General features: G+C 30.2%; 100 protein-coding genes, 1 pseudogene and 1 riboswitch (1 of these 102 only partly in view). Of the genes and pseudogenes, 90 read left to right on the top strand and 11 right to left on the bottom strand.

Annotated elements, in window-relative coordinates; all coding sequences use genetic code 11:
* The 18 genes from Q6H37_RS28310 to Q6H37_RS28225 all read left to right on the top strand — a co-directional run.
* Window positions 1–114: the 3' end of an energy-coupling factor transporter transmembrane component T gene (locus Q6H37_RS28310; protein ID WP_318738356.1), read on the top strand. The gene continues 693 nt to the left of window position 1, outside the view; 114 of the gene's 807 nt are visible here — the last part of the coding sequence; its start codon lies off the left edge, out of view; it ends in the stop codon at window positions 112–114.
* Window positions 114–848 (top strand): tRNA pseudouridine(38-40) synthase TruA, encoded by a 735-nt coding sequence (gene truA, locus Q6H37_RS28305; protein WP_318743190.1) that lies wholly within the window; start codon window positions 114–116, stop codon window positions 846–848. Before Q6H37_RS28310 ends, truA begins: the two co-directional genes overlap by 1 nt.
* A gap of 154 nt (window positions 849–1,002) precedes the next feature.
* Window positions 1,003–1,437 (top strand): 50S ribosomal protein L13, encoded by a 435-nt coding sequence (gene rplM, locus Q6H37_RS28300; RefSeq protein WP_007062406.1) that lies wholly within the window; start codon window positions 1,003–1,005, stop codon window positions 1,435–1,437.
* 25 nt (window positions 1,438–1,462) lie between these two features.
* Window positions 1,463–1,855, top strand: coding sequence for a 30S ribosomal protein S9 (gene rpsI, locus Q6H37_RS28295; protein WP_318738353.1), 393 nt, complete (start codon window positions 1,463–1,465; stop codon window positions 1,853–1,855).
* A 115-nt stretch (window positions 1,856–1,970) separates the two neighbouring features.
* A complete protein-coding gene (cwlD, locus tag Q6H37_RS28290) occupies window positions 1,971–2,687 on the top strand; it encodes an N-acetylmuramoyl-L-alanine amidase CwlD (protein ID WP_318738351.1) in 717 nt (238 codons plus the stop codon).
* A 324-nt stretch (window positions 2,688–3,011) separates the two neighbouring features.
* Window positions 3,012–4,001: a GntR family transcriptional regulator gene (locus tag Q6H37_RS28285; RefSeq protein ID WP_007062409.1), complete on the top strand. Its 990-nt coding sequence runs from the start codon at window positions 3,012–3,014 to the stop codon at window positions 3,999–4,001.
* An 18-nt stretch (window positions 4,002–4,019) separates the two neighbouring features.
* Entirely contained in the window at window positions 4,020–4,430 is a 411-nt protein-coding gene (gene glmS, locus Q6H37_RS28280) for a methylaspartate mutase subunit S (protein WP_318738348.1), read from the top strand.
* A 43-nt stretch (window positions 4,431–4,473) separates the two neighbouring features.
* Window positions 4,474–5,865, top strand: a complete 1,392-nt coding sequence (gene glmL, locus Q6H37_RS28275) for a methylaspartate mutase accessory protein GlmL (protein WP_318738346.1) — start codon at window positions 4,474–4,476, stop codon at window positions 5,863–5,865.
* A 12-nt stretch (window positions 5,866–5,877) separates the two neighbouring features.
* A complete protein-coding gene (locus tag Q6H37_RS28270; RefSeq protein WP_318738345.1) occupies window positions 5,878–7,329 on the top strand; it encodes a methylaspartate mutase subunit E in 1,452 nt (483 codons plus the stop codon).
* Window positions 7,330–7,492: 163 nt separating this feature from the next.
* A complete protein-coding gene (locus Q6H37_RS28265; protein WP_318738343.1) occupies window positions 7,493–8,734 on the top strand; it encodes a methylaspartate ammonia-lyase in 1,242 nt (413 codons plus the stop codon).
* Window positions 8,735–8,826: 92 nt separating this feature from the next.
* Entirely contained in the window at window positions 8,827–9,669 is an 843-nt protein-coding gene (locus Q6H37_RS28260) for a fumarate hydratase (protein ID WP_318738341.1), read from the top strand.
* Between the two features lie 25 nt (window positions 9,670–9,694).
* Window positions 9,695–10,255 carry a Fe-S-containing hydro-lyase gene (locus Q6H37_RS28255; protein ID WP_318738339.1) on the top strand — a complete coding sequence of 187 codons (561 nt, stop codon included), beginning with the start codon at window positions 9,695–9,697 and terminating at the stop codon, window positions 10,253–10,255.
* Window positions 10,256–10,281: 26 nt separating this feature from the next.
* The gene (gene citD, locus Q6H37_RS28250; protein ID WP_318738338.1) at window positions 10,282–10,545 is read left to right on the top strand and encodes a citrate lyase acyl carrier protein; all 264 of its coding nucleotides are present in this window, start codon (window positions 10,282–10,284) and stop codon (window positions 10,543–10,545) included.
* Between the two features lie 22 nt (window positions 10,546–10,567).
* Window positions 10,568–11,440, top strand: coding sequence for an HpcH/HpaI aldolase/citrate lyase family protein (locus tag Q6H37_RS28245; RefSeq protein WP_007064317.1), 873 nt, complete (start codon window positions 10,568–10,570; stop codon window positions 11,438–11,440).
* Window positions 11,441–11,483: 43 nt separating this feature from the next.
* Window positions 11,484–13,025: a citrate lyase subunit alpha gene (gene citF, locus Q6H37_RS28240; protein ID WP_318738335.1), complete on the top strand. Its 1,542-nt coding sequence runs from the start codon at window positions 11,484–11,486 to the stop codon at window positions 13,023–13,025.
* A 10-nt stretch (window positions 13,026–13,035) separates the two neighbouring features.
* Window positions 13,036–14,082: a [citrate (pro-3S)-lyase] ligase gene (gene citC / locus Q6H37_RS28235; RefSeq protein ID WP_318738333.1), complete on the top strand. Its 1,047-nt coding sequence runs from the start codon at window positions 13,036–13,038 to the stop codon at window positions 14,080–14,082.
* A 3-nt stretch (window positions 14,083–14,085) separates the two neighbouring features.
* Window positions 14,086–14,682 (top strand): citrate lyase holo-[acyl-carrier protein] synthase, encoded by a 597-nt coding sequence (gene citX / locus Q6H37_RS28230; protein ID WP_318738331.1) that lies wholly within the window; start codon window positions 14,086–14,088, stop codon window positions 14,680–14,682.
* 72 nt (window positions 14,683–14,754) lie between these two features.
* Window positions 14,755–15,471 carry a tetratricopeptide repeat protein gene (locus tag Q6H37_RS28225; protein ID WP_318738330.1) on the top strand — a complete coding sequence of 239 codons (717 nt, stop codon included), beginning with the start codon at window positions 14,755–14,757 and terminating at the stop codon, window positions 15,469–15,471.
* A 62-nt stretch (window positions 15,472–15,533) separates the two neighbouring features.
* Here Q6H37_RS28225 and Q6H37_RS28220 read toward each other — a convergent pair whose 3' ends face one another.
* Complete coding sequence (locus Q6H37_RS28220) at window positions 15,534–17,543, bottom strand: sigma 54-interacting transcriptional regulator (protein WP_318738328.1); 2,010 nt, start codon at window positions 17,541–17,543, stop codon at window positions 15,534–15,536.
* Between the two features lie 410 nt (window positions 17,544–17,953).
* Between Q6H37_RS28220 and ptsP the strand changes: the two genes are divergently transcribed.
* From ptsP to Q6H37_RS28195, 5 genes are all read left to right on the top strand, one after another.
* Window positions 17,954–19,570, top strand: coding sequence for a phosphoenolpyruvate--protein phosphotransferase (ptsP, locus tag Q6H37_RS28215; RefSeq protein WP_318738326.1), 1,617 nt, complete (start codon window positions 17,954–17,956; stop codon window positions 19,568–19,570).
* Window positions 19,571–19,758: 188 nt separating this feature from the next.
* Window positions 19,759–20,529 carry a DUF4652 domain-containing protein gene (locus Q6H37_RS28210; protein ID WP_318738324.1) on the top strand — a complete coding sequence of 257 codons (771 nt, stop codon included), beginning with the start codon at window positions 19,759–19,761 and terminating at the stop codon, window positions 20,527–20,529.
* A 30-nt stretch (window positions 20,530–20,559) separates the two neighbouring features.
* Entirely contained in the window at window positions 20,560–21,795 is a 1,236-nt protein-coding gene (locus Q6H37_RS28205) for a tetratricopeptide repeat protein (RefSeq protein ID WP_318738322.1), read from the top strand.
* Window positions 21,796–21,908: 113 nt separating this feature from the next.
* Window positions 21,909–22,226 carry a thioredoxin gene (gene trxA / locus Q6H37_RS28200; protein WP_007063148.1) on the top strand — a complete coding sequence of 106 codons (318 nt, stop codon included), beginning with the start codon at window positions 21,909–21,911 and terminating at the stop codon, window positions 22,224–22,226.
* A gap of 73 nt (window positions 22,227–22,299) precedes the next feature.
* Window positions 22,300–23,160 (top strand): NAD(P)/FAD-dependent oxidoreductase, encoded by an 861-nt coding sequence (locus Q6H37_RS28195; protein ID WP_318738321.1) that lies wholly within the window; start codon window positions 22,300–22,302, stop codon window positions 23,158–23,160.
* A gap of 73 nt (window positions 23,161–23,233) precedes the next feature.
* Here the strand turns inward: Q6H37_RS28195 and Q6H37_RS28190 are convergent, their stop codons facing one another.
* On the bottom strand, window positions 23,234–23,761 hold the full coding sequence (locus Q6H37_RS28190) for a cell wall hydrolase (RefSeq protein WP_412523894.1): 528 nt from the start codon (window positions 23,759–23,761) through the stop codon (window positions 23,234–23,236).
* 2 nt (window positions 23,762–23,763) lie between these two features.
* A riboswitch (cyclic di-AMP (ydaO/yuaA leader) is annotated at window positions 23,764–23,893 on the bottom strand.
* 137 nt (window positions 23,894–24,030) lie between these two features.
* Here Q6H37_RS28190 and cdaA point away from each other — a divergent pair.
* The 16 genes from cdaA (at window position 24,031) to Q6H37_RS28110 (ending at window position 43,688) form a co-directional block, all read left to right on the top strand.
* On the top strand, window positions 24,031–24,879 hold the full coding sequence (gene cdaA / locus Q6H37_RS28185) for a diadenylate cyclase CdaA (RefSeq protein WP_318738319.1): 849 nt from the start codon (window positions 24,031–24,033) through the stop codon (window positions 24,877–24,879).
* Window positions 24,849–26,078, top strand: a complete 1,230-nt coding sequence (locus Q6H37_RS28180) for a YbbR-like domain-containing protein (RefSeq protein ID WP_318738317.1) — start codon at window positions 24,849–24,851, stop codon at window positions 26,076–26,078. Before cdaA ends, Q6H37_RS28180 begins: the two co-directional genes overlap by 31 nt.
* Window positions 26,068–27,669 (top strand): NAD(P)/FAD-dependent oxidoreductase, encoded by a 1,602-nt coding sequence (locus Q6H37_RS28175; RefSeq protein ID WP_318738315.1) that lies wholly within the window; start codon window positions 26,068–26,070, stop codon window positions 27,667–27,669. The genes Q6H37_RS28180 and Q6H37_RS28175 overlap by 11 nt, the downstream gene beginning before the upstream one ends.
* A 272-nt stretch (window positions 27,670–27,941) precedes the next feature.
* Window positions 27,942–28,859 (top strand): phosphate butyryltransferase, encoded by a 918-nt coding sequence (gene ptb / locus Q6H37_RS28170; protein WP_318738314.1) that lies wholly within the window; start codon window positions 27,942–27,944, stop codon window positions 28,857–28,859.
* Between the two features lie 55 nt (window positions 28,860–28,914).
* On the top strand, window positions 28,915–29,982 hold the full coding sequence (gene buk, locus Q6H37_RS28165; RefSeq protein WP_318738312.1) for a butyrate kinase: 1,068 nt from the start codon (window positions 28,915–28,917) through the stop codon (window positions 29,980–29,982).
* Between the two features lie 694 nt (window positions 29,983–30,676).
* Window positions 30,677–30,886 (top strand): 4Fe-4S dicluster domain-containing protein, encoded by a 210-nt coding sequence (locus Q6H37_RS28160; protein WP_318738311.1) that lies wholly within the window; start codon window positions 30,677–30,679, stop codon window positions 30,884–30,886.
* Between the two features lie 16 nt (window positions 30,887–30,902).
* On the top strand, window positions 30,903–31,973 hold the full coding sequence (locus Q6H37_RS28155; RefSeq protein ID WP_318738309.1) for a 3-methyl-2-oxobutanoate dehydrogenase subunit VorB: 1,071 nt from the start codon (window positions 30,903–30,905) through the stop codon (window positions 31,971–31,973).
* Complete coding sequence (locus tag Q6H37_RS28150) at window positions 31,973–32,722, top strand: thiamine pyrophosphate-dependent enzyme (protein ID WP_318733456.1); 750 nt, start codon at window positions 31,973–31,975, stop codon at window positions 32,720–32,722. The genes Q6H37_RS28155 and Q6H37_RS28150 overlap by 1 nt, the downstream gene beginning before the upstream one ends.
* Window position 32,723: 1 nt before the next feature.
* Window positions 32,724–33,254, top strand: coding sequence for a 2-oxoacid:acceptor oxidoreductase family protein (locus Q6H37_RS28145; RefSeq protein ID WP_318733454.1), 531 nt, complete (start codon window positions 32,724–32,726; stop codon window positions 33,252–33,254).
* A gap of 153 nt (window positions 33,255–33,407) precedes the next feature.
* Window positions 33,408–34,760 carry a phosphoglucosamine mutase gene (gene glmM / locus Q6H37_RS28140; RefSeq protein ID WP_318738307.1) on the top strand — a complete coding sequence of 451 codons (1,353 nt, stop codon included), beginning with the start codon at window positions 33,408–33,410 and terminating at the stop codon, window positions 34,758–34,760.
* A 145-nt stretch (window positions 34,761–34,905) separates the two neighbouring features.
* A complete protein-coding gene (locus Q6H37_RS28135) occupies window positions 34,906–35,469 on the top strand; it encodes a sigma-70 family RNA polymerase sigma factor (RefSeq protein WP_318738305.1) in 564 nt (187 codons plus the stop codon).
* On the top strand, window positions 35,469–36,905 hold the full coding sequence (locus Q6H37_RS28130) for a DUF4179 domain-containing protein (protein WP_318738303.1): 1,437 nt from the start codon (window positions 35,469–35,471) through the stop codon (window positions 36,903–36,905). The genes Q6H37_RS28135 and Q6H37_RS28130 overlap by 1 nt, the downstream gene beginning before the upstream one ends.
* Before the next feature lie 785 nt (window positions 36,906–37,690).
* Entirely contained in the window at window positions 37,691–39,517 is a 1,827-nt protein-coding gene (gene glmS / locus Q6H37_RS28125) for a glutamine--fructose-6-phosphate transaminase (isomerizing) (protein WP_318738302.1), read from the top strand.
* Between the two features lie 326 nt (window positions 39,518–39,843).
* Complete coding sequence (locus tag Q6H37_RS28120; protein ID WP_318738300.1) at window positions 39,844–40,644, top strand: helix-turn-helix domain-containing protein; 801 nt, start codon at window positions 39,844–39,846, stop codon at window positions 40,642–40,644.
* 256 nt (window positions 40,645–40,900) lie between these two features.
* The gene (locus Q6H37_RS28115; protein ID WP_318738299.1) at window positions 40,901–42,091 is read left to right on the top strand and encodes an aminotransferase class I/II-fold pyridoxal phosphate-dependent enzyme; all 1,191 of its coding nucleotides are present in this window, start codon (window positions 40,901–40,903) and stop codon (window positions 42,089–42,091) included.
* A 22-nt stretch (window positions 42,092–42,113) separates the two neighbouring features.
* Window positions 42,114–43,688, top strand: coding sequence for a BCCT family transporter (locus Q6H37_RS28110; RefSeq protein WP_318738297.1), 1,575 nt, complete (start codon window positions 42,114–42,116; stop codon window positions 43,686–43,688).
* 19 nt (window positions 43,689–43,707) lie between these two features.
* On the opposite strand, the gene Q6H37_RS28105 is transcribed toward Q6H37_RS28110, so the two are convergent.
* The 4 genes from Q6H37_RS28105 to Q6H37_RS28090 all read right to left on the bottom strand — a co-directional run bounded on the left by Q6H37_RS28105 (window position 43,708) and on the right by Q6H37_RS28090 (window position 46,708).
* Window positions 43,708–44,289, bottom strand: a complete 582-nt coding sequence (locus Q6H37_RS28105) for a 5' nucleotidase, NT5C type (protein ID WP_318738295.1) — start codon at window positions 44,287–44,289, stop codon at window positions 43,708–43,710.
* A gap of 21 nt (window positions 44,290–44,310) precedes the next feature.
* Complete coding sequence (locus Q6H37_RS28100) at window positions 44,311–44,550, bottom strand: hypothetical protein (RefSeq protein WP_318738292.1); 240 nt, start codon at window positions 44,548–44,550, stop codon at window positions 44,311–44,313.
* A 76-nt stretch (window positions 44,551–44,626) separates the two neighbouring features.
* Window positions 44,627–45,148, bottom strand: a complete 522-nt coding sequence (locus Q6H37_RS28095) for a phosphatase PAP2 family protein (protein WP_318738290.1) — start codon at window positions 45,146–45,148, stop codon at window positions 44,627–44,629.
* 207 nt (window positions 45,149–45,355) lie between these two features.
* On the bottom strand, window positions 45,356–46,708 hold the full coding sequence (locus Q6H37_RS28090; protein WP_318738289.1) for an APC family permease: 1,353 nt from the start codon (window positions 46,706–46,708) through the stop codon (window positions 45,356–45,358).
* Window positions 46,709–47,168: 460 nt separating this feature from the next.
* Between Q6H37_RS28090 and Q6H37_RS28085 the strand changes: the two genes are divergently transcribed.
* The 3 genes from Q6H37_RS28085 (at window position 47,169) to Q6H37_RS28075 (ending at window position 50,971) form a co-directional block, all read left to right on the top strand.
* Window positions 47,169–48,425, top strand: coding sequence for a sensor histidine kinase (locus Q6H37_RS28085; protein ID WP_318738287.1), 1,257 nt, complete (start codon window positions 47,169–47,171; stop codon window positions 48,423–48,425).
* Window positions 48,426–48,427: 2 nt separating this feature from the next.
* Window positions 48,428–49,261 carry a DNA-binding domain-containing protein gene (locus tag Q6H37_RS28080; RefSeq protein WP_318738286.1) on the top strand — a complete coding sequence of 278 codons (834 nt, stop codon included), beginning with the start codon at window positions 48,428–48,430 and terminating at the stop codon, window positions 49,259–49,261.
* 282 nt (window positions 49,262–49,543) lie between these two features.
* Window positions 49,544–50,971, top strand: coding sequence for an APC family permease (locus Q6H37_RS28075; protein ID WP_318738284.1), 1,428 nt, complete (start codon window positions 49,544–49,546; stop codon window positions 50,969–50,971).
* Window positions 50,972–51,171: 200 nt separating this feature from the next.
* On the opposite strand, the gene Q6H37_RS28070 is transcribed toward Q6H37_RS28075, so the two are convergent.
* From Q6H37_RS28070 to Q6H37_RS28055, 4 genes are read right to left on the bottom strand one after another with little or no spacing between them, the layout of a single operon-like run.
* Complete coding sequence (locus tag Q6H37_RS28070) at window positions 51,172–52,257, bottom strand: endospore germination permease (RefSeq protein WP_318738282.1); 1,086 nt, start codon at window positions 52,255–52,257, stop codon at window positions 51,172–51,174.
* Window positions 52,258–52,281: 24 nt separating this feature from the next.
* Entirely contained in the window at window positions 52,282–52,500 is a 219-nt protein-coding gene (locus tag Q6H37_RS28065) for a hypothetical protein (protein WP_318738280.1), read from the bottom strand.
* A gap of 26 nt (window positions 52,501–52,526) precedes the next feature.
* Complete coding sequence (locus tag Q6H37_RS28060; protein WP_318738278.1) at window positions 52,527–53,687, bottom strand: Ger(x)C family spore germination protein; 1,161 nt, start codon at window positions 53,685–53,687, stop codon at window positions 52,527–52,529.
* Window positions 53,688–53,732: 45 nt separating this feature from the next.
* On the bottom strand, window positions 53,733–55,289 hold the full coding sequence (locus tag Q6H37_RS28055; RefSeq protein ID WP_318738276.1) for a spore germination protein: 1,557 nt from the start codon (window positions 55,287–55,289) through the stop codon (window positions 53,733–53,735).
* 320 nt (window positions 55,290–55,609) lie between these two features.
* On the opposite strand from Q6H37_RS28055, the gene Q6H37_RS28050 reads away from it, so the two are divergent.
* The 48 genes from Q6H37_RS28050 (at window position 55,610) to Q6H37_RS27815 (ending at window position 113,464) form a co-directional block, all read left to right on the top strand.
* The gene (locus Q6H37_RS28050; RefSeq protein ID WP_318738274.1) at window positions 55,610–56,533 is read left to right on the top strand and encodes a ribonuclease Z; all 924 of its coding nucleotides are present in this window, start codon (window positions 55,610–55,612) and stop codon (window positions 56,531–56,533) included.
* A gap of 599 nt (window positions 56,534–57,132) precedes the next feature.
* Complete coding sequence (locus Q6H37_RS28045) at window positions 57,133–57,981, top strand: YihY/virulence factor BrkB family protein (protein ID WP_318738272.1); 849 nt, start codon at window positions 57,133–57,135, stop codon at window positions 57,979–57,981.
* Between the two features lie 160 nt (window positions 57,982–58,141).
* The gene (locus tag Q6H37_RS28040) at window positions 58,142–58,729 is read left to right on the top strand and encodes a hypothetical protein (protein ID WP_318738269.1); all 588 of its coding nucleotides are present in this window, start codon (window positions 58,142–58,144) and stop codon (window positions 58,727–58,729) included.
* A gap of 209 nt (window positions 58,730–58,938) precedes the next feature.
* The gene (locus Q6H37_RS28035; protein WP_318738268.1) at window positions 58,939–59,286 is read left to right on the top strand and encodes a DUF6514 family protein; all 348 of its coding nucleotides are present in this window, start codon (window positions 58,939–58,941) and stop codon (window positions 59,284–59,286) included.
* Window positions 59,287–59,432: 146 nt separating this feature from the next.
* Window positions 59,433–59,849 (top strand): holo-ACP synthase, encoded by a 417-nt coding sequence (gene acpS, locus Q6H37_RS28030; RefSeq protein ID WP_318738266.1) that lies wholly within the window; start codon window positions 59,433–59,435, stop codon window positions 59,847–59,849.
* Window positions 59,809–61,308 carry an NAD(P)H-hydrate dehydratase gene (locus Q6H37_RS28025; protein ID WP_318738264.1) on the top strand — a complete coding sequence of 500 codons (1,500 nt, stop codon included), beginning with the start codon at window positions 59,809–59,811 and terminating at the stop codon, window positions 61,306–61,308. The genes acpS and Q6H37_RS28025 overlap by 41 nt, the downstream gene beginning before the upstream one ends.
* Before the next feature lie 98 nt (window positions 61,309–61,406).
* Complete coding sequence (locus Q6H37_RS28020) at window positions 61,407–62,015, top strand: germination lipoprotein GerS-related protein (protein ID WP_318738262.1); 609 nt, start codon at window positions 61,407–61,409, stop codon at window positions 62,013–62,015.
* Between the two features lie 167 nt (window positions 62,016–62,182).
* Window positions 62,183–63,343: an alanine racemase gene (alr, locus tag Q6H37_RS28015; RefSeq protein ID WP_318738260.1), complete on the top strand. Its 1,161-nt coding sequence runs from the start codon at window positions 62,183–62,185 to the stop codon at window positions 63,341–63,343.
* 490 nt (window positions 63,344–63,833) lie between these two features.
* Window positions 63,834–64,151, top strand: coding sequence for a CopG family transcriptional regulator (locus tag Q6H37_RS28010; protein ID WP_318738258.1), 318 nt, complete (start codon window positions 63,834–63,836; stop codon window positions 64,149–64,151).
* The gene (locus Q6H37_RS28005) at window positions 64,111–64,458 is read left to right on the top strand and encodes a type II toxin-antitoxin system PemK/MazF family toxin (RefSeq protein WP_007059241.1); all 348 of its coding nucleotides are present in this window, start codon (window positions 64,111–64,113) and stop codon (window positions 64,456–64,458) included. The genes Q6H37_RS28010 and Q6H37_RS28005 overlap by 41 nt, the downstream gene beginning before the upstream one ends.
* A 112-nt stretch (window positions 64,459–64,570) precedes the next feature.
* Complete coding sequence (locus Q6H37_RS28000; RefSeq protein ID WP_318738255.1) at window positions 64,571–65,395, top strand: transketolase; 825 nt, start codon at window positions 64,571–64,573, stop codon at window positions 65,393–65,395.
* Window positions 65,395–66,336 carry a transketolase family protein gene (locus Q6H37_RS27995; RefSeq protein ID WP_007059243.1) on the top strand — a complete coding sequence of 314 codons (942 nt, stop codon included), beginning with the start codon at window positions 65,395–65,397 and terminating at the stop codon, window positions 66,334–66,336. Before Q6H37_RS28000 ends, Q6H37_RS27995 begins: the two co-directional genes overlap by 1 nt.
* A 210-nt stretch (window positions 66,337–66,546) precedes the next feature.
* Entirely contained in the window at window positions 66,547–67,233 is a 687-nt protein-coding gene (gene ftsE / locus Q6H37_RS27990; protein ID WP_318738252.1) for a cell division ATP-binding protein FtsE, read from the top strand.
* Window positions 67,223–68,113, top strand: coding sequence for a permease-like cell division protein FtsX (gene ftsX, locus Q6H37_RS27985; protein ID WP_318738250.1), 891 nt, complete (start codon window positions 67,223–67,225; stop codon window positions 68,111–68,113). Before ftsE ends, ftsX begins: the two co-directional genes overlap by 11 nt.
* 135 nt (window positions 68,114–68,248) lie before the next feature.
* Window positions 68,249–69,415: a S41 family peptidase gene (locus tag Q6H37_RS27980; RefSeq protein ID WP_318738248.1), complete on the top strand. Its 1,167-nt coding sequence runs from the start codon at window positions 68,249–68,251 to the stop codon at window positions 69,413–69,415.
* Between the two features lie 114 nt (window positions 69,416–69,529).
* On the top strand, window positions 69,530–70,822 hold the full coding sequence (locus Q6H37_RS27975) for a PDZ domain-containing protein (RefSeq protein WP_318738247.1): 1,293 nt from the start codon (window positions 69,530–69,532) through the stop codon (window positions 70,820–70,822).
* Between the two features lie 3 nt (window positions 70,823–70,825).
* On the top strand, window positions 70,826–72,811 hold the full coding sequence (uvrB, locus tag Q6H37_RS27970) for an excinuclease ABC subunit UvrB (RefSeq protein ID WP_318738245.1): 1,986 nt from the start codon (window positions 70,826–70,828) through the stop codon (window positions 72,809–72,811).
* 68 nt (window positions 72,812–72,879) lie between these two features.
* Window positions 72,880–75,702, top strand: coding sequence for an excinuclease ABC subunit UvrA (uvrA, locus tag Q6H37_RS27965; protein WP_318738243.1), 2,823 nt, complete (start codon window positions 72,880–72,882; stop codon window positions 75,700–75,702).
* A gap of 105 nt (window positions 75,703–75,807) precedes the next feature.
* Window positions 75,808–76,245, top strand: coding sequence for an FHA domain-containing protein (locus Q6H37_RS27960; RefSeq protein ID WP_318738242.1), 438 nt, complete (start codon window positions 75,808–75,810; stop codon window positions 76,243–76,245).
* A 38-nt stretch (window positions 76,246–76,283) separates the two neighbouring features.
* Window positions 76,284–77,486 (top strand): FtsW/RodA/SpoVE family cell cycle protein, encoded by a 1,203-nt coding sequence (locus Q6H37_RS27955; RefSeq protein WP_318738240.1) that lies wholly within the window; start codon window positions 76,284–76,286, stop codon window positions 77,484–77,486.
* A 3-nt stretch (window positions 77,487–77,489) separates the two neighbouring features.
* Entirely contained in the window at window positions 77,490–78,917 is a 1,428-nt protein-coding gene (locus Q6H37_RS27950; RefSeq protein WP_318738239.1) for a peptidoglycan D,D-transpeptidase FtsI family protein, read from the top strand.
* 22 nt (window positions 78,918–78,939) lie between these two features.
* Complete coding sequence (locus Q6H37_RS27945; RefSeq protein ID WP_318743186.1) at window positions 78,940–79,836, top strand: OB-fold nucleic acid binding domain-containing protein; 897 nt, start codon at window positions 78,940–78,942, stop codon at window positions 79,834–79,836.
* Between the two features lie 318 nt (window positions 79,837–80,154).
* Complete coding sequence (locus Q6H37_RS27940; protein ID WP_318738238.1) at window positions 80,155–80,763, top strand: metal-dependent hydrolase; 609 nt, start codon at window positions 80,155–80,157, stop codon at window positions 80,761–80,763.
* A 46-nt stretch (window positions 80,764–80,809) separates the two neighbouring features.
* Window positions 80,810–82,678 (top strand): excinuclease ABC subunit UvrC, encoded by a 1,869-nt coding sequence (uvrC, locus tag Q6H37_RS27935; protein WP_318738236.1) that lies wholly within the window; start codon window positions 80,810–80,812, stop codon window positions 82,676–82,678.
* A gap of 107 nt (window positions 82,679–82,785) precedes the next feature.
* A complete protein-coding gene (gene murB, locus Q6H37_RS27930; RefSeq protein ID WP_318738234.1) occupies window positions 82,786–83,703 on the top strand; it encodes a UDP-N-acetylmuramate dehydrogenase in 918 nt (305 codons plus the stop codon).
* A 173-nt stretch (window positions 83,704–83,876) separates the two neighbouring features.
* On the top strand, window positions 83,877–84,761 hold the full coding sequence (gene rapZ, locus Q6H37_RS27925) for an RNase adapter RapZ (RefSeq protein ID WP_318738233.1): 885 nt from the start codon (window positions 83,877–83,879) through the stop codon (window positions 84,759–84,761).
* A complete protein-coding gene (locus Q6H37_RS27920) occupies window positions 84,758–86,092 on the top strand; it encodes a gluconeogenesis factor YvcK family protein (protein ID WP_007059259.1) in 1,335 nt (444 codons plus the stop codon). Before rapZ ends, Q6H37_RS27920 begins: the two co-directional genes overlap by 4 nt.
* Before the next feature lie 10 nt (window positions 86,093–86,102).
* Window positions 86,103–87,056 carry a DNA-binding protein WhiA gene (gene whiA, locus Q6H37_RS27915; protein WP_318738230.1) on the top strand — a complete coding sequence of 318 codons (954 nt, stop codon included), beginning with the start codon at window positions 86,103–86,105 and terminating at the stop codon, window positions 87,054–87,056.
* Window positions 87,057–87,065: 9 nt separating this feature from the next.
* On the top strand, window positions 87,066–88,367 hold the full coding sequence (locus Q6H37_RS27910; protein WP_318738228.1) for a DRTGG domain-containing protein: 1,302 nt from the start codon (window positions 87,066–87,068) through the stop codon (window positions 88,365–88,367).
* Window positions 88,368–88,407: 40 nt separating this feature from the next.
* Complete coding sequence (locus tag Q6H37_RS27905; RefSeq protein WP_318738227.1) at window positions 88,408–88,698, top strand: Dabb family protein; 291 nt, start codon at window positions 88,408–88,410, stop codon at window positions 88,696–88,698.
* A 371-nt stretch (window positions 88,699–89,069) separates the two neighbouring features.
* Window positions 89,070–89,831 (top strand): DeoR/GlpR family DNA-binding transcription regulator, encoded by a 762-nt coding sequence (locus Q6H37_RS27900; RefSeq protein ID WP_318738225.1) that lies wholly within the window; start codon window positions 89,070–89,072, stop codon window positions 89,829–89,831.
* Window positions 89,832–89,925: 94 nt separating this feature from the next.
* Window positions 89,926–90,942, top strand: coding sequence for a 4-hydroxythreonine-4-phosphate dehydrogenase PdxA (gene pdxA, locus Q6H37_RS27895; RefSeq protein WP_318738224.1), 1,017 nt, complete (start codon window positions 89,926–89,928; stop codon window positions 90,940–90,942).
* A gap of 367 nt (window positions 90,943–91,309) precedes the next feature.
* On the top strand, window positions 91,310–92,626 hold the full coding sequence (locus Q6H37_RS27890; protein WP_318738222.1) for a four-carbon acid sugar kinase family protein: 1,317 nt from the start codon (window positions 91,310–91,312) through the stop codon (window positions 92,624–92,626).
* A 34-nt stretch (window positions 92,627–92,660) separates the two neighbouring features.
* Window positions 92,661–94,058 carry a gluconate:H+ symporter gene (locus Q6H37_RS27885; protein WP_318738221.1) on the top strand — a complete coding sequence of 466 codons (1,398 nt, stop codon included), beginning with the start codon at window positions 92,661–92,663 and terminating at the stop codon, window positions 94,056–94,058.
* 203 nt (window positions 94,059–94,261) lie between these two features.
* Window positions 94,262–97,813, top strand: coding sequence for a DNA polymerase III subunit alpha (locus Q6H37_RS27880; RefSeq protein WP_412523893.1), 3,552 nt, complete (start codon window positions 94,262–94,264; stop codon window positions 97,811–97,813).
* Window positions 97,814–98,062: 249 nt separating this feature from the next.
* The gene (gene pfkA / locus Q6H37_RS27875) at window positions 98,063–99,022 is read left to right on the top strand and encodes a 6-phosphofructokinase (RefSeq protein ID WP_318738217.1); all 960 of its coding nucleotides are present in this window, start codon (window positions 98,063–98,065) and stop codon (window positions 99,020–99,022) included.
* Window positions 99,023–99,064: 42 nt separating this feature from the next.
* Entirely contained in the window at window positions 99,065–100,819 is a 1,755-nt protein-coding gene (gene pyk / locus Q6H37_RS27870) for a pyruvate kinase (protein WP_318738215.1), read from the top strand.
* Between the two features lie 324 nt (window positions 100,820–101,143).
* Window positions 101,144–101,440 (top strand): WXG100 family type VII secretion target, encoded by a 297-nt coding sequence (locus tag Q6H37_RS27865; RefSeq protein ID WP_318738213.1) that lies wholly within the window; start codon window positions 101,144–101,146, stop codon window positions 101,438–101,440.
* Window positions 101,441–101,576: 136 nt separating this feature from the next.
* A complete protein-coding gene (locus tag Q6H37_RS27860) occupies window positions 101,577–102,080 on the top strand; it encodes a hypothetical protein (protein ID WP_318738212.1) in 504 nt (167 codons plus the stop codon).
* Window positions 102,061–102,291 (top strand): hypothetical protein, encoded by a 231-nt coding sequence (locus Q6H37_RS27855; protein WP_318743184.1) that lies wholly within the window; start codon window positions 102,061–102,063, stop codon window positions 102,289–102,291. Before Q6H37_RS27860 ends, Q6H37_RS27855 begins: the two co-directional genes overlap by 20 nt.
* Before the next feature lie 13 nt (window positions 102,292–102,304).
* Window positions 102,305–103,552 (top strand): type VII secretion protein EssB/YukC, encoded by a 1,248-nt coding sequence (locus Q6H37_RS27850; RefSeq protein WP_318738210.1) that lies wholly within the window; start codon window positions 102,305–102,307, stop codon window positions 103,550–103,552.
* An 8-nt stretch (window positions 103,553–103,560) separates the two neighbouring features.
* Window positions 103,561–107,988, top strand: a complete 4,428-nt coding sequence (gene essC / locus Q6H37_RS27845; RefSeq protein ID WP_318738208.1) for a type VII secretion protein EssC — start codon at window positions 103,561–103,563, stop codon at window positions 107,986–107,988.
* A gap of 39 nt (window positions 107,989–108,027) precedes the next feature.
* The gene (locus tag Q6H37_RS27840; RefSeq protein ID WP_318738206.1) at window positions 108,028–110,403 is read left to right on the top strand and encodes a hypothetical protein; all 2,376 of its coding nucleotides are present in this window, start codon (window positions 108,028–108,030) and stop codon (window positions 110,401–110,403) included.
* 99 nt (window positions 110,404–110,502) lie between these two features.
* Complete coding sequence (locus Q6H37_RS27835; RefSeq protein WP_318738204.1) at window positions 110,503–110,856, top strand: hypothetical protein; 354 nt, start codon at window positions 110,503–110,505, stop codon at window positions 110,854–110,856.
* 80 nt (window positions 110,857–110,936) lie between these two features.
* The gene (locus tag Q6H37_RS27830; protein WP_318738202.1) at window positions 110,937–111,257 is read left to right on the top strand and encodes a hypothetical protein; all 321 of its coding nucleotides are present in this window, start codon (window positions 110,937–110,939) and stop codon (window positions 111,255–111,257) included.
* A 26-nt stretch (window positions 111,258–111,283) separates the two neighbouring features.
* Entirely contained in the window at window positions 111,284–112,675 is a 1,392-nt protein-coding gene (locus Q6H37_RS27825; protein ID WP_318738200.1) for a hypothetical protein, read from the top strand.
* 10 nt (window positions 112,676–112,685) lie between these two features.
* Complete coding sequence (locus Q6H37_RS27820) at window positions 112,686–113,141, top strand: hypothetical protein (RefSeq protein WP_318738199.1); 456 nt, start codon at window positions 112,686–112,688, stop codon at window positions 113,139–113,141.
* 44 nt (window positions 113,142–113,185) lie between these two features.
* On the top strand, window positions 113,186–113,464 hold the full coding sequence (locus Q6H37_RS27815) for a DUF4176 domain-containing protein (protein WP_318738197.1): 279 nt from the start codon (window positions 113,186–113,188) through the stop codon (window positions 113,462–113,464).
* A gap of 361 nt (window positions 113,465–113,825) precedes the next feature.
* Here the strand turns inward: Q6H37_RS27815 and Q6H37_RS27810 are convergent.
* Window positions 113,826–115,065: pseudogene (locus Q6H37_RS27810) on the bottom strand (IS110 family transposase).
* Window positions 115,066–115,343: the final 278 nt, after the last annotated feature.

The raw sequence follows: 115,343 nt of genomic DNA, 5'->3' as shown, positions 1-115,343 counted from the left end.
GGAGAAGGAAGAACTAGAATGAAACAATTGAAAATGACCAGTAGAGACTTTACTGCAAGTATAAGTATGATGGTGTTAGTAGTTGTTTCAGTATGGAGTAACACATGGCATTAATTAAGAATATTAAACTATTAATTGAGTACGATGGTACTAATTATTGTGGATGGCAGAGACAAGATAATGCTGAGTCAATTCAGCAAAAGGTTGAGGAAGCTATTGAAAGGGCTACTAGAGTTTTTTCGAAGGTTACAGGATCTAGTAGAACGGATGCAGGAGTTCATGCCAAAGGATTTGTTTGTAATTTTTTCACAGAGAGTTCAATACCACCTGAAAATTTTAAAGAGGCACTAAATGTTTTTTTACCAGAGGATATAGTGATTATTGAGTCTAAGGAAGTAGACAAAGAATTTCATTCTAGATTTAATAGTATAGGAAAAAAATATGTTTATACAGTATTGACTGGATCTCATAGACCAGCAATAGGAAGAAATTATGTATATTACTTCAATAAAAACTTAAATATTGGACAAATGAAGGAAGCAGCAAAGTACTTTTTAGGAACTCATGACTTTTCTGCTTTTAAGAAAAGCGGGAGTTCTGTAAAAACATCTATTAGAACAATAAAAGAACTCAATATAGATATAGATGGAAATTATATAAAATTTTCTATTGTAGGAGATGGATTTTTATATAATATGGTTAGAATTATAGTAGGAACTCTTTTAGATGTAGGAACTAATAGGTTTAATCCTGAAGATATTGACAAAATAATTGGTTCTAAAAATAGATCAAATGCAGGAAAATCTGCTCCAGCATGTGGACTAACTTTAGAAAAAGTATTTTATTAGATAAACTAAGTAATTTCAGTGTTTAACTTATTGACACGCCAGGCAGATTGTATTATAATAATGTATGTTTGTATTACAAGTATAAAAGATCCACTAGCCCCGGATCTTTATATAGAAGTACGTATTTTATAAAAGAATTTAGGGAGGTAAAACCATGAAATCATACATAGCAAAACCACAAGAAGTTGAAAGAAAATGGTATGTTGTTGATGCTGCTGGAAAGCCACTAGGAAGAGTAGCAAGCCAGGTTGCTTCAATATTAAGAGGAAAAAATAAACCAACATTTACACCACACGTTGATACAGGAGATTTTGTTATAATAATAAACGCAGAAAAAGTAGTTTTAACTGGTAAGAAATTAGATCAGAAAATGTTAAGACATCATTCACTTTACCCAGGTGGATTAAAAGAGACTCCATATAGAGAGGCTATAGCAAAGAAACCTGAATTTGTATTCCAAGAAGCAGTTAGAAGAATGCTTCCAAAGGGAGTATTAGGAAGACAAATGCTTAAAAAGTTAAAAGTATACAGAGGTGCTGAGCACGATAATCAAGCTCAAAAACCAGAAGTATTAGAATTAAGATATTAATTGGAAACTGGAAGGAGGAGAAAAAATGGCTAAAGTTCAGTATTTTGGAACAGGAAGAAGAAAAAAATCAATCGCAAGAGTAAGACTTGTACCTGGAGAAGGTAAAGTAGTAATAAATAAAAGAGAAATAGAAAATTATTTTGGATTAGAAACTTTAATGGTTATAGTTAATCAGCCATTAACTTTAACTGGAACTAAAGAAAAGTTTGACGTATTAGTAAATGTACACGGTGGTGGATTTACTGGTCAGGCTGGAGCTATAAGACACGGAATTTCAAGAGCACTTTTAAAGGCTGATGAAAATTTAAGACCAGAACTTAAGAAAGCTGGTTTCTTAACAAGAGACCCAAGAATGAAAGAAAGAAAGAAATATGGTCTTAAAAAGGCTAGAAAAGCTTCACAATTCTCAAAGAGATAGAAAGCATGGAGAGAGGAAATTTCCTCTCTTTTTTTTATTGTAAAAAATTGTGCTAATTAAAAATCAATATTAAGGCATAGAATATATATGAAATTTTATTTTGGGAGGGATAATATTGAAATTTAAAAATAAGAAGTTAATATTAGTTAGTTTTATCATACTGTTATCACTGACTTCTATATTCTATGCTGATGCAAAATATTCTATGCCTATGTTTCATTTAAATACAAGTACCAATGATAAGGAAAATATAATTATACTCATAGATCCTGGTCATGGCGGAATTGATGGTGGAGCCACATCTAAAAGTGGAATTTTGGAGAAAGACATAAATTTGAAAATAGGGTTAAAACTTAAGTCTGAACTTGAAAAACAAAAGTATAAGGCAATAATGACCAGGGAAGAAGATAAAGGATTATATGAGAATAGTGGAAGAATACGAAAGAAAAAAATTGAAGATTTAAATAATAGATGCAAAATTAAAAAGGACAGCAAGTGCAATATGTTTATAAGTATACATCTTAATATGTTTCCTGAATCACAATATTATGGAGCGCAAGTTTGGTATTCTAAAAATGTGGAAAGTGAGAAGTTAGCAAAAATAACTCAGGAAAACTTAAAAAGAGATTTAGATACTACTAATAATAGAAAGGAAAAACCAGCACTAGATTCTTATAAGGTATTAAGATCTAATGATAGTATGCCTTCCATAATTGTAGAGTGTGGTTTTTTGTCTAATCCACGTGAAGCTGAAAAGTTAAATACAGATGAATATCAATCTAAAATAGTAACTTCATTAGTAAAATCAGTTAATGATTATTATAATCGATAGAAAATCAAAGTTAAGCCTAAATTAGACCTGTATGGTGTGAAGGAAAATATACAGGTCTTTTCATTTGTTAAGTAAGTTTTTGGTAATTAAAAATATAAAGTTATTAATTTTTTTAATATGAATATATGTAAATATGCCTTAAGGTAAGTGATGCCAATGAGGTAATAAGTAAATATATGTTTGCAATTAAAACAAGGTTTAAAGTGGACTAAAACATAATAAATAATGGAATTTTCTAAAATTTGAATAATTATAAAAAGTAATTGAAGTGCATTTGCAGGTGTGATATTATTAAATCAAGAAATGGACTAGTCCATTAATCCAATGAATTTTGGGGTGATTACTATAGAAATCAAGATAAACAAAGAAAGTGGAGTGCCACTATACTTACAGGTTAAAAAACAAATTATGGATTTAATAAAGACTGATATATTAACTGTAGGCAATAAGATGCCCACAGAGAGAGAATTGTCTGAAAAGCTAAAAGTAAGTAGAAATACTATAAGCACAGCATATAATGAGCTAGAACAAGAAGGCGTTTTAAAATCTTATCAAGGAAGAGGAACTTTTGTAGCTGAAGAAGCTAATCCTTGGAAAGTACAAAATATAAAAGAAAAGATAATAAAATTTGTCGATTTAGGATTTGAAGAAGCTCTAGAAACTGGTATGGATGCAGATGAATTTTTAGAAATTGTTATGCAGCGAGTAAGAGAGAAAAAAGAACTTATGAGCAAAATAACAGCATTATATGTTGAATGCAATATTGAACAATCAAGAATGTTTAGTAAGCAGTTAATGGATAGTACTAATATGAATGTTATTCCCTTTACTTTAGATGATATAAAAATGCCAACAAAAGAAACTAAAAGCATGATAGAAAAGTGTCAGGTAATAATAGCAACATTTAATCATGTTAATGAAGTAGTGAGAATGACAAAACAATTTAAAAAGGAAGTAATAGGAGTAGCTATAAATGTTAACTTACAAACTATAGTTAAAATTGCAAGATACCCTGAAGAAACTAGGTTTGGATTTGTTTGCATGTCACAAGAGTTCATGTTTAAAGCAAGAGGTGCTTTGGAGAAAGCAGGACTTTCCAATATAGACATTCAATATACAAATACCACAGATAAAGATGAATTATTAAAGATTGTAAATAATTCAGAGGTGTTAATAGTATCTCCAGGTAGATATAAAGATGTTAAGGAAAGTTGTACAGAGGATAAGGAAATAGTTAAGTTTTTATATAGCTTAGATGATAATTCTGTAAAAGCTTTAAAATCACAAATAATAGAATTAAAATATCAAAAGTAAAGTTTGGGAGGTTTCATAATGAAGACTTTAGTTATAGGTGTAATTGGTTCAGATTGTCATGCAGTTGGTAATAAAATACTTGAACATTCATTTACACAAGCAGGATTTAATGTAGTTAATATAGGAGTACTTTGTCCACAGGAAGATTTTATTAATGCTGCCATAGAAACTAATGCAGATGCAATTATAGTTTCATCGCTTTATGGACATGGTGAAATCGATTGTAGAGGTTTACGTGAAAAGCTTAATGAATCAGGATTAGATAGTATAGTACTATATGCTGGAGGAAATCTAGTAGTAGGAAAGCAAAAGTGGGATGATGTAGAAAAGAAGTTTAAACAAATGGGATTTGATAGGGTTTATGCACCAGGTACATCACCAGAAGTTGACATTGCAGATTTAAGGAAAGATTTAAAAATTGAAGATTAATTAAAAATAAAAGCTCTATGTGAGTATAACAGGAGTGATTGGGTTGAATAGTTACTTACTGATAGATTTTGGTAGCACATATACAAAGCTTACTGCTGTAGATGTAGAAAAGGAAGAAATTCTTGCTACAGCTAAGGATATTACTACTATAGAAAATGATATAATGATAGGATTTAATAATGCCTATGAAAAACTTCAAGAAAATTTTAAAGGAAAAGAAGTTAATTTCTTAAAAAAATTGGCATGCTCATCTGCTGCAGGTGGATTGAAAATGGTAGCTATTGGACTGGTACCAGAACTTACAGCTGAAGCTGCTAAAAGGGCAGCACTTGGTGCTGGAGCTAGAGTTTTAAATGTATATAGTTATGATCTTACATCAAAAGAAATAAATGAAATAAAAAATTCAAATTTGGATATTATACTTTTAGCAGGAGGAACGGATGGAGGAAACAAGCAATGTATAATTCATAATGCAAAAATGCTTGCTAAAAGCGGAATAGATAAACCAATAGTGGTAGCTGGAAATAAAGTTGCAGTAGATACAGTTGAAGAAATACTAAGCGAGGCTAATATGTTCTATAAAGTAACAGATAACGTAATGCCTAAACTTAATGTTTTAAATGTTGAACCAGCCAGAGAAGAAATAAGAAAAATATTTATGGAAAAAATAGTTGAAGCAAAAGGAATGAAAAAAGCGGAAAACTATATAAGCGGAATATTAATGCCAACTCCAGCAGCAGTACTTAAAGCTGCAAGAATTTTAAGCGAAGGAACAGATAAAGAAGAAGGAGTTGGAGATTTAGTAGTTGTAGATATAGGAGGAGCTACTACAGATGTACATTCATTGGCAGATGGAGAACCTTCTAAAGCAGGTGTAACATTAAGAGGCCTTCAGGAACCTTTTGCTAAAAGAACTGTAGAAGGTGACTTAGGTATGAGATATTCTGCAGAAGCATTGTTAGAAGCAGCAAGTACAAAGAGAATATACAAATATTTAAATGATAAAACTGTAGATGTAGAGGGAAATTGTAAATTTAGAGCGGAAAATATAAAAATGGTGCCAAAAACTGAAGATGAAATAAAGTTTGATGAGGCTATGGCTAAAGCAGCAACTGAAATATCTTTAGAAAGGCATGTAGGAGTTCTTGAAACACTGTATACCCCTTGTGGAGTAATATATTCTCAAGAAGGTAAAGATCTTTTAGAGGTAAAATATCTTATAGGAACAGGTGGGGTTTTAGTTCATAGTAAAAATCCTGCAGGAATATTAAAGGCAGGGACTTTTGACGAAACTGATCCTACACATTTGAAACCTAAAAATCCACAGTATTTACTTGATAAAACTTATATAATGTCTGCGATGGGTCTTCTAGCAGAGGAATATCCTGATATGGCAGTTAGAATAATGAAAAAATACTTGGTTAAAGTTGATTAGGAGGTAATTGAGGTGGAACTTAAAAATAAAAAGTGGACAGATGAAGAATTTTTCGAAATGAGAAAAGAAGTATTAAGCCAATGGCCAACAGGAAGTGAAGTAGATTTAAAGGAAGCAGTAGAATATTTAAAAAAGGTACCAGAAAATAAGAGCTTTCCAGCAAAATTAAGAAAAGCTAAAGAAGCGGGAATAACATTAGCACAGCCAAGAGCAGGAGTTGCACTAATAAGTGAACATATAGAACTTCTACAACACCTTCAAAATGAAGGAGATGCAGATTTATTACCATCAACAATAGATAGTTATACAAGACAAAATAGATATGATGAATGTGAAATAGGAATAAAAGAAAGTTTAGCAGCAGGAAGATCCCTATTAAACGGATTTCCAGGAGTAAACCATGGAGTAAAAGGATGCAGAGAAGTATTTGAAGCAGTAAATCTTCCACTTCAAGCAAGACATGGTACACCAGATTCAAGATTGCTTGCAGAAATAATACATGCAGCAGGATGGACTTCAAATGAAGGCGGCGGAATATCTTATAATGTTCCATATGCTAAAAATGTATCAATAGAAAAAAGCTTATTGGACTGGCAGTACTGTGATAGACTTGTTGGATATTATGAAGAACAAGGAATATCAATTAACAGAGAACCATTTGGACCTTTAACAGGAACTTTAGTTCCACCAAGTACATCCAATACAGTAGCAATAATAGAAGCATTGCTTGCAGCAGAACAAGGAGTTAAGAATATAACAGTAGGATATGGACAGTGTGGAAATTTAGTTCAAGATGTTGCCGCAATAAGAGCCTTAGAAGAACAAGTTAATGAATATTTAAAAAAATATGGATATGATGATGTTTATGTAACAACAGTATTTCATCAGTGGATGGGAGGATTCCCACAGGATGAGGCTAAAGCATTTGGAGTAATAGGATCAGGAGCAGCAACAGCAGCACTAGCAGGAGCAACAAAGGTTATAGTAAAAACACCACATGAAGCATTGGGAATACCAACAAAGGAAGCAAATGCAGCAGGAATAAAAGCAACAAAAATGGCACTTAATATGTTCCAGGGACAGAGACTTCCAATGTCAAAGGAATTAGAAACAGAAATAAGCATAATAAAAGCAGAAACTAAATGTATGATGGATAAATTGTTTGAGCTTGGAAATGGAGATTTAGCAGTAGGAACAGTAAAAGGATTTGCAGCAGGAATAGTTGATATACCATTTGCACCAAGCAAGTATAATGTAGGAAAAATGATGCCAGCAAGAGATAATAATGGAGCAGTAAGATACTTGAATTTTGGAAACTTGCCATTAACTGAAGAATTAAAGGCATTCAATACAAGAAAGTTAGAAGAAAGAGGAAAGTTTGAAGGAAGAGAAGTAACATTCCAGATGACTATAGATGATATATTTGCTGTAGGAAAAGGTGTTTTAATAGGAAGACCTGAATAGTGAGAAACATCATTTAGATGTTTGCCAATTTAAATGTTAGTTTAACATATCTAGAGACACAATCGTTCTTTACTCCAACTTGAAAAAGATGGAGTATTAGAGCGGGAGTCAATGGGTAAATTACATAAGTATGCAAAAACTATTTAGAAAGACGGTGTAAAAAATGAAAATAGTTGACGTTATTTGTTCAGAATCAAAAACAGGATTTTATTTCGATGATCAGAGAGCTATAAAAAAGGGAGCAGGACATGATGGATTCACTTATGTAGGAGAACCAGTAACAGAAGGATTTAAAAATGTAAGACAGGCTGGAGAAGCTATATCTGTAATGATTATATTAGAAGATGGTCAGGTAGCATATGGAGATTGTGCAGCAGTGCAGTATTCAGGAGCAGGTGGAAGAGATCCTTTATTTTTAGCTAAAGATTTTATTCCAGTTATAGAAAAGGAAATAGCACCTAAGCTTATAGGAAGAGAATTAAAAGAATTCAAAGCATTAGCAGAAGAATTTGATAAAATGCAAGTTAATGGAAAAAGATTACATACAGCTATAAGATATGGAGTAACTCAAGCAATACTTGATGCAGTAGCAAAAGCTCAAAAATTAACTATGGCAGAAGTAATAAGAAATGAATACAATCCAGGTTATGAAATAAAGAGAGTGCCAATATTTACTCAATCAGGAGATGACAGATACGATAACTCAGATAAAATGATAATAAAGGGTGCAGATGTAATGCCACATGCACTTATAAATAACGTAGAAGAAAAACTAGGATTAAAAGGTGAAAAACTATTAAAGTATGTTGAATGGTTAAGAGATAGAGTAATAAAATTAAGAACAAAAGAAGACTACAGTCCAATATTCCATATAGATGTGTATGGAACAATAGGTGCTGCATTTAATTACGATACAAAAGCAATGGCTGATTATATAAAGACATTAGAAGAAGCAGCAAAACCCTTCCATTTAAGAATAGAAGGACCAATGGATGTAGAAGAAAGACAAAAACAAATGGAAGCATTAAGAGACTTAACAGCAGAATTAGATGGAAGAGGAATAAATGTAGAATTAGTTGCAGATGAATGGTGCAACACAGTAGACGATGTAAAATTCTTTACAGATAATAAAGCAGGACATATGGTACAAATAAAGACACCTGATTTAGGTGGAGTAAATAATATAGCAGATGCAATAATGTATTGCAAAGAACATGATATGGGAGCATATTGTGGAGGAACATGCAACGAAACAAATAGATCTGCTGAAGTAACTACAAATATAGGTATGGCCTGTGGCGCAAAACAAGTACTTGCTAAACCAGGAATGGGCGTAGATGAAGGATACATGATAGTTAACAATGAAATGAATAGAGTTATTGCGTTAATAAATAGAAGAAAATAATTGTACTTTAATTTGCAAAAGGCGGTTTGATTAAACTGCCTTTTCATCTACAAAAAAGCACCAAAATATTTACAAAGAGGAGAAAGATAAATATGAGAGATATAAATGTATCAGAAATAACAAGTTCTATAAAAAAATTATGCATAGATGCTAATTACTTTCTTTCAGAGGATGTTAAAAGTAGAATTAAAAAGGCTAAAGAAGAAGAGACATGGGATATGGCAAAGGGTATTTTAGAAAAAATACTTGAAAATGTAGATATAGCTAAAAATGAAAAAATGCCTATGTGTCAGGATACTGGTATGGCTTGTGTATTTGTAGAATTAGGTCAGGAGGTTCATATAGTAGGAGGAAGCTTAGAAGATGCTATAAATGAAGGTGTAAGACAAGGATATACAGAAGGTTATTTAAGAAAATCTGTAGTAAAAGATCCATTGGATAGAGTAAATACAAAAGATAATACTCCAGCAATTATATATTACAATTTAGTTCCAGGTGATAAATTAAAGATTACTGTGGCTCCTAAGGGATTTGGTTCAGAAAATATGAGTCAAATTAAAATGTTAAAACCTGCAGACGGATTAGATGGAGTTAAAGAATTTATACTTAAAGCAGTAAAAGAGGCAGGACCTAATCCATGTCCTCCAATTGTAGTAGGTGTAGGTATAGGTGGAACCTTTGATAAAGCAGCAAATTTAGCTAAAAAAGCACTAATCAGACCTTTAGCAGAGAGAAATTCAAATCCATTTTATGAAAACTTGGAAAAAGAGCTTTTAGATAAAGTAAATGCTTTAGGAATTGGACCACAAGGATTTGGTGGAAAGACTACTGCACTTGCAGTAAATATAGAAACATATCCAACTCATATAGCAGGACTTCCAGTTGCTGTTAATATAAATTGCCATGTTACAAGACATGCAGAGATAGAATTATAATTATTGATAATTTGGAGGTATAGGTATGGAAAAAAGAATTACAACTCCTTTCACAGAGGAAAAGGTTAAAGATTTAAAGGCTGGAGACAGTGTATTAGTATCAGGAGTTATATATACTGCAAGAGATGCAGCTCATAAAAGATTTGTAGAACTTTTAGATAAAGGTGAAGAATTGCCTATGAATGTAAAAGATTCAATCATATATTATGTAGGACCAAGTCCAGCAAAGCCAGGAAAAGTAATAGGTTCAGCAGGACCTACTACAAGTTATAGAATGGACCCTTATGCACCAAGATTATTGGATATAGGCTTAAAGGGAATGATAGGAAAAGGCTTAAGATCAAAAGAAGTAATAGAGTCTATGAAAAAGAATAAAGCTGTTTATTTTGCAGCTATAGGTGGAGCTGCTGCACTTATGGGAAAAGCTATAAAAAAGGCAGAAGTTATAGCTTACGAAGATTTAGGATCTGAAGCAGTAAGAAGATTAGAAGTAGAAGATTTACCTTTAGTTGTAGTAATAGATTCTGAAGGAAATAATTTGTACGAAATGGGACAAAAAGAATATTTAGAATCTGTAAATGATTAAATTAAAAATATGAGGAGAGAAAGCTAATGGAAATAAAGAAGGTAGCCAAAGCAGGTACACTAGAATCAAATGACATAATGATTATGGTTGCACCAAATGAAGATGGCAAAGTAGAATTAGAAATTGAAAGTATAGTAATGAAGCAGTTTGGAAAACAAATAGAAAAAACTATACTAGAAAAAGTAAAAGAATTAGGAATAGAAAGTATAACTATAAAGGCTCAGGATAAAGGAGCATTAGATTATACAATAAAAGCGAGAGTTCAAACAGCTATAGAAAGAGCAATGTAAATTTAAAATTGAGGTGAGATATATGAAAAGACTAAGAAGAACAATGCTTTTTATGCCTGGCAACAACCCTGGAATGCTTCAAAGTGCACCAATACTTGGAGCTGATTCAGTAATACTTGATTTAGAAGATGCAGTAAGTCTTACAGAAAAAGATAGTGCAAGAAGACTTGTTAGTGAAGCTATAAAATTTATAGATTATTCAGCAGTAGAACTAGTAGTAAGAGTAAATCCACTAGATACTGAATATGGACCAAAGGATATAGATACTATAGCTAGAGTTAAGCCAGATGCATTAATGATTCCGAAAGCTACAGAAGAGCAGCTTGAAACTATAGATAAAATGCTTTCTAAAATTGAAAGTGAAGAAAAATTTGAAGACAATCATATAAAACTTATTCCAATTGTAGAAACAGCTTATGGCTTGGAAAATGTGTACAGCATAATAAAAGCATCAAAAAGAGTAGTAGGTGTACTTTTAGGAGCAGAGGATTTAACTTCAGACTTTGGAATTAAGAGAACAAAAGAAGGAGAAGAAATATTTTATGCAAGAAACAGAGTGTCTACAGCTTGTAGAGCTTCTAGAGTAGATGCTATAGATACTCCTTTTACAGATACTAATGATTATGAAGGATTAAGAAAAGATACATTTAAAGCCAAGAGTATAGGTTTCACTGGAAAATCATCCATAAATCCAAGACAAATAGACACTATACATTCAGTATTTGAACCAACAGAAGCTGAAATAAAGCATGCAGTGAGAGTGTTAGAAGCTAGAGATGAAGCTAAAGCTAAAGGATTAGGAGTATTTTCTTTAGATGGAAAAATGGTAGATGCACCTGTAATAAACAGAGCAGTAACTACTGTAGAATTGGCTAAATTATTAGGTCTTATTTAATTAATATGTGTTAGATTAAATCTGGAAAAAGTGAGGTATTACTATGAAAAATGTACTAGGAAGAGAAATTCCTGATAATATAGAAGGCTATAGGGAAGTAAAGCCTTTTCAAGGAGCTTTTTCAAATTGTGGTGTTAAAGAAAAAGTAGGTGTAAAGGTAAGTTCCGTAAAACCAGGAGAAGATAAAGTATTAAACAGCATAGAAGAAGCTTTAGATAAAGTAGAAATAAAAGATGGAATGACTATATCCTTTCACCATCATTTAAGAAATGGAGATTTCATACTTAATAATGTAATGTATGCTATTTCAAAAAGAGGAATAAAAGACATTACTGTAGCAGCAAGTTCTATATTCCCAATACATGAGCCCTTAGTAGAATACATGAAAAGGGGTGTTGTAACAGGAATAGTTGCAAACTATATGTCAGGACCTGTAGCAGAAGCTATATCAAAGGGATACTTAAAGAAACCAGCAGTAATGATGACTCATGGTGGAAGACCAAGAGCTATAGAAAGTGGAGATTTACATATACATGTAGCATTCATAGGAGCACCAACTGCAGATACTTATGGAAACATAAATGGAGTTTATGGAAATGCTGCTTGTGGTTCATTAGGATATGCCATATCTGATGCTGAATATGCAGATAAGGTAATAGCAATTACTGATAACCTTGTTCCTTACCCAGCATGTCCTATTGAGATCAATCAAACTTATGTAGATTATGTAGTTAAAGTTGATTCCATAGGAAATCCAGCAGGTATTGTATCAGGTACTACAAAAATTACAAAGGATCCTGTAGGACTTAAAATAGCTAAAATGGCATCGAAGGTTATGGAAGCTTCAGGACTTGTAAAGGATGGAATGTCATTTCAAACAGGAGCAGGAGGAACCTCTCTTGCAGTGGCAGAAAACTTAAAAGAAATAATGAGAGATAAGAAAGTAACAGGAAGTTTTGCAGCAGGTGGAATAACAGGTTATATTGTAGATATGTTTGAAGAAGGATTATTCACACATATATTTGATGTACAGTGCTTTGATTTAAAAGCTGTAGAATCCTATAGAAATAATCCTAAACATCAAGGTATGAGTGGATCAATGTATGGGAACCCTCATAATAAAGGAGCTGTAGTAAATAACTTAGATGTAATGATACTTGGAGCTACAGAAATAGATACAAATTTCAATGTAAATGTAACAACAGGTTCTGATGGAATAATAATGGGAGGTTCAGGTGGACACAGTGATACTGCAGCAGGAGCAAAGCTTGCTATAGTAGTTACAAACCTTATAAAAGGAAGACTTCCAATTATAAAGGATAAGGTTACTACAGTTACAACTCCAGGAGAAAGTATAGATGTAGTAGTTACAGAAAGAGGTATAGCTGTAAATCCAATAAGAAAGGATTTAATAGAAAAATTAAAAGCTAAAAATTTACCTGTTATGACAATAGAAGAATTAAAAGATTTAGCTGAAAATATGACAGGAAAACCAGAGCCTATAGAATTTACAGATAAGGTTGTAGCAGTAGTAGAATATAGAGATGGTACTATAATAGATGTAGTTAGAAAACCATTAAGTTAAGGAGATAAAAATGTATGATTTAAAGCTTCAGAAAATAAACTTGAAAAATGAAGAAGAAAAAAATGAAGTATATAAATTTTTAGAAAGCTTTGGATTAATACTGGATAAAGATGTGGATTATACAGTGGTTTTTAGAGATGGAAATAATGCAATTAAAGCCACTTGTTCTAAAGCTAAGAATATATTTAAGTGCTTTGCCATATCAGAGGATATAAGGGGAGAAAACATAACTTCTTCCCTTATATCTAATTTAGTAGATAAGCTTTTTGAAGAAGGAATTTACCATAGTTTTTTATTTACTAAACCAGACAAAGTGAAAATATTTACCTCTTTAAATTTTAATCTTATATATAAAGAAGAAAATGCTGCTTTATTAGAATATGGAATTTATAATATAAATAAAGCTTTAGATAAAATGATAGCTAAATATGAAATAGATGTAACTACTGAAAAAGGTGCATTAGTAATGAATTGCAATCCATTTACTAATGGGCATAGATATTTAGTAGAAGAAGCTTCAAAAAAATGCAGTGAAGTTATAGTGTTTGTGGTGGAAGAAGACAAATCCTTATTCCCTTTCAAGGATAGATATTCAATGGTAAAAGAAGGTTTATCAGATTTTAAAAATGTAAAAGTTATTCCAGGTAGTGAATACATTATATCGTCAGCTACTTTTCCATCCTATTTTATTAGAAAAGAGGATGAAAGATTAAAATCCTATGAAAATATTGATTGTAACATATTTGGGGAATATTTTTGTGAAAAATTAAATATAATAAAGAGATTTGTAGGTGAAGAACCCTACTGTAATGTTACTAATACATATAATAATACATTAAAAGAAGTTATGCCAAAGTATGGTGTAGAGCTGATGGAAATAGAGAGAAAATGTTATGAAGGTAATTATATAAGTGCTTCTAAAGTTAGACAATTTATAAAAAATAATCAAATGGATCAAGTAAAAAATATAGTACCTGAGGTAACATGGAAGTTTTTAAATTCTAATAAAGGAAAGGAGATAAGAGAGAAAATACAAAAAAGTAACTCTCCACATTAGTTTATGAATAGATGTTGGTTAACAAATTACACTTATGAAGATTATGTTAAAGATAAACAAAAAAATTGTAATATAAAAGGTATAAAAGAATATACGCCAGAAGATATATTAATGTGCAGAGAAGAAAGAGTTTGTGAACAAGAAAAGTTAATTAAATTGTATAAGAAAACATTAGTTTTTATGAGAGTTAATTATCCTGGTGTAGTTAAAAATAATACTATAACACTTGGTATAATGAAATTTATGAACAAGTTTTTAATAGAACAGCTTAACCAATATATAGAGTATAAGAATTTTGCTGTAACAGCAGAAGGTCCATCATTAACACTTATTGTGAATAAAAATGCTAAAGACATAAAAAAAATAACAGTTAACATAGAAAATAAACATTTTCTAGGCAGATATGTAGATATTGATGTTTATGATGAAAACAATAATAGTTTAAGTAGAGGAATGCTTGGCTTCAAACCAAGAACATGTTATATATGCAGCGATATTGCTCAGTATTGCGTAAGGTCAAGAAAACATAGTGAAGAAGAAATAAAAGAGTTTATTAAAAATAAGTATGAAGATTATTGTAAATGGTGTAAAGTACTTTAGTATGAAAAATGAATGAAATATTTTTAGCAAATGGTTATAATAAGGTATATAACAGAAATGTGGAGGTACTTTATGTTTTTTAGAAATAGTGATGATGGCATATATAGAAAAATACCCATGAAGGTTAAAGTAATAATTGCATGTATATCAGTATGTGTAGTAATTGGTATAGCTTATAAAGAAGCAATAAATAATAGAAAAAATAATAATATAATAGAAAACGTAAATAAAGAAAGTTCTAATAATAATGCAGTTATAAAAGAAAAAAAAGATGACAATGTTTCAAAGCAGACAGAAGCCCAAAAGGCCGAGGAACAAAAATATAATGAAAGCTATAAGGCTTTTGGAGAAAAGAACTATGATAATACAATAGCATTAGCTGATGAAATTATAAAGGCAGATCCAAATTTCTATAAGGCTTATAATATTAAGGGAATAGCATTATGTTATAAAGGTAGCTTTGACGAAGGAATGAAAAATATAGACAAAGCACTTCAGTTAAAACCTGATTTTGGGTATGCTAGATTTAACAAAGCTTTAGGGTATGAGCTGCATAGCGATTATGATGCAGCATTAACCTGGTATGATAAAGATTTAGAGGTTGAAAATTATATATGGAGTTATTATGGCAAAGCTAGTATATATGGAAGACGAGGAGATGTGGAGAATACAGTAAAGTATTTAAAAACAGCTGTAAATATGTCACCAGATATAAAAGGTATTGCTGCTAAGGAAGAAGACTTTAATCCAGTAAAGGACTCCAAGGAGTTCCAAGATGTAATCAATTAAAATAATCCCCAAAGTTTTTTTAAACAATGGGGATTATTTTGCTTTGAAAATGTGGATAACTTTTAAAGAGAAGCTAAATCTATTCCATATTTTTTGCATTTTAAAGATACAGTTCTATGAGTAATTCCTAAGACTTTTCCAGCTTTATTATAGCTTTTATAGGTTTTCATAGCTAAAGTTATCAATTCTTTTTCATATTGTTCTAGAGGCTGAAGTTTACCGTTTTTAAGATTTATCAAAGAACCAGTTTCCAATTCACCATTTTTGATGTAAAAAGGTAAGTCTTTTTCTGTTATTAAGTCGTTTTCGCACATATTTATGGCTCTTTCTATAATATTTTCTAATTCTCTTATGTTTCCAGGCCAATGGTATTCTTGCAAATACATAAGCGATTTTTTATCTATGCCTGTAACATTTTTATTGAGTTTAATATTCATTTTCTGAATAAAGTGTTCTACTAAAAGATTTATATCTTCTTTTCTATTTCTTAAGGAAGGAAGAATAATGCTTATAACATTTAGTCTATAGTATAAATCTTCCCTAAACTTATCTTCCTTTATCATTTTTTCAAGATTTCTATTAGTAGCGGCAATTATTCTTATATCTACTGTTTGCGTAGTAAGGCCGCCAACACTTTCAAATTCTCTTTCCTGAAGTACTCTTAATAATTTAACCTGCATAGATACAGGCATGTCCCCAATTTCATCTAAAAATAAAGTCCCACCATTTGCTATATTAAATTTTCCAGGTTTACTTTTAATTGCACCTGTAAAGGCGCCCTTCTCATATCCAAATAACTCACTTTCCAGTAAGTTTTCTGGAATAGCAGCACAATTAACTCTAACAAAAGGTTTATTTTTTCTATTACTATTATTATGAATAGCTTTAGCAATAAGCTCTTTACCTGTCCCGCTTTCACCACGAATTAATACAGTAGATGGTGAATTAGAAGCTTTTTGTGCCATAAATAAACAATCCTTAAGAGAACTGCTGCAGCCTATTATAGAACTAAAAGAACTGCTAAAATTATGTCTGTTTAATTCATCTTTATAATAATTAAGTTCTTCCTCTGATTTTTCAAGTTTTTTTACTAAGTCTTTGATTTCATCTACAGTTTTTGATATTGAAATAACACCTTTAAATATACCATCTATAAAAATAGGTTCTATTGTGGAAATTATATTTATGCTATCTTTGTGGTAAATTTTATTTTCAATTGGTGTTTTTGTATTAAATACTTTGATTCGAAGTCCATTTGGAGATATAGTGGCTAAATCTTTACCTACAATGTTCTTACTCTTTATACCAAAGTGTTTTTCATAAGATGGATTTACATAACTTATAATTCTTCTATCATCTACAAAGCAAATTAAGTCATGAGATGCTTCTAATATTTTTTTGAATTTTTCATTTAACTCTTTAATACCTATTAATTCAGATATATCCTGAAATACTCCTAAAGCTCCAATAACTTTGTCATTAGAAAATATAGGAGATCTATTAGTTAAAACAAGATGATTATTTATATATTGAGTTTCTCCAACCTTACGTTCTTTTGAGGTTACTATATTTGGCAAATCAGAAGTTGGAATAATGTCTTTTACAAATCGCCCTATTACATCCTCTAAATTTTTATCAACTATTTTAAGTGCATAGTCATTCATGGCTGTAATATATCCATTTACATCAATAACTAATATTCCAACAGGAATATTTTTTACTATTTGAGCATAAGCAATAGTATTTTCTTCAATTATGTCATCTATTTTAGATAAAACTGAATTATTATTGTTTGCTATGTACATAGTTATAAAATTGCATAGTTCTAATACTGCATGTTGGCCATTCATAGAGGTTTCCTTGCAGGAAATCTCAACCATTTCACCTTCTCTTATTTTTAAAGATAACAAGGCTAACATACTTATAGCTATAGGTTCTTTTGCAGATGAGTTGCTCATATATAGGTTTATTCCATATTTGCTTTTCAATTCTGTAGCTTTATGAACTATCATAGCTGCAATTCGTGTATGTATTCCATTATGTATTGTTATGGTTATACTGTTTTTATACATAATTCATCTCCTTTTGATAAAAAATATCATATATATGTACAAAATTTGATAAAATTTATCAAGTATAATATTAACCCAAAATCCATTGTAAGTCCAGAGGTTAGGGCGAGTTTTTAAATTACTTTATAACAATATAATGGTTTTAATTGATAAATTTTATCAATATTTTTTTAAATGTAATATTATAAAATACGAAAGAAATTAAAAAAACTATATTTTAAAATTGTGATTTTCATTAATAAATAAGAGTTTCTGAGAAATGTTTTTAGATTAATTTTAAATTTTTCACGAATTGGTATGATAATTGCTTTAAAAATATTTTGGCTTTAAACAATTACATTAAAATAGAAATTGAGTTTTAAAATATAGATTTGGTAAATTGTAATTATTTTGAGGAGGATAAATAAAAGATGAAAAAAGGAATTGCAGCTTCAAAAGGATATGCTATAGGCAAAGTTTTAATAAAAGAGGCTAATGAAGTTAAAATTGAAGAGAGAAAAATAGAAGATGTAAAATCAGAAAAAGAAAGATTTAAAAAGGCATTAGATGCTTCAAGAGAACAGTTGACTAGAATAAAGGAAAAAGCAGAAAAGGAAATGGGTGCTGATAAGGCTGCTGTATTTGAGAGCCATATGATGTTATTAGAAGATCCTGAGTTTGCAGGTGCAGTTGATATGGCAATAGAAAATGATAAAGTTAATGCTGAAAAGGCTCTTGATAATGTTGCAACTATGTATGCAGGTATATTTGCAGCTATGGAAGATGAGTACATGAGAGAAAGAGGTGCTGATGTAAAGGATGTTAGTAAGAGAATTCTTGCTAATCTTGCTGGAAAAATATCAGCAGATTCAGAAGAAATGGCAGCTAATACAATAGTAGTTGCTCATGACTTAACACCTTCAGATACTGCACAACTTGATAAAAGCAAAGTTATAGCTTTTTTAACTAATATAGGTGGAAGAACTTCACATAGTGCTATAATGGCAAGAACTTTAGAAATTCCAGCTGTTGTAGGTTTAAATGATATAACAACTTCAGTAAAAAATGGTGATACAGTAGTTGTAGATGGTAATGAAGGTATAGTTATAATAAACCCAGATGAAAATACTGTTAAAGAATATGAAGCTAAAAAAGAAGCTTATGAAAAAGAAAAAGAAGAACTTAAAAAACTTATAAGTGTAAAAACTGTTACTAAAGCTGGAAAGAGAGTAGAAGTAGCAGGAAATATAGGAAAGCCACAGGATGTTCACCAGGTTTTAGAAAATGGTGGAGATGCTATAGGACTTTTCAGAACAGAGTTTTTATACATGGATAGAGATGATATGCCAACTGAAGAAGAACAATTTGAATCATACAAATACGCAGTGGAAAAGATGGAAGGAAAATCAGTGGTAATCAGAACGCTAGATATAGGTGGAGATAAAAAGTTACCATATTTACCACTTCCAGAAGAAATGAATCCTTTCTTAGGATATAGAGCTATAAGACTTTGTCTTGATAGAAAAGATATATTTAAAGTTCAATTAAGGGCTTTACTTAGAGCTTCAGCTTTTGGTAATTTGAAAATAATGTTCCCAATGATATCTTCTTTAGAAGAATTCTTACAAGCAAAAGAAATTCTAAGTGAATGTATGGAAGAATTGAAGAAAGAAGGAAAAGCATTTAATGCAGAATTAGAAACAGGAATAATGGTAGAAATACCTGCAGCAGCAGTGTGTGCAGATGAGCTTGCAAAACACGTTGACTTTTTTAGTATAGGAACTAACGATTTAATACAGTATACTTTGGCTGCAGATAGAATGAATGAAAAAATATCATACCTTTATAATCCAATGCACCCAGCAGTGTTAAAGCTTATAAAGATGACTATAGAAGCTGCTCATAAGGAAGGAAAATGGTGTGGTATGTGTGGAGAAATGGCTGGAGATGAAAAAGCTATTCCTACACTAGTAGAGTATGGTTTAGATGAATTTTCAATGAGTGCATCTTCTATATTAAAAGCAAAACAATTAATAATGGAAAACTAATTTAGATAGCTTACTTAACTTAATATATAAAGTAAAACCTGATTAGAACTTTTATTCTAATCAGGTTTTATTTTATATTTAAAATATTATCTTTAAACTGCATTTTAGTATATAATATAGATAGATTAAGCATTATTTTTAAAAAGATTCATCGAAAATATTTGTGCAATAATAAGGAGGAAATTAATATGAAAAACTTAAAGAAAAAAAGATTAATTACAATTGCTTGTTCAATATCAGTGCTTTTAACATTAGCGTTTACAGGATGCTCAGGAAATAAGGAAAAAAGTGCATCAACAAATAATGAAACAACATCTGCTCAAAAAAGTGATTCGGAAAAGAAGACTTCTTCAGAACAAGTTAACCAAAAAAAGCAGGAAGCAAAGCCTCAAACTAAAAGCACAAATACTAAAAGTTCTAGCACTATTAAATTTGCAAAAGAACAATTAGATAAAAGTACAAAGCCAAAGTTTAGTACTCCTTGGGAAGATTCAACTAATGGCACATATAGAGCATGTATAGAAGGCAAGGGAGAAGAGGCATCAGAAGAAGGCATAGGCAAAATATTTGTAAAGAATACCAATGGAAATAATTTTACTTACGAAGTTATAGGAAATAATAAGATTTCACCTAGAGATATAGAATGGGTTGATGATGAAAACTTATTGGTAGTAATAGGTTCATCACAAGGAACTGTTTCTAAGGGGGGCAATTTGTATATGTTAAATGTAAGTACAGGAAGTGTCTCAACAATTATAGAAACATCAGATAAAAAACAGCAAATAATGTCAGCAAAAAAATCCAATAATAACATAAGCTTGAAGGTTACTGTATACGAAGATGATAACTATAATAAATCTCATATAGAAAATTGGACTATTTATTCTTTTGATTCAAGCTTAAATAAATCAATGGAAGTAAAAAATTCTGAAGGAAAGGTTTTATATACAATTAACTAAGGAAAATAGCATTAAGGGGAACTTAAGCATATGGATAAATCTAAGAAAATATATATTAAAGCATCAAACAAATATAATAGTGGTTATATAGATAAAGCCATGGATTTATGTGAAGAAAGCATATCATTAGATATAAAAAATGCAGCATCTATAAATCTTAAGGGATTGTTACATTATTTAAAGGGAGATATAGATAGTGCTCGAAAGCTTTGGAAAATGAATCATCAAATAAATAATGATGGAGTTTCTGAAAAATATTTAGCTAGTACCAAAAGTGATGAGAGTAGATTATATACTTATGAAAAAGCAATATCACTTATAAAAGGATTGCATATAAATGAAGCATTAGACCTTTTGGAACAATGTTCAGAAAGTGATTACAATTACATTAATGTAAATAATTACAAAGCTTTCTGCTATATAAAAAAGGGTCAATATGATAAAGCTATAAATAGTATAGAAAATGTAATGAAAATAGATAAAAACAATAGTATGGCTAAAGAAAACAAAAAAGTATTAATAAAATGTGGAGTTATAAAAAACAAAATTGATACGAAAAAGGCCATTTATTGTTTAATAGGTGTATTGCTAATAATTGCATTAACATTTGGAGCTACAGCTGTGTTTAAAAAAGTAAAAAGTAATATAACTAAATCTCATAATACAAAAACATCAAAAGTAAATACAGCAAAAACATCTAGTAATAATGGAAATAAAACAACTAAAGAGGCTCCAAAAAAAGTTCAGCAGGAAACTTTTCCAGCAGATAAAATTAAAAGTGATGTTCAAAGTAAAAATTTTGATAATCTATATGACGACTATACAAAATGGAAAGATAAAAATATATCTAATGATGATAAGGAAATTATTTCAAGTGGTGTTAATATACTAAAAAGTGAAGGCGTAGAATACTTTTATGGAAAAGGGTATGGCTATATGAATAGTCAAGATCTTCCTAATGCTAAAAATAATCTTACAAAAGCCTATGAAATGGGAGCAGGTTATTATTTATATCCTCACATAATTTATATGTTAGGAACTAGCTTTTATTTATCAAGTGACTCACAAAATGCTATAAAATATTATACTGAATATGATGAGAAATATGCAAAGGATGACTATGAAGAAACAGTACTTTACGCTTTAGCTACTATGTATAAGGACTTAGATAAAGATAAATCATTAAGTTATGCTCAAAAATTAGTAGATAAATATCCTAAGTCAATATATAATAATTCTGTAATAAAAAGTATAATTAATAAATAAGAAGTTTATACAAATTAATAATCATTATTAACAACTATTGACTAAATAAGAAATATAACATAAAATTAAAATATAAAGCATACCTTAATAAGGTATAAATGGAGGGATAAGTTATGGTACAAGAAATAAAGGATATGGATTTTTCAAAGGCTGTTCAGGAATCTTCAAAACCTGTAGTTATAGACTTTTGGGCTTCTTGGTGTGGACCTTGTAAAATGTTAGCTCCTGTAATAGATGAAATTTCCGAAGAACTTAATGATAAAGTAGAATTTTTGAAATTGAATGTAGATGAAAATCCTGTAACATCAAATCAGTATAGGGTAGCAAGTATACCAACTGTTATGATATTCAAGGATGGAAAAGTAGTAGATACACTAGTAGGATTTAGACCAAAGGAAGCAATAAAAAGTGTTATAGAAAAACATATTTAATATTGTGAATGAAACAGCAATGACAAATTAGCAAAAGTTAATTTGTCATTTTTTTCAAAAGGAGGTTGATTGTATGACTAATAGATATGATATAGCAATAATAGGTACAGGACCAGCAGGATTATCAGCTGCTATAAATGCAAAAATCCGAAATAAAAATATTATATTATTTGGGATTAAAGAATTAAGTAATAAACTGCTAAAAGCACCAAAAGTAAATAACTATTTGGGATTTTATGATGTTACAGGTGAACAGTTAAAAGGTCAATTCCAAAAGCACATGGAAGCTATGAATATAGACATAGTAAATGAAAAGATAAATGCTGTATATGCAATGGGATCACACTTTACTTTGATGGTAAATGAAAAGATGTATGAAGCAAAATCTGTTATTTTAGCTACAGGTATGGAATACACAAAGCCATTAAAAGGTGAAGAAGAATTCTTAGGTAGAGGTGTAGGATATTGTGCTACTTGTGATGCACCGTTGTATCGAGGTAAAACTGTTACCATTATAGGATACAATAAGGAAGCAGAAGAAGAAGCTAATTATGTAGCAGAATTGACAAGTAAGCTTTACTATGTGCCTATGTATGAAGGAAAATACAATTTAAGTGATAGTATCGAAATAGTAAAAGATAAACCAATAGAGATTAAGGGAGAAGACAGAGTTAAAAATGTAATGATGAAGAACAAAGACATTATTACAGATGGAGTTTTTGTACTAAAGGATAGTGTGTCACCAAATCAACTTGTTCCTGGTATAGAAATGCAAAATGGTCATATTAAAGTAGATATAGACATGAAGACTAATATTGCAGGGTGCTTTGCTGCAGGAGATTGTGTAGGTAAGCCTTATCAATATATAAAATCGGCAGGCCAAGGTCAAATAGCAGCTTTAAATGCTGTTGCATATTTGGATTCTTTAAAATAGACTATCCCCACAAATTTTAATTTGTGGGGATATATATGTGCTTAGCTAAATTACTAGCTAAATAAAAATATGTCTAATTTACTACAAAGAATACATGGTTTCCTATGGTTTTAACGTTCTTTTTGTTTATACCTTTCATCCATTTACAGGTAGCTATTTTAGGATTATAAAAGAATACTGCTTGACCTGTAGGATCATTTCCTTTTAGAGCTTGAAGTACTGCCTTATAACTATCTTCATCAGGAACAACATCAATGGACCCATTTTTAACACAAGAAAAAGCGCTTTTTTGCGTTATTACTTCTTCTACCGTTTTAGGGAATTCAGGATATTTTAAACGGTTTAATATAACAGAAGCTACAGCAACTTTTCCTTCAAAAGGTTCACAATTACTTTCAGCATAAACCACTTGAGCCATTAAGTGTATATCCTTTTGAGTTACATATAACTTTCTACCAGAGTAATTAAAAACTTCAACAATTTGATCCTGTTCTTTAAATAAAGTAGAGTCTATATTATCAGAACCAGCAGCTTTTACATTGAACAGTGGTGAAACACTTGGTACTAATAAAAATAGTATACAAAAAATAAATTTTCTCAATAAAATCCTCTCCTTGTTACCTACGGGGTTAGCTGTCGGGTTCGGTAAAGGCATAACCTACGTAAAATACGATTCACCCCAAAGAATTCCGGTTTCCCCGTGTTTAATAAAAAACTTAGGCTAATGGTAGTATAGCCATGAATTTAAAAAAAATACATGGTATAAAAAAATTTTATTAATATTTTATAAAATCCATTAAGGTTTTGATATAAACAATATTAAATAGTGTATAATTGTAAATATAGATTTTTGTTAGGGCGGTGATGTGGTTGGAGCTATTGGATATCGTAGTCAATTCTATTAGAAATATTAGTATAGCATCAGTAATGGATATATTAGTAGTTTCTTATATTTTTTATAAAATTTATACATTAATAAAAGAAACCAGAGCTGAGCAGCTTTTAAAAGGAATAATACTTATAGTTCTTCTTATACCTATCAGTAAATTTTTTAATTTAACTATGCTGAATTGGATCTTAACTAAAACAATCACCATAGGCTTACTTTCCTTTATAATAATATTTCAACCAGAAATTCGTCGAGCACTTGAACGTTTAGGCAGAACAGCTTTTAATGACAAGCATATATTGGAAAGCGATCAGGAGATGGAAAAGGTTATAACGGAAATTGCTAATTCTATAGAAAATTTATCTAATAGTAAAACAGGAGCCTTGATAATAATAGAGCAGGTTACAGGTCTTGAAGACATAGTAAAGACAGGAACTAAAATAGATGCAATAGTTTCAGCAGCACTTTTGGAAAATATTTTTGTAGTTAATACTCCGCTGCATGATGGTGCAACGATAATAAGGAATGATAGAATAGTATCTTCAGGATGCTTTTTACCCTTAACTAATAATCAGGATATAAATAAAAAGCTTGGTACAAGACATAGAGCAGCATTAGGTATATCTGAGAACTCAGATGCGTTAATTATAGTTGTATCCGAAGAAACAGGTACTGTTTCCCTTGCTGTAAATGGTAATTTAACAAGGGGTTACAATAAAGAAAGACTTAAAGATATTCTGATTAGAATAATGAAAAAAAGACAGAGTACAAAATTAACCTTTAGGGAGCAGGTGAATAAATGGATCAAAAGGTCAAAGATCACCAAGTAATTATTAAAATATGTTGTGTAATAGCTTCTTTAGTTTTGTGGTTGTACATTTTTAATGTGGAAAATCCTATGAGAGAGACACATATTGTTGTACCTGTACAGGTTTTAAATAAAGATTTGGTTGCAAAATCTGATCTGGTTCCTATAGAAGGAGATAATTTGACAGTAACATTAACTATAAGGGGTAGTGCTTCAGATACTTATTCTATAAAGCCAAGCGATTTTAAACTTGTGTCGGATTTAAACTCTTATGCAGTTAAAAAAGGTGAGAATAAAATACCTGTTGAGGTTAAAAGTAGTCCATCTAATATTAGAATAACAAATAATGACAACCTATGGGTTAAAATTACTTTGGATGATTTAAAACGAAAAACTGTTCCGGTTAAAATGATTTTTGATGGGAATACTAAAAGTGGATTTTATGCTTTTAAGCCTACTATAAAAGAAAAAGAAATCAGTGGACCTAAGGAATCCGTAGAAAGGGTAAAATATTTAGCAGCAAGATATAATATTAAAGATGCTTCAAAAGATATAAATGCAAATATACAACTTCAACCATTAGATTCTTCGGGTGTAATTGTAAAAAATGTAACAGTTAATCCAAGTTCTTTAAAGGTAACTATTCCTGTTAAAAAAATTAAAACTGTGTCTGTAAATGTTAAATCTGGAATACAACAAAATAATCAAGGGAATGTAAAAAGTTTAGTACCAATTGAAGACAAAATGGATATAGCAGGAGAAGAAGATTTAATATCTAATATAAATTCTTTGGATACAGAATATGTAGATTTAAATAAAGTATATGGAAAAGATACAATAGAAGTTAAATTAGTAGTTCCTAAGGGAGTTATTCTTGTAAATAGTTCGGATACTGTAAAGCTAAAGGTGAACTTCAATAATAAAAGTATTCAGAAACAATTGAGTTTAAATATACAAACTATAAATGATAACAGTAAATATAGTGTTAATTTGGATGCAAATAAGGTTGATATAGTAGTGTCTGGTGAAGAAAATGTTATCAATAATTTAAAAGCAGAAGATATAAAGTGCTCTGTGGATTTAAGTTCAATAGTAGAAGGGGAAAATTCAATTCCTTTAAATATAAGCTTACCAGATGGAGTAACAAAGGTGTCTCAAAGTATATCGTCAGTTAAGGTTACGGCAAAGAAAAAAGTTTTGGAGGGCAAAAATGTCAATTAAAATAAATAACTTGAATATAAGTATAGATGAAAATATAGAAGATTTAAAAAATAAAGTATGTAAAAAATTAAAAATATCGCATACAAATATCGAAGAATTTAAAATTTTAAGGGAATCTATAGATGCTAGGAGAAAGGATAATATAAGATTTAATTATGTTGTAGAAATAAAATGCGATAAAGAAGAAAAAATTGTAGATAGAGCTAATGATAAAGATGTTAAAATTGAAAAAGAAATTTATAATGAGGAATTTCCTTTTGGTAATAAGAAAATGAACCATAGACCAGTTATAGTTGGTATGGGACCTGCAGGCATGTTTGCAGGTCTTTTACTAGCGGAAAAAGGATATAGACCAATAATTATAGAAAGAGGAGAAAAGGTTGAAGATAGAACCAATACTATAAATAAGTTTTGGACTACAGGAGAGTTGAATTTAGAATCTAATGTCCAATTTGGAGAAGGTGGAGCGGGAACTTTTTCTGATGGAAAGCTTACAACTAGAATAAAAGATGCCAGGTGTGACTTTGTTTTAGATAAGTTTGTTAAGGCTGGAGCTCCAGAAGAAATTCTGTATAATGGAAAGCCTCATATAGGAACAGATATATTAAAAAAAGTAGTAAAAAATATAAGAGAAAAGATAATAGAATTAGGTGGAGAAGTAAGATTTAATAGTAAACTTCAAGATATAGTCGTAAGTAATGGGGTTTTAAAATCAATAGTGGTAAATGAATCTGAAATTCCAAGTGAAAATTTAATATTAGCTATAGGCCATAGTTCAAGAGATACTTATGAGATGTTATACAGAAAGGGAATATTTATGGAGCCTAAGGCATTTGCTATAGGTGTAAGAGCAGAACATTCTCAACAAATGATAAGTGAAAATCAATATGGCAAGTATGCAAATCATCCTAAGCTTAAGGCTGCAGATTATAGGCTTACATATAATACTAAATCTACAGGAAGAGGGGTATATAGTTTTTGTATGTGTCCTGGAGGAGAAGTAGTAGCAGCAGCATCAGAGGAAGGAAGATTAGTAACTAACGGAATGAGCTTTTTTAAAAGAGATAAGGACAATGCTAATTCAGCAATAGTAGTTTCTATAAATGAATCTGATTTTCAAGGGGATACTCCATTAAAAGGTATGGAATTTCAAAGACATTATGAAAGTCTAGCTTATGTTTTGGGTGGGGGCGAGTATACTGCACCTGTACAATTAATAGGAGATTTTTTGAAGGATGAAGTTTCTACTAAATTAGGCAATATAGAACCAACATATAAACCAGGTTATAAGTTTTGTGATTTAAGAAAGTGTTTGCCAAGTTATGTAATAGAAGCTTTAAAAGAAGGATTTATAAATTTCGATAAAAAAATTAAAGGATTTGTTAGTAATGATGGCGTTTTAACTGGAATTGAAACAAGAACTTCAGCTCCTGTTAGAATATTAAGAAATGAAAATCTAGAAAGTATATCAGCTCAAGGGCTTTATCCTTGTGGTGAGGGTGCAGGATTTGCAGGTGGAATAATGTCTGCAGCAGTAGATGGGATAAAAGTGGCAGAAAATATTATAAGGAAATATCAACCATTATATTGAATATTCTGAAAAACAGTGTTTTTTGAATATTTCTGGTAAAATATAAGAGAAGGCATAATGATTTCAGGAAGTATGCATGTGGAAAATTATAATCTTATACTTGAAGTTAATTCCAATAATGTATGCACAAACAAGAATCAGTAAAAACATTACAATTGGTATGGTGCAAATACTGCCCTTAGGTGTTAAAAATTTAACGACTAGGCAGTAAGCTTAAGGACAACAAAAGTTGAGGAAGAGCCTAAATTTTATAAAGAAGAGGTGTAAATTAAATGATTAAAAATTTACAAGAAGTTTTAGAAAAGGCTAAAAATCAGGAAACAAAAAAAATAGCAGTAGCAGTAGCTCAAGATAGACCAGTACTTGAAGCTGTTAGAGATGCTAAAGAACAAGGAATATCAGAAGCAATATTAGTTGGTGACAAAGCAAAGATGGAAGCTATAGCAGCAGAAATAGAAATGGATTTAACAAAATTTGAAATTGTTAATGAAGAAAATCCTATTAAAGCTGCATTGAAAGCTGTAGAATTAGTTTCATCAGGTAAAGCTGATATGCTAATGAAAGGTCTTATTGACACAGCTAACTTTTTAAGAGCAGTTTTAAACAAAGAAGTTGGTTTAAGAACAGGAAAATTAATGTCTCATGTAGCAGTTTTTGAAATATCTAAATTTGATAGACTAATATTTTTAACAGATGGTGCTTTTAATATGTATCCAGAACTTAAAGATAAAGTAGATATAGTTAAAAATGCTGTAACAGTTGCACATGCAATAGGAATAGAAACACCAAAAGTAGCACCAATATGCGCTGTAGAAGTTGTAAATCCTAGTATGCAAGCAACTATAGATGCATCAATACTTTCAAAAATGAGTGACAGAGGACAAATAAAAGGATGCGTAATTGATGGACCATTAGCATTAGATAATGCATTATCTGCAGCAGCTGCTGAGCATAAGGGAGTAAAAGGAGAAGTAGCAGGAAGAGCAGATATATTATTAATGCCAAATATAGAATCAGGAAATATAATGTATAAAACTTTAACTTATACAACAGAATCCAAGAATGGAGCTTTATTAGTTGGAACATCAGCACCAGTAGTATTGACATCAAGAAATGATAGCCATGAGACAAAAATGAATGCAATAGCATTAGCAGCATTAGTTGCACACCAATTAAAGAGCAAAAAATAGAACTTTATTAAATTTACATATATATTAAAAACATTGATTTCATAGGAGGGGTAAAATGTCATATAAATTATTAATATTAAATCCAGGCTCTACATCCACTAAAATAGGAGTATATGATGGAGAAAATCAAATTTTAGAAGAAACTTTAAGACATTCTTCAGAAGAAATTGAGAAATATGCTACTGTTTATGGTCAATTTGAATTTAGAAAAGAAGTTATATTAAAGGTTTTAAAAGAAAAGAATTTTGATATTAATACATTAGACGGAGTAGTAGGCAGAGGTGGAATATTAAAACCAATTGAAAGTGGAACTTATAAAGTTAATGATGCTATGGTAGAAGATCTAAAAGCTGGAGTGAGGGGAGAGCATGCTTCAAATTTAGGTGGAATAATAGCTAATGAAATAGCAAAATCTATAAATAAACCAGCATTTATAGTAGACCCAGTTGTTGTTGATGAATTAGATGAAGCAGCTAGAATATCCGGAATGCCTGAAATAGAAAGAGAAAGTATGTTTCATGCTTTAAATCAAAAAGCAGTGGCAAAGAGATATGCAAAAGAAAACAATAAAAAATATGATGAATTAAATGTAATAGTTACACATATGGGTGGTGGAGTATCTGTTGGAGCTCATAAAAAAGGAAGAGTTGTGGAAGTAAGCAATGCTTTAGATGGAGATGGACCATTCTCACCAGAAAGAACTGGTGGACTTCCTGTAGGAGGGTTAATAAAACTTTGCTATAGTGGAAAATATACTATAGAAGAAATGAAGAAAAAGATAAGTGGAAAAGGTGGAATTGTAGCTTATCTAAACACAAATGATTTTAGAGAAGTAGAACAAAAAGCACAAACAGATAAAAAGGCAAAATTAGTATTTGATGCTTTCATATTACAAGTAGGTAAAGAAATTGGTAAATGTGCTGCAGTTTTACATGGTAAAGTAGATGCTATAATTTTAACTGGAGGAATAGCTTATAGTAAAGCTGTTACAGCTGCAATAAAAGATATGATAGAATTTATTGCACCAGTTATAGTTTATCCAGGAGAAGATGAATTATTAGCATTAGCACAAGGTGGACTTAGAGTATTAAGTGGAGAAGAACAAGCAAAAGAATATAAGTAAAATATATAAGAAGAGTGTAAAATAAGGTTTTTATTTTACACTCTTTATTTTTAAAAGTAAAATCCTAAAATAAGTAAATTAACTGAGTTAAATTAAGCAAATTGAAGAACGAAATATATTTAATTATTAAAGTGAACAAAATAAAGATAATATGCACTAAAAATTGTGTTAGAATATTTAAAAATTTTGTGATATAATATGCATATGGATGAAAAAAGTCATTGTCATATCAATTTTAATGAAAAAGTTTCATAGTTAAATATTTTTATGAAATTTTACCAATGCAGTTTACAAAATTAAAGTCAGTTCTATTTGGAGTATTTCATTCGTGAAACGCTGAGCTAACAAATGAAAAATTTTATTTTACACCATTTTGAATACGATTACAAAAGTAAAGAGTCTGTGTATAACTAATAATATCAATAATTAAAATTAGAATTTTTATATGCTGTTTTGAAAATAAAAAAAACAGAGATAGCAGCAAGTTATGAATGAAAACTTGCAAAATTATACAAAAGGTGACAAAAAAATTAAAGTATTATCTTAAAAATAAATATAATAAAATTTTAAATATGCGCTAGAAATAAAATTTACATAAATTGAATGAGTTTTAAACAATTTATTTTGTAGCAATGCTTGCAAATTTAACATTGCTAAAACTTTTAATTACCAAAATTAAGGAGGGAACTTTCTTATGGCAAATGTAACTTTTAGGGAAGAAAGATGCAAGGGTTGTGGACACTGCATAGAAGCATGTCCAAAAAAAATAATAAGCTTTGCAGATAGACTAAATGCAAAAGGATATCATCCAGCCACTGTTACAGAAGAAAAAATGAAGGAATGTGTTGCTTGCGCATCCTGTGGAAAAATATGTCCAGATTGCGTAATAACAGTTGAAAAGTAATAAGGAGGGATTCTTTGTGGGAGAAAAAGTATTAATAAAAGGTAATGAAGCCATTGGTGAAGCTGCCATAAGAGCAAATTGTCAAGCCTTCTTTGGTTACCCAATTACTCCTCAAACAGAAGTTGCAGCTTATATGTCAAGAAAAATGCCTAAAATAGGAAGAGTATTTATACAAGCTGAAAGTGAAGTTGCAGCAATAAATATGGTTTATGGAGCAGCAGGTACTGGAGTTAGATCTATGACATCATCAAGCTCACCTGGAATAAGCTTGAAAGCAGAAGGAATATCATATATAGCAGGTGCAGAACTACCTTGCGTTATAGTAGATATAGTTAGAGGAGGTCCTGGACTTGGAAGTATCCAGCCAGCTCAGTCAGATTATTTTCAAGCAACAAAAGGCGGCGGACATGGAGACTATAGAATGCCAATATTTGCACCAGCATCAATACAGGAAATGGTTGACTTAATTCAAGATGCCTTTGATACAGCAGATATGTACAGAACACCTTGTATGGTAATGGGAGATGGAATGCTTGGCCAAATGATGGAACCAGTAGAATTCAAGGAAAGACCAGCAAAGGAACTTCCAGAAAAAGTATGGGCTGCCAATGGATTGAATGGAAGAAAAGAGCATAATGTAATAAATTCGTTATTCCTAGAGCCAGAAACATTAGAAAAACACAATGAGAAGCTTCAAGCTAAATATAAAACAATAGAAGAAAATGAAGTTAGATACGAAATGTTTAACTGTGAAGGAGAAACAGATTTAATATTAGTTGCATATGGAACAACCTCAAGAATATGCAAAAATGTAATAAAGATGGCTGCAAAGGAAGGAATAAAAGTAGGATTAATAAGACCAATAACTTTATGGCCTTTCCCATTTGAAGCATTTGAAAAGACTGTAGGTAATACTAAACATGGATATCTATCAGTAGAAATGAGCTGCGGACAGATGGTTGAAGATGTAAGACTAGCATCTAATGGAAGAAAACCTGTAGATTTCTATGGAAGATCAGGAGGAATGGTTCCAGATCCTACAGACATTCTTGAAAAAGTAAAAACCATAGTAGGGGGTGCAAAATAATGGCAATAGTATATGAAAATCCAAAGGCATTATTGGATGTGCCTACACATTATTGTCCAGGATGTACACATGGTATAATTCACAAATTAGTTGCAGAAGTTATAGATGAACTTGGCATATTGGATAAAACAATAGGAGTAGCTCCAGTAGGATGTTCAGTTTTAGCATATAACTATTTTGCATGTGATATGTTTGAAGCAGCACATGGAAGGGCGCCAGCCTGTGCAACGGGAATAAAGAGAACAAATCCTGATAAAGTAGTATTTACATATCAGGGAGATGGAGACCTTGCAGCAATAGGAACAGCAGAAATTGTCCATGCAGCAACAAGGGGAGAAAATATAACAGGAATATTTGTAAACAACTGTATATATGGTATGACAGGGGGACAGATGGCACCAACAACACTGCCAGGACAAGTAACAGAAACAACACCATATGGAAGAGATCCTAAAATAGCAGGATATCCAATAAGAGTTTCAGAAATGATTTCAACATTAACAGGAGCATGTTATGTAGAAAGAGTATCTGTAGATTCAGTTCCAAATATAATAAAAGCAAAAAAAGCCATAAAGAAAGCCTTCCAAAATCAGTTAGAAGGAAAAGGCTTCTCATTAGTAGAAGTATTATCAATCTGTCCAACTAACTGGGGATTATCACCTTCAGAAGCAATGAAATGGCTAAAGGAAAATATGATTCCATATTATCCGCTAGGAGTTAAGAAGGATAATACTGAGGAGGTGAAATAAAATGGCATCACAACAAATAATTTTCGCTGGATTCGGCGGACAAGGTATATTATCAATGGGTAAGTTCCTAGCATATGCAGGAATGGATGCTAATTTAAATGTTTCATGGTTACCATCATATGGACCAGAAATGAGAGGAGGTACAGCTAACTGTTCAGTAATACTAACAGATGAAGCAATAGGCTCACCAATAGTAACAAAGGCTGATACAATAGTTGTAATGAATAGACCTTCTTTAGAAAAATTTGAAAATATAGTAGAGCCAAATGGTCTTATAATAATGGATTCAGATTTGGTAGATATAGTTCCAAAGAGAAAAGATGTAAAGGTAATATCAATACCAGCCCAAACAATAGCAGAAGAAATAGGAAGTAAAAAGATAGCAAACATGATACTTTTAGGAGCACTAGTAAAGGAAACAGGAATAGTTTCCATAGAAGCTTTATTAGATTCACTAAAGGCACATGGAAAAGAAAAATTCTTCGAGTCAAATAAAAATGCTATTCAAAAGGGAATAGATTTTGTAAAATAAAAAGGTTAGCTTATCACCCGGATTTGTTCCGGGTGTTTTTTTAGTATTGTTACTAATTATGAATTGTAATATAATATAACTTGGTTAATGAACAAATTTAAAATATTTAAAATACTATATTAAAAGTTAATAATAAAAAGAGAGGTATTGTTTATGCATAGAATGTTTGGAACTGATGGAGTTAGAGGAATAGCTAATAAAGAATTAACAGCAGAATTAGCATATAAATTAGGAAAAGCAGGAGCAGTTGTATTAACAGAAGGAACTCATAAACCAAAAATACTTGTAGGAATGGACACAAGAATATCAGGAGACATGCTTGAAAGTGCTTTGGTTTCAGGAATACTTTCTGTAGGTGCAGAAGCTGTATGTGTAGGTGTTATTCCAACTCCAGCAGTAGCGCATTTAACAAGAAAATATGGAGCTGATGCAGGAGTTGTTATATCAGCATCCCACAATCCTGTAGAATATAATGGTATAAAGTTCTTTAATTCACAAGGATACAAGTTATCAGATGAATTAGAGGACAAAATTCAAAGTGTTATAGAAAATAATTTTGAAGGAGTACCATTACCAACTGGTGAAGATATAGGAAGAAAAGTGGAAGAAGCTGGGGAAGCTATTGGAGATTATATAGAATTTGCAAAGTCAACTATAGATATAGATTTAAAGGGACTTAAAGTTGCATTGGATTGTGCAAATGGAGCATCATATATAACTTCAGTAAAAGCTTTTAAAGATCTTGGTGCACAGGTTTATGTTATAAACAATGATCCAGATGGAATAAATATAAATAAAAATTGTGGTTCAACTCATCCAGAGGAATTAATGGACTACGTTGTAAAAAAAGGCTGTGATTTAGGATTAGCTTTTGATGGAGATGCTGATAGATGTTTAGCTGTAGATGAAAAAGGAAATTTAATTAGCGGAGATTTTACAATGGCTATACTAGGTAGGCATTTAAAAAATAAAGGCAAGCTTGATAAAGATGTAGTTGTTGTTACTGTTATGAGCAATCTTGGATTGGATATAGCTTTAAAGAAAGAAAATATACGTACAGTTAAGACAAAAGTTGGAGATAGATACGTACTAGAAGAAATGGTTAAAGAAGGCTATAAATTAGGTGGAGAACAATCAGGACACATAATTATGACAGATTATAATACTACTGGAGATGGACTAGTTACAGGTATCCAAATGGCTGCTGTAATTAAGGAAAGTGGAAAGACTCTATCAGAGCTAGCATCTATGATGAAGGAATTACCACAAGTTTTAGCTAATGCTACAGTTCCAAACAGTAAGAAAAATATATATTTAGAAGATGCTGAAATAGTTGAAGAAATAAAGAAAATAGAAGCTAAATTAGATGGCTGCGGAAGAGTTTTAATAAGACCTTCAGGAACAGAACCACTAGTTAGAGTAATGCTTGAAGGTGAAGTACAGAGTGAATTAGACCAAATGGCACATGGGTTAGCAGCACTTATTGAAAAAAAAGCAAATAATTAGAATAAGTATATAAAAAGGCATGAGTTTATCTCGTGCCTTTTTTATTAGCTTGGATTAAAGTTGTACACATAATATGATTTTATTGTCAGAAAATCCATAGAACCTTCGTATTAATTTGTGAGAAGCTTCTTAAGGAGGAAAAAAAGTGAATATAGATGAAAATAATTTTATAGAACAGATAAGAAAGAAAAATGCAAAAGCATTAGAATTTGTTGTAGATGAATACAGCAATTTGGTTTTTAGGGTAGTGCGGACTGTGTTGAATTTAGGTTTTCATGCTCAACATGCAGAAGAATGTGTAAATGATGTGTTTTGGGCAGTATGGAATAATATCGAAAGCTTTGACTTAGAAAAAGGAAATTTTAAATATTGGATTACTGCTATAGCAAAATATAAAGCTATAGATTATAAAAGAAAACTTTTTAAGCATAGTACAGATAAATCTATAGATGATTATAATTTACAAGATGAACTTAATGTAGAAAATGCATTAATATCAAAAGAAAATAGAGAAGAAATTTTAACCGCTATAAATGGAATGAGACCAGAGGATAAAGAAATATTTATAAGAAGATATTTTTTATATGAGGGAATAGAAAATATAGCAAAAATCTTTGGAGTAGATAGAAACTTAGTAGATAAAAGGCTTTCAAGAGGACGTAAATTTTTAAAGGAAAAGCTTATACCTTTGAAAGGAGAGATATTGTAATGAATAATAAGGATTTTAATTTAGAGGAAAAAGATATATATAAATTATTTAATGAAATAAGGATGGAAGAAAGTGAATTTAATGAAATGGAAGAAGAAATATCTACTATTGAAAAAGAAAGAATAAAGAAAAATTTGAATAAAAAGATTAAGGGACAAAAGGGTTTTAAGAAACTAAAATGTGGTTCTATAGCAGCAGCTATAAGTTTAATAAGCATTATAGGTATAGGTACGGCTTCATCTGCTTTTGCTGAAAATATTCCAGTATTGAGTTCTATAACACAAACACTTAACGATAAATTTGGATTCCATGGAGAATATGAAAAGTATTCTCAAGTAGTAAATAAAAGTGTTAAAGATAAAGGTATAACTTTTACATTAAATGAAGTTCTAGCAGATGATTCGAAAGTGGTTATAGGGTATACAATAAAAAGTGACAAAAAGATAAGTGATGAAGAAGCAATGTTTGTATTAAGTTCAGTAAAAATAAATGGGAAAATGTCTAGTGGATCACATGGTAGCTCAACTGGAAATTATATAGATGATTATACTTATGTAGGCACTGAAGAAATCCATACTAAAATACCTCAAGATTCTAATAAATTTAATGTGGATTTGAATGTTAGCGAAATAGGAAATGTAAAGGGTAAATGGAACTTTGCGTTCAGTATATCAAAAGAAGAATTATTAAAGAATAGTACTGTGTTTAAGCCAAATAAGAAAATAGATTTTCCAGATAGTAGTGCAACAATTGATAAGGTGGTATTTTCACCAATAGACACATCTATTTTCTTAAGTGGAAAGTCGAAAACTAAAAGAAGTGGAGGACACGGACTTCTTGATTATGATTATTGGATTGCTTTTGATGATAAAGGAATAGAGCTTACGCCAAAAGGACTTGGAGGAGGATCAGGAAATTTAAATGATGGAAACTTTAGTTGTGAAATGGATTATGTACACATGAAAAGTATTCCTAAATATTTAACTATTGTTCCTTGTAAAATTACTCCTTCTGGCGGTGGTGGAGTAAGTGTAGATAAGAATGGTAAAGAAACACCTATTAAAGTGGAAACAAGGGAGCCTAAAGAAATAAGTAAAGTTATAGATGGAATATATCCAATAGAATTGCCTCAAGGCAAAATGGGAAAAGTTATAATAAAAGAAATAAAAACAGAAAACAATAAAACTATAGTTAAATATACAGCACAAGGTAAGGCACCATATTTCCAAGCACAAGATATTCTCATAAAGGATGATAAAGGAAAAAATATTAAAATTAGAGATTATAACTTGAGAAAAGATGAAAATAATCCTAATGAATTTACAAAGACATTTGAAGCACTAGATCCTAATAAGAAATATACCATATATACTAATGATCTTAGTAATGTTGATTTTGGAGAGAATTTAAAGTTTACAATTGATTTTAATAAATAAAAATACCGTAATGAAAATCCTTAGAGGTTAAGATAACTCTAAGGATTTTTGTTGGTTTAACTTGGAATTAACAAAAAATTTAGATGTCTGCCTAATTTATTAAATATATAATAATAAAACTTATTTGCATATTCTATTTGTTGCTTAATATATAACTTTAGCATAAAAAGTATAGCAATAATTACCCTTTAAAAATACATAAAACATACTTGTAAAGGCTTTTCATGTACATAATAAGCTAATAAATGAGGATTTTAAGTGAATCATTTAAGTTGACAAAAAATGTGGTTATAAATATAATAAATTGACAGCTTGATTATGCTTTATATTAAAGTAACAATGGAGAGGGGATGGGAATAGAATATAAAATAAAAAAGATAAATTAATTTAAAGCGCCAGGACTTGAGTGAAAGAATAGACCTAAGCAAACTTAGCTTATGAGGTTATAGGGGGTTCCTTTTTAAAGGAAACTCAGCCTTTACGGCTGAGTAAGTTCGACTAACCAAATCGTAGATTTGGAGTCTCACTTAAGTTGACGAGGATGGGGAGTATCGAATCTTCGGCGGGTGCCCCACGGTAACGCACTACCGTTAACGGTTAATAAAATCAGAAAGTGATTTCTGACACAATATTAATCTGGTGTTAAAACCTTTATTGTAATACAATCTAGGGTGAATTTTAAATTTGCTATAGGTCTATTAAGTTTTGTTTATTTTAAAATTATAAACTTTAATAGGCTTTGGGGTTGTAAAAAAAATTATTTGATTTAAGAAAGGAAGATTTTTATGTGCGGAATAGTTGGTTTTATAGGAAAAAAGGATGCATCATCAGTTTTAATTGAGGGATTAAGTAAATTAGAATATAGAGGATATGACTCAGCAGGAGTTGCTATATATGATGGAGAAAGAATAAATGTTACAAAATGTAAAGGAAGACTTGTAAATCTTGAAAATAAGTTACAAGAAGAACCTTTAAAGGGAACATTAGGAATAGGACATACAAGATGGGCTACTCATGGTGAACCATCAGATTTAAATGCACATCCTCATAGTAATGAAGATGAAACAATAAGTGTTGTTCACAATGGAATAATAGAGAACTATATACACTTAAGAGAATGGTTAATTTCAAAAGGATATAAGTTTGTATCAGAAACAGATACAGAAGTTATACCTAATTTAATAGATTATTTTTATAATGGTGATTTAGTAGATGCGGTTATGAAGGCTGTAGCTAAAATGGAAGGAAGCTATGCTATAGGTGTAATATGTTCAAAAGAACCAGACAAGCTTGTAGCAGTAAGAAAGGATAGTCCATTAATAGTAGGACTTGGTAAAGGAGAATTCTTTATAGCCTCAGATATACCAGCAATATTAAATCATACTAGAGAGATATATCTTCTAAATGATAAAGAGTTTGTAGTTATGACTAAAGATGGAGTAAAACTTTTATCAGCAGAAGGAGAAGAAATAAAGAGAGATATATATCATGTAACTTGGAATGCTGATGCTGCTGAAAAAGGTGGATTTGAGCATTTTATGATAAAGGAAATTCATGAACAGCCAAAGGCTATAAAGGATACAATGACATCAAGAGTTATGCCAGGAAAGCCAATAACACTTGATAAAATAACAATAACAAAAGAACAAATAGAAAATATAGACAAAGTATATATAGTAGCTTGCGGAACTGCTTACCATGCGGGAATTGTAGGTAAGTATGTAATAGAAAAATTAGCAAGAATACCTGTAGAAGTAGATGTTGCTTCTGAATTTAGATATAGAGATCCAATAATAAATGAAAGAACTTTAATGATTGTTGTAAGTCAATCAGGAGAAACAGCAGATACTTTAGCAGCACTTAGAGAAGCTAAGGCTAATGGAGCTAGAGTAATAGCTGTAACTAATGTTGTTGGAAGCTCAGTATCAAGAGAAGCAGATGATGTATTATATACATGGGCAGGACCAGAAATTGCAGTTGCTTCAACAAAAGCATATGTAACTCAACTCATAGCAATGTATATTATAGCTTTATTCTTTGCTGAAAATAAGAAAACATTAAGTGAACCAGAAATAGAAGAAATAAAGAATGCAATGTTAATACTACCAGAAAAAGCAAAGGAAGTATTAGAAAATAAAGAAACTATACAAAAATTTGCTTCAAAAACTTATATGCATAAAGATATGTTCTTCTTAGGAAGAGGCCTTGATTATGCAGTAGCTATGGAAGGTTCATTAAAGCTTAAAGAAATATCATATATTCACTCTGAAGCTTATGCAGGTGGAGAATTAAAACATGGTCCTATAGCTTTGATTGAAAAAGGAACTATAGTAATAGCAGGAGCTACTCAAGAAAAATTATATGATAAGATGGTAAGTAACATTAAAGAAGTTAAAACTAGAGGAGCTAATGTTTTAGGTATCGCTTTTGAAGGTCATACTGAAATAGAAAAAACTGTAGATTCAGTATTATATATACCAGAAGTAAATGATGTATTGGCACCAGTAATATCTGTAATTCCATTACAGTTACTATCTTATTACATGGCAATACAAAAAGGCTGCGATGTTGATAAACCACGTAATTTGGCGAAAAGTGTAACAGTTGAATAATTTGATTATCAGTGATAAATATGCTGTAGTTATAAGTTAATATTGATGACAAATTATAATCAGCGATGACAGAGATTATAGAAAAATATAAATAATCTTTAGTTGATAATACAAGGATATGATTAAGAATCATGAATGGAATGAAGGTTAAATTCAGGTCCATTCATGATTTTTATTTTGTAAAGGAAATGTTAGTTTATTTGATAAATTTAAATTATTAAAAAACCTTATTCCGACAATAAGGTTTAAAATTTTTAAGTTGAAGTAAATACTGTTTTGAGATAAACTAATATTTGATGTTATGATTTATACAAGGGGTTATTATAATGAAAAAGTATTATACCATTGGAGAAACAGCGAAATTACTTGGCGTTACTACACAAACACTGCGTCATTATGAAAAAATAGGAATTCTTGAACCTAGTTATATATCTGATGAAAACGGATACAGGTATTATGAATTCAATCAATTCCACATCATTGATCGTATAAAATATCTGCAATATTTAGGCTTATCATTATCTGAAATTGGCAGCATAATAAAAAAAGGAACAGTTGAAGGTCTTCTTCCAGCATTGGAAGGGCAGTGGCAGACTGCTAATCAAGAATTAGAAGCTATTCGCGCAAGAATTAAGGATATAGAATGGTATATTGATTATTTTACTTATTTGAGTAAAATGGATGTATCTAAGGTGCTGTATCGTATGCATATGGAAACGAGGCACTTAGTTTATGTTCCTTGTTACGATTCTGATGAGTTAGCAGACATGGAAATTCGAATGGCTGAGGTGCGTAGTCGAGAAGAATTACATCAATTGTCTTATAGACGTCAATATGGTTATGAATTAACTACATCAGGATTGTTTCAGAGTAAATTTGAACCTAAAACATATTTTATTTATATTAAGAATAGGCCTCAATTTTTTACACCATTTTATAAAGAGCTTCCAGCGGGAGATTATCTATGTTTTCGTACAAAATTACTGCATGAAAAGTGGGATACGACAATTTTAAAAAAGTACTTTAATTCTCTTCCTAAGCCATCTACCATTGTTGCGCTGGAGTTTGAGGATAATTTAGTTGAATATATGAATACGGATTATGAAGTTCAAATTTTGATAGAGTAGTCTGTCTCATAAAAATCTAGTAGGATTATGATACTACTAAAAATAACAGAAGATGTGTATTCTATGTAATATGGAATACACATCTTCTGTTATTTTTTACGATTAGATTGATTATTTTTTGTCATACATGAAAATTATTGTTGACATTTATCTTAGAATAAGGTTTAAACTTACACATGTACCTTGGTGATAAGGTTTACATTTGCGAAAAATAAATCACTAAATTTATTATGCAGAAAATAAGGAGGAAATATTTATGAATTCTAAGGAGTTAACTAGAGAGACTAATATTTTGTATGCAGGAAGTGAGTCTAAACTTCCAATTGAACGTCCAGAAACACCACCTATTTATCATTCAACAGCAAATATTATTTCTGATATGGATGATTATGACTTCGCTAGCACTGGTGGTAAATATTATTATTGCCGAACTGCCAATCCCAATAGAGATGGTGTGGCTGAAGCTGTATCCTATTTAGAAAATGGAGAACAATCACTTGTTTGCTCTTCAGGAATGGCTGCTATTTCTACTACAATATTATCTCTTGTTAAAGCAGGCGATCATATAGTTGCTAGTCGTTCTATTTATGGAGAAACAATTGAATTATTTGAAAATATATTAAAGAAATTTGGTGTTGAGGTTACATATAGTGATTTTACAAATATAGATAGTATTCGTGCATCTTTGAAATCTAATACAAAGATGGTATATACAGAAATTATTGCTAATCCACTTATCGAAGTAGTAGATATTGAAGCTTTATCCGAAGCAGCTCACAGCGTAGGAGCATTAGTAGTTGTTGATAGCACCTTTACTACACCATTTGCAATTCGCCCACTAGAGCATGGAGCAGATATTGTTATTCACAGTTTAACAAAATATTTTGGAGGACATAGTGATATTACAGCTGGTTCGATTACTGCTTCAAAGGAATTGATGAAGAAAATATATTCAGATTACTTGCTTTTTGGAGGATGTTTAGATCCAAATAGTTCTTGGTTAATGCTTCGTAGTATAAGAACTATGGAAATGCGTGTCACTAAGCAATTTGAGAATGCTAGAAAGATTGCTGAAGCTTTGCAGGAAGATCCTCATGTACGTTATGTAAATTACCCAACTTTATCTAACCATCCTCAGCATGAATTAGCAGCAAGGATTATGCCAAATGGTTGTGGAGCTATGCTTAGCTTTCGTGTAGAAGATGATAGAGATAAAGTGAATACATTTATGCATAAATTGAAGTTAGTAAAATACCTTGGAACATTAGGCGGATATCGTACATCTATAGCACATCCAGCTACTGCATTCCGTAATGAGTTTACTCCTCAACAGCTTAAAGATATGGGAATGGAAGAAGGACTTATTCGTATTTCTACTGGCGCAGAAGCTATTGAAGATTTGATTGCTGATTTTAAACAAGCACTAACAGTTTTTGAGAATGTTTAATTTGTAAGGGGGGCCTATTATTATGCTTAAGAAGATTAATTTACCAATAGCATTACTTGCTGTAGGATTATTAATTGCTATGGTTATTCCTATGGTATTGTTTCCAGATGGAAGTGCTGCTGTAATTAACAACTTTTATTCAGCTATGACATTGAATTTTCCTTGGCTGTTCTTGTTGATTGCGTTTCTAAGTGCAGTATTTGCAGTATTTATTATGTTTTCAAAGTATGGAGACATTCGTTTAGGGGGTCCTGAGGCAAAGCCGCATTATAACCTTTTTACATGGATATCCATGAATATGTGTTCTGCAGCAGGAGCTGGAATTTTGATTTTTGGAATGGTAGAGTGGATGTACTATGTTAAAACTCCACCATTTGGTGTTAAGCCTATGTCGGTACAAGCTTATGAATATGCGTCTGCTTATGGAATGTTCCATTGGGGATTTTCAGCTTGGGCTATTTATTTGCCTGTTTCACTAGCACTAGGTTACATTTATTGGAATAAAAAAATGGATTCTTTGAATTTATCTGATCTTTGTAAAAATGTTTTGAAAGGTGACAGCCCGTTAGTTAAAATTACACGTATTTGCATAGATGGTGTTGTTGCATTTGGTTACATTGGAGGTTTGGTTTGTACAATAGGCTTAGGAACTTCTATATTAGCTGAATTAGCGGGATATTTGTTAAATATGCCAGTTACTTTTGGATTGCGTATAAGTATTATTTTAGTATTTTGCGTATTTTTTATCCTATCTACATCTAAAAGTATTGCTAAGGGAGTTGGAATCATAAGTGGGTTTAATGTTAAATTAGCCATTGGATTCTTTGTTTTTGTTTTCTTAGTAGGACCAAAATCATTTATCTTAAATAATTTTACTATGGCTATTGGAACAAATATTCGTGAGTTTGTTCATATGAGCTTTAATACTGATTCTATTGCAAAAACTGGATTTATTCAACAGTGGACAATTTTTTATTGGACTTGGTATGTTGGATGTACTATTTCTGATGGTTTATGGCTGGCTCGTGTTTCTTATGGACGTACATTCCGTGAAATTGCTGTTGTAAGATGTATTTGGACATCATTAGCTTGTTGGGTGGCATTTGCTGTGCTTGGAAACTATGGAATGAGTTTAGAGTTATCAGGAAAGCTTAATTTATCCCAGATGGTTATTGATAGTGGTAATAATGCAGCGGTATTAGCTGTATTAAAGACATTGCCTTTATCTGGTGCAGCCATTGCTGTGTATATGGCTGTAGTATTTATTACTTTAGCATGTGGCGCTACAGCGGCTTCTACAGTTGTATCAATGCTTACTTCTAAAAATCTTAAAAATGATGAAGAGCCTAATAAATGGTATAAGGTATTTTGGGCATTTCTTGTGTTACTTTTACCAGTTGGTATTTTATTCCTTGAGCATATGGTGCCTGGATTAAATGTTTTAAAAACAATACAATCTGTTACATCAGTTTTTGCTATTCCAATGTTGTTTGTTATAGCACTGCTTCTTGTATCATTCTACAAGATACTAAAGAAAGATATTGAAAGTAAAGATATTCCTGTAGACAAGAATAAATTGTTTAAATGGAATGGCTAAATAAGTAAAAGAAATGCTATTATATAGCCTTGCTACATAATGGCATTTCTTTTATTACTTCATATATTTCATTCCAGTTTAAAACTCTAACTATATTTTTGTTTAAGGGTTTCCTATTATAATTGGTGTCTATAAGCAATACTTTAAAACCATTTTCTGATAACTGCAGAGCATTTTCATAAGAATCCTCTATAAATATATCACATTTAAGTTTTCGAGCCATATCTACTTTGTAATGAGTACCTAGAACAAAAATATCATCATAAGGAATGCTATTGTTGTTTAAATAAGAGTAAGTGAGAAGTTTTAAATCTTTATCTCTGGCTGTAACAAAATATATAGTATTTAGCTTTATTAATTCTTCTATTACTTCTTTAGCATTTTCTCTTAAACTCACATTATCATTATGCATTTTGAACTTGTTTTTATCATAAAAATCATAATACTCATCTCTAGTTACTCCCATAACTATATCAACTTTATACTCTGTTACTTTATCAATAGTTACATTTTTATTAAAGTATTTATTGGCAATATCTAGCCAAAAGTAAGGATCAGTAATTGTTCCGTCAATATCAATACATATATTAAGATTTTTCATATTTAACACCAACCTTTAATTTTATTTTTTATTAATTTCTTTTTGATTTATAGAATTAATTATGGCAATTTGATAATTTCTTGATATATCATCAGGAGTTTCTTCTAAGTTAATGAATGTAATAGATTTGCTAGGAATATTAATTTGTTGTTTTAAATTGTAATTAGAGTTATACAATGTGTTAGAAATTGTGGTTATAAATAAACTTATCATTAAGATCATGCTAGCAATTAGAAATTGTTGTTTGTCATAATCAAACACTTTTAATTCACCTTTCCTTTTTAAAATTGTAGGTAATAAGACATTTTATAACCAATATCATAAGTTTTACTGTAATTTATATTAGATAAAAAACTAAGAAGGAGGATAGAGTTCCTAAAATTGTGCCGGCAAATACATCGGAAGGATAATGTACTCCTAAATAAATTCTGGATATACCAACAAGAGAAGCTAATAGCATAAGTAAAAAGGTTATAGATGGACAAAACAATGAAATCATAACACAGATAGTAAAAGCTGCGGTTGTATGCCCTGAAGGAAAAGAATATTCATCTATTCCAATCTTTTGTATATTTAGGTTATTTACTATTAAAAAGGGCCTAATTCTACTTACACTTTTTTTAAATACTTGAGCAATAATAGTACTTATTATTAGAGAAATTGTACATTTTAATCCAACCATATGAATAAAAGAATTTGGATTTAACTCTGTAAACAAACAAAATGTAATTAATGAAAAGTTAGAGGCTAAACGAGTGACTAACGGCATAATAATATCCAAACATTTGCATTTGAGTGATATATTAATTGTTTTAAGTAGAAATGTATCGCCATGCTGTATATGGTTCAGTATCTTCATAGGACATCCTCCCTCTTTAAATACATTATATATATTTATCTTTAAGAACACTTTAAAATAGTGTTAAGTAAACTTTAAAATAATAATATAAATTTATAGATCATCTATAATATAAAAATTTATGCATAAAAAAGTGCACTTCCAATTTTAAATTGGGAGTGCACTTCATAATATTTCTAGATATGGTTACTATAGTACTTATTAATGCTATTCAACAGTTTTTTCATTAGAAAATATACTACCAAAAATCATTATAATTCCAAAGATAATTAGATATGCAACAACTGCAATTTTATGAGAAAAACAAGCAGCAATTATCATAAAAATACATCCTGCTAGGGAAACAGTAGGTGCTACAAATCTTTTGAAAGGACTTAAATCTTTTTCTTTTTTTATCATCATAAAGAAAATAGGAATATACATTGCATAAATAGTTACTATAGGTAATTCTGAAGAATCAAAAGAGAAAAATCCAAACCAAGGCTTGGTCAAATTAGCACCATAGAAATACAATAGCCATATACCACAAAGAAGCAATCCAAATATTGATGAATTTGTTGGCATGTATGTAATACTATCAACTTGTTTAAATATATTTGGCTTTGGACCAAGACCTCTTGCTGCTAATGAAAAAATACCACGAGTACATCCAAGCATTAATCCATTTAAAGTTCCAAGACAAGAAATAATAACAAATACAAATAACAAAGAACCACCTAGCGATGAAAAAATTGTCTGGAATGCTAATTTAGCTCCTGATTCGCCGCCTGCCATCATAACTTTATTTGCTACTGCTCCAGATAATCCAATATAGTAAAGTATATAAATTGCCATAGTTATAAAAGTTCCTCCAACAAGAGCTATTGGAAGATTCCTCTTTGCATCTTTTAGTTCAGCATTGATACTTGTGGCAATGATCCATCCTTCATAAGCAAATGCTGTAGCAACAACAGCTGTAAAAAGCCCAGTGGAAGGATTAACTTGTTTTACTACAGTTGTAAAGTTATATTTAATCATACCATTGCCTACACCCGCTATTGTACCAATTACAGCCATTAAAATTAATGGAATGAGTTTTATAACCGTTGTACTAACTTGAAATTTACCTGCTAAAACAGGAGATAATGCATTTAATGCAAAGCTTGCTATTAAATATAGACATGCGATAGTCATACATTCTCCTCCAGTAATTGGAAAACCAAATAGCACACAAGTGTACCTAGCTGAAACCCATGCTAATACTGATGTTAATGTTGGATAATAAATCAATGCCATAAACCATCCAACATAATATGCATATTTTTTGCCTAAAGTAGCTTGGGCATAGTCGACTACACCATTTACATATTGATATTTAGTTGCCATTACAGCGAAGGTATAAGCACAAGAAATCATAATAATACCGCCTATAATCCAAGCAAGGATACCTAGGAAAAGGTTTCCACCAGTTGCATTTAAAACCTTTTCTGCTTTAAAAAAGACACCACTACCTATAACTATACCAATTACCATGGCTATAGCTGTGATTAGACCATATCTTTTTTCTAATTTTGTTTCCATAAATAAACCACCTCTTTGCCCCAATTTTGTATTTTATTATACTTTAACCCTTTATAGTTATAAAATCAATACTCTTAGGTTGATAGAATATATTCCACAATTGTAATAATGTTACTAAGTATCAAAAGTGTACATATTTAGAAATTTATAAAAGAATTTTTGTACTGCATTGAAAATATTTGTTGCAATAAATAGATTAGAATTTAGAGGTTACTAATTTATTTAATATGTTTAAATGGGTAAGTAATAAAAAAGTAATGATAGTTTTATAACAGGTACTAACACAGCCATTTCCATGCCTTGACATACATAAGTTTATGATGTATTCTTTTTGTTATATTAAAATACTTTATAAAAATATTTTGGAATTTTTATATATGGAGTTGCAATATTTGCTGCACCTGTTGATAAACTTTGAACTATTAAATTTCTCAAAAAAAATGAAAGGAAAATTTATAATATGAAAAAATTAAAACGTACTTTAACAGTTTTAATTGGTGTAGTTATAGCATCTCAGATTTATTTTGGATTTCTAATTCAAGATTTTACTATAGCCCTTTCAGTAATTGTATTTTCTGTATTCCTTTATAATTATACTGAATTGAATCCAATACAAACAGCAATACTTACTGGAATATCTACAACATTTTATAGATCAATATGGGTTTATTGTACAAACATGGATTTTATGAAAACCATTAGAATAACTACACCAGAAATAATGTTTTTTACTACTTTTGGATTTTTGTTTTATTTCTTATATTATAAAAATGCAAAAAAGGATTTAACAAGATTTATACTTTCAGTGTTTTGTTGTGATTTTATTTCAAATGTTGTTGAAATAAGCATTCGAACTAGAACGAATGGAGAAAACAGCAATATGATCAAAGCTCTTTTAATAGTGGCTTGTATAAGAACTTTAGTGGTTTTGATTATATTAATATTAATGAAATATTATAAATCATTTCTGGTAAAAGAAGAACATGAGGAACGTTACAGAAAATTGATATTGTTAACTTCAAGCTTTAAAAGTGAAATATATTTTATGAACAAGAATGCATCTGAAATAGAAGATGTAATGAAAAAGTCTTTTTCAGCATATGAGATCGTTTCTAAGAATAATTATTCTGAAGAACTAAAAAATCTTACACTTGATATTGCTAAAGATATCCATGAGATTAAAAAGGATTATATCAGAGTTATGAGAGGGCTTGAAGAAATGTCTAATGAAAAAATAGATGTTGAACATATGAAGATAAAAGATATTATAGGTATTTTAGAAATATATACAAAGGATTACATAATTGCAAAAAGCTTAAATATTGAGTTAGATTTTAAGGTTGAATGTAATTTTTATGTTTCTCAACATTTTTACTTAGTATCAATTATAAGAAATCTTATTTTTAATGGTATAGAAGCTATAGATGAAAATAAAAAAGGATTAATTAAATTGCAAATTGAGGAGCAGGGAGATGAATATATTTTTATTGTATCTGATAATGGGACGGGTATAAATGAAGGTAATTTAGATTTTATATTTAATCCTGGTTTTTCTACAAAGTATGATAAAAGTGGCAGCATATGTAGGGGAATAGGTCTTACATTAGTAAAGGATTTGGTTCAGAATATTTTTAAAGGAAGTATATCTGTAGAGTCTGTACAAAACGAAGGTACAACCTTTACAGTAAAAATACCAATAAGTTCGTTTAGGAGGTAAGTATGATGCAATATTATATTATTGATGATGATGTGAGTATTGTTAAGATATTGACTAATTTGCTTGAAGAAAATGGTTCAGGTGAAGTAATAGGCAGCTCTAATGATGGAGAAACAGCTCTTAGAGAAATACTAGTTTGTAATCCGGATATTGTATTAGTTGACTTGCTTTTGCCTAAATTAGATGGTAATAGTTTAGTAAGAGAAGTAAAGCTATTAAAACCAAAGATTAAGTTTATAATGATTTCCCAGGTATCAGACGTAAGGTTGGTGGCAGACTCCTACAATTCTGGTATTGAGTTTTTTATTAGTAAGCCTATTAATAAAATTGAGGTGGAAAAGGTTACAAGCAAGGTGGCGGAAAAAATTGAAATTGAAAATATGCTTGATAATATAAAGAAATTATTTAAAGATGTTAACCCTCAAAAAAAGTCACAGGACAATAATATTAAAATAATCAAACATGTTTTAAGTAGATTTGGTATGCTGGGGGAAAAAGGAACAAACGATATTATCAAAATTTGCATTTATCTATTGGAAACAAAAAAATCCTTTGATGAATGTAATTTCAATGAATTAAGTTCTATGCTTGGAGACAATCCTAAAACAATACAGCAAAGAATAAGAAGAGCAATTAAAACTGGGTTAACTAATCTTGCATACATAGGAATAGAAGATTATTATAATGAAAGCTTTCAGGATTACTCCAAGGGTATGTTTGATTTTGCAAGTGTTAAAGCTGAAATGGATTATATAAAGGGAAAAAACAAAACTGGTGGAAAAGTAATAATAAATAAGTTCTTTGAGGGACTATTACTTCAGTGTGAAGAATATTAAAAATTTATGAAATATTACATGTAAATGTCTACATGTATTGGCTATAATTTCATAACATTCAATAAAATGTTTTTAAAAATTCTAAATTTTTAAAAACATTTTATTTTTTTGCTAAGTATTTTGAAGCCATTTGAAGCCATTTGAAGTATTTTGTAGTCAAGCTATTATAATCAATTATGCAATAACAAATAAAATTAATTGCAATTTATCTAATTGAAAAACTAATTACTCAAATAAATTACTCAAAAATTTTTTATTTATATTTTATAAGGAGGTTATCATATGAAATTATTTGCTAGAAAAAAAGACGTAAATTCCATTTTAGACAATAATAAAAGTAGTTCAGTAGAACGAACTTTAAGTGCATTCGATGTTACAATAATGAGTATTGGAGCAACAATTGGAACTGGAGTAATGGTGCTAGCAGGTGTTGTAGCTGCAAGAGATGCAGGTCCTGCCGTAGTTTTATCATTTATTGCATCTGCAATTGCTTGTACACTTGTAGCATTATGTTACTCTGAATTTGCATCATCAATTCCAACATCAGGAAGTGCATACGCTTATATCTATGTATCTTTAGGTGAATTCATTGCTCATTTAGTTGGTTGGACGCTTTTTATTGGATATACAGTATTGGCTGCAACTGTAGCTAGTGGTTGGTCATCATACTTTATTAGTTTACTAAAAGAATTTGGAATTAAGCTGCCAGCAGCTCTTTCAAGTATTCCAAGTCAAGGTGGAATAATGAATATTCCAGCAGTTGTTGTAGTATTAATTATTACTTTCTTATTATCTAGAGGAACAAAAGAAAGTAAAAAGATAAATAATTTTATGGTATTTACAAAACTTGCGGTTATAGCGTTATTCATAATTGTAGGCGCATTTTTTATAAAACCAATAAGATGGCAGCCATTTATGCCATTTGGTTTTAAGGGCGTATTTGCTGGTGCAGCATCTGTATTCCTTGCTTTCGCAGGCTTTGATGCAGTTTCAACTTCTGCTGAAGAGGTAAAAGATCCTCAGAAGAACCTACCAAGAGGTATTATTGGTTCAATGCTAGGATGTGCACTTATATATGTTATAGTTAGTTTAGTTTTAACTGGAATGGTTGATTACAGAAAATTAAATGTTGGTGATGCTATGGCCTATGCGTTAAGTTCTACAGGTCAAAGTTGGGCAGCTTCTTTACTTTCAGTAGGTGCAGTTATAGGTATTTTAGCCGTAGTACTTGCATACGTTTACGGAGCATCACGTATATTATTTTCAATGAGTCGTGATAGATTGCTTCCGGGAAAGTTCTGTAGTGTAAATAAAGAAACCAATGTTCCTGTATTTTCAACTTGGGTAGTAGGATGTTTAGGCGCTGTATTAGCTGGTGTTGCAGATATAAAACAATTAGCAGATTTGACAAACATGATTCTTCTAGCAGCATTTTCACTTGTAGCTATATCAATAATTGTACTTAGAAAAACTCATCCAAAATTAGAAAGAAAGTTCACAGTACCTTTAGTTCCGGTATTACCTTTAATAGCAGTAGTATGTTGTGTATTTCTTATGATTAGCTTATCAAAAACAACATGGTTATACTTTGGTGTATCAGTTGCATTAGGTATAATTGTTTATGCAGTGTATTCACATAAACATAGTTTATTGCAACAAGGAGAGGACAATTTCAATAACGTAGGTGAAGCAGAAAGAAAAGGCGCTTAATTGCTTGAATGCTCATACGAAAAGTCTTCTTTGAATTATATTTTAAACTTAATTTGACTAAAATAGAAATTACAATTTAAAAGATAGAAAAGACAGACTTTTACAAATCAATAAATTATTAAAAAAATGACTTTAGCTGAATAAAAATTGTGCTAGAGTCATTTTTATTACTTTGAATATTTAGTCATATAGATAAATATTCAATGCTTTTTCAAAATAAGTGCCATAATAAATAAAAATAATTCTAAACCAGTTTCAACGAATATGCCTATAAAAGGATATACATAAAAAGCAAAATTAAAAACTTCAACATTACTATTGAAAGAAATTATGCTTAGAATAGCAGCAATCAAAGTAACTGGGTATATGGTGGATTTATATGTATTGAGTCCTATAATTTGGGATATACCCAAACTAGAAGCCCAAATCAGATTAACTGAAGTCATAATACCTGCAGCTATAGCAACTATAAACCATATAACTTCTACGCGATCAATAGAACTTCCTATTTTAATCATTCTTGCAAGCATTAAACCAGGATTAACCATATTTCCAGCTTGTTCTGCACCAAAGATACATATAGCAAAAATAACAAGAGTACAAATTACAAATACGCCTATACTCACAGCAATAAATTTAGCCATAAAACCATTTTCTATCTGATTACAAACAGGTATATACATACCCATCATAATGCAAATGCCTATAAATGTTAATATAAATAGTGAACCTGAAAAGATAGGATAAAAACCATTATCAAATTGAGGTTTAAGTCTATTTATTTTTAATAGAGGAGCTATAAGTATAAATAGTGAAATAAAGCTTAACAAATATATAGGTCCTAAGATTTCACAAACCCGTGCAACTACCTCTATTCCTTTTTTTACAGCATAGGCAATTAAGATATATCCCGAAATAAGTACAATTTCCATAGGAGTTTTGGGTAAAATTGTATTACTAATTAACGTACTTATGGCTCTCATTAGAAGAGAAGTTACGGTTAAGAAGAATAATGGAAACATTAATCCAACTATTCTTCCTAAATATTTTCCTAATATAGTTATACTATATTGCACAAAATTTTGACCGGGAAAACGAATTCCCATGTAAGCATAAACTAAGGCTAATAAAACATCAAGAACCCAAGCAATAAGAGTAGAAAGCCAAGCACTTCTTCCTGCATGAAATATGAGTAGTCCTGGTATCTGAAGAGTTGTAAAAGATGTAATTATGCTAAAAAGCATCCAAATAAATTGGTTTGTGCTTATAATCTCCTTTTTTGACAATTAGTATCATCCCCTTTAATAAATTTAATGTAATCTAAATACAGTTCTTCCTAGAGGATATAGTAGTTTATTTGCAATATCAATTGGAGTAGGAATACCTAACCCATGTTCCACTACGAGGAATATAGCAATTATTAATAATGTTAGAACTGTGATGAATTCTTTCCACATTTTTTTCTTAAATAAAGGTACTCCTTCTATAAAAATGATAACAGCAGATATTAGTGTTACAGTTAATAGCATATAAAAAAACTCCCTTTCACAAATTGCTACTTTAGCGTTCTATAAGTACTTCCTATATTTCTAATTGCTGAATTTACATTAATATTTACTTGTACATTAGGATAATAGAAATTCCAATTATTTTTGATTTTTTTCCAGTAGGTAGGGTATTCCATGTTGAAATAATTTCCAAACTGAAAAACATCAGAGTTTAGATCTTTAGATCTACTAATGGCTAAAGTTATTTCTCTTTTTGCTTTTTCACTTTGAATTTGTTGAAGCTTTTCAATTGTATCTGTGTTCATAAAATCACATTTAACACGGCTTCCAGAAATATTTGATACAATATCTAAGTTTAAATTTATTTGCATTTTTTCATTAATTATCAATGGGGAAATTTTTAATTTAGTCTTAACTATTTTAAGAGATACAGCGTTATCTCCGAATGGTATATCCATAAATCCTCCTCTTACATTCCCAGAGGCAAAAGAAAGTCCTCTACTTTCTTCATTTTTCATCCAGCCAATTAGTTTATCAGATTTAAATACAGCAGTATCTTTAATGACAAACATGTCGTTGGATGTTTTGCTGCCAGAAGTTTTAGGTGATACAGCTATACCAGATGTATAAGCCTGACTTCCAGGTGTATTAAGCATTTCTATAAAATCTTTTAGATTATTAACTGTAAGATATGAGTTGTCATTTTCATTTCTAATTGTTTCTTCTATAGCTGATCCTGTATCTATATCGAGGTTCATGCTAGAATTTAATATTTTATCCAACTGATTACTTTTAGATATTAAAATCCAGGTTCTAAGTCGCATCTCAGGAATTTTTTCATAAAACTCTATTACAAATTGTATTCCTTTGGATGTTACTAGTTTTTCATCCAAAATTATTACTTTAGTATGGCCAAAATATATATCTTTATGTTGATTTGAAGATATTTTTTGTATTGCATTAGTTATACTATTACTTACCTCAGAATATGTATTAAATGATCTTGAATCGCTTCCAGCAGAATATTGGTTACTTGATGATTGATTTTTACCAGATGCTTCTTGAACAGTTACTTTAATATCATTATTGCCAGATGACTCAATTCCAAGCAAAGTTACAACTCCTAATTTTTCAGTTTCAACTGAATCCCAGCAACCTGAAAGAATACATGGTATAATTATTATTAAAAAAAATATTGTTTTTTTCAAAAGGTATTCCTCCTTAGCTTAATAGCAACTGTTTTTTTGTTTTATTTACATAGGTCTTTTATTATGAGTAACCTTTCTATTATGTTTTTTAAATGGTTTAAGAGGAGTGCGTATAAGGGTATCTTTAAGATCACTGGCTTTAAAAGGAGCTAAAGGACTAAGATAAGGTGTTCCAAAGCTTCTTATTGAACATAAGTGAATCGTTAAAAATAGTATTCCAAGCATTAAACCATATAAACCAAGAATAGAGGATAAAATCATTAAAAAGAATCTACTTATTCTTATAGGTAGAGAGATGTTATATTGTGGTATGGAGAAAGTAGCAATGCCAGTTAAAGCCACAATTATTACCATAAGCGGAGAAACTATGGAAGCTTGAACTGCTGCCTGATCAATAACAAGGGCTCCTACTATACTGACGGCCTGACCTACTGGCCTTGGAAGACGTACGCCAGCTTCACGTAAAATTTCAAAGGTACCTTCCATGATGAAGGCTTCTGCAAAATTTGGCAGAGGTACTCCTGTACGGGCAGATATAATACTTACTAAAAGTTTAGTCGGTATTAGTTCTTGATGAAAGTTTACAATAGCTATATAAAATGCAGGCAGTATAAGTGCTAAAGTAAGCGAGAAGTATCTTAAAAGCCTTACTAAAGTTGAAAACGCATATCTATCATAGTAATCTTCAGCTGACTGCATAAGAGAAAAAAATTCACCAGGTACAATCAAAACTACAGGGCTATTATCAACAATGATTACTACTCTTCCTTCTAGTAAAGCTGCAGAAGCAACATCAGGTCTTTCCGTATTGCGCATTTGAGGAAATATGGAAAATGGTTTATCATTAATAAATTCCTCTATGTAACTATCTGCCAGTATGACATCAGTATCTATTCTACTTAATTTTAATCGTATTTCACTTATAAGTTTCTTGGAACAAATACCTTTAATATATCCTATACATATTGAGGTTTTAGTTATTTTGCCAATTTTCATAGATTCAAATATTAAATTGGGATTATGAATCCTTTTTCTTATAAGACTTAAATTTATACTTAGTACTTCAATGAATGAATCTCTTGGACCTCTTACTACAGTTTCAACTTGAGCCTCTGATATGGATCTGTAATTACTGCTACCCTTAGTATCGATCATGAAAATTTCATTTAATCCTTCAATAAAAAGCAGCACGTATCCATCTATAATTCCATCAATCAATTCTTTTACATTTCTATTTGCTTTAATTTGTGCACGAGTAATAATGTTGCCGGCGTGAATATTATTTACTATTTCAGAAGCAGATTTTAATCCGGAAATATATGAATCATTTAATAAAGGCTGTAAAATGTTTGTATCTAAATGGTCAGAATCTATAAGATTGTCAAAATAGAAAATTGCTGCAGGAACTATACTTGATCGTCCTAATGTAAATGTTCTAATTACTAAATCAGCGTTATCCCCAATAATTTTTTTAAAAATCCCTGCATTTTCAGTTAAAGAAGTAGATAGCTTTATTGACAATAGTTGTGATTCAGAATAACCTTCTTCTAATGTTTCATTTTTTTGGTTACTTTTTAATCTATTTTTATCAAGAAAAAACATGACTTCCTCCTAGAGGCTATAATAAATGTTATTGATATAATATATTTTTTCTATAAGTTCTTTTTATATGCATAAATAAAACTCCTATCACTAAATTAGATAATAGGAGCTTTTAATGAAATATTAATATGCAATTTTTTAAGTATACATTGATATGTTAAATAAGAGATTCATATAAGTATTTTTAAAATACAAAAATTTCGCTATTTGACTATATAGTACATATAGATATTTTACATATAAAAGTAACGCATGATACAATTAAATTATGCAAAAACTATATGAGAAAAATAAGTAATTTTTAAGAAAAGAGGTATGTTATGGTTGATATTTGTTTGCTTGGGTGTGGTGGAAATGTACCTACACCTAATAGAAATCTTACTTCGCTCTTAATATCTTATAAGGGGAAAAAAATTTTGATAGATTGTGGAGAAGGAACTCAAGTATCTATGAAAATTTTGGGTTGGGGATTTAAAGATATAAGTGTAATTTGTTTCACTCATTATCATGCTGATCATGTAATTGGGCTTCCAGGGCTTTTACTTACTATAGCAAATTCTGGACGTAAGGAACCTTTGTATATAGTTGGACCGGAAGGATTAAGTACAATAGTGAAAGGGCTTACAGTAGTATCTCCAGTACTTCCTTATTATGTAGATTTAATAGAGCTTCCAACTAACGATGAAAACTATTTTGAAGATAAGATAATTCAAATTGGTGATATGGAATTATGGGCGCAACCTGCATATCATACTATGCCTTGTCTTGCTTATAGTGTAAATGTAAATAGAAGTAGAAAATTTAATGTTGAAAAAGCAAGGCTTAATAATGTACCTCTAAATTTATGGAATTTACTTCAAAAGGGAAAGAATATAAAAGAAGCTGGAAAAGTATATACACCAGACATGGTATTAGGTGAAGAACGAAGAGGATTAAAGTTAAGCTATTGCACAGATACAAGACCTACAGAAGAACTTATTTCATTTGTAAAAAAATCAGATTTGTTTGTATGTGAGGGGATGTATGGAGATGATGAAAAACTTTCAAAAGCTTTGGAAAATAGGCATATGCTTTTTTCGGAAGCTGCTTTAATGGCAAGGGAAGCTGAAGTAAAAGAATTGTGGCTTACTCATTTTAGTCCATCACTTGGAAATCCTGAAGAGTATATTTTAAATGCAAGGAATATATTTGAAAACACTTTCTTAGGAGAAGATATAAAAATATCAACTTTAAATTTTGAGTAAAATTAAGAAAAAGTATTATGTTGTAAAATAATATCAAAAAATATATATCAGCTGGTTTATATATGCCCTTATCATATACAGACCAGCTGCTAAGTAGATTCTAATTCAATAAACTCATTTTCAACTATTTGAATTCTAACAACCATCCTTTCTATAGTAATCATCTAAAATCCTGAACAACCATTAACAGGTATATAGAAAAATTTACTTTTATTAACTTCGATTTAACTTAACAATACATTCAATACTTTAATTTAATATATTTAAAAAAATATACTTATAGAAAATTAGAATAGAAAGATTAAATTTAAGGGAATATATTATTTGAATTAGAACCTACTAGACATAATATAAAAAATATTAAATGCCCATTGGTATATTCCTCTTCTTTCTACAGATTAAAATATTGAATAAAACTTTAAGTTTCTGGCGGTATCACCTCGATTCTATTTATTATCAATAGATATGTTTTGTGTCTAGAGGTTGTCTATTGATTAATTAAATAATACTATATCCACTAAGAAAAGTCAATATTCTGAATAAAATAATTATTTTAAATTTTTGATGAATAATATAGGTGTTAAAGGAGCGAGTATGTTATGGGGCAACAAGTGATTAAAGATATTAAAAATTTAATGCTTAGATTTAATGAAGATGATGTATTGTCATTATCTTCTCAACTTGCGTACAGTTTGATATTTGCCTTTTTTCCATTTTTAATATTTCTCATGACTGTTCTAGGATATAGTTCTATCAATAGCCAAGATGTGTTAGCGGGATTAAATAGGATTATTCCACGAAGTGCTTTGGAGTTAATTAAGAACACTATAATAGAGGTGGTAGATTATAAAAATCCTCATCTGATGTCTTTTAGCTTAATTTTTACAATATGGTCAGCTTCAAGTGGTTTTAATGGTGTTATTAAAGGATTGAATAAAGCCTATGATGAGTTGGAACATAGAAGTTTCTTAAAAGTCCAATTTATAGCTGTATTGTGTACTATAGGATTAGTAATTGCCATATTTACTATGATCTTTTTATTAGTTTTTGGTCAAATAATTGGAAATGCTCTGGCATTCAATTTAGGATTCTCAGAAGAATTTAAAATTATGTGGCACGTAGTAAGATATATTATTATTATTGTACTAACTGTCTTCATTTTAGCAGCATTATATCATTATACGCCGTGTAGAAGACTTACATGGAGAGAAGTGAGTTCTGGCGCGATATTTGCTACTATTGGATTGATATTAGTATCTATTGGTTTTGCCTTTTATGTAAATAATTTTGGCAATTATTCTAAAATATATGGAAGTATTGGTGCTGTAATAATATTATTAACTTGGTTGTTTCTTGTATCAATTACTGTGGTTATGGGAGGGGAGCTAAATGCAGCATTAGCTTTCGATAGAGAAGGAAAGGAAAAATTTCATAAAAATATTTCTTAGTACAATATATGAAAATGCTATGAAACTAAGGGGGTAAACCTGTGTTTTATAGCTTTTTTTAATGAGGATTGATAATTAAGTTTATAGTATATTAAAAAAAAAATTAGTAATAATATAAAATGTATGTCTGAACTAAAAACTTATTCTAGAGGGTGATAGATTGAATCGTAAAGACTATATGAAAAAAATTTATAAGAATTTTTATGATTTTATAACGGAGTGTTCTAGTAAAGAATTAGAGTATTTTATTTTAGATTCTAAATTTACTACTTTTTTTAATACCAAAATAGATGAAATGATTAAAGAGATAGGAAATGAAGGGAAATCCAATATAGAAGCAACAATAATATTTAGTACCAAAGGTGAAATAGCTTTAATAGACAGTTACATAATAGGAAGGTATTTGGCCAACAGTTATAAAATTTACATGGAACGACATTATAAACAAGATTCTTTGAATAAAATAGTCAAATACATAGTAAATGGTAATAAAAAATCTAAAAAGGACTTTTTAATATTATCTTTTAATGAGTTAAATAACACATTAAAAAGTATGTATAGTGACATAAAATGCAAAAAAGAAACAGTAGATAAATATAGGCAACTTTACAATTTGGAAAAGTGTAAAGACAATCAATGTTTAGTACTAGTTGCAGCAATACTTATATTGGAAGATATATGTAAGTTTACAAGAATTGAGGAAGAGGTTTTAATAGAAGCTATTAATTGTCATTTAGATAAAATGTAGTCAAAGTATTTGTAGTTTCGACAATACTACACGTTAAAATATGAAAATTATTACATTTAAGGAATTTCAAAGTTGTTAGATTTGGTGTTACAAGTTTTTTGATGTCATATAAGAGGGATAAGTTATAATTAACATTATCATGAAATGACATATTTTTTTTAAAGTATGTGCTAATATAGTGTTGAAGTTGATTATGGGGGGGCAAAATCATGATAGTAGAAAATCTGGTTAGAACTCAAAAAACAGAAAAAATAAGGTATAATTATTTTTACAGGCTACTAAAAAGTAAGCTTTCAATAACATATGGAATAGATACCATAGAGGTACAGTCATATGGCATTGAAGTTGAAAGACAGGATTTTGTGGAAGATAAGTTAGTAAATATAGAAAGAGACTGTGTTAAAAGCATAAGTACTCAAAGGTATAAGGTTCATAATTTATTAAAATTGTTATATGACAATTGTGTATCACCTGTACATTTAGTTGAGGTGTTAGGTGAAAACATTGATGAATATATAGTTGATTTTGATAAAGAAATAAAATATATTGCTTATTAAAATATTTACAAAATAAAGAGGAAAAAATCCTCTTTTTTTCTTTGTAGTACTAATTAAAGATAGCAGTTTGTACTTTTAAAATGGATAATTTTATTTTATTATATTAAGTAAGACTAATATTTAATAAAACACATGGGGGTGATGTTTTGATTTTAGGTGTTGGGGTAGACATAGTTGAGATAAGAAGAATTAAGGAAGCTATGGAGAAACATACAAATTTTATAGATAGATTATTTAGTAAGAATGAGATAGAGTATTTTAAGGTGAGAAATCTAAGACCTGAATTTGTTGCTGGAAGGTTTGCGGCAAAAGAAGCTGTAGTTAAAGCTATGGGTACTGGTTTTAGTGGATTTGAAATTAAAGACATTGAAGTAGATAGAACAGCTTCTGGGAAGCCTATAGTTGTATTGAGAGGAAAAGCAAAAATGATAGCACAAAAGTGTGGTAATTATAAAATTCATGTAAGTATATCCCATAGCTTAGATAATGCCATAGCTTATGCTACAATGGAGGTAGATAAATTTGAAGATTGCAACATCAGAAATAATGAGGATGATAGATAGTTATTGCATAAATGAATTACGTATACCTGGAATTGTTTTAATGGAAAATGCAGCTTTAAAAGTTGTAAAAAATATAGATCTAGACAAGTATGATAGTTTTTGCATAGTGTGTACTAAAGGAAATAACGGTGGAGACGGATTTGCTATAGCAAGACATTTACATATTTTGAACAAAAACGTGGAAGTATTTTTAGTAGGTGGAAAAGAAAATATGAAGCCTGACTGTAAAATTAATTATGATATATTAAAGAATATTGGAATCAATATTAATAAAGTAGATAATCTAGAGGATATTAATGAATTAAGGGATTGTATAGAAAGAAATCAAGTAACCATAGATGCCATTTTTGGAACAGGACTATCAAGAAATGTGGAAGGTATATTTGAGTCGGTTATATCTATAATTAATGAAAATAGCAAGTACATTATTTCAGTAGATGTTCCATCAGGTTTTGACAGCAATACAGGAAAGATATTGGGTAAATGTATAAGGGCTAATAAAACTGTATCTTTTGAGCTGTATAAAAGAGGATTTTTAAACTATGGAACAGACAAAGTGACAGGAAAAATAATTATAGAGAAAATAGGGATCCCAAAAAGCGCCATAAATAAGTTTCATAATAATGAATTTATTATGGATATAAATATGATAAAAAATAACTTGATAAAAAGAGATAAGTATTGTTACAAGGGCGATTATGGAAAGGTTACTGTATTTGCAGGATCACAAGGGTTTACCGGAGCAGCGTATATTTGTTCAGAAGGTGCTGTGAGAAGTGGAGCAGGTCTTGTAACACTATGTTGTCATAAAGAAATTCAACCTATACTAAGTTCCAAGTTAGTAGAAGCTATGACTGTTTCTTTTGAAGAAGAAAGTAGAATTGAAGAGCTTATAGATAAAAGTGATGCTATAGCTATAGGACCAGGAATGGGAAATAATGAAGGTACCCTTAATATATTGAAAAATGTTTTAAATAGGGCTAAAAATCCAGTGGTTATAGATGCAGATGCTATAAATGTATTGAAAGATAATTTAGATACTTTAGCACATAGAAACTGCGAAATTATTTTAACTCCTCATTTGGGAGAAATGTCAAGAATAACGGGTTTGTCTATAGATTATATAAAGGAACACAGATTAGAGGTATCTCAAACTTTTGCTAAGAAGAATAAAGTTGTAATACTTTTGAAAGGATATAACACTATAATTACAGATGGTAATAGTACAATAATTAATCCTACAGGGAATAGTTCTATGGCTTCAGGAGGAATGGGAGATTGTCTTACAGGTATGATAGCTTCATTCATAGGCCAAGGATATAATAGTATGGATTCAGCTTGTATATCAGCTTTTATTCATGGATATTGTGGTGAAGTATTGTCAAAAGAAATGTTTTGTGTAAATGCTACACATGTATTAAATAACATACCATTTATAATTAAAGAATTACAAGAATAGAAAATAACATTTAAAACTTATTATAAAGGAACATATAGGAATATTATTAATAATGAATTAATACCCTCTATTATAAGGCTTTTTTAGGGGGAATAAGATTGAGAAGTAAACTATTAATAGTAACTACTATGTTCTTTTTATTTTTTTTGTTATTATCAGGATGTAAAAATAATGAGGATAAATCAGAAAAAATTATTCAGAATTTTAAAAATCTAGATAGTTATAGCTGCGATGTGGATATGAAAATACAGAATGATAAACAAACTGTAAGTTATAAAGGAAAGCAATTTTATGATAAAAGATATGGATATAGATTTGAACTTGAAAATAATAGAATAATGGTGTACAAGGATAATAACATATTTGTAAAAGATTTGAAAAATGGATTCAAGTATAGTACAGATAAAAGTTTTGATAGTGTATTTAAATTGAGTTTTATAGGTGAATATATAGGTCTTATTTATACTAATGAAAAAATAAAAGTTTCTTCAAAAACTATAAATAATAAAAAATATGAGGTTATATGTTTAGACATTCCAGGTAATAACAAAAACATTAGTAAAGCTAATCTGTATATAAATGTAGATAATGAAAAACCCGAGTACTTGAACATATATGATTGGAAAGATAGTGAAAAAATCAAAGTAGAATATTCTAATTTCAATTTCAATAGGGAATTGAATAAGAATTTATTTGTTATAGAATAGAAAAAAACTAAATTTTATATGAATTTTGCAAGGTTGACCTATTAAAATTGAAATAAATTTAATTTTTTAAACAATTTGAATGATATATGTATTAAAAATATTGTATAATTAATATGTATGGAAAACATATTAAAATTTTTACTTTGTTTTGGAAGGGTGGGATATTTATGTTTAGAAATTTTAGATCTACATGGGTAGAGGTTGACTTGGATAACCTTACATATAACATGAAAAATATTAGAAAAAAATCAAAAAGTAAGGAGCTAATAGGTGTTGTAAAAGCTGATGCTTATGGTCATGGTGCTTTAGAGGTAGCCCCAGTACTTTTAGAAAATGGTGCTACAAGACTAGCTGTAGCGGTATTAAGTGAAGGCATTGAACTGAGGAAGAGTGGAATTTCCTGTCATATAATGATATTGGGACTTACACCAAATACACTAATTGATGATTTATTAGAGTATGATATAGAGCCTGCAGTAACTTCTTATGAGTATGCTAGTGAATTATCTAAAGCAGCACAAGCTAAAGATAAAGTTGCAAAGATACATGTGGCAGTAGATACCGGTATGGGTAGAATTGGATTTTTGCCTAATGAAGATAGCATAGAAGAGGTATGCAAAATAAGCAAACTTCCTAATATTGAAATAGAAAGTTTATTCTCACATTTTTGTACTGCTGATGAATTGGACAAGGATTATTCTCATAAACAGTTTGAAAAGTATAATTACTTCTGTGAAAAGCTGCAAGAAAAAGGCGTAAAAATAAATATGAGAGATATAGCTAATAGTGCGGCAATAATGGAATTACCAGAAACACATTATGAAGGAGCAAGACCTGGAATAATACTTTATGGATATTACCCATCAACAGAAGTTGATAAGAAAATGTTAGATATAAAACCAGTTATGACATGGAAAGCAGATATAATGCACATAAAAACTCTTGAAAAGGGTGAATATATAGGATATGGAAGAAAATTTAGAACTGAAAGAAAGAGTGTTATTGCTACATTGTCAGTAGGGTATGCAGATGGATATACTAGAATGCTATCTGGAAAAGCAAAAGTCATAATTAATGGAAAGTTTGCACCAGTAGTAGGAAACATATGTATGGATCAATGCATGATAGATATTACTGAAATAGAGGATGTAAAAGTAGGAGACGAAGTAATACTTATGGGAAGTGATGGAACACTTAAATTTGATGCTGATGACATGGCACCAATGTTAGGAACCATTAATTATGAACTATTGTGCATGATAAGTAAAAGGGTTCCTAGAGTTTATATTAAAAATGGAAAAATTATAAAGGTTAGAAACTATATATAACTTGAAATAGTTTTTCACAAGACAGTAAAGGAAAGTTTCCTTTACTGTCTGACAATAATTATAAATTCCACAAAAATTACATATATTTAAATTAAGTGTGTAGTCTCTATGAAAATTTTAATTATGCTTGCTAAAATATTCAGTAACTATTTGTTTATCATTTATGTAAGTTAAATAATTAATAGCCATGCGGATAAAAAATTATTTTTTTATAATATATTAAATATATTTATATTTGGGCATAATACTTTATAGGGATATATATTAAATCGCTTTTTATTAATTTATACGTAGTACATATTAAATTAAAATTGTATGTTTATAATACATAATAGTACAATATATTTGCAATAATAAGAGATTATTTGTAAAAAATACAAGTAGAAAAATGGGGAAAATGCAGATAATTTCTTTGACACGTTAATGGTTTTAGGACTATAATTTATATGTATATATTTCGCTTAAGTTAATAGGAGGTATTGATTTTTATATGTCAAATTCAAAGAGATTAGTGGTAAACCTCTCAGAAACACTCTACAATGAATTGAATAAAGTACTTCAAGAAGATTGCAAAAAAAGCAGTGAATTAATTCGAGAAGCTATCATATTATATATTAAAGAGAAAAAGAGATCAAATATATCAGCAATGGAAAAAGGTTATAAGGAGATGGCACAACTTAATCTAGAATTTGCAGAAATGGGCTTTGCAAATGACATGAAAGATTTTAAAGAATATGAAGCAAAGCTTTCGGAGAGTGATTTAGCTGATGACAACAATAGTAAAAAGAGGAGATATATTTTATGCTGATTTAAGCCCTGTAGTGGGGTCAGAACAAGGAGGAATAAGACCAGTAATCATTATTCAAAATGATGTTGGTAATAAATACAGTCCTACGGTAATAGTAGCAGCAATTACTTCCCAGATAAATAAGGCAAAACTTCCAACTCATGTGGAAATTTCATCGGAAGCCTATGGACTTAATAAAGATTCGGTAGTATTGCTTGAACAGATAAGAACTCTAGATAAAAGAAGATTGAAAGAAAAAATAGGTCATATGACAGATATAGATATGAAAAAAGTAGATGATGCACTTTTAGTAAGTGTGGGCTTGTGATAAGCTTAAAATAGGGATTTTAAATCCCTATTTTTTTGTGTATATAAAAATTAGGTTTTGTGATAAAATAATAGGTAGATTGCAATTGTTTGCTTATTAGGAGGTTGAGATTGTGAAAAAAAATATAGAAGAACTTAAAAAAGTAGCTCAGCAAGTTAGAAAAGATATTGTAATGATGCTAACTGAATCAGGTTCAGGACATCCAGGAGGTTCTTTATCTGCAGTAGAAGTTTTAACTACATTATATTTCAATGAAATGAATGTAAATCCTGAAGATGCAAGAAATTCAAATAGGGATAGATTTGTCCTTTCTAAAGGCCATGCTGCACCTGTATTATACAGTACGCTTGCAAGAAAAGGATATTTTGATGTAGCAGAATTAAAAAAGCTTAGAAAGCTTGGATCAATTCTTCAAGGTCATCCTAACATGAATGAAGTACCAGGGGTAGATATGTCTACAGGATCATTAGGCCAGGGAATATCTGCAGCAGTTGGTATGGCTATAGCTGGAAAATTGGATAAAAAGGATTACAGAGTATATACATTACTTGGAGATGGAGAACTAGAAGAAGGAGAAGTTTGGGAAGCATCAATGGCAGCAGCTCAATATAAGCTAGATAATCTTACTGCTTTTGTTGATTATAATGGACTTCAGATAGATGGACCATGTAAAGATGTAATGTCAGCAGAACCTATTGCTGATAAATTTGTAGCTTTTGGATGGAATGTATTAGAAGTAGATGGACATAGTTTTGAAGAATTAATTGATGCTATAGAAAAAGCTAAAACTGTAAAAGAAAAGCCAACAATGATAGTATGTAAAACTATAAAAGGTAAAGGTGTATCCTTTATGGAAAATCAAGTAGGCTGGCATGGAAATGCTCCAAGCATGGAACAATGTGAGCAGGCTTTAAAGGAAATTGGAGGTGAAGAATAATGTCTAATAAAATAGCAACAAGAGAAGCTTACGGAAAAGCTTTAGCAAAAATAGGCCAGGAAAATGAAAATATAGTTGTACTTGATGCAGATTTATCAAAATCAACTAAAACTGCAGAATTTAAAAAAGTTTGTCCTGAAAGATTTATAAATATGGGAATTGCAGAAGGTAACATGATGGCAGTAGCAGCTGGAATGTCAACTTGTGGAAAAATACCGTTTGTAAGCAGTTTTGCTATGTTTGCTGCAGGAAGAGCTTTTGAACAGATAAGAAATTCTATATGCTATCCAAAATTAAATGTAAAAATATGTGCAACTCATGCAGGAATAACAGTTGGAGAAGATGGAGCATCTCACCAATCTGTGGAGGATATTTCATTAATGAGAAGTGTACCTAATATGACAGTAATATGCCCAAGTGATGCAGTAGAAACAGAAGCTGTAATTAAAGCTGTAAGTGAACTTAAAGGACCTTGCTATGTTAGACTTGGAAGATCAGGTGTTCCAGTTATAAATGATAGACCTGATTATAAATTTGAGCTAGGAAAAGCTGTAACATTGCGAGAAGGAAAAGAAGCAACTATAATTGCTACAGGTATAATGGTAGATGCAGCATTAGAAGCATATAATACTCTTTCAGAAGAGGGAATAAAGGTTAAAATTGTGAACATACATACAATAAAACCTATAGATAAAGATGCTATAATAAATTCAGCAAGAGAAACAGGAGTTGTAATAACTGCTGAAGAGCATAGTATAATAGGTGGATTAGGTTCTGCTGTATGCGAAGTGCTAAGTGAAAATCTTCCTACACCAGTAGTAAGAGTAGGAATAAAAGATACTTTTGGAGAAAGTGGAAAGCCTGCAGAGCTTTTAAAAGCTTATGGATTAACTTCAGACGATATAGTAAAAGCAGTTAAAAAAGGATTAAGCTTGAAATAAAACATTATGTAAGTGGTGGTATTTATTAGAAATGCCACCATTTTTAATTTAAATAAATTAAAATTTGAGGATTAGCTTGCCATAAATGTATCATTTTATTAACAAAAAATTAGCATAATAGTTTTTTATTTAATGTCGTATTATGTTATAATATTTTTAGCAATGCAGAAAAGCTATGTAAACTTAATATGCATGTAAGGAGATGTTTAAATGATAGAGTTTAATAATGTAAGCAAAGTTTATAATAATAATATATTTGCCTTGTCCAATGTGAATGTAAATATAGAAAAAGGGGAATTTGTATTTTTAGTAGGACCAAGTGGAGCAGGAAAATCTACCTTTATAAAAATTTTGCTAAAAGAAGTTGACGTAACTAGTGGAAACATAATAGTAAATAATACAGATATAACAAATTTAAAGAGAAAGTCAATACCATACTATAGAAGAAAAATAGGAGTAGTTTTTCAGGATTTTAGATTAATTCCTACATTAAATGTTTATGAAAATGTGGCATTTGCAATGAGAGTAGTAGAAGCACCTTTAAAAGAGATAAGAAAAAAGGTACCAGTAGTTTTATCTCTTGTGGGACTAGCTAATAAATATAAGGCTTTTCCACATGAGTTATCAGGAGGAGAACAGCAAAGAATATCATTAGCAAGAGCTATAGTGAATAGTCCATCAATATTAATTGCTGATGAACCTACAGGAAACTTGGATCCTGAAACTTCAATGGATATTATGCAAACTTTAAATGATATAAGTCGTGCAGGAACTACTGTTGTTATGGCGACTCATGCCAAAGATATAGTAGATAGTATGAGAAAAAGGGTTATAGCCATAGAAAAAGGAGTTATAGTAAGAGACGAGAAAAGGGGTGCATACGGATATGAGGATTAGTACAATTAAGTTTTCTATAGTAGATGCTTTAAAAAGCTTAAAGAGAAACAAAACCATAAGTAGTGCAGCAGCAGCAACTGTTGCAGCAACTCTTTTCATATTGGGAGTTTTCTGGCTTACTATACAAAATGTTAATCAAGGAATACTTGAAGTAGAGTCGAGAGTAGAAGTAAAAGTTATATTGAAAGATAATATAACTATGTTACAGCAAAGGGATATAGAAAAGAAGATAAAAGATGTAGACGGAGTAGAAGATGTTAGCTATGAAACTAAAGCTCAAGCTATAGAAAAATTCAGAAAGCAATTAGGAGAACAAAATAAAGGATTATTGGATGGATTAGATAAGGACAATCCTATGCCTAATTCATACATAATAAAGGTTCAAAAGCCAGAAGTAGTATCTAATGTTGTAAGCGGAATAAAAGGTATGCCAGGGATAGATGAAATAAAAGATGGTAGAGATATTGTAAATAAGATTATAACAATAACAAAAACTATAAAATGGGTTGGAAGTGTAATGTTTGTAATATTAATGGGAGTTTCATTATTCCTAATAGGAAATACTATAAAGCTTACAGTATATTCAAGAAGAAGAGAAATAGGTATAATGAAATATATAGGAGCTACAGATTGGTTTATAAGATGGCCATTTATAATTGAAGGTATGATGATTGGAGTTGTAGGCGGTATAGTAGCAGATATAATTTTATATTATGCTTATAGAATGGCTTATGCAAAAGTTTCATCAGGATTAGTTATGATTCAATTAGTTGAACCTCAATATGTTTTAATTAATATTCTTGGCTTATTTATATTAGTAGGTATGATTATAGGAGCAGCAGGCAGTATTTCTTCTATAAGAAAGTTTTTAGATGTTTAGTAAGCATGCAGTTTAATACTGCATGCTAATTTTTTATAAATACTTGTGCAAATTTATTTTTTTTAATGTTATAATTATTTAAGATTTATATAAATAATATAGGTATATAAGCTTTAAATCAAAGAGGTGGAAGAATTGAATAAGAAGAAGTGGATATCACTAACCATAGTAGCTGTACTTGTAACAAATACAATTACTTTATTTGGAACAAAATCATATATTGAAAATAATAGTAACGTAGGTAAGTTTTATAAATTATTTCAAGTGGAAGGTGCATTGTATAAGTATTATGATGGTAATATAAATGAATCAGATTTAGTAGAAGGAGCTATTAAGGGAATGACAGATGCACTAAAAGATCCTTATACAGTATTTATGAATAAGAAAGAATTTGATGAATTTAATACTCAAACAGAGGGAAACTATAGCGGTGTAGGATTACAAGTTCAAGCTAAGGACGATAAAATTATTATAGCTGATATATTTGAAGATTCGCCAGCTAAAAAAGCAGGATTACTTCCTAAAGATGAAATAGAAAAAGTAAATAATACTGATGTAACAGGAAAAGATCTTGATAGAGCAGTTACTTTAATGAAGGGCAAAGAAGGAACAGAAGTTACCTTAACTATGAATAGAGCAGGCAAAGGCGTTTTTGATGTAAAGTTAAAGCGATCAAAAATAAATTTAGTTACAGTAAAAGGAGAAATGATAGATAAAAATGTAGGTTACATACAAATTTCTATGTTTGATGAAAATACAGCTAAGAATCTCCAAAGTAAACTAAAGGAGCTTCAAGGAAAAGGAATGAAATCACTTATAATAGATTTAAGAGGAAATCCTGGTGGACTTTTAAATGAATGTGTAGATATGGTTTCTAACTTTTTACAAAAGGATAAAGTGATTGTTTCTACCATAGATAAATATAAGAATAAAAAAGAATATAAATCAAGTGGAGGAAATTTTGTAGGATTACCTCTTACAGTACTTACAAATGCTGGTTCAGCTAGTGCTTCTGAGATATTCTCAGGTGCTATAAGAGATTATAAAATTGGAACCTTGGTTGGTGAAAAAACTTTTGGAAAAGGTGTTGTTCAAACTATGCTGGATACAGGAGATGGAACTGCACTGAAGGTTACAGTTTCAAAATATTATACTCCAAATGGAGAGAATATACATCATGTTGGCATAAAGCCAGATGTACCAGTAACTTATCCAGAAGAACTTAGAAAGAAAGCCTATGATAGAAGTTCAGATCCTCAGTTTAACAAAGCACTTGAAATAGCAAAAACTAAAGTTAAATAGTGGATATTTGTTATTTTGATTAAAAATAAATATAAAGATATAATATATTTATGGATTTTAAGTTAGGCAGAAATTTCTGTCTAACTTCATTTATGGAGAGGGGAAAGTGGATTAATGAGTATTTTGTTATATACTTTAAAATCGGTAGCTTTTGCATTAACGGAACCATACTTAGTTGCGTTTTTGATTATTTTAGCTTTTGTACTTTATAGAAGAAACAAGAAAACTTCCATTATGCAAAAAATGATAATAGGAGAAAGAATAAATTCTCCTTTTGAGTTAACTATATCTCAAATTGTTATAGGTATTTTTGCAGGTACTATTGCTAGCATTATGATGTCTTATTTAGGTATTGTGTTCGATGAAAATTCAGCTGTAGATTTGGTATTTTTACTATCCATAGTTTTCATGTTTTTTAATCAGAGATTCATATGCTTTTCTTATTCTGGATCAGTTCTTGGAATTATGAGTATAGTACTAGGTTTCCTTTCAGTTGGTCTAAAAATGCCTAATTTAGATATTTTGAAAATAGATATAGTAGCTCTTATGAGTATGGTTGCAGTATTGCATTTTATAGAAGGATTTTTAATAATTTTAGATGGTGATACAGGATATATACCTGTATTTACAAATAGGAGTGGTAGGATAATAGGAGGTTTTGCACTTCAAAGATATTGGACACTTCCAGTAGCAATGTTTTTTATTTTGCACAGTGTGTCTAATACGGGATTATCATGGCAGATACCTACACCAAATTGGTGGCCTCTAGTAAATAATTCCATGCCTTCAAATGTATTGAAAAATGCGTTAGTAGCGTTAATTCCTTTTTATGGGATTATAGGCTATAACAGCATAACTTTTACAAGAGGTAAGAAGGAAAAAACTTTAATGTCTGGAGGATTAACTATAATATACAGTTTAGCTTTATTTGGATTAGCACAATTGGCTGCTTTAAATATATTTTTAAAAATTTTAGTACTTGTATTTGCACCAGTTGCTCATGAAGGAATGATAATTTTTCAAAGACGATTAGAATTAAAAGGTACTCCCAAATATACAAGTGACGAAGAAGGAATTATGGTTTTGGAAGTTGCACCTAATTCTCCTGCTAACGAAATGGGAATTTCTACAGGGGATTTGTTAGTAGAAATTAACAGCGAAAAAGTGGAGAATGAAGAAAAAATAAGTGAAATTATTAGAGAAACTTCAAATTTTATTTGGTTTAAAGTAAAAAAGGTTACTGGAAAGTTTGAAGAGGTAAGCTATAACAAAATGAATACTTCAAAAAGATTGGGAATAGTATTTGTACCAAAAGGAGTTCCAAAGGATAGTATGGTAGTGAAGTTTGATGAGAACAAGTTTGCGGAGATATTACAGAAAATCAAAAATAAGGATAGGGATGAATAGAGAATGAAAGAATTTAAAATACATTCAAAATTTAAGCCTACAGGAGATCAACCACAAGCTATAGATAGTATAGTAAAAAGTATAAATGATAAAGAGAAATTTCAAACCCTTTTAGGAGTTACAGGATCAGGTAAAACTTTTACTATGGCAAATATAATTGAGCGTGTTAAAAAACCAACTTTAGTTTTAGCTCATAATAAAACCTTGGCAGCTCAGTTATGTTCAGAGTTTAGAGAATTTTTTCCGGAGAATTGCGTAGAGTATTTTGTATCTTACTATGATTATTATCAACCTGAAGCCTATGTTGCTCAAACGGATACTTATATAGAAAAAGATGCATCTATAAATGATGAGATAGATAAGCTAAGACATTCAGCTACTTCTGCTTTGTTAGAGCGGACAGATGTAGTTGTAGTAGCATCAGTATCATGTATATATGGCTTAGGAAATCCGGAAGAATATAAAAAACTTACTTTATCTTTAAGAGAAGGAATGACTAAAGATAGAGATGAAGTTCTAAAAAAACTTGTAGAAATACAGTATGAAAGAAATGAAATAAATTTTGTAAGAGGTACATTTAGGGTAAAAGGAGATGTACTTGACATATTTCCAGCCTCATCCAGTGGAAAAGCTATAAGAATAGAATTTTTTGGTGATGAAATAGATAGAATAAAAGAATTTGATGCATTAACGGGTGAAACTATAGGAACTAGAAAGCATGTGTCTATATTCCCTGCATCCCATTTTGCCACTTCTAGGGAAAGACTGGAAACAGCTATAAAAAGTATAGAATCAGAATTAGAAGAAAGAGTAAGAGAACTCACATCTCAAGATAAGCTTTTAGAAGCTCAAAGATTAAAGCAGAGAACAAATTTTGATATAGAGATGATGAGAGAAGTAGGATATTGCAGTGGTATTGAAAATTATTCAAGGATATTGGATGGGAGAGCAAAAGGAACTCCTCCTCAAACACTTATAGATTACTTCCCTGAAGATTATTTACTTTTTATAGATGAAAGTCATGTTACCATGCCTCAAGTAAAAGCTATGTATGCTGGAGACAGGTCAAGAAAACAATCTTTGGTTGAATATGGATTCAGATTACCTTCAGCATTTGATAATAGACCACTTACATTTAATGAATTTGAAGGTAAGTTAAATCAAGTAGTTTTTGTAAGTGCAACCCCTGCAAATTATGAATTAGAACATTCTACAAATGTGGCAGAACAAATAATAAGACCTACAGGACTATTGGACCCTGAAATTGAAGTTAAACCTATTAAAGGACAGATAGATGATTTATATAAAAATATAGTAGAAACTATAAAAAGGGGATATAGAATTCTTGTAACAACTCTTACAAAAAAAATGGCAGAGGATTTATCAGATTACTTTAAAGAAATGGATATTAAGGCTAATTATTTGCACTCTGGTATAGATACTATACAAAGAATGGAAATAATAAGAGATTTGAGAAAGGGTCAATTTGATGTCTTAATCGGAATAAATCTTTTAAGAGAAGGTCTTGATATACCTGAAGTTGCTTTAGTAGCTATACTTGATGCTGATAAAGAAGGCTTTTTAAGGTCTGAACGTTCTTTAATTCAAACAATAGGAAGAGCTGCAAGAAATTCAGAAAGTAAGGTTATTATGTATGCAGACAGAATAACCGATTCTATGGGTAAAGCAATATCAGAAACTAATAGAAGAAGAGAAATACAAATGGAGTATAATGAAAAACACAATATAATGCCTAAAACCATTAAGAAAGAAATTAGAGAAGTAATTGAAGCTACTAAGGTTTCAGAAGAAAAAGCGCAATATGATAGTTTAGAAGAAGCTATGGAAGCTAATAATGAAAATATAGATTTATTAATTTCAAAATATGAAAAAGAAATGAAACAAGCGGCCAAGGAGCTTCAGTTTGAATTGGCAGCTGATTTAAGAGATAAAATACTAAAATTAAAAAAACAAAAAAAGAAAAACTAATGACCGATAGAAAAAAGCATCTTGGGATATATTGTACTACAAGAAAATGAGGAGTGTAAACAAAAGTAATGAAGGATAAAATAGTAATAAAGGGTGCAAAGGTTCATAATTTAAAGAATGTGGATTTGGAAATTCCAAGAGATAAGTTAATTGTATTTACAGGATTATCTGGTTCGGGAAAATCATCTTTAGCTTTTGATACTTTGTATGCAGAAGGACAAAGACGATATGTTGAATCATTATCAGCTTATGCAAGACAATTTTTAGGACAGATGAATAAACCAGATGTGGAATATATAGAAGGATTATCCCCAGCAATATCTATAGATCAGAAGACAACAAGCAGAAATCCACGTTCTACTGTGGGAACTGTTACTGAAATATATGATTATTTAAGACTTTTATATGCAAAGGTAGGAATACCTCATTGTCCTAAGTGTGGAAAAGAAATAAAGCAGCAAACAGTAGATCAAATGGTAGACAGAATAATGTCTATGGAGGAAAGAACAAAAATTCAGGTATTGGCGCCTGTAATAAAGGGAAGAAAAGGTGAACATGTAAAAGTATTAGAAAATGTGAGAAAAAATGGTTTCGTAAGAGCAAGAATAGATGGTAATATTGTAGAATTAGAAGAAGAAGATGTTAAACTTCAGAAAAATATAAAACACACTATTGAAGTGGTAATAGATAGGTTAATTATTAAAGAGGATATAAGAAGTAGATTAGCTGATTCCATTGAAACTGCACTGAAATTATCAGAAGGTGTTGTTATTATAAATGTTATTGGAGAAAAAGATATTCTGTTCAGTGAAAAATTTGCTTGTGTGGATTGTGGTATAAGCATAGGAGAAATAGCACCTAGAACATTTTCTTTTAATTCACCTTTTGGAAAATGTGAATGTTGTGATGGATTGGGTACTCTTATGGAAATAGATGAAGATTTAGTAGTATCTGACAAGAGTAAAAGTATTGCAGATGGAGCCATTGAAACCATGGGCAGTGGAAGCTTAAAGGAAGATTCATGGACATTTAGTATATTAAAGGCACTTGCTAAAGAATATAAATTTTCATTAAATACACCAGTAGAAAAACTAGATCCAGAAATAATGAACGTTATATTTTATGGTACCAAAGGAAGAAAAATAAAGGGAAAATATAGAAGTGAAAATGGATTAATGGAATTTGACCATGCTTTTGAAGGTTTTATTAATAATTTAAAGAGAAGGTATTTAGAAACTAATTCTGATTATATAAAAAGCCAGATTGAAGCATATATGAGTGATGCACCTTGTTCTAAATGCGGCGGAACTAGGCTTAAAAGTGAAGCTTTAGCCGTTACTGTTGGAGAAAAGAATATAGCTCAATTTTGTGAAATGTCAATTAAGGATGAACTAAAATTTTTAGATGAACTTAAGCTATCTGAAAAAAACAAAATAATTAGTGAGCAAATATTAAAGGAAATAAAGGGAAGACTAAAATTTTTAATAGATGTAGGCCTTGATTACTTAAATTTGTCCAGAATGGCAGGAACACTATCAGGAGGAGAATCTCAAAGAATAAGGCTTGCAACTCAAGTTGGGTCAGGTTTAGTTGGAGTATTGTATATTCTTGATGAACCAAGTATAGGACTTCATCAAAGAGATAATGATAGATTAATTAGTACTCTAAAACATCTAAGGGATTTAGGTAATACATTAGTAGTAGTAGAACATGATGAAGATACAATGAAGGAAGCAGATTTTATTGTGGATATAGGTCCAGGAGCAGGAGAACATGGTGGAGAAATAATAGAAGCAGGAACTATTGATAAAATAATTAATAATGAAAAGTCTATAACTGGACAGTATTTAAGTGGAAAAAAGAAAATAGTTGTTCCTGAAAGTAGGCGTTCTGGTAATGAAAAATGTATAATAGTAAAAGGTGCTAAACAAAATAATTTAAAAAATATAGATGTAAAATTTCCATTAGGAATTTTTACTTGTGTTACAGGAGTTTCAGGATCAGGAAAAAGTACATTAGTTAATGAAATACTATATAAAGGACTTCATAAGAAAATAAATAACGCTAAAGATAACCCTGGAATTCATAAGGATATAAGTGGAGTAGAAAATATAGATAAAATTATAAATATAGATCAAAGTCCTATAGGAAGGACACCAAGATCTAATCCTGCCACATATACTGGGGTATTTGACATTATAAGAGAGGTTTTTGCTAGTACTTCAGAATCTAAAATGCGTGGGTATAAACCAGGTAGATTTAGCTTTAATGTTAAAGGTGGAAGATGCGAAGCCTGCAGCGGTGATGGAATAATAAAGATAGAAATGCAGTTTTTGTCTGATGTTTATGTACCGTGTGATGTTTGTAAAGGAAAGAGGTATAATAGGGAAACTTTACAAGTAAAATATAAAGGGAAAAATATTGATGATATTTTAAATATGACAGTAGAGGAAGCATTGCAGTTCTTTGAAAATATACCTAGAATAAAAAACAAACTACAAACCCTTATGGATGTAGGACTTGGCTATGTAAGGTTGGGTCAACCATCTACTCAGCTATCAGGAGGAGAAGCTCAAAGAATAAAACTGGCATATGAGCTATCTAAAAGAAGCACTGGAAAAACATTGTACATTTTAGATGAGCCCACTACTGGACTTCATATAGATGATGTAAGTAAACTAATAAGTATACTTCAGAGAATTGTGGATACAGGAAATACAGTGATTGTTATAGAGCACAACTTGGATGTTATAAAATGTGCAGATTATATTATAGATCTTGGTCCAGAAGGTGGAGAAAAGGGTGGAGAAGTTATTTTTACTGGAAAACCGGAACAAATAGTAGAAAACCAAAGGTCTTATACAGGACAATATTTGAAAAAGATGTTATAATTTAATAAGACTAGCAGCTAATCTACCCTAATGCTAGTCTTTTAATGTGTAAAAGGTGTTATTGTATAAGGTTATCAAAAAGTATGAGTACAAGAAGGTGATTATATGGATCTGAATAAGTTAAGCTTAGTTTTTAAAATTATAATAATAGCTATAGTCTATATCATAATTTCTTTAGCTCTTAGAATAATGTATAAAGATATAAAGGGTGGAGATAAGAAAAATACAAGAAGACACAGAAAGTCTTTGGGGTTAGAAATTATTAATGCTGGTAACAATTCCAATTTAAGAAAGGGTGCTGTTATACCTATTCATGGAGAAGTAAATATAGGAAGAAAGAGTGGAAATTTTATTGTATTGGACGACCCATATGCATCAGGATATCATGCAAGAATATTTTTAAAAAATAACGATTGTATATTAGAAGATTTAAATAGTACAAATGGTACGCTATTAAATGGAAACAGAGTAAATGGCAGAAAGTATTTAAATTCTGGTGATGAAATTGTAATAGGAAACACATCATTTAAAGTAATAGGATAGAAATTAGATTTTTAATTAAAAATTGGTGGTGAGTGAATTTGGATACTAGTAGAGATGAAAAAAAGCTCTTAAGATACACATATCTTTTATGCCTGGTGTGTTTTGCTAATTTGGCCATACTTAAACAGCCACTAGATAAGAATGCTATGGTTATGGCTGTAGTTACATGTTTGCTTATAGGATATTCTTATTTTATAATAAGAAAGTTTTTTTCCGATGGAGATAAATATATATTTATATTTTCGAGTATATTATCTGTTATAGGCATTGTTATGATATATAGGTTGAATATGGCTAGTTCCATAAAGCAAATTATATGGTTTGCTATAGGAGTAACAGGTTTTATATTGATAGTTGTAGTACTTCCAGACCTAAGAAGATTTAGTAAATATAAGTACATATTTTTAGTAATTACTTTAGTATTTATGGGTGTTGCTACATTGTTTGGTAGGGAAGTTAATGGTTCTAAGAACTGGATTTTTGTAGGAAGTTATGGCTTTCAACCTTCGGAATTTGGTAAGCTATTTTTAGTTGGATATTTGGCCTCTGCTCTAAAAGACTATAAAGATTTTAAAAATCTTATAGAGCCAGGCATAGTAGTAATGGTATGCTTAGGGTTTATGGTGCTGCAAAAAGATTTAGGATCTGCACTTATATTTTTTGGAATATCTGTAACTATGCTGTATATAGCTACATCTAAATTTAAATATATAATTGCATGCTTTGCTTTATCGAGCATAGGAGCTGTGGCAAGTTATAAGCTTTTTGATCATGTAAGAACAAGAGTGTTAATATGGCAAAATCCTTGGCCATATGCCACAAACAAAAGTTATCAGGTAGTACAATCTATGTTTTCTATTGCCTCAGGAGGACTTACAGGGTCAGGACTTGGGCTTGGACATCCAGAATATGTTCCTGTTAACACTACAGATTTTATATTTGCAGCTTTGTGTGAGGAATTAGGTATACTTATAGGATTTGCAATAATAATACTATATTTCTTACTTTTTTACAGGTGTATGAGGGCAGCAGTGTATGAAGAAGATAATTTTTCAAGACTTTTAGCAGTAGGATATGCTGCCATGATTGCATCTCAAGTTTTAGTTATAGTAGGGGGAGTAATGAATGCAATTCCTCTTACAGGTATAACATTACCTTTAGTAAGCTATGGAGGAAGTTCTATGCTTATTACGTTTTTTTCTTTGGGTATAATTCAAAAGATATCAGAAGAGGGTAGGTAGATTATGAATGATATATCAAATAACATAAAAAAAGTTCTTATGATTTTCTTGATATGTTTTATAGGATTAATTTCATATATAACTTATTTTGAAATGGTTGAAGGACCTAAAATAGTAAATTACACAAATAATAGAAGGCTGTGGGTTAAGAGAAATGAAGTTTTAAGAGGAACTATTTATGATAGAAATGGCAAACCTTTAACAAAAAGCTCTAGAGTTAATCAGGAAACCCAAAAGAGAGAGTATACAGGTGGGGAAATATTTGCTCATGCATTAGGATATGTGGATATAAAATATGGTATTACTGGCTTGGAAAAAAAATATGATAAAGAGCTAATGGATACTGATATTGAAGACAATATTAAAAGTTTGATAAAAAATAAAGGTAAAGAACAAGAAAAAATAGGTGATAACTTAAAAACCACCCTAGATTATGATGTCCAAAGTAAAGCTTATGACCTTTTAGGAGATAATAAAGGAGCTGTAGTAGCTCTAAATCCTAAAACTGGAGAAGTTTTGGCAATAGTTTCAAAGCCATCTTTTAATCCTAATAATTTACAAGAAATATGGCAATCTATAAATACTGATAAAAATAGACCTCTTTTAAATAGAGCTACAGCTGGACTATATCCTCCAGGTTCAACTTTTAAAACAGTTACAGCTGTAAGTGCATTAGAGAATATGCCAGGTGTCAGAAATAGAACATTTCAAGACAATGGAGAGTTGAGAATAAGTGATAAATATTCTCTTCATAATTTTGAAGGTGAGACATTCGGTAATATAGATTTCAAAAATGGTTATGTTCACTCAAGTAATGTAGTATTTGGTACATTGGGATTAGAGCTTGGAAATGATAAGTTAAAGGAAACAGCGGAAAAGTTTTACTTTAATAAAGACATACCAGCAGATGGAATACCAGTAGAGCAGAGTAAGTTTCCTACTTTAAAAAATTATGAAAAAGGAAGCATTGCTCAAACTGCTATTGGACAGAGCAGCGATTTAGCAAGTCCGCTCCAAATGGCATTAGTTTCATCTACTATAGCAAATGGTGGAATAATGATGAAACCTCAATTGGTAAAGGAAGTGCAAACAAGTAAAGGAGTACTTGTTAAGTCAATACAACCAGAATCATTAGGTCAAATTATATCTACAAGTACTGCAAATACAATGAGAGATTATATGAAATCTGTTGTACAAGAAGGAACTGGTTTAAATGCAGCTGTTGAAGGAGTGGATGTATGTGGTAAAACTGGAACGGCTGATCATCAAGTAGATGGAAAAGATGCTACACCACATTCTTGGTTTATAGGTTTTGCTCCTTATGATGATCCACAGATAGCAGTAGCAGTAATTGTAGAGGATGGAGGACAAGGTGGTAAGGCTGCAGCTGGAATAGCATCAGAAGTAATTAGAACAGCCTTAAAAAAGTAGAATGTAAAGGTGGTGCCTAGTGTTGAAAATTGAAGATATTGCTAAATCAAATAATGGAGATGCCATTGAAGTTTTAGGAATGGTAAATGACAAAAGAACAGGATATAAGAAGGACGGAAGCCCTTATATAATCATGATAATGCAAGATAATACAGGATCAATATCATTTCCAGTATGGGACCATTATGATAGGTTAAACAATTCAATGGAGGAAGGAAGCATTGTACATGTAAAAGGATTTGCAGGAAGTTTTAATGGTAATATGCAAATAAAAAATCCTGTAATACAAGTGCTTCAAGAAGATGTAAATTATTCAGATTTTGTGCCATTTTATGATGTACCTAAGGAACTTATTGAATACTTTATTAAAACTATAAATAAATTAGAAGATAAATATAAAAAGATAGCTGTAGCTGCTACTGGAGCCATGGGATACAACGAGGAAAGATGGAATGCATTTTTGAATTGTGTTGCAGCGGAAAAATTTCATGGTAACAAAAGAGGCGGACTTTTTATACACACTGTAGGTGTTATGAAGACTATGGAAAGTGTGCTTAATAATTATATAGATAATCCTTTTTATATGGATGCAAGTAAAGTAATAAATAAGGATAGACTTATACTAAAAGCTGTAATACATGATGTTATGAAAATAAAGGAATATCAATATAATGGTGTAATAAAAAGGAAACCTATAAAATTAGATCATATAGTAATGGGTGCAGCGTATGTATCAGAAATAAATAAAGAAGTAGGAAATGTTCTTTCGGAAGAAGAGTTAGATGATATATGTTATTCTATACTTTCACATCATGGTGAGTTTGGAAAGTTTGAACCTAAAGGGGTAGAAGATATACTTTTAAATATAGCAGATATAGTAGATAGCCAAATTGTAAATGCTATAGAAAATAAAATATAAGTACATTGAGATACAACTTTTCAGAGGACATTTGACAGAGGACAATGAAGGTTAGTTTTTGAAGCTTATTTTGCTAACGCAAAATAAGCTTTAAATTTATCAAAAAAGTATTGTGTAAAAATTTATCTTAAAGGTAAGTTTTTTGTGCGCAAATAGCGGAGTTCTACATGAATCTTCAATTTCATATTTTCCCGGGAAATTTTGTTGTAAAAAGTAAAATTATCACTGTTTTAATGATATAATATAGTCAATAATGGGGTTATTTAAATACCATAAAAATATATAAAAATTTGCTTTTATGGTATAAGGGGAGAAAATATGAAGGGGAAAACTCATGCTGGTCTTGGGGTAGTTACTTTTTTATCAGTTTATAACAGTTTACCAGGAAAATTTAACTATATTGGTATGATGGTAGTTATTTTGGCATCAGTTTTGCCGGATATAGACCATCCTAAAAGTATAATAAATAAATATATATTACCATTTAAAAATAAAGCAACAAAAGTTACTTTGTATATGTGTTTGGGTATAATAATTTTATGGTATGATTATTTATATACAAAGCAACCTGTATTCAAGGCATTAGGAGTTTCCTTTATGGTAATAGCTATGTCATCTCACAGAAATGGATTAACTCATAGTTTATCAGGTATGATTATATTTTCTTTTATAGCAGGTTATATAGGAAATATGTACAACATACATTATCTTGTTTACTATTTTATGATAGGTTATGGTATGCATTTGTTATGTGATATGGCAACTAATAGAGGAGTACCACTTTTATATCCTTTTAGAAACAAAAAAGTAAAGTTACCCATTACTTATAAAACTAATTCTAAAATGGGTAATTCTATAGAAGAATTACTTATGATATTTGGACTTATATTTATAATATATAAACTTCCACAAATTTTTATGAAGTGACCTTTGTAAAAATCAGGTAATATTTAACTATTTTAGGAGTGATTATGTGTTTGATTTTGAATACCATTTAAAGGTTTTACCAGATAAACCAGGTGTGTATTTAATGAAAAATAGCTTAGGTGAAATAATATATGTTGGTAAAGCAAAAGTTTTAAAGAATAGAGTAAAACAGTATTTTCAAAATTCACGAAACCATTCTGAAAAAGTAAAGGCAATGGTAAAAAATATTGCTGAATTTGAATATATAGTTACAGATTCTGAAATGGAAGCTTTAATTTTAGAGTGCAACCTAATAAAAAAGTATACACCAAGGTATAATATATTATTAAAAGATGACAAGCATTATCCTTTTATAAAAATTACGACTAATGAAGACTTTCCAAGAATATTTGTAACTAGAATTTTGGCTAAAGATGGTGGAAAGTACTTTGGGCCATATACAGATTCTTCTGCAGTCTATGAAACCATAGAACTTTTAAAGAAGATATTCCCTATTAGAACTTGTAGAAAATTGATAAAAGAGAGTAGTGAAAAGATAAGACCTTGTTTAAATTATCATATTGGATTATGTAAAGCACCTTGTGGTGGACATATAACTAAAAATGAATATAATAAAATGGTGGGGAATATTATAGAATTGTTATCTGGTAAAGATAAAGTTATAATAAATTCATTAACAAGTGATATGGAAGAAGCTTCAGAAAACTTGGAATTTGAAAAGGCAGCAGCATTAAGGGATAAAATTATGGCTGTTAGAAAAATTACAGAAAAACAAAAAATAATAACAGGAAATTTTGAAGATGAAGATTTTATTAATGTTTATAGTGATGAAAAGGACAGCTGTATTCAAGTGTTTTTCCTAAGGAATGGGAAAATAACAGGAAGAGAGCATTTTATAATAGAAAATACAGAAGGTACCAATAATGAAGAGATAGTTGCTGATTTTATAAAAGGATTTTATGGAGGAACTGCATATATACCTAAAACAATGTATGTTCCTGAAGTAGAAGATCAAATATTATTGGAACAGTGGTTAGCAATAAAAAGAGGATCTAAAGTAAATGTGAAAATACCTCAAAAAGGAAGTAAGAAGGATACCTTAAATTTAGTACAAAAGAATGCAAAAATGACTTTAGAGAATTTTAAATTGAAATTTATTCAGGATAGAAAGCTGTATGATGAATCATTAAAAGATTTATCTAGTATATTAAGATTAGAGGATATTGCTCATAGAATAGAAGCTTATGATATATCAAACATTCAAGGTGTAGATTCGGTAGGCACTATGGTAGTTTTTGAAGAAGGAAGACCTAAAAATAGTGATTATAGAAGGTTTAAGATAAATACAGTAAAGGGTGCTAATGATTATGAAAGCATGCGTGAAATTTTAACCAGAAGATTTCAGCATGGCTTGGATGAAATAGAAAAAATACAAAAAACAAAATTAGAATTAAGTGCAGGAAAGTTTTGTGTATTCCCTGATTTAATCCTTATGGATGGAGGAAAAGGTCAAGTTAATATAGCACTTGAAGTATTAAAAAAATTTGAGATAGATATACCTGTGTGTGGAATGGTTAAAGATGATAAGCATAATACAAGAGGAATTATATACAATAATGAAGAAATTTTGATAGATTCACATTCCAATGTTATGAAGCTTGTTACTAGAATACAAGATGAAGTCCATAGGTTTGCAATAACATATCATAGGAGCTTAAGAAATAAAAGAATTTTGCATTCAATATTGGAGGATATACCCAATGTGGGTGAAAAAAGAAGAAAGGAACTTTTAAAAAGTTTTGGAAGTATAGAAAATATAAAAGTTGCAAAATATGAAGAACTTATAAAGGTACCTTCTATTGATAGAAAGGCAGCAGAAAGTATAATAGAATACTTTAGGGGTAATGACAATTAAGATGTTTAAAGAAAATTATAAGCTTAATCAGATAAATCTTGATTAAGCATAATACATACATTATACTAAATATGATACATAATTTTAATTTTCAAGGAGAATATGTAATGAATAAATTTAAAAACTTTAGTACAAATTTAGCTAAAATATTAGATCCAAGAGATATAGAAATAGATGAACCTATGAAAAATCATACATCGTTTAAAGTAGGAGGACCAGTAGATATACTTGTTACTCCTGAAAATTTCAAACAGGTTGTAGATGTTATAGGCTTTTGTAAGGAAGAAAAAATACCATATTATATAGTAGGTAATGGATCAAATTTATTAGTAAAAGATGGTGGAATAAGAGGCGTAGTTATTAAGCTTTGCAAGTTAGATGCAGTAAGAGTAGAAGGCGACAGGATAATTGCTGAAAGTGGTGTAACTTTAAAAGAATTGTCAGACACTGCAATGGAAAATTGTTTAACAGGTTTTGAATTTGCATGTGGCATCCCAGGAAGTATTGGTGGAGCAGCTGCCATGAATGCTGGTGCATATAATGGTGAAATTGTAAATGTAATAGAAAGTGCTAAAATTATAGACAAAGACGGAAACATAAAAGAGTTAGATAAAGAAGCTTTAGAACTTGGATATAGAAGAAGTTCTATATTAAAGTATGGATATACAGTACTTGAAGTAACTCTTAAGCTAGATAAAGGGGATTGCAGTAAAATAAAGGGTAGAATAGATGATCTAAATAGAAGAAGAAGTGAAAAGCAACCATTAGAATATGCTTCAGCAGGTAGTACATTTAAAAGACCAGAAGGTTATTTCGCTGCAAAACTTATAGAGGATAGTGGATTAAAGGGTGTAAGTGTTGGTGATGCAGAAGTATCTAAAAAGCATTCTGGATTTATAATAAACAAGGGAAATGCTACAGCAAAGGACATTTTGGATTTGATATCTATTGTTCAAGAAAAAGTTAAAGAAAAATTTGATGTGGAACTTCTAACTGAAGTTAGAATATTAGGCGAGGAACAATAAAAGGTAATTTAGTTTTAAAAATGGGGAATTTAACAGTAAAATCTATGTTAAATTCTCCATTTTATATTCTATTCCTTCTTTAAAACTGTTGTGTTATAATTATAAAGAAAAAATTCACTTATGTAATGGTTAAATTTAACTTATATAATTTACTACTTATTGGAGGTTTAGCTATGAGATTTGTTATAGTAACAGGACTGTCAGGTGCAGGTAAAACTCAAGCTATAAGGAATTTAGAAGATTTAGGATATTTTTGTGTAGATAATCTTCCACCTACATTGATACCTAAATTTGCAGAAGCTTGCTACCAGACTGATGGTAAAATAGATAGAATAGCTTTAGTTATAGATATAAGAGGCGGAAAGTTTTTTGATGATTTATTTCAAAGTTTAAAATGTCTAAAAGAGCAAGGATATAAATATGAGATTTTATTTTTAGATGCTTCCGATGAAGTACTCATAAAAAGGTTTAAAGAATCAAGAAGAAAACATCCTTTAGCTCCTGATGGAAGAATATTAAATGGAATATCAATGGAAAGAAACAGATTAAGAGAAGTAAAGGATAGAGCTGATAACATTATAGATACTTCAAATCTCGCTACAAGAGAACTTAGAGAAAAAATTACAGAGATATATGCAGAAAAAGGTCAATTGGAAACTCAGCTTATGATAACAGTGCTTTCATTTGGCTTTAAATATGGTATACCTGTAGATTCTGATTTGGTGTTTGATGTAAGATTTCTGCCAAACCCATATTATATACCAGAGTTAAAGAAATACTCTGGTAATGATAAGCCGGTTAGTGATTATGTTATGAATTTTAAAGAAACTCAAAATTTCATAGATAAATTAGAAGATATGCTTGAGTTCTTAATTCCCAATTATTTAAAGGAAGGTAAAAGACAACTAATAGTATCTATTGGATGTACGGGTGGACGACATAGATCTGTGACTATCGCTAATTCTATTTATGAAAAATTAAAAAAGGATGGACACAAAGTTAACATAGATCATAGAGATATAGAAGAAGATGTTAACAAAGGTGGTAAAAAGCTATGAAAATAGTAGATTGGCTTAGGCCAGGCATAAAGGTTAAAAGATGGGTTATGCTTGGAAGTATGGGAATATTATTTATTGTATTTGGCGTACTGGAATTTGTAAATAGAAGGCTTTACAGTATGTATTATATATCCTTTTATTTATTTTTAATTGCATCAGGTGTATTTGTTTTATATGTATCTATAATGCAGGGAATGCGCTCAGTAATTGCATTAATAAATAAGGGGTATTTGAATGTATCCATAGATTCTAGAAAACTTGAAAATCTTATATATGAAAAAAGGTTATTAGTAAAAGGACCTAAAATTGTAGTTATAGGTGGAGGAACAGGTTTATCTACTATGCTTAGGGGTTTAAAATATTATACTTCTAACATAACGGCTATAGTTACAGTAGCAGATGATGGAGGAGGATCTGGAGATTTAAGAGAAGATCTTGGAATGCTTCCCCCAGGTGACATAAGAAACTGTATTCTTGCATTGGCAGATACTGAGCCATTAATGGAAGATTTACTTCAGTATAGATTCAAAGATGGAAGATTAAAAAATCAGAGCTTTGGTAACTTATTTTTGGCAGCTATGGATGGAATATCTAGCAATTTTGAAGAAGCTGTTCATAAGATGAGCTCTGTTCTTGCTGTAACAGGAAAGGTTATGCCAGTTACTTTAGATAACGTAATATTAAAAGCAAAATTGAAAAATGGAACTATTGTAGCAGGGGAGTCTAATATTCCTAATGAAGCTATAAAGCAAAATACATCTATTGATAAAATATTTATAGAACCTAAAAATGCAAAACCACTTAAAGAAGCTATAGATGCTATAATGGAAGCGGATGCAATAATACTTGGGCCAGGAAGTCTTTATACTAGTGTTATTCCAAATCTTCTAGTTAAAGATATAGCTGAAGCTGTTAAAAAAACTAATGCTATAAAGTTGTATGTATCAAATATAATGACGCAGCGAGGAGAAACAGATGGCTTTGGTGTTGAAGATCATATAAAGGCTATATTTAAGCATGCAGGTGGGGAAATAGTAGATTATGTTGTTATAAATATAGGCAGGATAGACGATGAATTGGAAGATAAATATAAAGAAGAGACTTCACATCTAGTTAAAATAGATAACATTGAGGAATTAAAAAGACTTAATGTAAATGTTATAGAGGGTGATTTTATAAGAATTAAAAATGGACTTATAAGACACAACTCTGAAAAACTTGCTTCAATATTGATAGAAACTATTATGGAGAAAAAACTTCTATATGATAGAAGAAAAATTATTGAGTATTTCTATTTATCAGAAAGATTAAAGCAAAATAAGAATAAATAGGAGAATAAAAATGTCATTTTCATTGAAAGTAAAAAATGAAGTTTGTAGATATGTAGAAATGAGTAAAGCACAAGCAATAGCTGAATTATCTGCAATAATGAAGGTTAGTGGTACGCTATTACTTGGTGGAAATAAACAATTTAGTTTCAAAGTTACTACAGAGAATCCTGCTATTGCAAGGTTTGTATTTAAACTATTAAAAGATCATTTTGGTATTCATACAAAAATAATGGTTAAGAAAAGTAATTCGTTAAAAAAAAATAATGTGTATATGATTTTAATTACAGAAGAAATGGGTGTAAAAAGCCTTTTAAAAGAAGTAGGATTACTAAAAGAAAGAGAAAATATATTTGCATTAGATTATAGTATACCTGAAGATATATTAGAAGATGAAAATTGCAAAAGAGCATATATAAGAGGAGCTTTTCTAGGGGGAGGAAGCGTGAGTAATCCTGAAAAAACATATCATTTGGAATTTGTTACTCACGATAATGAATATGCTGATGATTTAAGTTCCCTTATAAATCAATATGGATTAAATTCAAAAGTAATACAAAGAAAAAGCAGTTTTATAGTTTACATTAAAGAAGGGGAACAAATAGTAGATTTGCTAAATATAATAAGTGCTCATTCCTCCCTTCTGGAGTTAGAGAATGTAAGAATAATGAAGGAAATGAGGAATAATGTAAACAGGCTAGTAAATTGTGAAACCGCTAATTTGAGTAAAACAGTTAATGCGGCTGTAAGGCAGGTTGAAAGTATAAAGATTATTCAAAAAGAGATTGGTCTTACTAGGCTTCCTAAAAATTTACGGGAAATTGCAGAACTTAGATTGAATTACCCTGATGAATCTTTAAAAGAATTAGGAGAAATGTTAAATCCACCAGTAGGAAAATCAGGAGTTAACCATAGACTTAGAAGAATAGAAAAAATAGCAGAGGAAGTTAGAAGAGAAGGAAGGTAGGCTGGGACCGTGTCAAAGCATGAAGATATAATAAAGTATATACTTTCACTTGAAGTTGGAACAAAGATTTCTGTTAGAAGTATAGCTAATGATTTAGGTGTTAGTGATGGAACTGCATATAGAGCAATAAAAGATTCTGATGCTTTAGGTATAGTTACTACTATACCTAGAGTTGGAACTGTAAGGATAGAAAAAGTAGAGAAAAAAAATATTGAAATGTTAACATATGGTGAAGTAATAAATATTGTTGATGGAACGCTGCTTGGAGGAAAAGACGGTGTATATAAGACTCTTCATAGGTTTGTTATAGGTGCCATGACTATTGATGCTATGGAAAAATATTTAATAGCAGATTGTCTTCTTATAGTTGGAAATAGAGAAGAAGCTCAAAAATTAGCTTTAATGAATCAATGTGGAGTCCTTATAACAGGAGGATTTACATGTAGTGATGAAATTAAAAAATTAGCTAATGAAAGATGTCTTCCTATAATATCCACTACTTATGATACATTTACTGTTGCCAGTATGATTAACAAGGCTATATCTGAAAATCTTATAAAAAAGGATATAGTTTTAGTTGAAGACATTATGGAAACTAGTCCATACTTTCTTAGGTGTAGTAACACTGTAGGAGAATGGAAAAAAATTATGATGGAAACTAAACATCAAAGATATCCTGTAGTGGATGAAGAAGGAAAACTTACAGGTGTAGTTACGCTTAAGGAGTTGTCTAATAATGATGATTGCGAGCTTGTAGGCAAAATAATGCATAGAGAACCTATAACAGTTACTCCCAAGACTACAGTAGCATATGCGGCACATATAATGGCTTGGGAAGGTATAGAAATGTTTCCAGTAGTCAAAGGAAAAACTTTAATTGGTGTAATAACAAGAAGGGATGTTATTAAGGCTCTTCAATTTATGGATAGACAGCCACAGGCAGCAGAAACATTGGAGGATTTGGTACTTAAGAATTTTGAGTTTAAATTTGACAATGATAAAGCATATTTTTCAGGGAAGATAACTCCTGAAATGTTAGATCCTATAGGAACTGCTTCTTGGAGTTCATTAAATATGCTAGTATCAACCATGGGTATTATGACATTAAGACAAAAAAACAATGTTAATGTTTTAGTTGATAGTATAAATACTTATTTTATGAAACCTGTGCAAATGGACAGCAAAATACATATATATACGGATATAATAGACACAGGAAGAAATTTTTGCAAAGTACAAATAGATATGTTTGATAATAAAAGAGAGCTTATAGCTAAAACATTTTTATCTGCAAAGATATTAAGAAGATAAATAAAAAATAATCACTAAATAAACGAGGGGGAATGTATTAATGTTTACGCACATAGTATTTTTTAAGTTAAAGGACAAAAGTCCAGAGAATGTAGAAAGGGCTGCAAATATTTTAAGAGCCATGGAAGGACAAATACCTCAGTTAAAAGAATTAACTGTTGGAAAAGATGTAGTACATTCAGCTAGATCATTTGATGTTGGAATTATTACAAAGTTTAATTCTCATGAAGAAATGGATGAATATCAGGTATGTCCATTCCATGTAAATCAAGTATTGGCAAAATTAAAGCCAATGTTAGAATCATCAGCAGCTATAGATTTTGAAGAGTAAAAAATCTATTATAAAGAGCTATTTTTTATGATGTATTCCAAGTATTAAATGCGTTTAGCATTAAAGGAATAATCCATAAAAATAGCTCTTTTAAATTTTTTAACATATCCTATTAACAATGTACATATTAAAATGAAAATTTAGCTACAATAATTTAAAATAATGATTTTAACAATATGTAAGTTTACAGACTTTAGTAAAATAATTGTTCAAACTATGTAATATCAATTATATTATTTAAGTTTGTTTGCATTTTTCAAAATAATCGTAAAAAAAACTAAATGAAATATATTGAAAACATTTGAAAGGTATGATATTATTAAATTGCTTTCAAATGGTTTTGCAAATTTAATATTTATATGGAGGCAATTATGTTTGCATTAGAAAGAAGAGAAAAAATTTATGACTATATTTTAAAAAATGGAAATGTAACTGTACTAGAGTTATCAAAAAAATTAAATGTTTCCGAAGTTACAATAAGAAAGGACCTATCTTTTTTAGAAGCGCAAGGTTTTATAGATAGGACTTTTGGAGGAGCGATGATTAAAAGTCCAGTAATTAGGGAACAAAGTTACTTGGAAAAAGAAAAATATATGATTGATGAGAAGTATTTAGTAGGAAAAAAAGCTGCCGAATTTGTGAAACCGAATACAACAATTATACTAGATGCTGGAACAACATTAATGGAAATGGCTAAGAGCATAAAAAATATTGAAGATTTAAAGGTTATTACTAGCGATTTGAAAATTGGCCTTTTTTTAAGTAATTTTCCTAATATAGAAGTTATATTGATTGGTGGAAGAGTATCCATGAAAGCAAAAGAGTGCATAGGAGTTGAAACATGTAAGGTTGTTGAAAAGTATAATGCAGATGCTTGCTTTTTAGGATGTGATGCTTTTGGCATAAAAAATAGTTTTATGACAACTAGTGTAGAAAAAATGTATTTAAAACATACTTTTATGAATGTTAGTGAAAGATCATTTTTATTGGCCACTAGTGATAAGTATGGGAAAAAAAGTATGGTAAAGGTATCTGAATTTAATAAGTTAACAGGTATTATTGTTGATAAACAATCAGAAAAGTTAATTAATGATTTTGATAAATTTAATATTGACAATTGTGTATTTGTTTAATTTTTACATTTACAGACTATATTAAACTAATTATTTACTATAATGATTAGTTAATATAAATATACAAAATACAATTTAGAAAGAGGAGATAAAAATGAGTAAACCTATTATTGCAATTACTCTGGGAGATCCTGCAGGAGTTGGACCAGAAATTGTTGTTAAAGCATTAAAATCTAAAGAAATTTATGACGTGTGTAGGCCACTAGTAATAGGAGACTATAGTGTTTTGAATAAAACATTGGGAATAGTCAATAGTACATTAAAATTAAATGCTGTTTCTAATTCTAATGAAGGTAAATATGTTCAAGGAACTATAGACTTTATTAATTTAGACAATATTGATATATCATCTTTAGAATATGGAAAAGTTCAAGCACAATGTGGACAAGCTGCTTTTGATTATCTTTCATATGCAATAAAATTGGCACTAAATAAAGAAGTAACTGCTATTGCAACAACACCATTAAATAAAGAATCCTTTAAAGCAGCAGGTGTACCTTATATAGGACATACTGAAGTTTTAGAGAAATTAACTAATATTAAAGATCCATTAACTATGTTTGAAGTAAGAGGATTAAGAGCATTTTTTTATAGCAGACATCTTTCTTTAAGAAAGGCTTGTGATGCAATTACAAAAGAAGGAATTGAAAAGTTTGCCGCTCGTTGTGAACAAGCGTTAAAGGTACTAGGAATTGAAAAACCTCGAATGGCTATTGCAGGACTTAATCCTCATTCTGGTGAACATGGACTTTTTGGTGATGAAGAAGTTAAATATATTTTTCCAGCTGTTGAAAGTTTGCGTGAAAAAGGAATGGATATTAATGGACCAATTGGTGCTGACTCAGTTTTTTATCAAGCATTAAATGGAAAATATGATGCAGTTCTTTCTCTTTATCATGATCAGGGTCATATTGCTACAAAAATGGTAGATTTCGAAAGAACAATTTCATTAACTAATAATATGCCATTTTTACGTACTTCTGTAGACCATGGAACAGCTTTTGATATAGCTGGAACAGGTAAAGTAAGTGATGTTAGTATGATAGAAGCTATCCTTCTTGCTGCTAAATATGGACCACGATTTTTAGTAGAAAATGATGAAAGCAAGTAAATCTAAATTTATAAAAAGCAAGATTCATATTTTACTCTATGGGTGTGTAAAAGTCTTAGTAGCAAACGAAAACCTCAATTTGTTAACATAGAAAAGGTTCCGCAAATCAAATCTATTAAACAAAAAGAGGCTATCAAAATAGGTGTTAATAATTTATCATAAATAGTTTATCACACATAAAGTATAACTGCAAACATGATTTGGTTATTTTCTTAAATGTAAGTGTCTTGAGGCAAAATGATGGTATAAAAATTTATATAAGGTACCAGATGAGCTAAAAGGCATTTATTAAAAATTTGATGTAACCGTTTAATTTTTAACAATGATTTTAAAATACAATGAGTAATATGGAAAAGGAGAGACTTATATGTTAAAAACAGTAATTATTGCAGATGATTTAACAGGAGCTAATGATACAGGTGCAGTATTAGCACAAAATGGTTTAAAAGTTGGAACTTTACTAAAAACTTCAGATGTAGACAAGTTTAAAAATTTTGATGTTTTATGCATTACTACTAATAGTAGGGGAATATCACATTCTGATGCCTATGAGAGAGTAAAAAATGCTGCTAATCTATTCGAAAATAAACAAGATTTATTTTTTAGTAAGAGAATTGATTCGACTTTAAGAGGAAATGTTGGGGCAGAAATTGATAGCATTATTGAAACATTAGGTAATGATACTATAGCTATTGTAGTTGCTTCCTTCCCTAATTCAGGACGTGTAAGTATAGGTGATTTTTTATTAGTTAATGGTGTACCTCTTGAAAAAACAGAAGTAGCTAAGGATCCGACTGCACCTGTTAAAACTTCTAAAGTAACAGAAATTGTTAAAAAACAAAGTAAATACAATGTTGGATATGTATCTTTAGATAAAGTTTTAAAAGGTTCAGAGGTGATAAAAGATGAAGTTTTAGAAAAAGTAAAAAATGATAACAGAATTATTGTTATTGATGCTTCTACAATTAATGATATTAATCAAATTGCTAAGGCTTGTGTTGAAAGCAAACTAAAATTTGTAGCCGTTGATCCAGGTTCCTTTACTGCAGCTGCAGTAAATATGCTTTATAAAAAAGATGAAAAATTAAAAACTAGAGAAAAAGTATTATGTGGTATTGGCAGCGCAAGTAATTTGACAAGAGAACAAATTAACTATTTAAGAGTAAAATATAATCCTTTAATTGTAAAAACAAATACAATTGATTTTTTAGATAAACAAAAAAAGGATAAAGAAGTTAATAGAGTTATAGATGAGATTGTTGCTAAAGAGAGTAATTATAATCTTTTAGTTGTTACAACTACTACAGAAGAAAATGATGTATTAGATTTTTCAGAAATAAAAGATAAGTATAATTTAGGTAAGAAAGACTGTGCTAATTTAATAACAGATGCCATTGCTTCAATAGTTTATGGCGTAATTACAAAAATAGGAAATAAAATCGGAGGTGTTTATACTTCTGGTGGTGATGTTACGGAAGATTTTTGCACTAAAATTGAAGCTGATGGAATAGATGTAAAGGATGAAGTTATTCCACTAGCTATTTATTCAAGGGTAATAGGAGGGGTTTTTGATGGTAAACCAATTATAACTAAAGGTGGACTGGTAGGAACAAAAGATACATTAGCAGTATGTGTTAATTATTTACAAACCAAAATATCCAGTGAGTATAGTAGTGGGAACTAGTAATAATAAAGTTTAAAAGAGAGAGGGGAAAAAAATGAGTTCAGGAATGCAAATGATATTAGGACTAATTATTGGTATAGTGTTACTAGTATTTTTAATAACTAAAACAAAAGTGCATGTGTTTTTGGGAGTAATTATTTGTGCTGTTACTATAGGAGTTATAGGTGGAATGGAACAACAAAAACTTATTGATTCAATCACTAAAGGTTTTGGTAATTCCTTAAGTAGTATTGGTATTATTATTGGTTTTGGTGTTATGCTAGGAAAACTTTTGGAAACATCCAGATCAACAGAAGTAATGGCTAATACATTTATTAAGCTGTTTGGTCATAAAAAAGAAGAATATGCTTTAGCAGCTTCAGGTTTTGTCACATCATTATCTATTTTCTGTACATCTGGATTTATCATTTTAGCTCCATTAGTTAAAGGATTATCTAAAAAAACTGGAAAGTCTGTAGTTTCTTTAGGAGTAGCTTTAGCAGGCGGTTTATTAATGAGTCACACTTTAGTTCCTCCTGCTGCTGGTCCAATAGGTGTTGCTGGAATTTTAAATGTAAATGTTGGAAGATTTATGATGTTTGGTACTATCATAGCTATTCCAATTTTATGTGCATTAATTCCTTATGGAAAATATTTAGGAAAAAAAATATATCAATTGCCTAATGAAAATGAAGATGGATGGATTAGACCTGATAGTATACAAACTTTATCTAAAAATCCATTAGAAAAGAAAATTGCTGTTGAAGGCGTTAAAGAAGATGATAAATCATTACCATCACCTTTTAGGGCTTTTGCTCCAATTTTAATTCCTATATTGTTAATATTATTAAATACTATTTTGAAATCATTAAATTTTAAAAATAATGTTTTAGCTTCATTATTTAACTTTACTGGTGCTCCAATAATTGCACTATCGATAGGTTTGCTAATTGCTATTATAGGACTTACTAAAGATCTTTCTAAAACTGAAACGTTAAATGCAATGGAGGAAGGTCTTAAGGCTAGTGGTAAGTTGTTATTGTTAGTTGGTGGTGGTGGTGCACTAGGAATGATTATACAAAATAGTGGAGTTGGATCATATATTGCAACAGGTATTGCAAAGACAAGCATACCTCCAATTTTGTTACCGTTTCTTATTTCTTGTTTATTAAGAATAGTACAAGGGTCAGGTTCTGTAGCTATGATGACTTCTGCTTCAGTAACTGCTCCAATGATTACAACACTACATATAGATCCTGTTTTTGCAGCTTTAGCTGCCTGCGTCGGTTCAATGATATTTTCATATTTTAATGATTCTTATTTTTGGGTTATTAATGAATCAATAGGAATAAGTGATGTAAAAGAACAAATGAAAGTATGGTCTATTACATCTACTATTGCATGTTTTGTAGGATTAATTGCTTTACTAATTTTAAATTTCTTCTTTGGATAAACATTAAATAGTTAAGAAAGTATCTTTAAGTTAATTAAAGGTACTTTCTTGTTTTTTATTAGCATTATATATATATTGGTTGTAGTTTAAACAATTACTAAAAATTTTAATATAGAATTTATTTTATGCTTTCTCATATAATGATATAATTTAGTTGTTAGTTGACGATAATTAAGATGATAAAAAGAAAGAAGGTGAGGGTAGTGGAAGAGAAGACATATGAGTGGGTAAGTTTGCATCAGCATACAGGATATTCTCTGCTAGATTCTTCAGCTAAAATTCCAGAACTTATAAGTAAGGCTAAAGAGCTTGGAATGAAGAGTATAGCTATAACAGATCATGGAGTGATGTATGGGTGTGTTGATTTTTATAAAGAGGCTAAAGAACAAGGCATAAAACCTATAATAGGTTGTGAAGTATATGTTGCAGGAAAGTCTATGCACATAAAGCAGAATGATAAAGAAAATGAAAATTATCATCTTGTGCTGCTTGTAAAAAATGAAACAGGATATAAAAATCTTATGAAAATAGTTTCTAAGGCTTCTGTAGAAGGATTTTATTATAAGCCTAGAACCGATCATGATTATTTAAAGAACCACAGTGAAGGATTGATATCACTAAGCGCTTGCTTAGGAGGAGAAATTCAATCTTATATTTTAAAAGGCAATTTGAGCAAAGCAAAGGAAATAGCTCTTTTATATAAAGATATATTTAAAGATGGCTTTTATCTTGAACTTCAATATCACGGCATGGAGGAACAAGAAAAGGTTAATGAAGAACTAATAAAAATGTCTAAAGAATTGGATATACCCTTGGTTGCTACAAATGATGTACATTATATAAAAAAAGAAGATTATAAAGCTCATGATGTTTTGTTGTGCATCCAGACAGGAAAAGTTGTAGATGAAGAAAATAGAATGAGATATCCATCAGATGAATTTTATTTAAAATCACCAGAAGAAATGTACAAGATATTTTCTAGGGTGCCTGAAGCTTTAGAAAATACAGTAAAAATAGCTGAGCAGTGTAATTTTGATTATGAATTTCATAAATCTAAGCTTCCTAAATTTCCATTGCCAGAACATGTAGAGCCTTATGAATATTTAAGAGATCTATGTTACAAAGGATTAATACAAAGATATGAAGAATTTGAACAGTTAAAGGAAGTCCCATTTAGCATAGAAAGCGTGAATGAATTAGCAGATAGCAATGATGAAGCTAAAAAACTTGTAGAAAGACTAGAATATGAGCTTTCTATCATAAAGCAGATGGGATATGTAGATTATTTCCTAATAGTATGGGATTTTATTAATTTTTCTGTGGAAAATGGAATAATGACAGGTCCAGGAAGAGGATCCGCAGCAGGATCTATAATTGCATATACATTGGGAATAACTAAAATAGATCCTATTAAATACAGCTTATTGTTTGAAAGGTTTTTAAATCCTGAACGTGTATCTATGCCAGATATAGATTCAGATTTTTGCTATGAAAGACGTGGAGAGGTAATAGACTATGTTGTAAGGAAATATGGAGAGAATAGTGTATCTCAAATTATAACCTTTGGAACTATGGCTGCTAGAGCGTGTATAAGAGATGTTGGAAGAGCTATGAATTATCCTTATGCTGAAGTGGACAGAATAGCAAAAATGGTGCCTGCAGCACCAGGTAAAGCCATAACCATTGATAAAGCATTAGAGTTAAATTCTGAATTGGAAGAAGCCTATGAAAATGAGGAGAGAACAAAAGCATTAATAGATATAGCTAGGGCTTTAGAAGGACTTCCAAGACATACTTCTACTCATGCAGCAGGTGTAGTTATAGCATCTCAGCCTTTAGTTAACTATGTGCCTATGCAAAAAAATGAAGATAATATAGTAACTCAATTTACCATGGGAACACTAGAAGAGTTGGGACTCTTAAAGATGGACTTTTTAGGATTAAGAACTCTAACAGTGCTTAGAGATGCAGTAAACATGGTTAAGGATAATAAAGGGATAAACGTAGACTTAGATAAAATAGATTACGATGATAAAAATGTATACAAGATGATAGGAGAAGGTAAAACTGTAGGCATATTTCAGTTAGAATCTGCAGGAATGACATCTTTCATGAAAGAATTAAGACCGGATTCTTTAGAGGATATTATAGCAGGAATCAGTCTTTATAGACCAGGGCCTATGGCAGAAATACCTAAATATATTAGTAATAAAAATAATCCTGAAGGTATTGAGTATTTAACACCTGAATTAGAATCAATATTAGGTGTAACCTATGGATGTATGGTATATCAGGAGCAGGTTATGGAGATAGTTAGAAAGCTTGCTGGATACTCTATGGGTAGAAGTGACTTAGTAAGACGTGCTATGTCTAAGAAGAAACATCATGTAATGGAAGAGGAAAGACATAATTTCATATATGGTATAGTAGATGAAGAAGGAGTAGAAAAGGTTCCAGGATGCATAAAGAATGGAATATCCGAAGATGCTGCTGATAAGATATTTGATTCCATGATGGATTTTGCAAGTTATGCATTTAATAAAAGTCATGCTGCTTCTTACGCAGTAGTGGCATTCCAAACAGCTTACATGATACATTATTATCCAACTGAATATATTGCTGCTATGTTAAACAGTGTAAAGGGTGATAATGAAAAGGTTTCATACTATACTAGATTTGCGGATGAAATAGGAATTCAAGTTTTAACTCCAAATATAAATGAAAGCTATGCTAAGTTTACAGTTAAGGAAGATAAAATAAGATTTGGACTTTCTGCTATTAAAAATGTAGGAGAAAATGTAATAGATAGTATAGTAAAATCAAGGGAACGTAAAGGTATATTTTCAAACTTAGTTGATTTCTGTAATAAGATAGATGTTTCATGTATAAATAAAAGGGTAGTAGAAAGTCTTATAAAAGCAGGAGCCTTTGATTGTTTTAAGGTATATAGATCAAAATTGCTTGCAGTCTATGAAAAGGTATTGGATGGAGTAAGTAATTCTAGAAAAAAAAATATAGATGGGCAATTGAGTCTTTTTACAGATTTTAAAAAGATAGAAGTTAATATAGAGTATCCTGAAATAAAGGAATTTGAAAAAAGGCATATTTTAGCTATGGAAAAAGAAATGACAGGGCTTTATTTATCAGGACATCCTTTAGAAGAATATGAAAAAAGTTTATCGCTGCAAACCAGTGCTAAAATATCGGACATAACTGGGGATGAATCTCTAGAAGATGGAACAGTTGGGCAGCAGTCTAAACTAAAAGATGGAGATAAAGTAATTATAGGTGGTATTATAAATTCAGTAACAAAAAAAGTAACTAGAAACAATGATATGATGGCTTTTATAAAATTAGAAGATTTATATGGAGTAATAGAAATTATAATATTCCCAAAAGTATTTCAAAAATATAGAACTTTAGTAGATGAAGATAGCATAGTAATAGTAAAGGGAAGAGTGAGTGTAAGAGAAGAGGAACAGCCTAAAATATTATGTGAAAGCCTAGAACCTGTAATAAAGGAAAATGGTGAAAAGTTATATATACAAATAGAAGATGAAAGTAGTTTAAAAAATGTCATTCATGAAACTAAATCTTTGTTTTTAGATTTTAAAGGAAATGTACCTGTATATTTTTGTACTAAAAAAGAAAGAAAGAAATTTAGATTGGATAAGGATTTATGGATAAATAATGATATAGAACTATTATCTAATCTTAGGAAAATGTTTGGAGATAAAAATGTTAAAGTAATTTAAAATTATTAAGTATATTTTTTTATAATAAACAAAATATATAGAGAGGAAGAGTAATATACCTCTCTATATATATTAAAAAAATGTATTATATTTTATAGAAATTATTGAATATTTTATGGATTTCGATTAAAATTATTATTATAGAATACTGAAGCTGACATGATTATGTGTTATAATGTAAAAAAATAATAAATATTGTATAATGTTCGTGGGACATAAAATGTCCCGGCGGTCATAGGAGGTATAAGTATGAAAACAATAGCTGTGCTAACAAGTGGTGGAGATGCACCAGGAATGAATGCTGCCATAAGAGCAGTAGTGAGAGCAGGTCTAGATAAAGGCTTAAAAGTAATGGGCATACAAAGAGGTTATAGTGGATTACTAAGTGGTGAAATTTTTCCAATGGATAGACATAGTGTAGCTGATATTATACAACGTGGTGGAACCATGCTAAGGACTGCACGTTGTGAAGAATTTAAAACAGAAGCAGGAAGAAAAAAAGGTGCAAATATATTAAAGACTTTTGGTATAGATGGATTGGTAGTAATAGGAGGAGATGGATCTTTCCATGGAGCTCAATTGTTATCAAAATTAGGAATAGCAACAGTAGGTTTACCAGGAACTATAGATAATGATTTACCATATACAGATTATACTATAGGCTTTGATACTGCTGTAAACACAGTTTTAGATGCTATAAATAAACTAAGAGATACCTCAACATCTCATGAAAGAGTAAGTATTGTTGAAGTTATGGGAAGAAACTGTGGAGACATAGCACTTTATGCAGGTCTTGCAGGTGGTGCTGAAAGCATAATTGTTCCTGAGAAAGGCTACAATCAAGATGAACTATGTAGAACTATTTTAGAAGGTAAGCTAAGAGGAAAAATGCATAATTTAATAATACTTGCAGAAGGTATTGGCGGAGCAGATCAGTTAGCAGAAAAAGTAGAGGAAATTACAGGCATAGAAGCAAGAGCTACTAAACTTGGACATATTCAAAGAGGTGGAAGTCCTACTTGTGCAGATAGAGTATTGGCTTCTAGAATGGGATTTAAAGCTGTTGAATTATTATCAGAAGGAAAGTCTTCAAGAGTAGTTGGAGTAATTGATGGCAAGATAGAAGATATGGATATAGATGAAGCATTAGCGATTCCAAGAAATTTTGATGAGAAGCTTTATGATATTGCAAAAATATTATCATATTAAGATATAAGTAAATTCTAAATATATATTAAGGAGAGTAAAGCTATGCAAAAGACTAAAATGATTTTTACAATTGGACCAGCAAGTGACACAGAAGAGGTTTTATCAAAATTAATTGAAGCGGGAATGAGTGCTTCAAGACATAATTTTTCTCATGGTGATCATCAAGAACATGGGGAAAGAATAGAACTAGTAAAAAAGTTGAGAAAAAAATATAATAAGCAAATAGGAATAATACTTGATACTAAAGGACCTGAAATAAGAACAGGATATTTTCCAGAAAAAGTAGAATTAGTTGAAGGTACAAATTATACAATAGTTTGTGGTGAAGATGTAGATGGAGATGCTACAAGATGTAATTTAAGCTATCGTGAACTATATAAAGATGTTAAACCAGGAGACACGATATTAATGGCTGATGGTTTAATTGGTATGGAAGTTCAAGAAGTTAAAGGAACTGATATACATTGTATTATAAGAAATAGTGGAATGATAACTACTAAAAAAAATGCCAATGTACCAAATGTAAAAACTAATCTTCCTGCTTTTACAGAAAAGGATGTTGAGGATTTGAAATTTGGTTGTGAAATTGGTGTCGATTATGTAGCAGCATCTTTCATAAGAAAAGCAGCAGATGTTTTAGCTGTAAGAAAATTGTTGGAACAATTTGGTGGACATGATATACAAATAATCTCCAAGATAGAAAATCAAGAAGGTGTTGATAACATCGATGAGATAATTAAATTTTCAGATGGTATAATGGTTGCCAGAGGAGATATGGGATCAGAAATTCCAATAGAAAGAGTTCCATCAACTCAAAAAATGATAATTGAAAAGTGTAATAAAGCTGGTAAGTTTGTTGTAACAGCTACACAAATGTTAGATTCAATGGAAAGAAATCCTAGACCAACTAGAGCAGAAGCTTCAGATGTAGCTAATGCTATATTAGATGGTACTGATGCTGTAATGTTAAGTGGAGAGTCAGCAAATGGAAAGTGGCCTGTAGAAGCAGCTCAAACAATGGGTAGAATAGCTAGAGAAGCTGAGTCCATGATAAAATATAAAGAAACATTAAATAAAATGAAAGATTCTCATATTTATACTGTGGCAAATGCTATCAGCTTAGCTACTTGTACAACTGCAGCAGAATTAAATGCATCAGCTATAATAACAGCTACACAAAGCGGATATACAGCAAGAATGGTTTCTAAATATAGAACAGCAAGTCCTATTATAGCTGTAACTCCAAGTGATAAAGTTGCTAGAGGATTGGCTTTAAATTGGGGAGTATTCCCAATATGTGCACAAAAAATGAATTCTACAGATGAATTAATAGAGAAATCTGTAGAAATGTCTCTAAAAACTGGATATGTTAAAAAGGGAGACTTAGTTGTTATAGCAGCAGGTATACCTGTAAGTTATTCAGGAACTACAAATATGCTTAAGGTTCATATAGTTGGAGATATACTAGTTCAAGGTAGAGGTGCAGGTACTAAACCAGGTTATGGTAATGTAAAAATAGTTAAATCAGCTAAAGAAGCAAATGAAATTATTGACAAAGGAGATATCCTTGTTGTAAAGAGTTTAGATAGAGAATATATATCTGTACTTGATAGAGTTGCTGGCGTAATAGGAGAAGAAGGTGGATTAACTTCACATCTAGCTATAGAATGTATATCAAGTGAAATACCTATTATATGCAATGCAGGTGGTGCAACTGAAGTATTAAAAACAGGAGCCTTTATTACAATGGATGTTGTAAGAGGAATTGTTTATAACGGAAGAACTAATATAATGTAAATCAAAAGACTGTCTTTTATGGCAGTCTTTTGTTATGTTTGATTTTTCTTATTAGAAAACCTTGCAAGCCTTTAATAATAGCCTTATCTATATAATGCTAATAATTTTTTAGTAGGTAGATTATTGTACACTTCTTAGAAGTTATTTTTCACTTTCATACTATATAAAAACATTTTTATTTACATATGTGTAAAATAATGAGTAAAATGGAGAAAGATATTTGTAAACTTTTATTTTATTTGTATAATACCATTCCAATATTGGAAAAAGTATGACTATTATGATACAATAGGTAGCACAGTTAAAAAAAGGAGGAAGATTAGAATGTCAGATCAAATTAGAATTTCACCAGAACGTATGTTAGAGAGGTCAAGGGATTACCATCAAGAAGCAGAAAAAATTAATGAGGTAATTAATAGAATGACTTCATTAATATCGCAATTGCAAACTGAATGGGAAGGTCAAGCAAGTAAAAGCTTTGAGAATCAATTTAATGAATTAAAGCCAAGCTTTGTAAATATGCATAATCTTGTAGAAACTATTTCTCATCAATTACAACAAACTGGGTCTGCAATGCAAGAAAGAGATCAAGATATAGCTTCAAAATTTGGAGTTAAATAGTACAGTTAATAATTGAATTAAAAGGGCTGCCGCATTAAGAAAATTACATACAATATATTGACTTGGAGATCAATGACAAATACGATATGTTGGTAGGCTTATTCTTAGTGGGACAGCCCCTTTTAGGAGTTAAAGAATGAAAAAGAATACAATAGTAAGTATACTAGTAATTCTAATTATATTTACGTTTAATATATATAAAGTTAGTGCAAATAATGGACTAGATATAGAGCATGATTCCTTAAAAAGTAGTCAGAATGAAGCATACATGTCAGTACCAGACATATATGGGATTGATTTATTTACAGATAAGACTGCAAAAACAAAGCAAGAAATAAGTAATAAACAGAAGAGTAATAGAGAAGATTTATATAATAGTATTTTCGTAACAACAGTTAATGCAAAATCTATTAGAGATAAAAAGTTTTCTCAAAATATAGAAGCATATAGTTTATTTGATCAACAAAGTATACAGAAAAAAATTGAATATGAAAAAGAGGATAGTAATATTAATATTACAACCATTTCATTAATTATACTTTTATGCATACTAACAGGCATATTAACAAGGTTGTATTATATTAAGAAACAAAGAGGAGAAGAAAAACGTAGTGAATATAATGATTACGCTGGATTTTAGAGTGCAGAAAAAGGGCGAATTTGATATATCTTTAAATAGTGAACAAGTTATAGAGGAAGCTATAAAGATAGTTAATGATAGCTTAGGATTAAATTTAGATTTACAAAAGGTGAATTATTGTAAATCCAGCAGAGAGAAGAGAATAATTTCTATATACAGCACTTTTGAAGAAAATAATATATACACAGGAGATAGATTAGAATTATTATAGAGGATAAATGATTATGAAAGAAAATGAATTTGAAAAAGTAGTTAAGCTATCAGAGCTAAATGCTAAAAGAGATAGTGAAATTAATAAATTAACTTACGGAAGCACATATTTGATTCCATGTAAAGCAAACATTGAAGGTGAAGAAGTAAAATTCACATATGACTTAAATGAATTGCAGCCTTTTAGTGAAATAAAAAATAGAAGGACTGTTGAAAAGCTGAGATTCTTAATAAATGTCAGCAGTATTTTAGAAATAGCAGAGGAATATTCATTTAAATTAGAAACAGATAACATCTATTATGATTATAATTATATTCCTAAAATCAAGGATAGAGATATAAGATTAGAGGCTGAGGTTATAGATTATAAAGATTTAGTTTTACAGTATAAAAGTTTAATTGCAGATGTGTTTAATAAAAAGTATTCATACAATGACTTTTATAATGGCGGCATGGACTTGATAAAAAAGAATAAAAAAATTAAGAAATACATATCCATTGAAAGTATTGAAGAAATTAAAAATGAACTTTTAGAAGATTTAAAAATACAAGAAAAAGAAGATAAAGAAAAGTACATAGAAGTAAAATTAAGGAATCATAAAATAAAAAAATATAGTATATGGGGAATGAGTATTGTAATACTGGGATTAATGATATATACAATTTACACATCAGTATTCTTAATTCCATTCGATAAAATGGTAATTAGAGCCAATAATTATTATATGAATCAAAATTATGAAGGTGTAATAAAATGTTTTGAAAATACAAGAGGCTTAAAACTTGATAAAGAATCAAAATGTAAGCTTGCATATTCATATGTAATGTCACAAAATCTCGCAGAAAATAAAAAGAAAACTATAATAGCCACAATAAATGATAAGAGTGATGAAAATATTTTAGATTATTGGATTGCAATAGGAAAATCAAAATATGATAATGCAATAGATTCAGCTAAAAAAGTACAGGATGATGAATTACTTTTATATGCTCTTTTAAGTAAACAAAAGTATATACAAGATAATGATAAGATGAGTGGGGAAGAAAAGCAAAAAGAGCAAGATGCTTTACAATCTCAAATAGACAAGTTAACTAAAGAACTAAATGTAGGAGACGAAGCTAAAAAAAATAAAGCAAAAGATTCAACAACAACTAATACTAATAATGCTGCTAATACTACTGATACATCTAAAGATAAAAGTACAAGCGGAGATAAACCAAATGAATCAGGAAGCGGAATAAATTTAGCTCCAAGTAAGTAGGAGGAAAAATGTATTATCGAAACAGTGTATTATTTTTTGAAAATGATATGGTAAGGGAGATTCCATGCGATAAAAAAACATATATTTCAAAGCAATTTAAAATAGGAACTAAGGAAGAAAATATTGGAGATTTAACTTGCTATAATGAAAATAATATAGCCATATTAAATATTGAAGAAAAAAAGATAGAATTAAAACCCTATGAAAGATATGAATATAGTTATAAAAAAAATTTATCAATTATTTATTTTATAAATGATAGAAAGAAAGTATCAATAAAGGGACATAGGTTTGTTACCATAGGAAATTCAAAAGACAGCAGCATTTATTTAAAAACCACCAAAGAATTAAAATTAAGATTAGAAAAAGATAGGTTATATAATCTTACAGAACAAGAAATTTATGTGAATGGAAAGTTAGCAAAAGAAAATTTAATTATTTTGAGGGAAGATGATTTAATCTTAATTGATAGAATTAAGATTGCTTATCATAAAGATATATTATGTATTGAAGGAGATTCAGCTTCATATGAGACTTCCCTTCACACTATGGATTTAGAAGAAACAAAATTTGAAGGTTTTCCTGAATATAAAAGATCTCCTAGAATAATTAAAGAATGTCCAAATGAAACAGTAGACGTTAAAAGTCCACCAAGCAAAGGAGAAAGAAGAAGAGGACAGCTGGCAAGAATTATAGTGCCGCCAATAGTAATGTTAATTATAACTGTTATTATAAGCATAGTAAGTCCTAGAGGAATATACATTATTATGAGTGTTGCTGCAATGGGGATGAGTGCTGTATTTTCCATAACTTCTTATATAAGTGATAAAAAAGAGGAAAAAAGAAAAAATAAGCTTAGAAAAGAAGTATATGATAAGTATTTGTTAAGTCTTAGAAAAAGATTAGACAGCTTAAGAAAAAAACAAATGGAAGCTTTAAATTATCATAATCCTACATTAAAGCAAATAGATAAAATGACAAAATTCTATAGCAGTAGAATATATGAACGTACATATACCGATGAGGATTTTTTAAGTATAGCAATAGGAAACGCTGATATAGAAGCAAGTTATGAAATGAAGTTCTCTAATGATTCTATACAACTTGAAAAAGATGAATTATTAGATGAAGCAAATGAAGTTTACAATGAATTTAGCATAGTGAAAGACATGCCAATTGCTATTGACTTGAAAAAGGCACACTTTGGATTAGTGGGAGAGAAGAAATACGTACATGAGCAATTAAATCTTATATTTGCTCAGCTGACATTATTTCAAAGCTATAATGATCTGGAAATAATATTAATACATAATGAAAAATATAGAGAAAACTTTGAGTGGTTAAGATGGTATCCCCATTTTAAAATAAGTGCTATAAATGTCAGAGGCCTTATAGATACAGAGGTAGTGAGGGATCAAGTACTTAGCAGCGTTTCTAAAATACTAAAGGATAGAGAAATAAAAAGTACTGAAAACCAGGATAAAATAAGATTTATACCATATTATTTATTTGTTATTGATGAACCAAGTTTAATATTAAATCATTCTATAATGGAACATTTACAAAAGTATGATTCTAAATTAGACTTTTCAATGATATACACAAGCCAGTTTAAGGCTAATTTACCTGAAAACATTAAAACAATTTTAAAAATTGACAATTATGAATATGGAACACTTGTAATAAATGAAGGAATTTTACTGAATAAAAAAGTTAAACTCAATCATGTAGATATAGAATTAGATAACTTATCTAGAAGATTATCTTGTTTAAAACATGTTAAGGGAATGAGAAATCAAATTCCAGAAAGCATAACATTCTTTGAAATGTATAACGCTAATAATCCTAAAGAACTTGGAATAGAAAATTTATGGATGAAGAATCAAGCATATAAAACTTTAGCTGTTCCTTTAGGTGTAAGAGGTAAAAACGATTATGTGTATTTAAATCTTCATGAAAAGGCCCATGGACCACATGGTCTTATAGCAGGTACTACAGGATCAGGAAAAAGTGAAATAGTACAATCATATATTTTATCTTTAGCAGTAAATTTTCATCCTTATGAGGTTGGATTTTTGTTAATTGACTATAAGGGTGGAGGTATGGCTAGTTTATTTAAAAATTTACCTCATTTGCTAGGTACAATTACCAACTTAGATGGTTCTGAAAGTATGAGAGCTATGGCATCCATAAAGAGTGAATTAGCGAGAAGACAGCAAATATTTAATGAATATGAAGTAAATCATATTAATCAATACAATAAGCTATTTAAAAATGGTGAAGCTAAAGAGCCAATGCCCCATTTATTTTTAATTTCCGATGAATTTGCAGAATTAAAAAAGGAGCAGCCTGATTTTATGAGAGAATTAGTTAGTGCTGCTCGTATTGGAAGAAGTTTAGGGATTCATCTAATACTGGCAACGCAAAAGCCATCAGGTGTAGTTGATGATCAAATATGGAGTAACTCAAAATTTAAATTGGCATTAAAAGTTCAAAATGAATCAGATAGTAATGAAATTATAAAAACACCAGATGCAGCAAGAATAACTGAACCTGGACGAGCATATTTGCAAGTGGGAAATAATGAAATCTATGAATTATTTCAATCTGCTTGGAGCGGAGCAACCTATGAAAATCGTGAAGAAGATGATTCTGTAGATAATAGGGTATATCTTATTAATCATATAGGACAAGGTCAACTTCTAAATAATGATTTAAGTAGTGGTGCTGAAGATTTAAATCTTAAAGCAACAGAACTGGATGTAACCGTTGATTATATAAATAAGTTGTTCAGCAGCTTACAATTGCCAGAAGTAAAAAAACCATGGTTACCACCATTAGAAACTAAAATTGTTTCGCCACATATTGATGAAGATAATATAGTTGATGTAGTAGAATTTAAAGAACTAGATACTAATGTTAGTATTGGTATTGTGGATATACCAGAAACCCAATCTCAAGATGAATATAAATTAAATTTTTCAAAGGAAGGAAATTTTGTTATATTTTCATCAGCTGGATTTGGAAAAACTACAACATTGACAACAATTATGTTATCACTGGCAGTTAAAAACTCTCCACAAAATTTACAGTTTTTCGTATTGGACTTCGGTAATTCAGGATTAATACCAATGAAAGAGCTGCCGCACACAAGAGATTATATTAAATTTGATGATTTTGTTAAATTCGAAAAGATGTGCAAGATAATAGATGAGGAAGCCAAGAAGAGAAAAAGACTTCTAGGTGAAGCAAGTGTAGCCAATTTTACAATGTATAATGAGGTAAGTGATGAAAAATTACCAGCTTTATTTATCATAATAGATAATTATGATGTAATAAAGGAATTTGGAATGGAAGCAGAAGACTTCATTATGAAAATAACCAGAGATGGAGCTGGTATAGGAATATTCACCATAGCAACAGCTTCTCGTCAGAATGCAATTAAATATGCAGTGTTAAACAATTTTAAAAATAAAATGGTACATTATTTATTTGATGAAACCGAAGCTAGAACAATCATTGGAAAGGGTGATTATACATTACCAGATATACCAGGAAGGGCTATGGTTAAACTGGAAAATGTTAATATAATGCAGGTTTACTGTGGAGTGAATTTTCAAAATGAGTTAGAATATGCAAATAAAATATTAAAAATGGTAGGTAAAATGAAAGCTTTATATACTGGTGACAGAGTGGAAGGTATAAGAATGCTGCCAGAAATTCTTACAATCAGCAAGCTTAAAGAATATGCAGATGAAAAGAAATATAGAAATAAGATTCCAGTAGGACTAGATGCAGAAAATGTAGGAACTCAATTTATTGAATTAGATGGAGGAACTAAATTAGTAATAGGTGGCACTCAAACTGGTAAGACAAATGTTCTAAAAATAATGCTTTCTCTAAGAAAAGATACAGAAACTTATGTATTTGATTCTAAAAGTGGAGAACTTTATCCATATAAAAATGAAGTTAATAAATATGTTACATCACAAGATGAACAAAGGGAATTTTTGCATAAGATGCAGGAAATAATTGATGAGAGAAAATCTGAATTTGATAAACGTAGAGCAGAAGAACCAGGATTGATGCCAAAAATATATTATACTTCATTAAATCCTATTATGGTATTAATAGATGATTGTGATAATTTCACAATAGAAATAAACTTAATCAAAGATTTACCTGTAAAGGAAATAATAGAAGAGGCAATTAGCGTAGGTGTGGCATTTATAGCAAGTGTACAAGCAAATGGTCTTAAAGGATATGATGATGTAACTAAAATATTTAAAAACTCTATAGATGCAGTTATTTTAGGCAATCCAAATGATCAAACTGTAATTCCAAATTACACCAAGAGTCCACAAATAGCTTCAGACCTAGGGTATATGTATAGCAAAGGTAAAATGCAGTTGATTAAAATGCCTAAAGTGAAATAAATAATATAAGAAATAAATTGAAGGAGGGGAATAGAAAATTTGAAAGGAAAGGTACTACCAGCACTTATTATTATGAGCGCTGTGATTTCAGCGTCAACCACTTCATTTTATGTTGGAAGACAAGTAGAACAAAACACTTTTTTAGCAGAAAAACAACAACAAATTAAAGAATCAACTAAAATTGCAGTGGTAAACCAGGATCAAGGAACAAATTATAAGAACAAAAAGGTTAATTACGCATTAGATTTTTTTAATTCTTTAGGCAATGGATATGAAATAACAAATAGAGAAGGCGCCCAAAAGGGAATAGAAAGTGGTAAATATGGAGCTATGATTGTAGTTCCAGGAAACTTCTCTAAAAATATAACCTCAATAAATGAAGTTACACCATCAAAAGTTAGAATTTACTATCAGTCTAATGATAAATTAAGTAAGGAAAATAAACTTATAGTATCAGGGAAAATAAGTGACTTTGAAAAGAATTTAAACAGTAAGCTGAGTTATATGTATTTATCAGGTATATTTGATGAACTACATACTGGACAAGATTATGCATCAGACATATTAAAAGATGATACTACTGATCTAGAGGCAATTAATTCAATAAATGATTCAGACATACTGGCTTCAATTAAGTTAACTCCTTTAGACAGCAAAGGGGTGAAATTTAGTAATTTAGATTTAAATAAAGATTTTGATGAAAATAAAAAAATAATAGATGAAGTTGATAAAAGATACAGAGATAAGATGATACCTAAAGAAGCACAATTAGATGGTATTAAAAATGAACTTGTAGATGTCTTGATAAATAAAGATACAGGAGTTAAAACCTTCTCAGATAGATTAAAGAAAATGGATAAAGATCAGATAGCTGACAAGTTTTCTGGTAGATATAAGTATGACTACAGTGGACTAAGTAGTAATTACGATGTAAATGTATCTGATGTTAATTTATATATAGAAGGTTTAACTAAAGATAAGGGTAAAATAGATGGTTTAGTAGATAGGTATGAAAATCAAACCTTATCAAGGGTAAACGAAAAAGGAAGCAGTGCTATTAAAAAATCTGATGAGAAACTTAAAGACATACAAGAAAAAGCAAACTCAAATTCTGATATTATAAAAAATAATGCTATAAGTAATTTGGATAATTTGAAAAAAAATATAAAAAGTCAAAATGATCCTAAAACACAATCACTTAATGAAGAATATATATTATATGGGCAAATGATAAGTAAATTAAGAGAAAGTAACCCAGAAGTTTTTGAGGATGTTTACAATCAAGTGGTTAAGAGTAACAATATTGATTACAGCAAAATATTAAAAGATCCATTAATGGATTCAAAAAATGATAATTCATTCAAAGATTCTAATGAATTAAAAGAATATATAGGTAAAGGAATTAATGACAAAGGTGGAAATTTTATAGCGTCAAGAAGCAGTAATTATAAAAATGTTGATGAAAATGATGAAAATATTAAGAGTATAAGTGATATAATTAATAATTTAAATAAAGCTAATACTGATTCAGATAAAATATCATCATCAGCAAAATCCATTATGGATAATGAAGACTATAAATATCTTGAAAATATCTTTAGCCAAAATAAAGATAAACCATTGAGTGAAAGCTTGAAGATAAAAGACAGTCTTATTGATCCAATAAAAGATTCAGTGGATGGATCCGATAAAAAGCAATTGATTTCCACAATTAAATCTAACAACACAAAAAATGTAGATGGTATGAAACAAAAAATACAAAAAGAAGCAGAAAAAGTTGTAGAAAATGCGGGCCCAATTACGGTTAAAGATGTAGTAGCGGTATTTGATAAAGACTATATGACCCAATTTAATAACCTCATAACCCATGCAGATAGTCTTGGGAAAACACCTGCTAAGGTAGAAGATGATAAAGAAACATTTGAGCTTTTAGGAAAATATGATAAATCTAATGAAAATCTGAACAATAAAGTGACAAAAAAGATAGATGAATACAATAAAGTTGAAGATGAAGTTAGAAAGCAATCTAATGACCATGTAACCGCAATGACAGAGGATTTAACTAAAGGAATTGAAGAATCTAAAAATAAATTAGCAAGTGGATTAAAGAATGCCAAGACAATTAAGGAAAAAACAAGTGATGCTAATAAAGAAAGAATGGATTCCTTAGTAAGTGTATTATCAAATTCAAGAGTAGGAACTGTAGAAAATTCAAATTTGTATAGATTTATTACAAACCCTGTATCGGTAACCCAAAATAAGTCACTAGAAGGAAATATACTTAAGCAACAGCAGAATGATACTAATGAAGTTAAAGGAATAGCAATTTCAGTTGTAGTTGCATATAGTGTGCTGTGGCTTGCAAGGATTCTATATAAGAGAAAAATAAAAACAAAATTAAGTTTAAACAAATAGTTTAATAGATCCTATATAAGACATGATAAAATGTATTACTTATATAGGATTTATTACTAATTAGTTATCATTAAAGTTGATAAGGAGGAAAATAAGAAAATGGCTGAAATTAAATTAAATGAACAAGCTTTTGATAATACGGTGTCAAAATTATCAAGCTATGAAAAAAGTTTAAATACAACAAACAATAATTTTAAGCAAGTAAATTCTAAGATGAAAGAAAATTGGATAGGAGATGGAGGAACAGCCTTTATATGTGCTGCTAATGTGGTTGAGACGAAATTTCTTCAAATGATACAGGATTTACAAGAAGAAAGTAATGATTTAGGAACTGCAAAACTTTCCATGTTTGGTTTGGATTCTAATTTGGCAAGTGGTATAGCAGGAGCTATTTCAGGACCGATAGCAGCAGGAGTTGCAGCTGTAAGTGCAGCTGCTAAGCATGCAAAATAAGTAAATAGCTAAAATAAGATTTTAGGTTGGGCTGAAATTTAAATAAAAATATGAATAACATATAGGGAGGAAGGTAGAATATGGCGTGTAGACATGATGATATTGCAAGATGTAAAAGTGATATACAGAAGATAACAGAAATAGGTGAACTACTTGCTGTTGAAGAAGGTATAAATCTTTTGGTGACATTGGAGTTATCAAGTTTGGCAAGTAATTGTGAGGCTACATTTTCTTGCATTAATATGGAAGAATTAAAGAGTGAAGAAAAAAAGTTAAATAAAGATATATCAGATTTATTACCTAAATTAATCAAAGAATGTGCAAGTAAACTTGTAGAATTAGGAAAAGAATTAGTTGCAATGGAAATAGAAGACTTTGAGTATCATATGGAAGAGCATTAATACTGTAGGGAATAGGAGGGATAGAAATGGACTTTAAGCTAGATATAGGAGAATTAACAACTACAATAAGAGACTATGAAAATTTTATAAATATATTAGCAGAACAAAAAGAAAATATCAATAAAGCTGTTAAGGAACTTACAGACTTAGGATGGTCAGGTGCGGCAAAAGATCAATTTGAACAAAATCATAGTAAAAAGCAGGAATTTTACACAAAGTTAGAAGAAGATTTTAAGTATATGGAAAATACAATGGAAAGAGAGGAAAAACCAGAAGCAGTTAAATTAAAGAAAAGATGTGAGGGCTTTGAAGACTGTATAAAAAGAAGTGCCGGAGGAGCAGCCCTTACCAATGATGATACAGGAGTGATTTCACTTCAATACTCAGGTCAAGCTAAAATAAATAATAATGTTGATAAATGTATAAATGATCATTATAAGAAGATGGATTCTAAATTTGTAGAAATACAAAATTTACTGAATAGCTTAACCTTTACATCATTTCCTATTGGAGAAGATATTGAAAAGGCACGAAAATCACTAAAGGATCAAACAACTAGTTTGACAGATTTTAATGACTCCTTTAATCAGTATTGCAGTGGTGTTAAAACAATGGAAAGCAATATATGTTCAGCATTTGGGAAGATATCTGGAATAACTGAGGGAATATCTAAACTTAGAGGAGTTTCTGTTATTTCAGAAGGTGGACAAGTAGATAAGTATGAAGTAGAGCAATTAATGCTAAAGAATCCTGATGACTTGACAAAGGAAGAAAAAGAGGCGTTAGCATATGCAAAAATTGTTTTAGGTGAAAAGGAATATGCTAAATTAAAAAATGAAGCCGTATTTGATAACATAGCAACATCACCGTATACAAGTGGGGGAGTAGGATCAGTAGATAAGTCTATAGCTACAAGTATTGAGAAAACTTTAGGAAAGAAAATGTCTTTTAATGATCTGAACGAAAAGTTAAAGAAATTAGGTTATAATCATAATTATAGGCGAAGTTTATTGAGAAATATTCCAAAAGAAGCTAGAGATATTGAAGTTGCACCTGAACTTCCAAAGGGATTAAAACTTGCTAAAGGCTTTGGTATTGCATCAACAGCATTAGCTGGAGTAACAGCTTATGAAGATTATAAGAATAATGATACTGGTATTAAGAGAGCTGGAGCAGTAGCCATTGATGGAGCTGGTACTGTTGGTGGTTATTTAGTAGGGGATGCTCTTGCGGGAACAGCAGCTACTTTTGTTACTGGTACAGTTACTGCGGCAGCTGCTGTAGTACTTGCTCCAGAAATTGCAGTAGGAGTAGGAGTTGCAGCTGGTGCGGTAGCTGCTGTGGCAGCAGTAGGTGCAGTTAGTTATTTGGCATCAGCGGGAGCGAGTACAGTAAAAGGTTGGTTTGGATTACACTAGGAGGTTAGATATGGATTTGAAAAATAAAAAGAAGATAGAAGGTATAGGAAGCATAACAGGTTTTATATCTATTTGGATGTTTTACACAATGAGGCATGCATCCCCTCATGCAAAAGTGACAACAGGAGTAGTATTAACTATAATTATTTTATTAATTTTTATATGTAGTATTTGTACTAAAGGATCTCGAAATTTCTCAGGAGCAATGTTTGTTCTTTTACTAATGGGTATTGTTGGTACGCTTAGTAATTATTTAGATTTAAAAAATGTTGATCATAAATTTCTACTTATAATAATAGCAATTCTTTTTATTGCAGCTCCTGTTATGTCATACAGGGCTGCTGTTAGATCAGGTGATGTAGAATTAATGAGGAAGAGTAAGCGGGCTATTATAGGTGTTCCAATATGTATAGTTTTAATGATTATAATCATTATTCTTGGAACTGTTGGAAAAGTCTTTAACTAAAGCAGAATAAATGATAAAAAAATATATAGAAGGAGAATGGATTGATGGAAAAGTATTTACCAATAGGATCAATAGTAGTATTAAAAGGCGGGCAAAAAAAAGTAATGATATATGGAAGAAAGCAAATAGATAGTGAAACAAAGAAGGAATGGGATTATGTAGCGTGCATTTATCCAGAAGGAAATATTGACTTAAATCATAATTATTTGTTTAATCATGAACAAATTGATACAATATTTTTTATTGGTTTTCAAGATGCAGAAGAATTAGGGTTTAATAAGTTTTTGCAAGGATTAGAGAAAGATGAAAATGGAGAGTGTTAAGAAATTTGCCTAATTGAATTATTAGCAAGCTCAACTTTTCAAGTCTCACTAACACTTTCGAGGAAACTTGGAAAAAATCAAAATTTAAAAGGTTATCTAGATAAAAGCTATCAGTAAGCGAAAGCATATTGATAGCTTTTAGCAAACTTAAAATAGAAAGTTACCTTTATAGTAGTGAAAAAAATGCAATGTGATTTTTAAAATTAGAAACATGAATGATGGTCTTTGCTACGAAAATAAAGTAAGTACTAGCATCTGTACCTTGACAATTTAATAGTATACGGTTTAAAAATGAGCATAGCAAAGCTAAGGCAGGAAAAGCCTGTCAAAAAAAGAGATGAATAGAGGATGTGGTTGATAACTATTCAGTTGGAGCTTCAATTTGGAAGCCTAATTTTTCAAGTTCAAAAATATAGCGAGAAATACGTTTTTGTTCACAGTTTTTGCGGCGCTGATCAAAATTAGAATCATCGTAAAGTGTACCTGACTTTAACATCGTATAGATAATTACAAGCAGCTTTCTGGCTAAAGCAATAGTGGATTTTTTAGCACCTTTGTTTTGTTTTAACCGCCAATACCAAGATGAAAGATAAGTATTTCTTTTACCAGCAATAACCCATGCAACTTCGCAGAGCATACTTTTTATATAAGGATTACCTTTTGTTACTGAAGTCTTTTTTTTTACCTGCACTTTCATTATTACCAGGACTAAGCCCTGCCCAAGAACAAATATGTTCAGCTGTTTTAAAGCGACTCATGTCTATTCCAATTTCAGCAATAACAGAAGCTGCTGCGGTTTCAGCAATACCTGGAATGCTAGATAAAGTTGCTATTGCAGAGGAAAATTGATTTATCTCTGCAGTGATTGATGTTTCAACTTCTTTCAGATGAGAATTTAAAACATCTAAGTGGGATACTAGCATTTTTAAGAAGCTTCTTTGGTGTATAGATAGGTTCCCATTTACTGCAATAAGAATTTCATCTATTCTTTTGCGTGTTTTTGTCTTTAGACATTCATTAAGTTGTGGTTTACTAATTTGCCCATGATTAATAAGGTAGTTTATAATGTTTCGTCCAGATGCACCAAATATATCAGAGATAAATGTTGAAAGTCGAAAACCTGAACTTTGTAAAAACTTCTCAATTCTATTCTTTTGAGAAGTAATATCACGAATCACACTTTTACGATAACGAGTGAGATCACGAAAATCTCGAATTTCTTTATCTGGAATAAAACTACCGTTAAGTAATCCAGCACGAAGCAAGGTGGCAATCCATTCGGCATCTTTCAGGTCGGTTTTCTTGCCAGGTACATTCTTCATGTGTCTTGCATTGACAACTAGCAATGAAATGTCGCCATCAAATGAATCTTCAAGTGTTTCATAAATTGGCTTCCAATAGATACCTGTACTTTCCATTGCTACAAAGTGACAGTTTTCGGAGACTATCCATGATTTGAGTTCCTGCATTCCAGGAATTAATGTACTAAATTCACGAATCTCACTAACTGCTGGTTTACCAATAGGACCATTTAGGATACAGGCTACGATAATATCTTTATGGACATCCAGTCCACAACAGCGTTCTAATAGATCATTCAAGTTAACATCTCCTATAAAAAATTGGCAGGAGAATTGCCCGAGATAATAGGAACTTTGCTACACGTGCTATCCACTGTTTAGTGGTGCGACAATCTGCTGTGCTCATGGGCAATGCGTCTACGTTGAAAAACGGGGTGCAAATCCTCCAAAGAACATTCAGACTTAGTCCTGCCAATATGAAATTATGTCCACATGTGTACATTGCAAACATTTGAATTGTAGGGTGTTTCTATTTTCATTGGCGGCTGTGAAGTAAGTCATGACTCGTTGAAAATTAA

The organism is Clostridium sp. JS66, assembly GCF_033561535.1.
GTDB classification, from domain to species: Bacteria; Bacillota; Clostridia; order Clostridiales; family Clostridiaceae; genus Clostridium_AM; species Clostridium_AM carboxidivorans.
The sequence above is the reverse complement of the archived record's forward strand: the minus strand, read 5'-3'. Positions and strand labels throughout refer to the sequence as shown.

What these genes read in the sequence shown, in the direction of transcription:
- Q6H37_RS27815 (WP_318738197.1), top strand. Translation starts at nt 113,186, where the DNA reads ATGGAAAAGTATTTACCAATAGGATCAATAGTAGTATTAAAAGGCGGG.
- ptb (WP_318738314.1), top strand. Translation starts at nt 27,942, where the DNA reads ATGATTAAAAATTTACAAGAAGTTTTAGAAAAGGCTAAAAATCAGGAA.
- pyk (WP_318738215.1), top strand. Translation starts at nt 99,065, where the DNA reads ATGCAAAAGACTAAAATGATTTTTACAATTGGACCAGCAAGTGACACA.
- ftsX (WP_318738250.1), top strand. Translation starts at nt 67,223, where the DNA reads ATGAGGATTAGTACAATTAAGTTTTCTATAGTAGATGCTTTAAAAAGC.
- Q6H37_RS28205 (WP_318738322.1), top strand. Translation starts at nt 20,560, where the DNA reads ATGGATAAATCTAAGAAAATATATATTAAAGCATCAAACAAATATAAT.
- Q6H37_RS27995 (WP_007059243.1), top strand. Translation starts at nt 65,395, where the DNA reads ATGTCTAATAAAATAGCAACAAGAGAAGCTTACGGAAAAGCTTTAGCA.
- Q6H37_RS28095 (WP_318738290.1), bottom strand. Translation starts at nt 45,148, where the DNA reads ATGAAGATACTGAACCATATACAGCATGGCGATACATTTCTACTTAAA.
- Q6H37_RS28075 (WP_318738284.1), top strand. Translation starts at nt 49,544, where the DNA reads ATGAAATTATTTGCTAGAAAAAAAGACGTAAATTCCATTTTAGACAAT.
- Q6H37_RS28085 (WP_318738287.1), top strand. Translation starts at nt 47,169, where the DNA reads ATGAAAAAATTAAAACGTACTTTAACAGTTTTAATTGGTGTAGTTATA.
- uvrB (WP_318738245.1), top strand. Translation starts at nt 70,826, where the DNA reads ATGAAAGAATTTAAAATACATTCAAAATTTAAGCCTACAGGAGATCAA.
- Q6H37_RS27860 (WP_318738212.1), top strand. Translation starts at nt 101,577, where the DNA reads ATGAAAAAGAATACAATAGTAAGTATACTAGTAATTCTAATTATATTT.
- Q6H37_RS27920 (WP_007059259.1), top strand. Translation starts at nt 84,758, where the DNA reads ATGAAAATAGTAGATTGGCTTAGGCCAGGCATAAAGGTTAAAAGATGG.
- Q6H37_RS27975 (WP_318738247.1), top strand. Translation starts at nt 69,530, where the DNA reads ATGAGTATTTTGTTATATACTTTAAAATCGGTAGCTTTTGCATTAACG.
- Q6H37_RS28115 (WP_318738299.1), top strand. Translation starts at nt 40,901, where the DNA reads ATGAATTCTAAGGAGTTAACTAGAGAGACTAATATTTTGTATGCAGGA.
- trxA (WP_007063148.1), top strand. Translation starts at nt 21,909, where the DNA reads ATGGTACAAGAAATAAAGGATATGGATTTTTCAAAGGCTGTTCAGGAA.
- Q6H37_RS27855 (WP_318743184.1), top strand. Translation starts at nt 102,061, where the DNA reads ATGATTACGCTGGATTTTAGAGTGCAGAAAAAGGGCGAATTTGATATA.
- Q6H37_RS27820 (WP_318738199.1), top strand. Translation starts at nt 112,686, where the DNA reads ATGGATTTGAAAAATAAAAAGAAGATAGAAGGTATAGGAAGCATAACA.
- Q6H37_RS28225 (WP_318738330.1), top strand. Translation starts at nt 14,755, where the DNA reads ATGTTTTTTAGAAATAGTGATGATGGCATATATAGAAAAATACCCATG.
- ftsE (WP_318738252.1), top strand. Translation starts at nt 66,547, where the DNA reads ATGATAGAGTTTAATAATGTAAGCAAAGTTTATAATAATAATATATTT.
- Q6H37_RS27885 (WP_318738221.1), top strand. Translation starts at nt 92,661, where the DNA reads ATGAGTTCAGGAATGCAAATGATATTAGGACTAATTATTGGTATAGTG.
- Q6H37_RS27905 (WP_318738227.1), top strand. Translation starts at nt 88,408, where the DNA reads ATGTTTACGCACATAGTATTTTTTAAGTTAAAGGACAAAAGTCCAGAG.
- citF (WP_318738335.1), top strand. Translation starts at nt 11,484, where the DNA reads ATGAAAAATGTACTAGGAAGAGAAATTCCTGATAATATAGAAGGCTAT.
- Q6H37_RS28130 (WP_318738303.1), top strand. Translation starts at nt 35,469, where the DNA reads ATGAATAATAAGGATTTTAATTTAGAGGAAAAAGATATATATAAATTA.
- rapZ (WP_318738233.1), top strand. Translation starts at nt 83,877, where the DNA reads ATGAGATTTGTTATAGTAACAGGACTGTCAGGTGCAGGTAAAACTCAA.
- Q6H37_RS28110 (WP_318738297.1), top strand. Translation starts at nt 42,114, where the DNA reads ATGCTTAAGAAGATTAATTTACCAATAGCATTACTTGCTGTAGGATTA.
- Q6H37_RS28260 (WP_318738341.1), top strand. Translation starts at nt 8,827, where the DNA reads ATGAGAGATATAAATGTATCAGAAATAACAAGTTCTATAAAAAAATTA.
- pfkA (WP_318738217.1), top strand. Translation starts at nt 98,063, where the DNA reads ATGAAAACAATAGCTGTGCTAACAAGTGGTGGAGATGCACCAGGAATG.
- Q6H37_RS28010 (WP_318738258.1), top strand. Translation starts at nt 63,834, where the DNA reads ATGTCAAATTCAAAGAGATTAGTGGTAAACCTCTCAGAAACACTCTAC.
- whiA (WP_318738230.1), top strand. Translation starts at nt 86,103, where the DNA reads ATGTCATTTTCATTGAAAGTAAAAAATGAAGTTTGTAGATATGTAGAA.
- Q6H37_RS28285 (WP_007062409.1), top strand. Translation starts at nt 3,012, where the DNA reads ATGAATTTTGGGGTGATTACTATAGAAATCAAGATAAACAAAGAAAGT.
- Q6H37_RS28220 (WP_318738328.1), bottom strand. Translation starts at nt 17,543, where the DNA reads ATGTATAAAAACAGTATAACCATAACAATACATAATGGAATACATACA.
- pdxA (WP_318738224.1), top strand. Translation starts at nt 89,926, where the DNA reads ATGAGTAAACCTATTATTGCAATTACTCTGGGAGATCCTGCAGGAGTT.
- citD (WP_318738338.1), top strand. Translation starts at nt 10,282, where the DNA reads ATGGAAATAAAGAAGGTAGCCAAAGCAGGTACACTAGAATCAAATGAC.
- citC (WP_318738333.1), top strand. Translation starts at nt 13,036, where the DNA reads ATGTATGATTTAAAGCTTCAGAAAATAAACTTGAAAAATGAAGAAGAA.
- Q6H37_RS28035 (WP_318738268.1), top strand. Translation starts at nt 58,939, where the DNA reads ATGATAGTAGAAAATCTGGTTAGAACTCAAAAAACAGAAAAAATAAGG.
- Q6H37_RS27960 (WP_318738242.1), top strand. Translation starts at nt 75,808, where the DNA reads ATGGATCTGAATAAGTTAAGCTTAGTTTTTAAAATTATAATAATAGCT.
- Q6H37_RS28090 (WP_318738289.1), bottom strand. Translation starts at nt 46,708, where the DNA reads ATGGAAACAAAATTAGAAAAAAGATATGGTCTAATCACAGCTATAGCC.
- Q6H37_RS28160 (WP_318738311.1), top strand. Translation starts at nt 30,677, where the DNA reads ATGGCAAATGTAACTTTTAGGGAAGAAAGATGCAAGGGTTGTGGACAC.
- Q6H37_RS28255 (WP_318738339.1), top strand. Translation starts at nt 9,695, where the DNA reads ATGGAAAAAAGAATTACAACTCCTTTCACAGAGGAAAAGGTTAAAGAT.
- rpsI (WP_318738353.1), top strand. Translation starts at nt 1,463, where the DNA reads ATGGCTAAAGTTCAGTATTTTGGAACAGGAAGAAGAAAAAAATCAATC.
- Q6H37_RS28265 (WP_318738343.1), top strand. Translation starts at nt 7,493, where the DNA reads ATGAAAATAGTTGACGTTATTTGTTCAGAATCAAAAACAGGATTTTAT.
- Q6H37_RS28145 (WP_318733454.1), top strand. Translation starts at nt 32,724, where the DNA reads ATGGCATCACAACAAATAATTTTCGCTGGATTCGGCGGACAAGGTATA.
- murB (WP_318738234.1), top strand. Translation starts at nt 82,786, where the DNA reads ATGAATAAATTTAAAAACTTTAGTACAAATTTAGCTAAAATATTAGAT.
- Q6H37_RS28045 (WP_318738272.1), top strand. Translation starts at nt 57,133, where the DNA reads ATGGGGCAACAAGTGATTAAAGATATTAAAAATTTAATGCTTAGATTT.
- Q6H37_RS28050 (WP_318738274.1), top strand. Translation starts at nt 55,610, where the DNA reads ATGGTTGATATTTGTTTGCTTGGGTGTGGTGGAAATGTACCTACACCT.
- Q6H37_RS27835 (WP_318738204.1), top strand. Translation starts at nt 110,503, where the DNA reads ATGGCTGAAATTAAATTAAATGAACAAGCTTTTGATAATACGGTGTCA.
- Q6H37_RS28195 (WP_318738321.1), top strand. Translation starts at nt 22,300, where the DNA reads ATGACTAATAGATATGATATAGCAATAATAGGTACAGGACCAGCAGGA.
- uvrA (WP_318738243.1), top strand. Translation starts at nt 72,880, where the DNA reads ATGAAGGATAAAATAGTAATAAAGGGTGCAAAGGTTCATAATTTAAAG.
- Q6H37_RS28150 (WP_318733456.1), top strand. Translation starts at nt 31,973, where the DNA reads ATGGCAATAGTATATGAAAATCCAAAGGCATTATTGGATGTGCCTACA.
- alr (WP_318738260.1), top strand. Translation starts at nt 62,183, where the DNA reads ATGTTTAGAAATTTTAGATCTACATGGGTAGAGGTTGACTTGGATAAC.
- glmS (WP_318738302.1), top strand. Translation starts at nt 37,691, where the DNA reads ATGTGCGGAATAGTTGGTTTTATAGGAAAAAAGGATGCATCATCAGTT.
- Q6H37_RS28210 (WP_318738324.1), top strand. Translation starts at nt 19,759, where the DNA reads ATGAAAAACTTAAAGAAAAAAAGATTAATTACAATTGCTTGTTCAATA.
- glmS (WP_318738348.1), top strand. Translation starts at nt 4,020, where the DNA reads ATGAAGACTTTAGTTATAGGTGTAATTGGTTCAGATTGTCATGCAGTT.
- Q6H37_RS28080 (WP_318738286.1), top strand. Translation starts at nt 48,428, where the DNA reads ATGATGCAATATTATATTATTGATGATGATGTGAGTATTGTTAAGATA.
- ptsP (WP_318738326.1), top strand. Translation starts at nt 17,954, where the DNA reads ATGAAAAAAGGAATTGCAGCTTCAAAAGGATATGCTATAGGCAAAGTT.
- citX (WP_318738331.1), top strand. Translation starts at nt 14,086, where the DNA reads ATGAATAGATGTTGGTTAACAAATTACACTTATGAAGATTATGTTAAA.
- Q6H37_RS27950 (WP_318738239.1), top strand. Translation starts at nt 77,490, where the DNA reads ATGAATGATATATCAAATAACATAAAAAAAGTTCTTATGATTTTCTTG.
- Q6H37_RS27940 (WP_318738238.1), top strand. Translation starts at nt 80,155, where the DNA reads ATGAAGGGGAAAACTCATGCTGGTCTTGGGGTAGTTACTTTTTTATCA.
- Q6H37_RS27890 (WP_318738222.1), top strand. Translation starts at nt 91,310, where the DNA reads ATGTTAAAAACAGTAATTATTGCAGATGATTTAACAGGAGCTAATGAT.
- Q6H37_RS28120 (WP_318738300.1), top strand. Translation starts at nt 39,844, where the DNA reads ATGAAAAAGTATTATACCATTGGAGAAACAGCGAAATTACTTGGCGTT.
- Q6H37_RS28105 (WP_318738295.1), bottom strand. Translation starts at nt 44,289, where the DNA reads ATGAAAAATCTTAATATATGTATTGATATTGACGGAACAATTACTGAT.
- Q6H37_RS28245 (WP_007064317.1), top strand. Translation starts at nt 10,568, where the DNA reads ATGAAAAGACTAAGAAGAACAATGCTTTTTATGCCTGGCAACAACCCT.
- essC (WP_318738208.1), top strand. Translation starts at nt 103,561, where the DNA reads ATGTATTATCGAAACAGTGTATTATTTTTTGAAAATGATATGGTAAGG.
- Q6H37_RS28005 (WP_007059241.1), top strand. Translation starts at nt 64,111, where the DNA reads ATGACAACAATAGTAAAAAGAGGAGATATATTTTATGCTGATTTAAGC.
- Q6H37_RS27825 (WP_318738200.1), top strand. Translation starts at nt 111,284, where the DNA reads ATGGACTTTAAGCTAGATATAGGAGAATTAACAACTACAATAAGAGAC.
- rplM (WP_007062406.1), top strand. Translation starts at nt 1,003, where the DNA reads ATGAAATCATACATAGCAAAACCACAAGAAGTTGAAAGAAAATGGTAT.
- Q6H37_RS27850 (WP_318738210.1), top strand. Translation starts at nt 102,305, where the DNA reads ATGAAAGAAAATGAATTTGAAAAAGTAGTTAAGCTATCAGAGCTAAAT.
- Q6H37_RS28055 (WP_318738276.1), bottom strand. Translation starts at nt 55,289, where the DNA reads ATGTTTTTTCTTGATAAAAATAGATTAAAAAGTAACCAAAAAAATGAA.
- Q6H37_RS28175 (WP_318738315.1), top strand. Translation starts at nt 26,068, where the DNA reads ATGTCAATTAAAATAAATAACTTGAATATAAGTATAGATGAAAATATA.
- buk (WP_318738312.1), top strand. Translation starts at nt 28,915, where the DNA reads ATGTCATATAAATTATTAATATTAAATCCAGGCTCTACATCCACTAAA.
- Q6H37_RS28065 (WP_318738280.1), bottom strand. Translation starts at nt 52,500, where the DNA reads ATGCTATTAACTGTAACACTAATATCTGCTGTTATCATTTTTATAGAA.
- Q6H37_RS27865 (WP_318738213.1), top strand. Translation starts at nt 101,144, where the DNA reads ATGTCAGATCAAATTAGAATTTCACCAGAACGTATGTTAGAGAGGTCA.
- Q6H37_RS27830 (WP_318738202.1), top strand. Translation starts at nt 110,937, where the DNA reads ATGGCGTGTAGACATGATGATATTGCAAGATGTAAAAGTGATATACAG.
- Q6H37_RS27900 (WP_318738225.1), top strand. Translation starts at nt 89,070, where the DNA reads ATGTTTGCATTAGAAAGAAGAGAAAAAATTTATGACTATATTTTAAAA.
- glmM (WP_318738307.1), top strand. Translation starts at nt 33,408, where the DNA reads ATGCATAGAATGTTTGGAACTGATGGAGTTAGAGGAATAGCTAATAAA.
- Q6H37_RS28180 (WP_318738317.1), top strand. Translation starts at nt 24,849, where the DNA reads ATGGATCAAAAGGTCAAAGATCACCAAGTAATTATTAAAATATGTTGT.